This is a genomic window from Streptococcus cristatus (genome assembly GCF_003943465.1).
In the GTDB taxonomy this organism is placed as follows: domain Bacteria; phylum Bacillota; class Bacilli; order Lactobacillales; family Streptococcaceae; genus Streptococcus; species Streptococcus cristatus_C.
The window spans coordinates 115,343-230,685 of sequence record NZ_RJPR01000002.1; the positions used below are offsets into that span (position 1 = coordinate 115,343).

The window sequence follows — 115,343 nt, forward strand, 5'->3', positions numbered from 1 at the left end:
AATCACTTTTCTCATTCAAATAATCTTTATCATACTTCTCAATTAACTTAATAGCTTGGTTTCGTATGATATCCGAATCACTTTCTTCTGCTATCTTTCGAATAACTTCTATTGAATCTTCAATTACATCATCAAAATGCCTTGATACAAAATCTAGGTAGTCATCAACATCTTCAGATTGAGGATTCTCCATAAAATAGGCATTTATCATCTTCAAGTGGTCATTTTGAAAAATTGAAACAAGCTTATCTAATTCAAAATACCAATATACAATGTGTTTAAAATCATTATCTTTAAAATCATTATCTTTAAAATCATTATCTTTAAATATAAAGCTAATGAATGATTCTAATTCCTTCTTAAAATAGTTTCTTCTTTCTTCTGGTAAAGTATTCTGATCAAATAATCTAACAAAAACCGAAAGTATGGTCGAAATAAGTTCTTTTCCATCCTCTAGATTTTCTTGTAATATTAAATCACGGATTTTAAAGAAATAACTATCATTTTCGAACAATAAAGAATATTCTTCGTATTCTTTTGTTAGAAATAAATAATTATACAAAATATGTAAATATTCAAAGTTTTCAAACCAACTATATGCATGCNCATTTTCTAATAATACTTTATTTAATGTAACTAAGAGTTTTTTAGCAGTACTCTTATCAATTTCTTCAACGAACATCATACAAACATACAGAAAATCGCTTGCATATTTTAATTGTTCTTCTTCAGATAACTTTAAATATTGATTAGTAATGTTTTCAAGTTCGGATTTCAGTTTTTCTTCATTCAAGGAATCAAAATGATTCACTAATTCAGATTTATTAAATTTACCTGTAAAATAATTTAACTCTTCCATTTTATCTCCTTCTAAAATTTCAATCCATCGCCTTTATTTCCAGAATCATATCGCGAATCTGTGCCGCCAGCTCGAAGTCCAGAAGTCCGGCAGCTTCTTGCATTTGGCCTTCCAGTTTCTTGATCATGTCCTTGCGTTCTTGCTTGTTAAGGCTTTCGATTTCGACAGTTTCTTCCTTGTCTGGCAGGGCTGCCTTGGTCACACTGATCAGATCTCGGATTTCTTTCTTGATGGTCTGCGGTACAATGCCATGCTCTTCATTATATGCCATCTGGATTGCCCGACGGCGGGCAGTTTCATCAATAGCTCGCTGCATGGACTGGGTCATAGTGTCGGCATACATAATCACATGCCCCTCGCTGTTGCGGGCTGCCCGTCCGATGGTCTGGATCAGGCCACGCTCATTGCGGAGGAAGCCTTCCTTGTCTGCATCGAGAATTGCTACCAGACTAACCTCAGGAACGTCAATTCCCTCGCGTAATAGATTAATCCCAACCAAAACGTCAAAGACGCCCAAGCGCAGATCTCGGATAATCTCGGTCCGCTCCAAGGTCTTGATATCTGAGTGCATGTACTTGACCTTGACACCCATTTCCTTGAAATAGTCAGTTAAGTCTTCTGCCATTTTTTTGGTTAAAGTCGTGATAAAGGTCCGTTCATTCTTTTCAACACGAGCATTGATTTCACCCAAAAGATCATCAATCTGCCCCATAGTTGGTCGAACTTCCACCTCTGGATCCAGAAGCCCTGTCGGCCGGATAATCTGCTCAATAACAGTATCCGTCTGCTCATTTTCATAGTCACCCGGCGTAGCCGATACATAGATAATCTGGTGAACATGGCTTTCAAATTCTTCTCGGCGCAGCGGGCGGTTATCCAAGGCAGACGGCAAGCGGAAACCATAATTAACCAGCATCTCCTTGCGAGAGCGGTCACCATTGTACATACCGCGAATCTGTCCCATGGTCATATGACTCTCATCAATCATAATCAAGAAATCATCAGGGAAAAAGTCCAGAAGGGTATAAGGCGGCTCTCCTTCACTCCGACCATCCATGTGGCGGGAATAGTTCTCAACACCGTTTGTATAGCCCATTTCACGCAGCATTTCGATATCGTACTCCGTGCGCTGCTTCAAGCGCTGGGCTTCCAGAAGCTTGCCTTCCTTCTCAAAGATAGCTAGCTGCTCCTCCAGCTCAGCCTGAATCTTGGCAATGGCTACTTCCATGTGGTCTTCATTGGTGACGAAGTGAGTGGCTGGGAAGATGGCCAAATGGTCCACTTCACCCAAGACTCGACCTGTCAAGGCTTCAACCTCACGAATCCGGTCAATCTCATCTCCGAAAAACTCTACCCGAAAGGCATGCTCATCCCGAGAAGCTGGGAAAATCTCCACCACATCGCCTCGAACCCGGAATTTCCCACGCTGAAAGTCAATGTCATTGCGCTCAAACTGGATATCTACCAAGTCATTAAGCAACTTGTCACGGGAAATCTCTAATCCAGGACGCAGGCTTACCACGCTATCAGAGTATTCCTTAGGCGAACCCAAACCATAGATACAAGAGACCGAAGCCACGACAATCACATCGTTGCGCTCCAAGAGAGCTGATGTCGCTGAGTGACGGAGCTTATCAATCTCGTCATTGACCGAGCTATCCTTTTCAATATAAGTATCGCTGGAAGGCACATAGGCCTCAGGCTGGTAGTAATCATAGTAGGAAACAAAGTATTCCACCGCGTTATTGGGGAAAAATTCCTTGAACTCACCATAAAGCTGGCCAGCCAGGGTTTTATTATGGGCGATAACCAGAGTCGGCTTGTTGACCCGAGCGATAACCTGACTCATGGTATAGGTCTTACCAGTACCAGTCGCCCCCATGAGAATCTGGGCTTTCTCGCCCCCCTCGATATTGTCCACTAGCTGCTCGATAGCTTGGGGCTGGTCACCTGAAGGCTCGTACTTGGAAACCAATTCAAATTTATTATCTGTTATTCTGTTTATCATCTTTTATTCCTCAACTTGTGCTTCTATCATTTTACCATATTTGACATATTTTCTCTGGGTTTGGCTCTGGTTTAGTAGCTACATCTCTAAGAACGGCTAATCTTGCATTCTAATCATTCATTCGCATCAAAAATCGCCCAGCTGAGCTGAGCGATGTCTTTATTTCTTAAACATCAATGCCTGAGGTAGGCGATTTTCTTTTTTGAGCGACCAATAAAGATAGGCAATGCAGCAAATCAGGACGATAGTGGCAAAGATGGATCCTTCAGCACCAAAAGCTCCACCTGACAACCAGTCAATGGAAGTCTGAGAAGTGTAATTAAAGACAGAGGCATTAGCTCCTTGCCCGCTAACCTGAATGCCGTAGACATTTCCTTGGACGAAATTCCAAGCGCCATGCATCCCAGCCAAGACCCACATATTATCATACTTGATCATGAGTAGGCAGGCAAAAATCCCATTCAAAATAATCGTGACAATGGAAAGAACGGTCACACCAGGGTTAAAGAGGTGCAGTGCCCCGAATAGAGCACTAGAAATCAAGATACCAATGAAGATATTTGACTTAGCACTAACTGCTGGAAAGAGCCAACCACGCGTCACTAGCTCTTCTGTCCCACCTTGGAGAATCCAGAAAGGAATCAAGGCAAGAATAAAGAGAACTGGCTCTAAACTTAGCTCTGCTAATTCTAGGCTTCCCGTACCCGTTAGCAATAGCAAAGCGACGACGAGCGAAAATTGTGCTGCCCCAATCAGGAAGCCTCTGCCCAGTTCTTTCAGCCATCCTTTCTTAAAAAATCCCAGACTGGAGAACGGTCTCTTTTCTATAAACTTGACCCACAGAAAAACAAGTAAGGACATAAAGAAAAAACTACCCAGCTGAAAAAAGATACCATAATGTCCGAACACTTCCATAACTATTGCTTGGTCAGCTGTCGGATTTACCATAGCAAGCACAGTTCCAATGATGATCCCTGCAAAGATTTCTCCTACGTGGATAAAGACAATGGAGATAAGAATTGCTAACCAAATCGGCGGAATATAGAGCGACAGCTTCACATTATCTAACATGCGTGATTTAAACATAGAAATCTCCTTTCTTGATTTATCTATTATAGCATATTTTATCATAATAGCATAAGAGCCAATATTTGTTATCATGTCAGAAGATATAACATCGAAATAGAAAATATTTGCCTTTTCCAAATTTTTCTGATATAATCAGACAATATTCTAACAAAGGAGAGAAAATATGAAGAAAAAAATCATAGCTTTTCTGCTAGCATTGTTCCCTATCTTTGCCTTAGGAACAACTATTCATGCGGATACCATCAAAATCGTATCTGACACGGCTTATGCCCCATTTGAATTTAAAGATTCCGATCAAACCTATAAAGGGATTGATGTAGATATTATCAATAAAGTTGCTGAAATCAAAGGCTGGGCATATGAAATGTCCTTCCCTGGCTTTGACGCTGCTGTCAATGCCGTTCAAGCAGGACAGGCCGATGCCATTATGGCAGGTATGACCAAGACTGCTGAACGCGAAAAAGTCTTTACCATGTCTGATACATATTATGACACAAAAGTTGTCATCGCAACGACCAAGGCTAATACAGTAAAATCCTACGATCAGCTCAAAGGAAAGACTGTCGGAGTCAAAAACGGTACAGCTGCACAACGTTTCCTTGAAAAAATCAAGGACAAATACGGCTTTACTATCAAAACATTTGATACAGGCGACCTTATGTACAACAGCCTAACAGCCGGAGCGGTTGATGCGGCCATGGATGACCAACCCGTTATCGAGTATGCAATCAGCCAAGGACAAGATTTGAAAATCTCAATGAAGGGTGAGGCCGTTGGTAGCTTCGCATTTGGTGTCAAAAAAGGCAGCAAATACGAATATCTGGTGACGGAGTTTAACGAAGCCTTGGCTCAGATGAAAAAAGATGGCACCTTGAAGGACATCATCACCAAGTGGACTGCCGCTTCTGGCACTTCAACCAACTCAGCAGTACCAGAGACGACAACCAAGTCTGGACAAAAAGCCACTCCAGTCAAAGCTAAATATACGATTGCCAGTGACTCATCCTTTGCTCCTTTCGTTTTCCAAAATGATAGCAACCAATATACTGGTATTGATATGGACTTGATCAAAGCCATTGCCGAAGACCAAGGTTTTACACTGGAAATCTCTAACCCTGGCTTTGACGCTGCCATCAATGCTGTTCAATCTGGTCAAGCTGACGGGATGATTGCTGGGATGTCTGTGACAGAGGCCCGCAAAGAAACCTTTAATTTCTCTGAACCATACTACACTGCTAACTCTATCCTTGCGGTGACAGAATCAAGCACTATTAGCTCCTATGAAGACTTGAAAGGAAAGACCGTCGGAGTCAAGAACGGTACAGCCTCTCAAACCTTCCTCGTCGAAAATCAAAGCAAATACGGCTACAAAATCAAAACTTTTTCAGACGGTTCTTCTATGTATGATAGTCTGAATTCTGGCTCAGTCGCTGCTATTATGGATGATGAGCCCGTTGTCAAATATGCCATCAATCAAGGCAAGAAAATGAAAACGCCAATCGAAGGAACCCCTAGTGGTGAAGTTGCTTTTGCAGTAAAAGCAGGCACCAACCCTGAGCTCATCGAGATGTTCAATAATGGTTTGGCTAATCTAAAAGCGAATGGTAAATATCAAGAAATTCTTGATAAATATCTCTCAGCTGAGAAGGATAATTCCACAACCGTTGATGAAACAACTATCTGGGGACTTCTCCAAAACAACTACAAACAACTGTTGAGCGGACTTGGAATTACCATTGCTTTAGCACTGATCTCCTTTGCGATTGCCATGGTGATAGGGATTATCTTTGGGATGTTCAGCGTCAGCCCAATCAAAGCGCTTCGCATCATTTCAGAAATTTTTGTTGACGTTATTCGTGGTATTCCACTTATGATTCTGGCTGCCTTCATCTTCTGGGGAATTCCAAACCTCATTGAATCTATGACTGGTCACCAAAGTCCGATTAACGACTTTGTCGCAGGGACCATTGCCCTGTCCCTCAATGCTGGTGCATATATCGCTGAGATTGTTCGCGGAGGAATTCAAGCCGTTCCAGTCGGACAGATGGAAGCTAGCCGAAGTCTGGGTATCTCGTACGGAAAGACCATGCGCAAGATTATCCTGCCTCAAGCAACCAAGATCATGCTACCAAACTTTGTCAACCAGTTCGTCATCGCTCTCAAGGATACAACTATCGTATCAGCTATCGGACTTGTTGAACTCTTCCAAACAGGTAAAATTATCATTGCCCGTAACTATCAGAGCTTCAAGATGTATGCTATCCTAGCAGTGCTTTACTTGGTCATCATCACACTCTTAACAAGATTGGCTAAACGCTTAGAAAAGAGGATTCACTAATGGCTAAATTAAAAATTGATGTTAATGATTTACATAAATACTATGGGGAAAATGAAGTCCTAAAAGGGATTAGTGCGAAGTTTTATGAGGGAGATGTTGTTTGTATCATTGGTCCTTCTGGATCAGGTAAATCAACTTTCCTACGCAGCCTAAACCTGCTTGAAGAAGTAACCAGTGGGACCATTACTGTCAACGGTTATGATTTGACAGATAAGGCTACCAACGTGGACCATGTTCGTGAAGACATCGGAATGGTGTTCCAGCACTTCAACCTCTTCCCACACATGACTGTCCTGCAAAATATCACCTTCGCTCCTGTTGAGCACAAGCGAATGAGCCAAGCTGATGCAGACAAGCTTGGTATGGAGCTCTTGGAGAAGGTTGGGCTGGCAGACAAGGCTGATGCCAAACCAGACAGTTTGTCAGGAGGACAAAAACAGCGGGTGGCCATCGCTCGAGGATTGGCTATGAACCCGGACATTATGCTCTTTGACGAACCGACTTCTGCCCTTGACCCTGAAATGGTTGGTGACGTTCTCAACGTTATGAAGGATCTGGCTCAGCAAGGCATGACCATGCTAATCGTGACTCACGAAATGGGCTTTGCTCGTCAGGTTGCTAATCGCGTCATCTTCACTGCTGACGGTGAATTCCTAGAAGACGGCAAACCAGACCAAATCTTCGATAACCCTCAGCATCCACGTCTCAAGGATTTCTTGGACAAGGTACTCAACGTATAAATATGACGAATCCTGAAAGTAATCTTTCAGGATTTTTATTGACTTATGCTGCCCTTTTTGCTAGACTAAAGGTAGAATGATTTCGGAGGTACACGGAGACATGAAAAATTAAGTCTATTTTTTAAAGGAAACTTTATTTAGTAGATTTTGTCATGTTTCTGCATATCCGCGGGACTTTCGTTTTTTTGTGCTTTCAAACTTCTATTTGCTTATCTTTAGATCAATCCTGTCGCTCCTATGGCAGTTCCATCTGGAAGCCTACAAACGAATGACCCTATTTGGACACCCCTGTGTCTTCTTTGTGCAATCTCAACAGCTCTGCTAAATAAAGCAGGGCTGTATTTTGTTTTAAAAAATAACGGAGACATCTATGCTGCAAATAAGAAATCTAACCATCACCCACCTAAAAGACCTGAAAGAGTTAGTCAAAGATTTGTCACTGACTGTCAATCAAGGAGACAAGGTCGCTATTATCGGTGAGGAGGGCAATGGCAAGTCCACCCTGCTCAAGCTCCTGCTAGACGAGCGACTGGTCAGCCCCTATGTCAGCTACAGCGGACAGATTGATAAGTCCTATACTGCTGCTGTTTATCTGCCCCAGCAACTGCCTTCAGAGGATGCCCAACTGACGCTCAATGACTATTTCTTTGCTGATTTTGAGACAGAACTGGACTATGCCAAGCTCTACCGCTATGCTGGAGAGCTCAACTTTGACAGCCAGCGCTTTGCCAGTCAGCAGCAGCTCTCTAGCCTATCTGGAGGAGAAAAACTCAAGGTCCAGCTCATCAAGAAACTAGCCAGCGATTGGGACATGCTCTTTCTTGACGAGCCCTCTAATGACCTTGATCTAGAAACTCTGACTTGGCTGGAAAGCTTTATCAGCCACAGTCAGCAAACTGTCCTTTTCGTCTCTCACGACGAGCACTTTCTCGCTCAAACTGCGACCAAGATTGTTCATCTGGAGCGAATCAAAAAGAAACAGGAGGCCAGAACCAGCGTCAAGAGTCTGGACTATGAAAATTACCGCCATCAGCGTCAGGAGGCCTTTGAAAAACAGGGGCAACTGGCACGGAAAGAGCGAGAAGAACACGCTAAGACTATGGAAAAACACCGACAAGTTAAGCAAAATGTTGAGAATGCCTTGAGAAATACCAAAAATGATGTCCAAGGCCGACTACTAGCTAAGAAGATGAAAAACGTCCTCTCGCAGGGCAAACGATTTGAAAAGGCGGGCGCTGAAATGACCGAAATCCCAACACAGGAAGATGCCATCAGCCTTCACTTCTCAGACATAGAAGCTCTGCCATTGACCAAAAGAATCCTGAAATTAGAAGGAATGAAACTGGAAGCAGACGGACGACAGCTGGCGGAGAACCTGACTCTGGAGGTCTGCGGCCAGGAAAAAATCGGACTGATTGGTGCTAATGGTGCAGGCAAGTCTACTCTGCTTAAGGAAATATGGAAGATCCTGCGTGAGCGGACAGATATGCGAGTAGGCTACATGCCCCAACATTATGGCGACTTGCTGAATGATGAGAGCAGTCCCTTGGACTTTCTAGCTCCCTCTGGTGACAAAGCTCTAGAAGAGAAAATCCTGACGCATCTAGCCAGTCTCCAGTTCACGCGCGATGAGGCCCGCCACCCGATTGGGCAACTTTCAGGTGGTCAAAAAGCCAAGCTCCTCCTGCTCAAACTAGTCCTAGACCGTCCCAATGTCCTCCTGCTGGACGAGCCAACCCGCAACTTCTCTCCCACCTCTCAGCCTCAGGTTCGCCAGCTTTTGGCGACCTATCCTTGCGCTATTATCGCTGTCTCCCACGACCGAATCGTTCTCAAAGAAGTCTGCCAGAAGATTTATAAACTGACAGAAACAGGGTTGAAAGAAGTTAAATTATAAGCAAAAAGAGTTGGAATTTCCAACTCTTTTTGCTTTGTTTAGCATCAATCTGTGAGATTTAATAAAGCTCTCCTTCTACTCCTGAGCCGTCTGCATTTGGTAATAAACACCTCTGGCTGCCATGAGCTCTTGGTGATTACCATGTTCGACGATATCACCATCTACCATGACGAGGATGATGTCAGCATTTTGAATAGTGGACAGGCGATGGGCGATGATAAAGCTAGTCCGTCCCACCATGAGCTTGTTGAAAGCCTCCTGAATCAAGACTTCTGTCCGAGTATCGATGGAGGAAGTCGCCTCATCCAAGATTAGGATTTTAGGGACGGCTAGGAAGACGCGCGCAATGGTCAGAAGCTGCCGCTGACCTTGAGACAGGGAGTCCCCAGCATCCGCCAGATAGGTGTCATAGCCCTGAGGCAGCTGCTGGATAAAGAAATGCGCATTGGCCGCCTTGGCAGCTGCAATGACCTCTTCTCGGCTAGCATCTGGCCGACCAAAAGCTATGTTGTCATGAATGGTCGCCGTCTTAAGCCAAGTCTCCTGCAGTACCATACCAAACTGCTGACGATAAGAGGCTCTAGTGTAATGCGTGATGGGAATACCGTCTAGCGAAATAAGACCACTATCAACATTGTAAAAGCGCATGAGGAGATTGATCAGGGTTGACTTGCCAGCACCAGTTGGCCCGACAATAGCAACCTTACTAGCTGCTGGAATCCTTATATTCAAATCCTGAATCAGCTCTTTGCCGGACTCATAGCCAAAAGCCACATGCTCAAAGCTAATCTGTCCTTTGACATCTTCAGACTGGAGGATTTCCTGACCAGACTCTGCTATTTCTTCTTGGTCCAAAACGCTGTAAATCCGCTCTGCACAAGCTAAAGCGCTCTGCAATTCCGACATGACTGATGATATATCATTGAAAGGCTTGGTGTACTGGTTGACGTAGTTGAGGAAGGTCACCAGCTGCCCAACCGTAAAGCCTGTTCCCTGAATGATTCGGACAGCCCCAAAGCCTACAATCAAAGCATAAATCAGGGCATTGATAAAACGAGTCGAAGGATTGACCGTTGATGAATAGAAAATAGCCGCCTGAGAATAGTCCGCATAGGTTTGGTTGCTGCGAGTAAAAGCTGTATCAAACTGCTCCTGAGCATTAAATGCCTGGATTAGACTTTCCTGGGTCAGACTTTCCTCAATCAGCTGGGTCTGCGCTCCCCTCGCCTGCGTCTGCCGTTGGAAAAAGCTAAAACTCTTTTTGGCAATAAAGCGAGCTAAGAAGAGAGAAAGGGGCGTCAAAAGCAGAACCAAAAGCAGGAGGAAAAAGTCCAATCTGGCCATACTAATAATTGTGACTAAGATGGTTAGCAAACCCACAAAAAATTGATTGAAAACCATGAGCAGGCCATTGCTGAGCTGCTCCAAGTCCGTCGTCACCCGACTGACCAAGTCGCCAGTTCCCTGCCGATCCAGATAGGCCAATGGCAGATAGTGTACTTTCTTGATAACGCCTTGACGGAGCTGCTGACTGTAGCGATAGACCAGCTGATTATAGAGCAAGGGATTGAGCCACTGAATCAGCGTATTGGCTAAAATAACCAGCAGCATCTGGCCCAAAATCGGCATCAAATGCTGCTCCGCTTGAGGGAGAAGAACGCTATCAACCGCATTCCCGATTAAAACTGGGAGAAGAACAGTCAGAGCCACTTGAGCCACCGTTCCCAGACTAGCTAGGAGAAAGAGCCAGCGCGACTGCAGCAAATCTCGAGTCAAGCGCCTCAAGCTGCTAGATGATGTCTTATGCTTCATGCTTATCCTCCTCTCCTTGACTATGCTGTGAGTGATGGATTTCTCGGTAAATGGCAGAGCTGATTAAGAGTTCCTCATGACGACCGAGAGCCACCTGTTCTCCCTTATCTAGGACTAAAATTTGATCCGCTGAGCGCAAGCTATTGGTCCGCTGAGAGATCAAGACCAGACTGGTCTCTGTCAATTCATTCTTAATAGCCTGCAGGAGTCTGGCCTCTGTCAGATAGTCCAGAGCAGAGGTTGCATCATCTAAAACCAAGAAAGGCGCCCTCCGCAAGACAGCTCTGGCGATGGTTAAACGCTGACGCTGACCGCCAGAAAAATTCCGACCAAAGGCCTCTACAGTCGCATCCAAGCCACCTTCCTTCTTAGAGACAAAGTCCGCTGCCTGAGCAATCTCTAAAGCCTGCCACAAGTCTGCGTCTGTTGGCTTGCTTGACAATCCTAAAGTCAGATTGGAGCGAACAGTTCCTTGGAAAAGCTCCGCCTTCTGAGGCACCAGACTAATCCAAGACCGCCATTCTCTGAGATTTTTAGGACTGCGTCCTTGGGAAAAGATGGTCAACTGACCAGCAGCAACTGGATAGAGATGAGCCAGCAGCTGAACTAAGGTAGATTTACCAGAACCTGTCCCACCAATAACACCTAAAGTCTGACCTCTTTTCAAATCAAAAGTCAGACCAGTCAAAGAAGGACTAGCTGCATTTGGATAAGAAAAACTAACCTGCTGGACTTTAATGGCTTGATCTGGCAGAGCTGTTTCCTGCACTAATTCCTGCAGGACATCTTCTTCTGCTTGCTCGAAGACTTGACTGATACGACCAGCACTGATATAGCTTTGATTGAGCGAGTTGACCAGCATAGCCAGCTTGAGCAATTCCACCAAAATCTGCAATAAATAATTGACCAAGGCCACTAGCATCCCTTGGGTCAGCAACCCTTTGCCGATAAAATCATTCCCCTGCCAAATCACAGCAATCAGAGTACCATTGACTGTGAGGAAGGTCAGAGGACTAATCAGACTAGCCAGAGCTCCCGTCCTGATTTGCCAGGTTTTATAGAGTTCGTTGCGATTGCGAAAGGTTTGAACCTCACGCTGGGTCTGACCGAAAGCTCGTATAACCCGCATGCCCTGTAGCTGCTCACGAGTCAAATTGACCAGCTGATCTGTCAGCTGACGAATCTTGGCGTAGAGAGGATTCATCAGACGTGACATGAAGACGATAATAGCCGTTAAAATTGCCACCATGAGCAAGAACCACAAGGTAATGACCGGACTGATAGTAAAGGCCATGATGATGGAGCCAAAAACGATGATAGGCGCCCGCAGAAAGAGACGAAGAAATTGATTGATTCCCGTCTGAATCTGATAGGTGTCGCTCGTCAGCCGAGTCACCAAGCTAGAAGTCGTCAGCTCATCCCGACTAGCCTTGGGCAAGCGTAAAATCTTTTGATAGAGGTCACTTGTCATCTGGCGGGTAAAGCCCACTGCCGCCTTTGACGAATAATACTGGGCCACCACTGCTACCACCACGCCCAACGCAGCCAAGCCCATCAAAAGAAAAACCATCCAGTAGAGATGGGAGCTGTCCTTTCGAGGAATAGTTTCGTCCACAATCCCCGCAATCAGAATCGGAACCAAGAGTTCAAAACTAGCTTCCAAAAGCTTGAACAAGGGCCCCAACAAAGACTCCCTGATATAGCCCTTGAAATATTTCAATAAATCTTTCATACTGCCTACTTCTCCATTAAACTGTTTCTATTTTACCATAATTTTCAAAGGGTAAAAAATATTCTCCTTCTGACCAGCAGAAAGAGAACATTGATATTAGATTTCTTGTAAGTTCTGGCTTATTTTCTTTAGACCCATATGCAAAAACGGTGTCGCTGCTAATAAGAATCCGCCCAAAGTTATAAACGTCCAGTCGAAGCCAAGATTATCAATCAACCAGCCAGTCAGAGGGAAAATGACAATCATACTCAGGCTGAACATCATAGAATAGACACTAAGCATGGTCGCCCGCACTTCACTTGGCAGCTGCTTTTGCAAATCATTGTCAAAAATCGGCTGGAAAAGAGCATACAAGGCGTTGCTGATTAGATAAATCAAAATGTAGATGACTGGTGTTCCAAAATAGGACAGCAGGTAGCTTGCTCCAGTTAGAAGAACTACTGAAGGAAAGAGTTTCAAGGCTGAATACTTCTTTCCAATCATACTCGCCAGATAGACCGCAAAGATATTCAAAGCACTGCCAATCAGCATGACCGCCGAAATTTGCCAAGCTTTTAAGTCAGGCAATTGATTTTGATAGTAAAAATAAAACATACACATCAGCGTTCCGATGATTTGGGAAAGAATCATCCAGATAAAAAGGCTGGGATTTCTCTGCAACTCCTCTTTGACAGCCCAAATAATCTTTTTCATAGTCAGACGTTCTGCTTTTTCTGCTTTGACACTTGGCTCCTTCAGCATCCAAGTCAAGAAAAGAACGATGACAGAGGTGCCAATCATGATATAGTAGGTCAGATGCAGTTGTCCATGGACAAAAAATCCAGCCCAGACCGTTCCCAAAGACCGGGTCGCTTCAGCTACCCCAGACATGAAGCTGGAGATGGACAGATAACGTTCCTTGAGCCCCGCCTCTACGGACGAATCATAGACCATAGCCGCACTTGTCCCCGAATCAAAATTATAGGACCAAGCACTGATCATCATGGCCAGTGCATAGATCCAAAAGTTCCCCTGCCCGGCCAACATGAGAATGGACGACACAATCCCAGCTATTCGGCTCAGATAAAGATTGGTCTTGTAGGAAAAGCGATCCGCCAACATCCCAGACGGAATTTCACAAATAACGCTAGTCGCATGAAAAATACTTTCCAAAAGCCCAATCTGCCAAAGGGACATGCCGTTTTGAGTTAGAAATAAAATCCAAAAACTAGTAATGCCTAGAAAGGCAAAGAATTCTACTCCTGCCATCAGGCCGATATTTTTCCGATAACTTCTTTTAAACATAGTTTCTCCTTTAACAAGTGTTTTCTAATTTCTATCCTTTATCACTTGTTAATCTGTGGTTTACATGACCACCACCTCTTCTTTCTCTAAAATTCTATATTTGGATTATTTCATAGTTCATTGTTGAAAAAACGCCACAAGGGCGTTTTTATCGTTTTAAGGTTTAATACGGTGCAACATACGTGGGAATGGAATAGCTTCACGGATATGCTTGGTACCTGCTACAAAGGTTACCATACGCTCGATACCGATACCAAATCCACCGTGTGGAACAGATCCATACTTACGAAGATCTAGGTAGAATTCATATTCTGTCGTATCCATACCAAGTTCCTCCATTTTAGCGACAAGAGCATCGTAGTCTTCCTCACGCATAGAGCCACCGATGATTTCTCCGTAGCCTTCTGGAGCAAGCAAGTCTGCACAAAGGACACGGTCTGGATTTCCAGGAACTGGCTTCATGTAGAAAGCCTTGATGGCTGCTGGGTAGTTCACGACAAAGGTTGGTACACCAAAGTGGTTTGAAATCCATGTTTCATGCGGTGAACCGAAGTCATCGCCATGCTCAAGATGTTCGTAGTCTGCATCTTCATCATTTTCATGCGCTTGCAAGAGGTCAATCGCTTCATCGTAGGTAACACGCTTGAAAGGCTCAGCAATATAGCGTTTCAAAAGCTCAGTATCACGTTCCAATGTTTCCAAAGCTTGAGGAGCACGGTCGAGAACACCTTGAATCAAGGCTTTGACATAAGCTTCCTGCAAGTCGAGTGACTCATCGTGAGTAACAAAATTATACTCCGCATCCATCATCCAGAACTCTGTCAAATGACGGCGAGTTTTTGATTTTTCTGCACGGAATACTGGACCAAAGTCATAAACACGTCCCAGAGCCATAGCCCCCGCTTCGAGGTAGAGCTGACCAGATTGACTCAAGTAAGCTGGAGTTCCAAAGTAGTCTGTTTCAAAGAGCTCAGTTGAGTCCTCTGCCGCATTTCCTGACAAGATTGGGCTGTCAAACTTCATAAAGCCATTCTTGTCAAAGAATTCATAGGTAGCGTAGATAATGGCATTGCGGATTTGCATCATAGCCACTTGCTTACGAGAACGTAGCCACAAGTGACGGTTGTCCATGAGGAAGTCAGTTCCGTGTTCTTTTGGCGTGATTGGATAGTCATTTGATTCACCGATAATTTCGATATCTGTGATATCCAGCTCGTAGCCAAATTTTGAACGCTCGTCTTCTTTGACAATCCCTGTCACATAAACAGACGTTTCTTGGCTCAAGCGTTTGATAGTATCAAACTTCTCAAGTCCTACTTCTTCGCCAAATTTCTCAATAAAGTTAGGCTTGAAAGCTACACCTTGGAAAAAGGCAGAACCATCACGCAACTGCAAGAAAGCGATTTTCCCTTTTCCTGACTTGTTGGCCACCCAAGCACCAATCGTTACTTCTTCACCAACATGATTTTTTACATCAATAATTGTTACATTTTTCTTCGACACGTTTTTTCTCTTTTCTATTTTTATTCTTTGTGACAGACTACTTCGACATTATTTCCATCTGGGTCTAGGATAAAAGCTGCATAATAAGGTAGATGATCACTCCGATAATCAGGTGCACCATTATCTTTTCCACCTGCCTTCAAACCCGCCTCGTAGCAAGTTCGAACCTGCTCGTGGTTTTCTGCAAAAAAAGCAAAGTGAATAGGAGACTGCTCTCCCTTTCCTAACCAAAAATCTCCACCAGGATGAGGACTATTGGGGGCAACAAAACTGAGTAGAGAGTCAGTTCTAAAATCCAATTCGTAGCTAAGAGGAGCAAGAAAGCTTGTATAAAAGTCTTTTGAAATCTGTAAATCCTTTACTTTAATTTCAAAATGATCAATCATTCTTACTTCTCCATAAAATTCTTGAGGCGTTGAACCGCTTCTTTTAGTGTATCCATGTCAGTCGCATAGCTAAGGCGGACATTTTCTGGCGCACCAAATCCGTCTCCTGTCACCAAAGCAACTCCTACTTCTTCTAAAATCGCTGTGGTAAAAGCTGTCACATCGGTATAGCCTTTCATTTCCATCGCTTTTTTAACATTTGGGAAGAGATAGAAGGCTCCCTGAGGTTTGACGACTTCAAAGCCAGGCACTTGAGCCAGCAAAGGATAAATAGTATTTAGGCGTTCTTCAAAGGCCAATCTCATATTTTCGACCGTATCCTGACTGCCCGTCAAGGCTTCAATGGCCGCATATTGCGCCACTGCTGTTGGATTAGAAGTCGTTTGCCCTGCAACCTTGCTCATGGCTGAGATAATTTCAGGCTCACCTACTGCATAGCCAATCCGCCAGCCCGTCATAGAGTAGCTCTTGGAAACACCATTGATGACGACTGTTTGCTTGCGAATTTCCTCTGACAGACTGGAAATCGGCGTGAATTTATTGCCATTATAGACCAAGCGGCCATAAATATCGTCGGCCAAGATCAAGATATCATGCTCAACAGCCCAGTTTCCGATGGCCAGCAGTTCTTCTGCTGTATAAATCATACCAGTCGGATTGGACGGAGAGTTTAGAACTAAGACCTTGGTCTTCTTAGTACGGGCAGACTCCAACTGGGCCACCGTCACCTTAAAGTTATTTTCCTCTGTCGCTTGAGCAAAAACAGGCTTTCCTTCAGCCATCAAGATCTGATCGGCATAGCTGACCCAATAAGGCGTCGGAATAATGACTTCATCTCCTGGATCAATCACGCTCATAAAGAAGGTGTAAAGAGAGAACTTAGCACCCGTTGCCACTATCACTTGATTAGGCTGAATCTCATAGCCATAATACTTGGCAAAATAGTCGACAACCGCTGCTTTTAGCTCAGGCAGGCCACTTGTCACCGTATAAAAACTAGCTCTGCCATCTTCAATCGCTGCCATCGCTGCTTGCTGGATATTCTTAGGCGTCGGAAAATCCGGCTCTCCCAAGGTCAAAGAAAGGATATCCCTGCCTTCCGCTTTCAAAGCTTTCGCTCTGGCTGCCGCCGCCAAAGTCACACTTTCTTCCATATTTAAAACACGATTGGATAATTTCATAGCCCCTCCTTGCTGAGCAATGTCTTGCTTTCAAATCCGATATTGTAATAAGTGCTTCCAGACTTAATTTCCCAAACAGGCTGACCGTCTAAGTAACCAAAAGTGGTCTTATCAATAGAGGTCGCTCCATTTTCCTTGGCCAGCTGCTCTGCCTCTGCCTGACTCATCCCATCTTGCAAGCGATAGACATGGATCTTGTTTGAATTTTTGGAAATCAGAACAGCTTCTTCCTCTTTTTTACTAGTTTTCCCAATCAAGCTATAATAGGACTCTTTGCCATTGTAAATCGCAAAGCTCGTCAGACTTTCCAAATCTGCATATTCCTTAGCGATTTTTTGAGAACCCTCCTTGGCTGACTGCCAAGGCTCGATAGCAAGGTGCAATATCGTAAAAAATGAAAAAACAAGCGCCGTGAGGACCAGGAAAAGCCCAATGGCATAGTGCCTTATAGGAAATTTAGCCCTTTCTTTAATTTTATGTTTCACTGAATCATTATACTACAAATAGCCTGATTTTTCTAGGACTTTTATTACATTTGCATTTATTACTACTTATTGATAAAATATTGCTATGAAAATAACTGAAAACCTAGACAAGGATACTCTACTTGACCTTAAGGCAATTATCGTTCTCCATAAGGCGGAGCGCACCATTCGCAATCTCGAAGCTCAAATTTTTAAAAAGCATAATTTGACGCCTACCCAATTTTCCGTTTTGGAAACCTTATATAGTAAAGGAGAACTGCGGATTCAAGATTTAATTGACAGCATGCTGGCTACATCGGGAAATATGACGGTCGTTATCAAAAACATGGAAAGAGATGGCTGGATAAGTCGCAGCTGCGATCCCAATGACCGCCGCTCCTTTCTCATCCAACTAACCGACCAAGGCCAGAAAAAGATCGAGGCTGTCTTGCCAGAGCACATGGCCAATATCCGCCATATGACTGCATTCCTCTCCCAAAACGACAAAGAAGATTTGGTGCGGATTTTAAAAACTTTCAAAAGGCTGAGCTAAATTATTGCTAATTAGTGACAATTGTTGTAACATGGATAGTAACAAGAGGGACACCTCTTAAATAAAGATAAAATGGAGGACATATTTATGTCTAAAGTACTATTTATTGTTGGCTCACTTCGTCAAGGTTCATTCAATCATCAGTTGGCAGCTCAAGCGGAAAAAGCTCTAGCTGGTAAAGCTGAAGTTTCTTATCTGGACTACAAGGATGTACCATTCTTCAACCAAGATCTCGAAAGTCCAGCTCCAGCTGCTGTTGCCAAGGTTCGTGAAGAAATCCTTGCAGCTGATGCTATCTGGATCTTCTCACCTGTCTACAACTGGGCCATCCCAGGTGTGGTGAAAAACTTGCTTGACTGGACTTCACGCGCACTTGATTTGTCAGATCCAAGTGGCCCTTCTGCCCTCAATGCCAAAGTGGTAACTGTTTCATCTGTTGCTAACGGCACTTCACCTGATGAGGTCTTCAAGCACTACCGTAGCCTCCTTCCATTCATTCGTATGAATGTGATTGATCAATTTACTGGTGTCGGTATCAATCCAGAAGCTTGGGGAACTGGCCAATTAGTCCTTGCAGAAGACAAGCTTGCTGAGCTATCTGCCCAAGCAGATGCCCTCCTAGCAGCTATCAACTAAGATAAAATAAAAACATGAAGCAAGATTTCCGAGAAATACTGCTCCATGTTTTTTTATTTTAAGATAATGGCTGCGACGATTGGACTGACAATTACATACATGATCCCTGTCACTCCGATTGCAAGACCTGCCATGGCTCCAGCAACATGTCCATATTTGAAAGCTGTTCCTGTACCAACTGCATGTCCTGTACCACCTAAGGCCAAGCCAACTGCTACTGGATCCTTAATTTTCAGCAGTTTAAGAATAGTCGGTCCCATGACACTCGTCAAAATACCTGTCGCTACAACAACCACCAAGGTAACAGTTGTCAAGCCCTGCATTTTATCAGTAATTCCTACCGCCATCGCTGTTGTGACAGATTTTGGAAATAGGGAAATCGCTAAAAAGAAGTCCATCCCAAAGAATTTTGCAAGCAGAGCCGTGAAAGTCGTATTGACCACTACAGCCACAAAGGTTCCTAGCAGGATACTGCGAGCATGGTGTTTCATCAAGTGGAAAGTTTTATAAAGCGGAATTCCTAAAGCAACCGTAGACGGTACGATTAAATTATTCAAATAAGCACCACCGACATAGTAGTCCTTATAAGAAATTCCCGTTAATTTCAAAAAGGCAATGACCAAAATCGCTGCTAAAAGGAGAGGCGTTGTCAAAGGATGAGGAAATCTGCGGAAAATCAGCATCCCGATGAGGTAGGCAAAAATGGACAAGGCGAGGCCAAATAGCGGGTTACTCCATAGATTAGACATGATCCATCCCCCCTTCCTCATAATCGCCTTCAAAATGCTGCTTGATGAATTGTACGACAAGGGCAATGACGATCACATTTAAAACAATGGCACCAAGAATAATCAAAACAATCGGTAGCAGATATGGAGCAATCACGTGAAATTTATCCATAATACCAACCGCCGGCGGCAGAAAAAGAATGGTCATATTGGCTAACAGAAAGTTGCCGACCATACTGACGTGGCGGAGCCGCAATAACTTAAACTGCAAAGCAAGAAATAGCAAGATTAAGCCGATAATACTACCTGGAATGGGAAGATGGAAGACACTTGATATCCCTTCTCCAACGATGGAAATCGAGAAAATAATCATCAACTGGACATATAACTTCATGCAGAACCTCCGAAACTTTCTATGTACAGTTTACTCCTTTTCAGAAAAATTTCAAGGTTTTTCTCAAATAAAAAAGATGGAAACGAATCCATCTGATTGCTTGCATACTATCCTTACTTCTATATTCTGCGGGTCTAGCATTAAACAAAGTGATTATCGTTCTTCGTCCTGCTATCAAAAAAACGCCTTTAGGCGCTTCTTGAAATACAACGGAAGACATGGGATTCGAACCCACGCACGCTTTTACACGCCTACTGCGTTTCCAACACAGCCTCTTAAGCCTCTTGAGTAATCTTCCATACAAGAGAAAGACTTGCTTTCTCAAAGCTTTATCCATTATACCACATTGCAGCTCCAGCCGCTATACTTTCCGTTATATTTTTTCGAAATTTCTATTAATTCCCAAACATGTTGATTAATACAATGGAGCTCAGTAGTAGCTAATCGGGATATTTCTAGTTTGTAAGGTCGAGGATCGCCTTCTTCTTTTTTCCTAGAAGAAATATCATAATCAAGAGCAGAGGCATCCCCCATAAAGGAAACACGATCATCGTAAGTCTCAAAACTAAACTTATGAGTGATTTCCCGTAGTTGACTATGGTCATCCCCTTCTTTATCTAAGCGATACCAGATACGCTGGTTTAAGATAGATTGGTACTCATATTCATTTGGATACAAGAAGTCAAAGTATTGTTTCCATTCAGGATCCACCAGAGTAGCTGAACTATATTGATATTTCGAAAATTGCTCCATTACTTGAGCAATAATCGGCATGTGCCGCTCTCTATCTTTCAAATAGTAATAAAATTCTATATGACCATCTGTGATGACTACTCCGACATAGATAGCCGCAATACGCTTCATCGCTTCTGAAAGACGATCTTCGATGAGGTTCAAATTAGAAAATTCGTCATAATCTGGAAACCCTGTCTCTGGATCAACATTCAAAATGGCAATTCTCAAACGTAGTGCATAAGTATAGGATGGATAGGGAGCGATAGAATTCAACGCTAAATTTAGGCGGATACTAGCCATTCGGTCATCAATAAGGGTCGAAAAAGAGCCCCATTCATTTGGAAGATTCTCTAAATCAACAGAAACTTCCTCAATGGGTAGATGACTATCTTGACTCTTCCCTAAGATTTTTCCAAAAAAACTCATATCATCAAAAACCTCATTTACATATCCCTATGGAGCTTAGTGGAGAAGCCAGGAAAGCTTTAAAATCACTACACTTTTGTTTTCTAGCCCTTTTCCTAACTCTTTCTAAAAATCCAAAAAGCTCCTTTAACTTTACTAGTATATCATATTTTAGAAGATTATCAAATCGTTTAATTTTGCTAAAACAGACCTACATATCTATTGCTCTATTTTGAATAGGTTGAAGACCTTTATAAAGGACATCTGTTTCATGCGCTCTATTCGATTTTCAAAGAAGGATATGAGAGAAGGCTTTGCGAATTATATTGATTTTTAGAGAGTGGGACAGAAATCTGTAATTCGTTAGAATTCGATTTCGTCGTCCCACCTCCGCACAGTTGAGTAGGGCTGTAAAAGCTGATGAAATCAGCCTAGTAGAGTCCACTCAACCACTGCGTCTTGCTCGACAATCCAAAGAAAATTGAGAGGCTAGGACTTTTGTCCCAGACTCTTGTTGTATCCCTTTTTCGAAAAGGTTTGGGAAGGTTTGGAAAGTATAAAATAAAAAAACGCTGATAAATCAACGTTTCAGAAAGGTTTGGAGAGGTTTAGAAACCAAAAATGGAGCCGGTGGGAGTCGAACCCACGTCCAAACACCTGCTAACACATTTGTCTACGACCATAGGCCATGTCTTCATTTAACTCATCTTTGACACATGGCTCAAGCCCAAGCTAAGCGAGTCTATCAATCTCTTGTAAAATCCCTAGACTTGATTTTACCGTAGCTTGCTCATAATAAGACCGGTCATCAGACACAAGCAATCCGAATCAGGTCACGCTGGCTGTTTTTTAGGCAGCTAAAGCGTAAGAATTGTTATTTTTTGCAGTTATATTTAACTGGCGTTTTACATCCGCTAGATGAGTCGCAAAATGTGCCGCATAATGCCTGTCGAATCCGTAACGACCCCAAGACAAGTAACTATTATACCAAAATAATGTCCTAATTGCAAAAATCAAGATAAAATTACTCCTAACATGCTAAAATTCCCTTGATATAAGGCACCAAGGGAATTTGACTACATATGATCTTTCACTGCAACTGCTACCATTCTAGCCTTGGCTCTTAGCTGTCCCGCTACTGACATCTCCATCACGATAATAGCCTTCCTTGATCCCAACTCCTCAAGCCGCGAAGTAACGATGATTTCCTGGTCAATGGGCGTCGGGCTCTGGTAATCAACTTCTAAGCGGGCTGTGATAAAGCGTCCAATGACTGTATCTTGAGTCAAGCCCAAGCCTTTTTCTTGATGGGCAAACCAAGCTGCTGAAGCCGTTCCATGGCAATCAAAAATCATAGCAATCATGCCACCAAATAGATTGGCTGGTACACCACCAGTATAGTGAGATTCTGGTCGTATTCTAGTGACACATTCCTTCCCATCCAAGCTAGGATAAGTCTTTAAATGCAGGCCTAGCTCATTTTTCGGGCCACAACCCCAGCAATGTTGAAATCGGTCGCCATATGTATCTTGAATAGCAATCTTTCTTGTTTCTAAAGTCATACCAGTTCCTTTCAAAAATCAGAGTGTAAGCGTTTTTTGATTAGTATATCAGTCTTTGGGACAATAGTAAATAGAATGCAGAGTCAATATATTTTAATTGTAGCTATAATCTGATTTTATAAAAAGCACCTAAGTTTTCTACCTCTTTCTTGAATTAAAGACGCTTATTTTCAGCCTGAATAGCCTTTCTAAAGCATAGAAAAACCAAGAAGGCCCGATCTGGCTTCTTGGTTTCATAAAATCTTATAAATTTCTCTATTAGAATAGTTCCTGAATCGGTTCAAAAATAATCCGTTCAATATCAGACAAGTAGATAGAGAGCTGTTGTTGCTTGTTAAAGAAAGCTGATAATAAATCATTGCCTTGGATTTTATCTCCAAAACTCTGCATCTTTTCTTGAATATCTGGAGTCGGCATTTGACCTGTTTGAGCCAGTTGCTGCAGCTCTTTCTGGAAAGCTAGGTAGTCATCAAAAATAGCCTTGGCTTCACTATTCGCATTGATAGCCTGCTTGCTTTCTACCACAGCTTTGTACTCTGGCATTTCGCGAAGTCCTCGACTGAGTTCATTGGCTAAATCATAAATATTTGACATAGAGTTCTCCATTCTATATTAGTCTACGGACACTAGGTAATCCGTATTTTCTTTTACTATTTTAGCAGATTTTTCCAAATCTTGGCGATTTTTAAAGGTGATTTGCAGAATACCGTTGATATCTTCTCGGTTTTCCTCGTTGATTCGAATATTGACGACCGAAATTCCGCGCAGAAGCTCCAAAATACCCAAAATTGCATCTTCTTCGTCGGGAACCTCAATAAAGAGGTCATAAAAGCTATCCACACCAGCTCGCTTATGAATTTCCATCTGCTTGCGGCTTTGTCGTCCTCGGTCGAAAAATTCCCAGATAGCTGTCTCGTCCTTGGCCTCAATCGCTGCGGCAACCTTGTCTAACTGGTCTTTAAAATCTTCCAGCCGCTCCAAAATGGCTTCGGGATTTGTTAAGAGGATAGAGGTCCACATCCCTGGATCGCTCTCCGCAATCCGTGTCATATCTCGAAAACCACCGGCTGCAAAAGACTGGGTCAGCTCATGCTCCTGGCTATAAGCTGCCGCTTGCTCCATAAGGCTGGAGGCTAGGATATGCGGAAAATGACTGATTTGACTGGTCACTCGGTCGTGCTCTACAGGATCTACCTGAATAAAGCGGGCATGAAGACCACTCAGCAAATCCTCCATTGCCTCAAGAGTACCTGGCTTAGTCAGATTAGAGGGGGTGAAGATATAATAGGCATTTTCAAATAGGTTGACATGGGCTGCCTTGGCTCCGGTCTTATGACTTCCGGCCATAGGATGAGCTCCGACAAAGCGGACGGGCTTATTCTGCAGATACTTTTCTGCTGCTGCCACAATCTCAGCCTTGGTCGATCCAGCATCTGAGATGATAACATTTTCCTTCAGGTCCAGCTCCGCTAAGTCCTTTATAAATGCTATGGTTTGCTTGATAGGCACAGCCAGAATAATCACATCAGCCAATGGAGCAAAGGTGGCAAAATCAGCCGTCACTCGGTCTACCATTCCACGTTCCAAGGCGACTCTGCGCGATTCTTCACTGCGATTGTAGCCAAGAATCTCAATCTCAGGATGATCCCGCCTGATGCCCAGAGCCAAGGAAGCTCCAATCAGTCCCAGACCTGCGATATAGACTGTTTTCCTCTCCATACCCACTCCTTTCTTCTAAAAGTTCTTGACAAATTCCCGATGGCGGGCTACAGCATCCTTTAGTTCTTCCAGATTGTCCGAAGAGAATTTCTCCAAGACTTCGGTGGCTAAAACTGTCGCCNCCACGCTTTCCATGACAACACCCGCCGCTGGCAGAGCCGTAGGATCGCTCCGCTCCACTGTCGCCTTATAAGGCTCGTGGGTCTCAATATCCACACTCTTCAGTGGCTTGTAAAGGGTTGGAATGGGCTTCATAACACCTCGCACCACGATTGGCTGACCATTGGTCATACCGCCCTCAAAGCCACCTAGATTATTGGTCCTGCGAGTGAAGCCATCTTCCTCAGACCAGAGGATTTCATCCATGACTTGACTGCCCTTGAGACGGCCTGCTTCAAAGCCCACACCAAACTCAACTCCCTTGAAAGCATTGATGGACACGACTCCCTGAGCAATCTTGGCATCCAGCTTCTTGTCCCATTGGACATAGGAGCCCAGACCGACCGGTACACCGCCAACGACAGTCTCAATGACACCACCGATGGTATCCCCGTCTTTCTTAATCTGATCAATATAGGCCTTAATCTCTTCTTCGCGCTCGGGATTGACAATGGAAACCTCTGACTGGGCAGTTCTTTCCTTGATTTCTGCTACAGTTAGATTATTCGGTACATCAATATCGATACCACCAAAGGTTACGATATGGCTGGCTACCTCTACACCAATTTCTTCCAGCAAGCGCTTGGCTACTGCTCCAACTGCTACACGCATGGTCGTTTCACGGGCAGAAGAACGCTCCAGTGAATTTCGTAAATCGTCAAAGCGGTATTTCATACCACCAACCAAGTCCGCATGTCCAGGGCGTGGTTTGGTAATCTTGCGTAGCCCTTTTTTCTTTTCATCCACATCTGCCACACTCATAATCTCCAGCCACTTCTGATGATCCAGATTTGTGACATTGAGAGTAATCGGTCCGCCCATGGTCAAGCCATGACGAACCCCAGACGTAATCTCGACTTGGTCGCTTTCAATCTTCATGCGGGCACCACGACCGTACCCACCCTGACGACGCTTGAGCTCAGCATTGATATAGTCAGCGGTCAGAGGAAGACCAGCCGGCACTCCCTCAATAATAGCTGTCAGACGTGGTCCGTGGGATTCTCCTGCTGTTAAGTATCTCATACATTTTCTCCTATTTCTGGGATGGAAAAATATGGACAACCTGTCTATTTTTATCCAAACTGTCCAATCGTCTTAAACTCCATCTGGCACTTATTTCTTCAGAAATTCTTTCATCTCTTCCAGAGGAATCTGGTGAATACTAGCCGAACCCAAGTCAGGAACCAGTACTAGTTTAATAGAATTCCCTCGAGCCTTCTTATCATGGGTCAAGGCCTGATAAAGAGCATTCTCATTCCAAGGCTGGTAATCCACCGGCAAGCCAAACTTCTGACACATACGGATGATGTCTTCTGTGATTCCGGCTGGCATGAGGCCTTTCTTTTCAGCGACACGAGAAACCTGTACCATGCCAATCGCCACAGCTTCACCGTGCATGACTTTTCCATAGCCCGCTGTCGCTTCAATAGCGTGCCCAATAGTATGGCCGAAATTCAGATAGAGGCGGACGCCATTATCCAGCTCGTCCTCGACCACAATCTTACGCTTGACATCGCAGGAATGGTAGATGATGCTCTCCGCATGCTCCAAAATCGACTCTGGACTGCCATTCATTTCTGACAGCTCATCCCAGAGTTCCTTATCCTCAATCAAGCCGTACTTGACGACCTCGCCCATGCCTTCGATTAGTTCCCGCTGACCCAAAGTATGCAAGACTTCTGGGTCAATCAGAACTCCGTCAGGCTGGGTAAAAGTCCCGACCATATTCTTGGCCCAAGGCGTATTGACACCTGTCTTACCACCAATTGAGGAGTCCACTTGAGCTGTCAGACTGGTCGGAATCTGCACGAAATGAATTCCCCGCATGTAGGTCGAAGCAGCAAAACCTGCCAAATCACCAACAACGCCGCCTCCCAAGGCCACAATACCGTCACTGCGGGTCAGACCAACTTTGACCAAAAACTCATAGACTTTGTTGACCGTCTTTAAGTTCTTGCTGGCTTCGCCCTCCAAAAAGTCAAAGACAAAAGTCTCAAACCCAGCTGCTTCTAAGCTCAGCTTGACCTTTTCCGCATAGAGTCGAGCCACTCGATTATCCGTGATGATGACCACCTTCTGAGGCTGCCAAAGCTGACTCAGCCAGCTACCTGCCTGAGACAAAGCCCCCTTTTCAATTACAATGTCATAGGGATGATGGGGGAGATTTACATTCAATTTCATAAGTGCCTCCTTGTTTTTCCTGCTCCAACCATAAAGGAGCTTAGTACGAGTGACTATTTATACAGAGCTTCTAGCTGCTGCCAAATTTCCTGACAAGGCATGGGTTGTCCTGTCCAAAGCTCAAAAGCTTCTGCTGCCTGATAAAGCAACATACCCAGACCATTCACTGCCACTACCTTCTGACTTCGAGCCCACTTTAAAAAAGGTGTTTCAAAAGGTTTATAAATCACATCCGCAACTAAAATCTGGCTCGGCAGCTGAACACTTTCTGCTAATGGCAAAGTCTTGCCATCCATACCCACACTTGTTCCATTGACCAGAAGGTCTGATTGGTTAATTTTATCCTGCAAGGTAGCCAAGTCTTCTAAGTTCAACACCTGAATCCTACTCTTAGTCTGATGGCTGATAACTGCCATCTTGCTGACGGTCTTATCATAGGATGCCTGCCGAGTAAAGACAAAGATTTCTTCTGCCTGATCCAAAGCAGCTTGAGCGATAATAGCTGTCGCAGCTCCTCCAGCACCTAAAATGGTCATTTTTTTGCCCTGAATAGCAAAAGACGGCAAGCTCTTAAAAAATCCCTTGCCATCCGTATTATATCCTATCAATGTACCATTTTTATTCACCACTGTATTCACAGCCCCGATAAGACGGGCACTGGGAGCCAATTCATCAAGATATTGGATGACTTCCTGCTTGTAGGGCATTGACAAATTTATCCCAAACATATTATACCTTCGGATATTAGCAACGGTCGCTTCTAAATCCTCTGCTTCAATTTCCCAAGCAAGGTAGACACCATTGACAGCGATCTTCTCAAAGGCAGTATTATGAATAAATGGTGAAATGCTATGTTTAATCGGCTTAGCAACCACTGCCGCTAGACGAGTATGGCCATCAATTTTCATTTAAAATCTCCCGAACAACCTTCATGTTTGCGAGGGAAACCTGACCTGGTGCACTCAGCTGTTCAACACTGGCAAAAGACCAGCTCGAACCTGTCAAATCTGCAGCTAAGCGAGAAATCTTTCCGACTTTCCCCATAGAAATCGTTACATACTCTTGCTCAGGATTCAAAATCTTAAATCCACGAGTGTAGTTCATCAGATCCAAGACATCCTGCTCATTATGCGCCATAACAGAAACTTTGACCACTTTTGGTGCCAAACTTGTCAATTCTGACAAAATTTCCATCATATTTTCAGGCGTTTCCTCAAAATTATGATAGCTGAGAACTAAATTTGGAAACTCGAGCATTTCTTCAAATTTATCTTTATGCGAATAGTATTCAAAATCAACATAGTCTGGCGAATAAAAATTGGCTACTTCTTTGATAAGAGCAACATATTCATCATCTGACAGATCAATTTCGCCACCTTCTCCGCGACTTCGCAGCGTGAAGAGCAATTCACGACCAGCAAATTTCTCGAAAATAGCAGGAGCAACGTTGAGAATGCTCTCTTTCGGCAAAAAGTCCGCGCGCCATTCGATAATGTCAGCATCATCATAACGACTCACATCAATTGCTTTAGCCTCTTCTAAACTTCTGGGCATGATTGAAACGACTAATTTCATTTGTCCACCTTAATTGTAAATACCTTGAGGTAGTTACTATTCTCATCTTTCTTATTGTATACAAAGTCTGCTGGTAGACCATATTCCGCCAGATAGCGATGAGGAACTCCTGCAAATCCTTTTTCAATTTCTTTTTTAAACTTACTTCTAGAAACATTAGCTGCGTTGGTCGAAAGAATCAATATTCCATTCGGACTCAAGATTTCCAAAGCCTGAGCCACCAAACGATGATAATCTTTCGCAACAGAGAAAGTCTGTTTCTTATTGCGAGCAAAGCTCGGCGGATCTAGGACAATCACATCATACTTTAATTCATGACGCTTGGCGTATTTGAAATAATCAAAAACATCCATGACCACAAAACGATGTGGCCCTAAATCCAAGCCATTGGCTTCAAAATGCGCTTGGGAAAGCTCGCGGCTACGTTTGGCCAAATCCACCGAAGTTGTTTGACTGGCACCGCCCATGGCAGCTGCCACCGAGAAAGCCGCTGTATAAGAAAACATATTGAGCAGGCTTTTTCCGCTAGCTAAGCCGTCAACCAGACTCCCCCGTACCTCGTGCTGGTCCAGAAAAATCCCAGTCATCAGGCCATCATTCATGAAAACTTGATAGCGAACGCCATTCTCCAAAACCGTAAAATAGGCTGGCGCTTCTGCTCCGTAGAGATGGGCAGACTCATAGTCCAAGCCCTTGAAGCGAATCTTCTCGTAAGCTCCAGCGACCTCAGGAAAGACCTGCTGGAAAGCAGCCACTATCTGGTCCTTGATTGAAAAAACAAAGGAATTGTACCAAAAGAAAACGGCATATTTCTCATAGATATCAACCGTAAAACCGCCAAAACCGTCACCTTCTTGGTTAAAGAGGCGATAAGCTGTTGTATCCTCCGCATGACGGTAATAGAAACGCTTGTCTTTAGCTTTTTCAAACAAATGCTGAAAGAAAGCTGAGTTCAGCTCTACCTTAGCATAGGAAATCAGCCAGCCAAGTCCCTTATTTTGTAAGGAGAGATAAGCCGTTCCCAAGAACTTCCCCTGCTGACTATGCAATTCCACACATTGATCGGTGAATGAAAGAGTTGGAAAATCATTCTTATCTAGAACTAAAATTCCTTTTCTCAACTTTTGCTCTGTCTGTTTATTAACAGTAAGTTTCTTCATAAGCATTATTATACCAAATATTGTGAAAATTCTCAAAGCATATTTTTTATTTTCAAATAATACTTGTTTTAGTAGAAGAAATTTTCAACATTTTATATATTAAATATTTATTTTATCAGGCGGACTTTCAAGTAAGCTTCCCTATTCCCACTTTCCATCATTAATATTGAAACAAAGCCTGTTTAATTTTAGATATTTTTGCGAACAATCTTGAAGCTAGGAAATAATTGCCCTTATTAAATTACCTTACAAATAAAATAAACTAAACACTAAATCACCTCAATTTTTCCTCAACTTGAAAAATTGTGATATACTTAGAAGAAGAGAATTTTTAGGAAATAAGACAAGGAAGTATCTTTCTGTGAAAAAAATAACCAAGAATTTACTCAATTTTATGAGTACAAGGCTCGGTTTCGTCTTGAGCTTGCTCACGATTTACTGGTTAAAAACCATGTGGGCTTATACCGTTGATTTTAATTTAGATATTCAAGGAGCCTATCAAATTTTTCTGGCTCTAATTAACCCTTTCCCAATTGGACTTTTGCTGATTGGACTCGCTCTTTATATCAAGCCGACCAAGCTTTTTTATTGTGTCAGCACAGCTATCTACATCATGCTCTTTGTCTGGTTGGTCTCAAACTCCATCTACTACCGTGAGTTTACCGACTTTGTGACAGTCAATACCATGTTGGCCTCCAGTAAGGTGTCTGCAGGTCTCGGAGCCGCAGCCATGGAACTCTTCCGCCCTTGGGATGCTATCTATATCATTGATTTCCCCATTCTAGGCTGGCTTTTTTATAAAAAATATATCCGCTTGGATCATCGTAGGTTTAATTTCCGCGCCAGCTTTGCCGTGACATCCCTATCAGCGATGCTCTTTTCAGCCAATCTTTTCCTAGCAGAAATTGATCGTCCTGAGCTCCTGACACGCGGATTTTCAAATTACTATGTCGTTCGCGCCCTTGGTCTTCCCGCCTTTCTCGGCTACAGTGCCAATCAAACCTATGCTACTAATAAAGAGCGTTCCAAAGCCTCTGCCAAGGATCTAGAACCCGTTGAACAATATATCCAATCCCACTATGCTGAGCCAAACTCTGAATACTACGGCATTGCCAAAGGTCGCAATGTTATCTATGTCCATTTAGAGAGCTTCCAGCAGTTTCTGATTGATTATAAACTACAGATGGAGGGCAAGGAATATGAAGTTACGCCTTTCCTCAACTCCCTTTACCACTCCAACTCAACTTTAGCTTTTTCAAATATCTTTAATCAGGTCAAGGCTGGAAAGACTTCTGATGCTGAGACCATGATTGAAACAGGTCTCTTTGGTCTCAACCAAGGCTCCTTCATGGTAAACTACGGCGGTACCAATACCCAGCAAGCGGCGCCTTTTATTCTATCAAAAAACGGAAATTACACATCTGCTGTCTTCCACGGAAATACAGGTAGCTTCTGGAACCGCAACACGGCCTACAAGCAATGGGGGTATAATTATTTCTTCGATGCGTCTTACTTTACCAAGCAAGACGAGACCAACTCCTTCCAGTATGGCTTGAACGATAAGATTATGTTCAAAGATTCCATCAAATATCTGGAACATTTGCAGCAGCCTTTCTATGCGAAATACATCACCGTCTCTAATCACTATCCTTATACGACCAGTCTGATTGGCGATGATATTGGTTTCCCACTGGCAGATACCAAAGACGAAACCATCAATGGCTACTTTGCAACAGCAAACTACCTCGACTCAGCTGTCAAAGCCTTCTTTGACTACCTTAAAGAAGCTGGACTCTATGAAAATTCAATCATCGTCCTTTATGGTGACCACTATGGAATTTCTAATTCTCGTAATCCAGCTCTGGCACCTTTGATCAATAAAAATTCTGAGACATGGTCTAGTTACGACAACGCCATGTTGCAGAGAGTGCCATACATGGTCGTGATACCTGGAATGGAAAAGGGAAAAATCATCGATACCTTTGGCGGACAAATCGATATGCTGCCAACCTTGGAGCATTTATTGGGGATTGACTCTAAAAATTACCTTCAAGTCGGGCAAGACCTCCTCTCACCTCAGCACCAGCAAATCGTGGCCTTCCGCTCAACCAATAACTTTGTAACACCAAAATACACAAGTTATAGTGGCCGCATTTACAACACACAAACTGGTGAGGAGATCACTCTGCCAGACGAGTCAACAACGGCTGAACTAGAAGCTATCCGAACAGCCGCAAATACACAGCTGAAAATGAGCGATGCTATTCAGACAGGGGACCTATTCCGCTTTTATACGGGCAATAACCTAGGAAAAGTCAATCCTGATGATTACAACTACATCAACTCTTTGAAAGCCCTCAAGGCCATTGAGAAAGAAAAAGGTGATCAATCGACTAGCCTTTATTCCAAACGTGGCGGTGTATCTTCTGTGGATCTCTTTAATTCACCAAGTTATCGAGTACTTCACCCAGAACAATTTCACTCTAGCACTAGCAGCGAAGAGGGAACTAGCGGAGAGTCCTCCAGCTCTTCTAGCTCCTCCAGTTCAAGTGCCAGTCCCTAATCTATGAGACTACTCAACTCTTCCTAAAACATTGAAAAATGTTTTGGGGAGAGTTTTTATTTTTGAAGCACAAAAAAAGATTGAAGACTTAAGCTGCAAAGCCTGTCTTCAATCTTTTCTTATTTTTATTCATATTATGCAATCACTTCAAAAACGGAAGCGGTCAGATTCTCCACATAGAAGGGTCTCTTATGGCGGCTATTGCCGACCAATAAACGTAGATGATCCGCATTCTCCAGATAATATGGCAGTCCACTTGCATTAAAAATGATTTCATAATGTTTTTCATCTTTAATCTCAAAAATGACAATACCACTGCCGGCAAAGGCTTCTTTTACAAAGACATGTTTGTAAATCTCTTCATAGGTTTGATAAGAAAATTCCTTCTGACTTGTCTTTAAGCGAATGATTTGCTTGATATAGTCAATACTCTCCTGATGTTGGCTGATCAATTCCCAATTCACTTGGTTGATAGCATCGGGAGCATTGTAGCTATTCATTGCTCTGTCACGGTCGCTAGGAAGGACTTGGCCCTCTTCGCCTGTTCCTACTAGTTTTGTGCGGGAAAATTCTTGGCCCAATTCCATAAATGCCATCCCCTGCATAAGCAAGTTCATAGATGTTGCCAGCTCAATTCTTTTGGTCCGAATGACCTCATCATCATCTGGGTGCAAGTCAACCAGCAAGTCATGCAGGTTGAAATTATCATGCGCCTCCACATAATTAAGAACTTGGCTTGGTGTCAAATAGGAGCCTAACTCACTACTGCCCAGAATGGCTTTGGCTATGATATCTTCAGTCGCTTGTCCGCTCACATAACCTGCTTTCAGACCACCGTAGACTTCAGCACCTTTCACTGCATCACGCTCGGTGTCATTAAAGAAACCAATTCGCGGCAGTTGATAAGCATTGTCTTTCTTAGCCTTGTCCTCTGGCATCAGGCCTGTTCCCATATCCCAACCTTCACCATAAAGCAAAATCCTTGGATCAATTTTATCCATTTCTTCTCGGATGATATTCATGGTGGTGACATCATGGATTCCCATCAGATCAAAACGGAAGCCATCCACATTGAATTCTTCTACCCAATAACGAAGTGAATCAATCATGAATTTGCGGAACATTTCATGCTCACTGGCCGTCTCGCTGCCAACTCCGGTACCGTTTTGGAAAGAACCGTTGGGATTCATCCGGTAGTAATAATCGGGAACCGTTGACTGAAAGGCTGAGTCAAAGGTCGAATAAATATGATTGTAAACCACATCCAAGGTCACAGAAATCCCTGCATCGTGGTAAGCCTGAATCATGGTTTTCAAATCTCGGATGGCCTGACCCGGATCATCTGGATTAGAAGAAAAACTGGTTTCTGGTGCATTGTAGTTCTGTGGATCATAGCCCCAGTTATAAGTAACTTGGCCATTTTCGTCATAGTCCTTGTGTCGGTCAGAAACCGGCTGGAGCTGTACGACATTGATACCTAGATTGCGAATGTAATCAAAAGTAGTCTGATCTTCCTGACTATTTCTAGTGCCACGTTGACAAGCACCTAAAAAAGTCCCTCGCAAATGCTCTGCGACACCTGAACTAGGCGATTTGCTAATATCTCGGATATGCATCTCATAGATGACCGCCTGATTCGGATTATCTAAACGCCAAGTTGCCTCCTTGCCTTGACATACCTTAAAACCAGCAACAGTCTTGTCCTGTTCAGCAACAATAGCTGAGCGCTTGCCATCAGGACTGGTGGCGATTGTATAAGGATCGCGCGTCAAAAAATGCTGATTTTCAAAATGAACATGATACTGGTAGGTCTTGCCAGCTAAATCTTCTGGCACTTCCACCGACCAAACTCCGATTGTATTTTTAGCATGATCGTGCGAGTAAATCTCTCCCTTTTCCATAGGGAATTCTTTATAAACGGGTGCTTGATTATCAGAAGTTTCATAAACTACCAATTCAACCTTTTTGGCTGTCGGAGCCCAAACTCTAAACTCATTTACTTGCCCCTGCAGACGATGCCCAAGCCAACCTTGGTAACCCCAGCATTCATCAAAATAATCCGACCGCATGGCCACATCGAAATTATGGGGACGTCGCCGCGAATATTGGTGGCTCGTCGTCGCCGCTTGCAAGGAATAGTAGACCTGATGGTCGCCTTCAATCAACCAAACCTCTGTAGGCAAATGAACTGGCAATAAATCAATGTGGTAGTCGCAAGATTGGCTGGACCAGTCTGAACGCTTGACAATCACATGAGCCTGATTGAGAGGCTCCCAACTTTTAAAAGATAGTTCTCCCTGGATACCAAAATAATCTAGTTTAGAAAAAGGTGCTTCTTTTCCCCACTGATCTGTCTGCCACTGCCACAAATCATAAGAAAAGTAATCTCCCTTAGGATTGTGGTAATGGACAATGACCTTATAGTCTAGCATTTTCATTTATCTCTTCATTCTAATTTTTCTAAGGAAAGAGCGCTCTCATCGATTTCATCTATATTGGCGAAAAACTCCAGATGATTGTGCAAAACTTCCAATTCTACTGGTGTATCTCCTCCGTACTCACCGTCCAGATTCAACATAAAGGGTGCTTTTTTATCCAATACTTCTAGCTTCAATTTGCTGGTTTTCAGATATTCAACATTGGCATCCGTCACGTGTTGGCCGCCATTAATTGCCTGTATGATGAGACTAAGCATATCAAATAGCTTGGCCGTTTTTACAAGAATCAAGGTGAAATTTCCATCGTCCAGTTTGGTATCTGGCGCTAGTTTTTCAAAGCCTCCGATAGAATTAGTCAAGGCTGCAAAGACAAGCGAAATCTTGCCTTCAAAAACACCATGGTCATGCTCAATTCGTACCTTACGGGATTTGGAGCGCGGCAGCATCTTGGCTCCTTCGGCTACATAAGCCAGATAACCTAGACGGGTCTTGACTTCACTAGGGACACTGTAGGTCAGCTCAGTCAGCGTACCTGCCGCCGCAATGTTGATAAAGTATTTGCTACCATAAGCCCGACCGATATCCATCTGAATCGTCTGGTTTTTCTCGATAATCCGAGCTGCAGCCACTGGATCTCCCATCGGAATTTTCAAGGCACGCGCATAATCATTGGTCGTACCAGTTGGGATGAAAGCCAGCTTGGGGCGCACATCTAGACCCGCAACTCCATTCACTACTTCATTGATAGTCCCATCTCCACCAGCTGCTATAACTAAATCAAAACCTGCTCTTGCTGCTCTTTCAGCTTCTCGCTGAGCAGAGAAAGGCTCTGGAGTTGTCTGGTAGGCACTGGTCTCATAGCCAACATCTTCCAAGACATCCAAGACTTCGGCAATATTTTTTTTGATAATTTCCTGCCCAGAAGTTGGGTTATAAATCAATCTTGCTTTTTTTATTTTATTTTCCATACTCAGCCTCACAAGCTATCTAGCCAGTCCTCGTCTCGAATCTCGATCCCAAGTTCTTGAGCTTTGGTTAATTTGCTGCCTGCATCGCTACCTGCCACCACCAAATCTGTCTTTTTAGACACACTTCCAGCAACATTTGCGCCCAAGCTCAGCAATTTTTCTTTAGCTTGATTCCGTGTTAATTTTTGTAATTTTCCGGTCAGTACGACTGTTTTGCCAGCGAGAGCGGCATCAGCTGCCACTTTCTCCCCTAGATAGTCTAGGTTGACGCCAGCTTCTTGTAATTCTTGCAGCAGAAGCTGACTACCTTCTTGCTCAAAGTAAGAATGCAGGCTCTGAGCGATAACCGTCCCCAAGCTGTCAATAGAAGAAATTTCCTCTTGACTGGCCTGTGACAACTTGATCATATCGTGGAATTTCTCCATCAAAATCCGACTAGCCTTGCTTCCCACGTGGCGGATTCCCAGACCAAAGAGCAATTTCTCTGCTGAGTTTTCCTTGGAAGCTTGAATGGCAGTATACAATTTATTCGCTGATTTTTCCTTAAAGCCGTCCAAGGTCAGCAAATCTTCTACAGAAAGTCGGTAAATTCCAGCCACATCCTTGACCAAGGCCTTATCAAAGACCTTTTCTACCACTGCTGGACCAAGGCCCGTAATATTCATGGCATCCCGGCTGGCAAAGTGAATCAGCCCTTCCTTGATCTGGGCCGGACAAAGAGGATTGATGCAGCGCAGAGCTACTTCGTCCTCGAAATGCACCAGCTCACTCTCACAGCTTGGACAGTGACTTGGTATTTCCAAATGCTCTTCTGAAATGCGCTTGGACTCCACCACGCGCAAGACAGCAGGAATAATATCCCCCGCCTTATAGACGATAACGGTGTCTTTCTGACGAATATCCTTCTCTGCAATATAATCCACATTGTGCAAAGTCGCTCGGCTGACAGTCGTTCCCGCTAGCTGCACTGGCGTCAAATTGGCTGTCGGAGTTACAACTCCCGTCCGGCCGACTGTCCAGTCAACAGACAGAAGCTGGGCTTCTTTTTCCTCAGCTGGAAACTTATAGGCAATTGCCCACTTGGGAGCCTTGACAGTAAAACCAAGCTCCTCTTGCACCGCCAAGTCATTGACCTTGATGACAATGCCGTCAATCTCATAAGGCAGACTGTCCCGCTCCTGAGCAATCTTTTCGATAAACTCCCAAACGGCATCGATCGAATCCGCTAGAAAATGAATCGGATTAACTGAGAAGTCCAAAGAAGCTAGCTTGCTCAAAACTGCTTCTTGGCTGCTGGCCTCAGTCGGACTGGCTTCTTGGTAGAGGAAGGTTGCTAGATTACGCTTGGCCACAACCGCTGTATCCAACTGGCGCAAGGTTCCTGCTGCCGCATTGCGGGGATTGGCAAACTCAGGCTCACCATTCTCCTGCCGCAATTGATTGACCGCATCAAAGGAAGCCTTGGGCATGTAGCACTCTCCGCGAACCGTAATGTCCAGCGGCTCTTTCAAAATCAGAGGAATATCCTTGACCCTCTTGAGATTTTCAGTGATATTTTCACCAACCGAACCATCTCCCCGAGTCGCTCCTGCTACCAAGATTCCCTTTTCATAGGTCAGGGAAATAGAGAGCCCATCAATCTTGAGCTCACAAAGATAAGAGACCTGAGGAAATTCCTTGCGAATCCGCTGGTCAAAAGCCATTAATTCTTCACGTGAAAAAGCATCCTGCAAACTAAAGAGAGGATACTGGTGTGGATATTTTTCAAATCCTTCTAAAATCTTCCCACCCACCCGATGCGTTGGGCTATCAGGTAGGATATCAGTTGGGTACTTTTCTTCTAACTCCACTAATTCACGATAGAGTCTGTCATACTCGCTGTCTGATACACTTGGCCTATCTGCCGTATAATACTCATGAGCGTATCGATTGAGCAATTTGACTAATTCTGACATTCTTTCTTTCATACTTCTATTTTATCACAAATACACAAAATCTTCCTCTATTTGTTCCGAATTCTCACTAAAAAAGAGGACATAAAAAGAGCGGAAATTCCGCTCTCTGCTGTCTTATTTTGTCAAATCAATCCTTTTAGCAATCTGGTTAATAATGATAGCTCCAACAATCAAGGAAGCAAATTCTCCAATAGCCGTTGTAAACCAAGTCAGGAAGAATGGCAAGCCCTGTAAGAAATACAACTCTGCCGCAATGGTCACCATCGAAATAGAGAAGAAAATGGAAAAATAGAAATGATCCAAGCGAAGCAAATCTTTAATCAGGTATTGATCCTTATAGCGACTGAAAAGGTAGACACCTAATGATAGGAAGACTAGAGTTGACCAACCACCGACAAAGACATCAATGATTCCAAAGCTATAGAGATTGGCAATCATACAGCCAATAGTCACCCCCAGAATGTATTTACGATTGTAAAAGGCCATAAAGTTCATCATTTCAGAAATTCTGAACTGGTAAGCACCATAGCTTATAGCATTTAAAGGGGGCGTAATCGTAAGGGATACATAAATAGCAGCAACAATGGCAATCTGAACCAAATCACGGACTGATAAGTTTTCTTGTTTCATGTTTTCTCCTTTAGCGCATGAGCGCGTGTAATATGCTTGGCGAAAGAAGCTAAGCGCCAAGGGTTGCGTCAGACGGAAAAATCATCTCCCAAAAATCGACAACTTCACTAGTATAGCATAAATCCTAGAAATGTGATAGACTATGCTTATGAAAACTTTGATTAAAAAATTCTTTGACAATGAGGTTCTGTCCTATCTTTTCTTTGGTGTGGCAACCACTCTTGTCTCAGTCGTCAGCCGGATGCTCTGCTATGAACTGACAGGAAACGAACTACTAGCTACGATAACCGGTGATATTCTGGGGATTCTCTTTGCCTTTGTGACCAACGATACCATCGTTTTCAAGCAAAAAAGACAGGGCTGGCCAGTTCGATTGGTCAAATTTTTCACAGCCCGCCTGGCTACTATGGCCTTGAACTTGCTGCTAACCTTTATCTTTGTCACTAGCTTTCCGCAGATTATTGGTCAATTCGTCCACAACGATATTAAGATGGTCAACACCATTGAAACTTTGATGGCTCAAGTGCTAATTATCGTTCTCAACTACGTATTTAGCAAGATTTTTGTCTTTAAAAACAAGGCAAAATAAGATGGCTCGGCTTATTTCTCCTATAAAAACAAATCTGGACCAGATAATTCTGGTCCAATTTTATTTTATATTTCCAAACTTGGATGCTCAGCTGTCAGATGAGTAATATCACCCTTGACACCAAAATAATCCTCAATCAGAGTCTGGAGTTCAGTCATAGCTGATTTGGCACGCACCGCCTGCTCTCCATTGATGGCTTCGATAACCAAGATGGCCTCCTTGGTTTCTTCCGTCAGCATGGTCCGCTGCGCTTCTCGCCAGTTAAGACAACGGCAGACCGCTCCCTCTTCATCATAGTAGATGATTTCTTCTGCCAAAGCTGGTGCATCAGTCTCAGCTCCCAGTGGAAAGAATGCCTCACCACCCTTAGCCTTACCCAAATAAAGACCACCGACAATCTTGTCCAAATCTTCACCGCCACATGGAACAGCATAAGAGAGGGAAACACTATTATAAATATCTACCAACGGATTGATTGGATGAAATTCACGCCCCTGACTGACCCGCTTGAGCAGGGCTTCGATAGAGGAACGCGCTCCTTTTTTGGTCTTGAATTTGCTGAAAGCCTGCCGCCACTCCTGAATGACTTCATTTTGAGTGAAGTTCTCATCTAAGATAAAGTCTTCAGCTCGTTTCGCTCCCTTATCTAACAGGGATTTGAAATAAGGATCCTTACTTTCATCCACACTATTATCCAGCCCCTTGACCACTAAAACACTGATCTGAGCTTCCGGAAATACTTGCCAAAATTCATTTTCAACTGCAATTTTCATGTTCTACCTCAATAATTTCTTTTCTGACCTTTTTTGACTAGCTCCCAATCCTTGGTAATATTCTCTCGGACGCGAACAAGCAACTTTTCTAACTCTTTTCGCTCAGTTTCTGAAAATTTTTCCAACGCCACCTGCTCCGAATATTCGTTTTCCGCTATGATAAAAGGATAAAGTGTTGCCCCCTTCTCAGTGACGAACCATTCCTTGTTCTTGCGGTTATTGGCTGCTGGCCGCTGTTCCACTAAGCCTTTACTTTCTAGCTTCTTGACTGAACGAGCCACCGTAGAGCGATCTACCTTGAGCAAGTCTGACAGCTCCTCCTGAATAATCCCAGGATTCTCCGCAATCCGCACCAGATAGAGATACTGCCCCCGCGCCAAATCTATGTCACGAAACTCAATATTAGCGATTGAATCCAAAGCCCGAGCAATGATTCCAATCTCACGTAAAATTGACATACCTCCTCCTTCTGAAGATAGTATAACAAATTTTTATTGCAAATGCAATAAAAATCTTTAGAAATACTTATATTAGAAAAATTCTATATAGAACGAAACCTCCGCACAGAACTCTTCCGCCTTTCCCTTATCTAGACCATCAAAAAAGGGCTAGGAAAAACTCTTAGCCTCACCTTTTGTTAGAAATAGATACTGGGAAGGTTAGCTGATTGCTTGTTAAGCAATCTCTTGATATGTTTTGATAAAGGTCAGTACAATCACTAGCTAGATTCTCTCGAGTACAATCTTCACCTTTAAAATCCATTAGTGTAGCCTTATTACTCACATCATGTAATACTACAATATCAAATCAGCTTGAGAAGAGCATAGAAAAACCACCTGAAGTCAAACCAGGTGGAAATTTTCGGATAGATATTTATTTACTAATGCCTCGTTGCTTCTTAACATATTTCTTATACATTTTTGACTTCTTTCCATACCACTCTTCAATGGTATAGCCATATTCTTCACGGTATTTCTCTTGATTTTTATTGACTGCATTCAAGTTCTCTAGCGTTACTACATTGGATTTAAAAAATGATACCAAAAATAGTCCTAAGAAAATAGGTGAAATTGGTAACAAAGCAAGCAAGAGATACGCTAGGAAATGATTGAGTCCGTTGGTGAAGAGATTGATTCCATACATCAACAACCATAAGAATAAAATAACATTCAAAAATTTTTTAATATTTAGAGAATCAAAATAATCTTTTCTAGCGCGTTGCTTTGTGACAAGGATATAAATAAGATAAATCAGTGATAATACAAATCCAATCCAGTAGATGATACGAATTGCAACTAGGGGGATTAAATACAAGGCACCTATAAACCAACTATAATATAAAATTACGAGCAAAAATAATTGAAGAATCTGAGTCAATAAATAGGTCTTAATACGATTTCTTTTAGAGATGATATAAAAACAAATATAACAAAACCAACAAAACAAGAATAGAAAACCAAAGAAACTATCTGGGGGAATGAGCCCTTTTTCTACTGATGTCAGCTGTGTAACCATTGATGTCAATGGTATAGCTGGGTCATACCCAGCTTCACTAGCCATTCGAAATAAACTTATCGGCAAAGTTGTCGCAATCATAGTCATCAATGAAAATAAAGGTGCTACAGAAAACATCTTCAATATGTTAAAACGTCTGCCCGTCTCAAGTGCATCATTAATGTCTTTTTGTATCTTATCCATTTATTTTCTCCTATTTGTTCAGGTTACATTGTAAGAGGAGGCACCATCGCCATAAAAATCGAGTGAGTAAATCAGCATTGATTAAATTTCCTGATCCAGCGACTCTTTGTATCTTTTCGACTCTTTCCCATACCAGTCTTCTATGGAGTAGTCAGATAACTGGCGGTAATCTTCCAAATATTTTTTGAGATAGTAGCCTTGAAAATTGTTCACACTTAAAACATACAGAAAGTAAAGGAAGGGAACAAATATTATTGGATTAATGGCTACAAAAATTGAACGAAAGGTATCATTTTGCTGAATAAGATCCGAGTTTGGGAAAAAGATACGGAAAATGACTATTAGGAACAGGATAAGCCCTCCGTACCTTTTTGCAAATACAACAAAACGATCGAGAAAATCCGCTCCTCTATTTGAGTAAGTAGACTCTTGATACAAAATTTCGAGCGTATTCTTCTGAAAATTTTGAAATAGTCTAATAAAGTACAAAATAAAAGCAACCGTATATAATGCGCCAGATAAAATCATTCCTATTATCGTTCCTGCTCCAGCTATACCTATTACTAGACACTGCAAACAAAGAAGAAAAATCATAAAATTAGACCATACATTGAAGTAATAATATGATAGTATTGACTGATTTTTTATTTTGGTTAGATCAATTAAATAGCCAGCAAACCCTACAAATCCCAATCCAAATAAAGCACCATTTATGAGGCTTACTTTCATAAATAAAAACTGCAAATTTTGAGAATCAATCCAAATACTAAAAAGAAAGATTAGAAATAGGATAAATTGTATTGTAACAAATCCTAAAAGCTTTCCCTCATAACCTTTTTCATTGAAATCCTCAAATGAAGTTTTGATATACTGATCTGTCACTAAGTTCATACTTTCCTCTAACGAGGCATTAAAAATTGTTTGTTTCATATTTCACCTATTATACATCTGTATCCTTATCCGCTTTTCCTTCTTCATCAAATCTCAGAATAAGCTCACCACTACGGCTTTCAAAGTGCGATACGAAACGACTTTGGATGCTTGCATTGAGGACAGCACCGACGATTAGCACCTTGGCAATCAGGATAAACCAAAACATAATAATCACAACCACCACTGAGCCGACAAAACGCACATCTAAAAAGCGATCCAGGTAAGCTTCAATATAAACAGTAAAAAGGTTCATGAGACTATAGATGACAACGAGAACCAAGGTCGCACCTGGTAGAACATAGCGGATTTTAGGAATTTTCACATTGGGTAAAGAAAAATAAAGCAGAATCAGCGAGAGAAAGAGCATCAGATAAATCGTAGGCTCTGTCATGGTCAGCAACTGCTGGTAGAGGCCGCGGTCAAAGTGCCAGAAATCATAAAGAAAGCCAACCAGCATTCGACCGAATATGGTCAAAACGAGCGACAAGCCTAGCAAGACTTGCAAGCCTAGACTCATGATAAAAGCAAAGATCCGCTCCCAGATAAGGCCCCGCCCTTGCTTCGTACCATAGCATTTATTAAAAGCCTTTTGCAGAAAAGTCATACTCTGGGAAAAAGTCCACAGGGCAGATAAGATAGAAATACTCAGCAAACCTGTCGAAGGCTTGGTCAACACATCTCGGACAGCCTTGGCGATCGTCAGATACAATGACTCTGGCAGTATGTCTCTCAGCGCAACCAAGAGCTCATCTGGCCGAATTTGAAAATAGGGCAGAATATTTGCCGCAATCAATAACAAGGGAAAAATCGAAATCAGAAAATAATAGGCCACAGCAATACTGGTAATATCTGCCTCCGACGCCTGATAAAAATGGAAAAACGCTCTGAGAAATTCATTTTCTCTTATCTTTTTGATGAATCCTGTCACATCTCTCTCCTGTTCAAAAAGACTGGGACAAGCCCAGCCCTCTATACTTAATAAGTCCCTTCTTCGCCCTGGCTGGTTAGAATCACAGGACCGTCTTTGGTAATGACAAATTGGTGCTCATATTGGCAAGACAGACCGCCATCTAGGGTTTTATGCGCCCAACCGGTCTCAAAGTCTGTGTCAATTTCCCAAGTACCTGTATTGATCATGGGCTCGACAGTCAGAACCATTCCCTCCCGCAAACGCAGGCCACGTCCCGCACGGCCATAATGCGGCACCATTGGCTCCTCATGCATGGTTGGACCAACACCGTGACCAACCAAATCACGAACTACTCCGTATCCATGGCTTTCAGCGTATTCTTGAATGGCTGCACCAATGTCTCCGATACGATTGCCAACTTGTGCGGCTGCAATTCCTCGGTAGAGACATTCCTTAGTCACATCCATGAGCTGCTGTGCTTCTAGACTAATCTGTCCAACAGCATAAGCCCAGCAAGAGTCTGCGACACCACCGCGGAAGCTTTCTGTATATTGCTTCATCTGCTCTACGTTGTTAAAGTCCAGCTTAGATACATCCAGCTCAGCCTTGTCGACTAAGCCAACAACCATGTCCACACAGATGATATCACCTTCTACCAATTTTTGATGGCGAGGAAAGGCATGGGCTACCTCGTCATTAAGAGAACAACAAGTCGCATAAGGATAATCCATGATGCTGCCCTCTACGCCAATCTGAAGGGGCAGAGCATTGGCTTCTTTACAGCGCTTGCGGACATATTCTTCGATGTCCCACATATCGATACCTGGCTTGATCAAATCTCTCAAGCCGATATGAACAGAAGCTAGGAAATCTCCGCTCTTGTCCATTAAATCAATTTCACGTTGTGATTTTATAGTAATCATTATTAACCTCTTTACTAAGTAATTTTTACAGTAATCGTTGCTTTGGCAACGATAAGCGAATCTAAGTAGATATCATAGTCAATCACTGCTGTCCGCCGCGTCTGATGAATGATACGTGGCCGAATCTGCAGGACATCATCAATCTGAACAGCCTGAAAGAAATGAATCATCATCTGATCAACGATTAAACTCTGGCTATTCCTCGTCATCAACTGCTGCGTAATCCGAGTGATAATTTCCGTCAAGACGCCATTAGCCAAGACTCTATTTTGCTCCAGCATGAAAGGCTCGACAGTGAAAGAAAAAATATCCTCTTGGCGATGAAGCTTCTGGCCCACCTGCTCACTGAAGGTCGGTAGACTGGAAATCTGTGAGCGACTCATTTTCTCCATAATATCCCGACGAGTAATTACTCCAAGCAGAGTCTGATTGCTACGTACCACCGGAATCATTTCAAAATCCTCTGCAATCATGCGCTGACTGATATTGGCAATATTTGCCGACAATCCAGTCATGAAGATTTTTCGGGTCATAACCTTATCCAAGGTAGTCAAAGGAGACTTATCTCCCGCATCCCGCATCGTCACGACCCCAACCAGCATTTGATGCTGATTGACGACTGGAAAACGACTGGTACGGTTACGACGAACCAAATCCAGATAGTCACGAACGGTATCTGTGTCATGCAAGAAACCATATTCGTGACTAGCCCTATAAACCTGCTCTACTGTCAAAATATCTGTTTTAATCTGGATATTGGACAGGGCGCGGTTAATCATGGTCGCCACGGTATAGGTATCGTGCTTGGTTCTTAGGACGGGAATTTCAATACGATTGGCCAGTTTCAAAACCTCTGGGTCAACGTCAAATCCTCCCGTTACTAGCACGGCATTCTCATTTTCAAGCGCCAAAATCTGAATCTGCGTCCGATCCCCGACAATAAGAAGGCCGCCTTCGTTTAAGTAGCGTAGAATATTTTGCTCGGTCATGGCTCCGATGGAAAACTTGTTAAATTCTTTTTCCAGTCCTCTTTCGCCAGCAAGCACCTCTGAACCAGTAATATCCGCAATTTCCTTGTAGGTCAGGTGCTCTAAAACAACCTTTTTCGACTTCACTCGGATAGTCCCACTTCTGGGTCTGGTTTCGACAATTCCTCTATTTTCAGCTTCCTTGATCGCTCGGTAGGCAGTTCCGTCGCTGACCCCCAAGTAATTTGAAATACTCCGAACACTGACTCGCTTGCCAATTGGAAGATTTTCAAGATAAGCCAAAATTTCCTGGTGTTTACTCATTGAAATCTCCTTTTTCGTAGCGATATTCGGTGTAATCTCTCATCTTTCTCGTATAGCGGTCGCTCCCCTTAAACTGACGGAAGAGCTTAAAACCAGCTTTCAGTGCAACTTTCTGACTAGCAATATTCTCTTCATGCGTAATGATAGTCAGACGCTTAAAATCGAATTTCGTAAAGGAAAGAAAAACCAATTCACAGACAACTTCGGTCATCAAGCCCTGTCCCCAGTAGTCTTTCCTCAAAAAATATCCTAGTTCAGCTTCTTTTTTTATTTCGTCCATTTTTTCAAATTTAATGGAACCAATCATTTCATTCGTTTCCTTATCACAAATTGCCCAGATTCCCAAGGGATTTTTCATAAAATAATTGGCGATAACATATTCACTTTCTTGCAAGCTACTTTCAGTCGGAAAAATAAACTCGGTATTATCCGGACTGGAAGCAATTTTATAAAGGGATTCTGCATCTCCAAAAAGAATCGGGCGTAAAAATGAATGCTCCGTTTCAATAAAAGAAAAAGCTGCTAACTGTGTCCACAAATTCATAGGCTTCCTCTATAAAAAATAAGCGATGAACGCTTATTCTTCGATGAGCTGGATGTCCGCACCCAGACTTCTTAATTTTTCAATAATATTGGAATAACCGCGTAAAATAAATTCAATATTGGTAATCTCTGTTCGACCTTGTGCCATCAGACCAGCAATCACCAAGGCTGCACCCGCACGCAAATCCGTAGCTTTCACAGAAGCACCTTGCAGTTGATTTGGTCCTTCATAGACGATTTGATTGCTAGCGGTTGAGATTTTACCAGTCATTTTTGCCAATTCAGCGACATGGTTAACCCGTTTCTCATAGATGGTATCAACGATTTTTCCATGGCCATGAGCTGTCAGCAGAAGCGGAGTGATCGGCTGCTGCAAATCCGTAGCAAAGCCAGGATAAGGCGAAGTTTTGATGTTAATAGCTTTTAAATCCTTCTGCCCTTCTACAAAGATGCTATCCTCTGAAATGGTCATGCGCACACCCATTTCCTCTAGCTTAGCAATGAAACTTTCCAAATGTTCATAAAGGACATTATTGATCTGAACACCCTGTCCAATTGCCGCCGCCAAAGAAATATAGGTCCCAGCTTCAATCCGATCCGGAATCACCTGATGGCGCGTTCCATGAAGGCTGTCTACACCTTCAATCGTGATAATGTCAGTCCCAGCCCCACGAATATGAGCTCCCATATTATTAAGTAGCGTAGCTACATCGATGATTTCTGGCTCACGCGCCGCATTTTCAATCACCGTGCGCCCCTCAGCCTTGACTGCTGCCAACATCGTATTAATCGTAGCACCGACACTAACGGTATCCATGTAGATACTAGCTCCAGCCAAGCGCTTACCACCTGTTGACAATTTCATGTAATTGCCTTCCATGGTCATGTGAGCGCCCATCGCTTCAAAAGCCTTGAGATGGAGATCAATCGGACGAGGTCCAAGGTCACAGCCTCCAGGAAGACCAACTGTCGCTTCTCCAAAACGCCCTAGCAAACTTCCATAGAAATAGTAAGATGCTCGTAAACTATTGATTTTACCAGATGGCATCGGCATATTCTTGATGTTTCTAGGATCAACCTCCAAGCAATCGCCAGACCGCTTGACAGTCGCTCCCATGATTTCCATGATTTCGATAAGGCTATCAACATCCGAAATCGCCGGCACACCATCTAAAGTAACAACATTATCAGCTAAAATAATAGCTGGGATAAGGGCCACAACACTATTTTTGGCACCATTAATGGTCACCTCTCCTTTTAAAGGGCGACCACCATTAATTACAATTTTTTTCATGTTTTAAAATTTAGCTCTTTCACGGTATTACTCTTTATTATATCATAGTTTTATCCATTTTCCTAGACAAAAAAGCCCTCAGTTTAAACCGAGAGCTATTATTTTATTGCAAAGCTGCTTGGAGCGCAGCTACCTTGTCTGTGCGTTCCCAAGGAAGATCGATGTCTGTTCGACCCATATGACCGTAAGCAGCAGTTTGACGATAGATTGGTCGTTTCAAATCCAACATTTGGATAATACCTGCCGGACGCAAATCAAAGATTTGGCGGACAGCGTTCTGAAGTCTGCTTTCAGAAACTACTCCTGTTCCAAAAGTATCAATGCGGACTGAAACGGGCTGAGCTACGCCAATAGCATAGGCCAACTGCACTTCTACTTTCTTAGCCAAGCCAGCAGCTACGATATTTTTAGCGATATAACGCGCCGCGTAAGACGCAGAGCGATCGACCTTGGTTGCATCCTTACCAGAGAAGGCACCACCGCCGTGGCGAGAATAGCCACCATAGGTATCCACAATAATCTTACGTCCTGTCAAGCCAGAGTCCCCCTGCGGGCCACCGATAACAAAGCGACCAGTAGGATTGATAAAGACCTTGGTCTGACCATCCAAGTATTCGCTTGGAATCACCTGAGCAATCACCTTTTGGATAACATCCTGATGAATCTGTTCATTGCTGACTTCAGGATCATGCTGAGTAGAAATAACTACCGTATCTACACGAATTGGGCGATCATTTTCATCGTATTCTACCGTAACCTGAGACTTGGCATCTGGTCGCAGATAAGACAATTCGCCTGATTTGCGCAGTTCTGCCAAACGACGCACCAGTTTGTGACTGAGAGAAATAGGCAATGGCATGAGCTCTGGCGTTTCATCCACCGCAAAGCCAAACATAAGGCCTTGATCACCAGCTCCAATCAAATCCAACGGATCTTTTTGAGCATTTCCTCGAACCTCAAATGCTTCATTGACCCCTTGAGCAATATCTGGCGACTGTTCCACCAAAGATGGATGGACGCCAACTGTCTCTGCTGAAAAGCCATACTCTGTATTGGTGTAGCCAATCTCTGCGATGGTATCACGAACCACCCGATTGATATCTACATAGGCAGTAGTCGAAATTTCTCCAAAAACATGAACGGAGCCTGTATAAACAGCAGTTTCAGCTGCAACATGAGCCTCTGGATCCTGAGCTAAAATAGCATCCAAAATAGCATCGGAAATTTGGTCTGCAATCTTATCGGGATGTCCCTCCGATACAGATTCAGACGTGAAAAGTTTACGTTCTGACATAGAAATGTCCCCCCTTAAAAAATATTAAACAAGTAAACAAACTCCAAAATGATTGCAAATCATCTCGCCCACGAGTTACGAAGCGTAAGAAATAAAAACGATATTTTTTTATTCCTGTAGCTAGTAAGGCGCATAGTGTGACCGCAATATAGCGGCAACCGTTGAATGACTAGTGACTTTAGAGCCGTCATTGTTTGCGAGTTACAAAGTACTGATAGAAGTTTCCTACCATCTTATCGGGACTATATAACCTCTCCATTATATCATGATTTTCAAAATTATGCTGAATCATTTTCAAAAGAAAAGTTATAGTTCAAAACTATAACTTTATCATTTAGATTTGTTCTACTCAAGTGGATTATTAGTGCTAAATATTTCAAGCAAACTATACCAACTCCGTCTGAGCGATGGCCTTCTTGACATCATCCAGTGGCAGATGAACCAGTTCCACTTCCTTTTCCTTGTAAAGGTACTGAGCATAATCATCTATCCGATATTGATTGATGTAGACCACGCGCTTACAGCCAACCTGAAGCAGTTGCTTGGTACAGTTTAAACAGGGAAAATGAGTCACATAAGCCGTAAATCCCTTGGGAACACCCCGCTCCGCTCCCTGCAAGATTGCATTGACCTCTGCATGCAAGGTTCGCACGCAATGACCATCGATGACCAAACACTCATGATCAATACAGTGCTCTGTTCCTGAAACAGAGCCATTGTAGCCGGTCGATATGACCTTATTATCCTTGACTAAGACCGCACCGACCTTGGCGCGCTTACAGGTCGAACGATTGGCAATCAAAAGTGCCTGTGCTGCAAAGTATTCATCCCAAGCTAGCCGATTTGACATCATCATTCAGTCCTCCATCCATTCTCACTATATTATACTAAAACACTTAGCGATTGTCATCCTGAAAAGAAAAAAGTTGAAACAATGTTTCAACTCTTTGTATTCTTATTTAGCAAGTTTAGCTTTAGCTGCATCTGCAAGAGCTGTGAAAGCTGCTGCATCGTTAACAGCTAAGTCAGCAAGCATTTTACGGTTTACTTCGATCTCAGCCAATTTCAAACCATGCATCAATTGTGAGTATGAAAGTCCGTTCAAACGAGCTGCCGCATTGATACGAGTGATCCACAATTTACGGAAGTCACGTTTTTTCTGACGACGGTCACGGTATGCATAGTAGTAAGAGTTCATTACTTGCTCTTTTGCAGTACGGAACAAGATGTGTTTTGCTCCATAGTAACCTTTAGCTAATTTTAAAATACGTTTACGACGTTTGCGTGATACAACGCCACCTTTAACACGTGCCATGTTTTATTTCCTCCAATATTCCTAGATAATTATTACAAAATCTCTTATTTCAGACCTGTAAGCATTGCTTTGATACGTTTGAAATCTCCTGCATGCACCATAGATGCTTTACGAAGATGACGACGTTGTTTCTTAGTTTTTCCGTGGAAACGGTGAGAAGTGTAAGCACGGAAACGCTTCAAGCCACCAGAACNTGTACGTTTGAAACGTTTAGCTGATGCGCGGTGTGTTTTTTGTTTTGGCATGATAAAATCTCCTTTTTCTAACTTTTTGACAGTTTATTTTTTGTCACTAATCGGTGCCATTTGCATGAACATTTGACGTCCATCCATCTTAGGCTTTTGCTCAATGATTGCAACATCTTGAGTTGCTTCAGCAAAGTCTGCCAAGACCTTAGCTCCAATTTCTTTATGGGTAATCATCCGGCCTTTAAAGCGAATGGATACCTTAACTTTGTTTCCTTTTTCAAGGAACTTGCGTGCGTTACGAAGTTTTGTATCGAAGTCCCCTTTATCAATGGTAGGACTGAGACGTACTTCTTTCACAGTGACAACGCTTTGTTTTTTACGTTGTTCTTTCTGCTTTTTCTGATACTCAAACTTGAACTTGCCATAGTCCATAATTTTCGCAACAGGTGGTTTAGCTTGTGGCTGAATCAGGACTAAATCGACATTTGCTTCATCCGCAAGAGATTGGGCTTCGCTAAGCGGTTTAATACCTAATTGTTCGCCGTCAAGACCGATCAACCGAACTTCACGCACACGAATTTCATCATTGATGAATAAGTCTTGTTTTGCTATGGTTTTCACCTCTTTTTTTATTTTTAGAGAAAAACAAGTGCGGACCTGCTAACGCAAACCCGCACTACATGATAGTATTTCATCACTGAAACTGAATCCTGTAGAGCCAGACAACGTTAGTCGCAAGGCGAGAAGTTCTCACTTCTGCTTTTCTCAACTCTACTATCATACCAAATTTCTTTTTATTTGTCAATAATTTTTTTTGCTTTTTCTTCAATAAATTTGACAACTTCTGTGATTCCAACGCCTGTTGTATCAAAATGAATGGCATCATCCGCTGGTTTCAAAGGTGATACTTCGCGATGACTATCCTTGTAGTCCCGCTCCGCTATTTCTTTTTTAAGAGTTTCCAAATCAGTCGGAATCCCTTTTTCAAGATTTTCTTTGTAGCGGCGTTCTGCCCTTTCCTCAACTGAAGCAACTAGAAAAATTTTCAATTCTGCATTTGGCAAGACTACTGTCCCAATATCACGTCCATCCATGACGATACCACCTTGTGCAGCAATCAACTGCTGCAAATGAACCAATTTTTCACGCACTTCTGGTATAGCTGAGACCCACGACACATTATTGGTTACTTCATTTTCTCGAATTGGATGAGTGACATCAACATCTCCTACAAACACCAGCTGCTCACCGTTCTCCGAACGACCAAAACTAACCGAATAAGTCTCGAGCAGGGCTACAATCTTATCTGCATCATTTTCAGTCAGATGATTTCGCAGAGCCAGATAAGTGGCTGCGCGGTACATGGCACCCGTATCCAAATAGGTATAATCAAAATCTTTGGCAATAATCTTTGCAACAGTGGATTTTCCACTTGAAGCAGGTCCATCAATCGCAATCTGAATCTGTTTCATAATCCGCTCCTACTGAATCTTAACAATGTCACCTGGGTTGGCATACCAAGAACCAGTAGACATGTGCGACGGATTTAATTGCTCCAATTTTGCAATAGAGATACCTGCACGCGCTGCAATCGCAGCTTCTCCTTCACCAGGCTGAACAGTCAAGGTACCTTCTGAAGACTGAGTTGGCTTTTCTTCTGATTCACTTGGTTGCTCTGATGGAGCTGGTTGTTCCGCACTGCTACTTGAAGATGCAGCTGCATTAGAAGTACCATAAAATCCATCCATAACGGTCTTTTTATTACTTCCGCCAGTAGATAGGTAGGCGAAAAAGAGTGCCATAGCAATGACCATCACTAGAAAAATAGCCGCTAATATGGTCAGCCAGCGATCAACTCGACTCGCCTGACTTTTCTTTCTGCGATTCAATTTCTCTACTCCATTATCATATACATCTGCTTCCCATGGTTCTTTTTCCATGACTTCCTCCTTGAGTTTTTCTAAAAATCTTATTACAATATGAGTATGAAAGTTACACTCATTCCCGAACGTTGCATTGCTTGCGGACTCTGCCAGACCTACTCAGATCTCTTTGATTATCACGATAATGGCATTGTCAAATTTTATCAAGACGACCAGCTCTTAGAAAAAGAGGTTGAGAGTCAGCCTGAGATTCTCGAGGCTATTAAAAACTGTCCAACCCGAGCTTTACTAAAAGACTAATTTTTCTTAGATTGGTCACCATAGTAGACCTCAAAATAATCTAGAAGAGTCAGATTGTCTACTAATTCCACTTCGCCTTTAAAATGCTCATTTAAAGCTAGGGCGTTGACAAAATATTTTTTTGGCCATTTCCGCATGCAGAAGGTCCTGCTACGACTCTTCCCTGTAAAATGAAGGGTGATAGACGTTTTTGTTACTTCTAGCTTCTCAATCGTTGAAATATCAATCTTGATTGGCGTGAAAGGATTTGCCGTAATAATGCGCAAAATACCGTCATCATAAATCGTGAAATATCTATGCACACCGATAGCCAGTAAGACCATGAACAAAAAGAATGAAAAGAGGACAAGAGTCGGAACGCTGGAACTTTCGTACATCAAGGCCAGTCCTATAAAAATCGGAATGACTGACAAAGACCAATAAATCACCAACACCGACATTTCTGGTTGCCAATGATAGCGTACTTTCCCAAAAATCTTTATCATATCTTCACCCCCTTACTACTAGTTTAGCATAAAATAATAAAAAATAGAATTGGTAAACCTATTCTATTTTTTATTTTGCTGGTACAGCAAAGAAATCCTTCGAAAGATATCCTTTTCCACCAACCATATCATACTCGATCAATTTCAAATCATCTGCAATTTCCTGAGCTGATGAATCCAGCGCCTTCTTGTCTACACTAGCTTTATGAAGAACCTCCGTCAATAAAGCGTAGTAAGGAGATACTTTCGAATTGGTCTGCTCAAGTAGTAGGGCTGAAAAATCACTAGAATTAACCAAAGGATAGTTCAACTTAGGTGTCTCATAATTACTCCAGATAAAGTAATCGGTCAAATATTGATTTTCGGGATGATCCTTAAAAGCTGACTGAGGGTACAGACCTGGCAAGTGATCACCGTAAAAGACTACTGTTATCTTTTTATCAATTTTAGAAAGCTTATCTAGAAACTCCTTGGTCGCATTGTCTGTGTGGTAGAGCATCCTTACATAGCTGGATAAGGATTTATTTCCTGCCTCCGTGAAACCTGAGTAACTAGCAGACATGTAAATCGGATTAACTTCCGTCCAAGGCATGTGGTTTTGCATCGTCATAACTGAGAAAAATTGACTTTGGTCTGTTTTTAGACGGTCTAGAACTTGATTATAGGTCGTTTTATCACTATAGTTTCCACCAATATGATCTCCCTGTAATCCTTGAGTTCCATAATGAATAAAGGTATCATATCCCAGATCTTTGTATATGATATTTCTGGAATAATTACTTGGTGAAGCTAAATGAATCACTGTACGATTTTGAGAAGAATAGGAATCACTGATTGCCGGAAGCTTATTCATCTTCGGTACAACTTCCGTATAAATGACTGAGACAGAAGGCGATAGGTTATAAAACGGTAAACCAGTCAGCGTTTGGAACTCCATATTCGCAGTTCCACCACCATAGCCATCTGATTGCATCAACCCACTGGTAGTCTTAGACATGATTTCCTGAATATTTGGAATCGGATTCTGTGACATAGATACACCAGAAATCCGTGCTGGATCAGAAAAGCTCTCACTAAGAACATAAATGACTGTCTGTTCTTCTATTTTCTGCTTACGTTCCTGATTGATAGAATCAGCTAGTGCTCCATATTTCTTTTCTAATTCTTGAATTTTTTCTTTAGAATATCCCGCCGGCTGAATCATAGGCTTATCAGATAATTGAGTAAACCAAACAAAAGAAACCGACCGCATTTGCGAATTAACTGTATTTCCAAACCAAGTCAAATCATGATAATTATTCAAGATGGACACAACTGGAATATTGTCGGCAACTTTACCATTCTCTTTCGAAGAGAATATCTGTAAAACACCTAAGAAAAAAACAATAGGAAAAATCAGTGAAATAAGTTGAATTTTTACCATGGTGATTATTTTTCCAGGTAAAATTTTCCTACGGAAAAACCAATAGAAAAGACCAATAGCTACCACACTAGCAATCGCGTAGATTCCATAATTACCGCCAAGAAAATCAAATAAGAGCTTCGGATCTTTTAGCCAGCTGATATCACTTGGCAAAATTGGCTCTTGTCGATATTGAAATTTCAAGCTGCTGGCAATTGTTGAACTAACACCTATCGCCAATATGATAATTGTGGGTAGAAAAATTTGATTAAAAGCAAGATAGATGAAAATAAATAGTGCAAAAAAGACTGCTATCTGAAAGAGACTTGCTCCAGTAAATAAATAAAGTTCTAAAACAGAAACATCCGCTCGAATACTATTTTGGATAGTGTAGTTAAAGATAACAGAAAAAGCTGCGCTACTTAAGACTGCGACTGAAAGGCTTCCTTTATTTCTCGAAATATCTATCAAACCCTTTACCGCTAAAAAGCTAGGAATCGAAAATAAGAAAAAGAGTAAAATAATAAAACCAATTAACTTAAAAATCGAATCCTGAGAAATTTCAAAGCCGCTATCTGAAAGATAATTCATCAACAAACTCTGTTGCTGAAAAATAGCGGTCATCTTACTATCTGTTAGCGATAAGAGAAGAAAAGATTGGGACAAGAAAAGTATCTCTAGAAAACCAATATTAAATTCATCAACAGTTAGAAAGCTTTGGGAATGATATTTTTGCAGAGAAGAAAAGCGGTTTATGAGATAAGCAAATAAAAATATTAGCAACAAGTAAGGTAAACCGTTAACTTCTACAAAGTGATTACTGAAAATATTCTCTGCTTTAAAATCAAAATCATTCACATGCTGCGTCACCGTCAGCAAATAAGAAAACAGGGTGTAGATTCCATAAACGAGAAAAGACCAGACTAATAATTTTCGATTTAGCAGTTGGGCAACAATCTGACCTACACCAAATAAAACCGCTATTAAAACGAGAAAAACCAAACCGAGGCTGGCATAATTATCTAAACCCTTATTTACTTGAAATAAGAATAAAGTCGCAACAGCTATGGTATCCAAAACTAAAAAACTGATAAGCAAATAGGAAATCTGCTTATAATAATTGACTAAAAATTTCATTATTCTTTCTACAGAAACTATTATCTAACTTTTAAAAAGATTCGATAAATACCTTCTAACTTTTTTTGCTAGGCTCTTGTGAGCCAATTTTCCTTTCTGCTGGATTAATTGTTCTGCTTCTCTTTGTAAGTCTAATAGAGCAGGCAATGGGGTTCCAGACATGATTTTAAAATCATAGTCCTGTTCCCAAGCTAAATAAACTAACAAACTTTCTAAAACTTGAGGTTCAGTTTGAGCTGATAACTGGTAGTCGTTTTGAAAAAGTCTAATCAGAGCAGAAGGCTTAAACCAAAGAAAGCCGCCATACACCCTAGTAAAAACAGGATATTGTTCAAAATCAAAAGTTTTCTGGCAATGGAGCTCCTGCCAAATTGCAGCCATTTCTTTCCGATAAACTTCTTGTTCAAATAAGCCATATCTGACTAAACTTGGAAGATCTGGGATAACGAGACCAAGCTCAGCATCTTGTTCCAATGCTTTAATACTAGCATTGGCATTTTCAAACATCATCTCCATCAGTTCTCTACGCATCGCATTATCAAGCTGAGGCACTCCATCTACTAAAATTGCAGTAGAAATATGCCCAACGAAAGCAAATTGCTGCAACAACTCACTCTGTTCAAGCATCGCCTTCATAGGCCTTTCTTCTTTTCCTAAAAGAACTTGATAGCGGTCTGATATAGTTTCTAGGAGCTGAACAAAGATTTCTTCGTCAGCTGTCGTCACCACAAATTGGTATTGTAGAGGAAGGACTTCCCATTTTTCTTTAAATTGCTCGAAGACTTGAAGGTCTGTCACATGAATATGAAGCGCTACCGGCTTTTCTGGCGAGTCATTCTTATCATCTTTTGCAAGCTGCTTATCCTGCAAAAGGCAGGGGACATCTGGACCAATATATTCAAATATATGCTCAGAAATTAAAGAAACAGGATAAGAGGTTCTCTCTTTGATTTCTTCCAGCAGATACCTCGCAGAAAAAGGATTGCCACTGATAGCTTTCACTTTCAAAAAGGGAACCTTTTTCTCAAGAACAGTAAAAGGCTTATAATAAGTAAAGTCTGGATGGATTAAATCCGCTACTTCTTCTAGACGAGTATCAAATAAAGCTTGATAGGTAAAGCCTGTCCCTGTAAAATATTGGGTAAATTTCGTCTCGTAGTGGTCAATCACATCTTGAACATCAGTAAAATCTTTTACTTTTGTCCAAAATTCTTGAAAAGAAATTGCCCTCAATATCTGCTGCTTAAAGGTAACAAAATAGCTCTGCAAATGTTCTTCAAAATACTTTGTTTTTCGAAAGTTGGTCATACCCCAAAAATCAACCTGAGTATCCGCCTCAAAACGCTTATAAATAGGCTCCAAATCCCAGAGTGGACCAAAGCAAGTATCATTCATCAGAGTCAGAGAGTCGTAGTTTTTGAGCTCTTCAAAACCTACGGAGCTCATTCCATCCCGCCAAGCCGCGAAATCATAGCCTTGATTGTCCCGCTCCAGCAAATTGCTTATCCCAAATTCGTCGTGCAACTTTTTCTTAGTTGCTTCTTCGATATGACTATTTGAAATAAAAAGGATTTTGGAAAACAGGGGCTTGAGCTGTTCTAATTGGTAGAAGACATGATTACTCACGCGCTTATATTTATTAAAATGAACATAGAGTAATATTCGTTCCATGAAAACACCTTATCATTTTATTGAGAGATTTCCCAGACCCCATTACGCTGAATCAATCCCGTTGATGAGTCTTTTGCAGAGATATCGTCATCTTCAATATCCCGTCGGCTGATAATAATGACCGGAGTATTCTTAGAATCTGCAAAGGCTAAAATCTGATTCTCTTCATCACGTACAGAAACCTGCAATTTCAATTTTGCATGATTGATTTGGGAAAGATGGCATTTGTACTTAAATGTCTTCTTGCCTGTTCCTTCTGTCAAATTATCCATTGAATTATCATTATACAACCAAATTGTGCGGTCAATATCAGTCAGTGAAAAGGCTATGTAGGTTGGCATATCTTGATTGACTTGATAGCTAATCTCAAATTCAATTTCTTCAGTTGGCGCTGTCTGAGGAGAGCTTAATAGACGAACCTCTAAATCAGAAACTGCAACAGATTCCGTTTCAGCGACAAAATCTTCGTTCATGGCTTTGGTGTCACTTGCATTGTCTAAACTGTATTGGTTAGCTACATCATCTGGATTTCCGACAACTTTGACTAAACCATTTTCAATCAAAACAGCTTTATTACAATACTTTTTAACAGCATTCATGTCGTGAGTTACTAAAATAGTTGTCTTTCCCGAATGCTTCCGTTCCATGAAATAATCATTACACTTGCGCTGAAAAGCTTCATCCCCAACAGCCAGAACCTCATCCAAAATTAGAATGTCTCCCTGTGCCTTGATCGCAACTGAAAAGGCCAAGCGAACCTGCATCCCGCTAGAATAATTTTTGAGTTTTTGATTCATAAACTCACCCAGCTCAGCAAATTCAACGATATCGTCATACATGGCATCTACTTCTTCAGTTGAGAAGCCCAGCATGGCACCATTCATATAGACATTTTCGCGGCCGGTCAGCTCTGGATTAAAGCCGACACCCAGCTCGATAAAGGAAACCAACTTGCCATCAATGGTTACTGTTCCCTTTTCGGGAATATAAATCTCTGAAATAATTTTCAGAAGAGTGGACTTGCCAGAACCATTACGGCCAACAATTCCATAAAAATCTCCCTTTTCCACTTCAAAGGAAATATCCTTAAGAACGTTCTGCTCTTTGTAACCCTTGATACCTCGAAAGCGGTTAACCAGGCTTGTTCTTAAACTTTGTGTTGACTCTGTTGGCAGTTTAAAAAACTTACTGACATGGTCAACTTTTACTGCAATATTATTCGACATTATAGAATCTCCGCAAATCTCTTAGCATTTTTATTAAAGATATAATATCCAAGCCCAAATATCACTACTGGCAATAAATAAGGAATCAGAGCAATCCAGTAATGGTCCATCAAATCCCAGCCCCGAGTACTGCCTGAGAAAACGATAAAATGACGAAGATCTTGAATAATCTGAGCCATTGGATTAAGCATCATCAGTTTAGCGACCAAAACATGCCCACCCTTCAGAATAAAAGTCAGTGAATAAATAATCGGTGTCGCATACAAGCCTGCCTGCAAAACCACTTCCCAAATGGGCCCAATATCACGATATTTGACAAAAAGGGTTGCCAACATAAAGGCAAAGCCAGCCGAAATCAAAACTAATTCTAGAAAAAGCGGGATAATAACCAGCCATCCTAGGGTGATTGATACGCCATTAATCAGTGCAAAAGCAAAAACAACCAACAAATTGATCGCATAGTTAATCGCTGCACCGGTAATAGCTGAAAAAACGATAATTGATTTGGAAAAATTCAGTTTTCGTAGTAAGTCCCCTCGCGCAACAATGGACATCATGCCCATATTAGTCGCTTCTGAGAAAAAGTTCCACGTCACCATCCCTAGGAGAAGCGATACTGCATAATGAGGTGTTCCGTCATCAAAACGCAGGAAACGAACGAAAACAAGATACATAATGGTAAAAAGCATTAAGGGTTTTAAAATCGACCACAAATGCCCAATGAAACTGCCTTGATAACGCAATTTGAAATCTGTTTTAACCAGTTCCCTCAAGAGAATCCAATTTTTTTGGCTAAAATAATCTAGCATGCATATTACTCCTTATAAGCAAATTTTGTGAGAATGAGCGTCGTGAAAACCAAAGTATGAAAGGCACGATTTTTTCTGTAGCCATACTTTCGAATCCGTCGCAGTCGCTCTGCAAAAGGGGCTTCCATGATTGTCACAAAATGTTCAATAATTTCTCTATTTTCAGTTGTCAGAGGCTGGCTGAGAAGGTTGCGGGCCTGAGTCTGACTGTCTTTTATCAATTTCCAATATTTAACAAATAGACGGCTAGGATGAATCCAGTTCTTCATCCGCTTGCGTAAGGTTCGGGCTCCTAATACATTATTGGAATGTTGGCGGTAAAGTTCCCCTGGCTGATCTAGATAAACGAGTTGCCCAAAAGCCGAAGCCAACAAGCCCAGATACCAATCGTGCATAAGCAATTCATGCTCCTCCTGCCCTGTCCACAAATCAGCCAGAGCGCGGTTGATCATCGAAACGCCACCTGTCACCGTATTTTCTGTCAGTTCCTGAATCAATTCTGTATTGGCATGGTCAGACTGCGTTCGAATCATACTTTCGTGAACAACATTTAGCTCCTGATCCACCACTTTTAAATCCATATAAACCAACAAAGGTACGGAAGCATCATAGTTTTCTGCTGCCGCCAACTGAATCGCCAACTTATCCGGCAACCAGACATCATCCTGATCGCTAAAAAAGTAAACATCCGAATCCTGATACTTAAGCAAGCTATGGAAACTCTTAATGACACCCAAATTTTGAACTTCTTCCGGATTGATAAAGAAAATTCGGCTATCTTGACGGCAAAAGTCCTCAATCATCGCTCGCGTTCCATCACTAGAGCCATCATCTCGAATCAAGAGCTGCCAGTCCTTATAAGTTTGGGCTTGAATACTTTCAATCTGCTCTGCCAAAAACTGCTCACCATTATAGGTAGACAGAAGAATAGTCACTTTCATGATAAAAATAGCTCCTCGTATTCACCTACAATTTTTTCCCAGGTGTAGTTTTCTTTCATATTTTCTTTGGCCGCCTGACCTAGCTCAGAAAAGTCGCTCTGACCATCCACTCGATCAATCAGCTGAGCCAACTGTCCCTCTTCTTTTTGCCAATAAAGAGCGGCTTCTTTGGCTACTTGATGGTTGAAGTCCACGTCCAAAACCAAATTGGCATCAGTCTGAGCCAGAGCTTCCAGAAGTCCAGGATTAGTTCCACCGACTTCGTGGCCATGCAAGTAGGCAAAAGCTTGATTGCGGATGTATTTGAGCAGTTCCTGATCATAGACTGTCCCGACAAACTTAATCCGAGAGTCCTTATCAAAACCCGTTTTCTGCTTGAGTTCTTCAAAATAAGGATTTCCCTCATGATTGCATATAATCAGCAAGTCACGTTGGGTCTGGGACCTCATAAATTCTTGGATAATGGTTTCATAGTTATTTTCTGGCACAAAACGTCCAACAATCAAATAATATTCCTTTTCTCTGCTCTGCCATTTCTCAAAAAAATCACGCACGCAAGCATCCTGAGAGTCAAGAGAAGATAGGTGGAGGTCTGTCCCATAAGCAATGAAAGCCGTCTTAGACCAAGGATAGGACTGTTTTATATAACTTTCAATGCCTTGGTTGTCCGCAATGACCAGATCAGCATGCTTGGTCATAAGCTTCTCAGAATATTTAAGATAGGATTGAACTGGCTTGGGCCACTTAGCTCGCTTCCATTCCAGACCATCTGGATTAATAAAGAAAGTCCCGCCTGCTTTATGAATTTTATGTGCAAAAGGTGCCACAAAGGCTCCGATCGTATTACCCAAAATATAAAAAATTGGACGCTCAATCTGCTGCTCTTGCACTAGCTTTAAAGAATAATTGATAGCCATCATATCATAGGCGATCACCCGAGCCGGCCCTAATTTAGGAGCCTTAATGGTGAAGCAATCCACTCCCTTGTAATCAAAATGATGAAAAGCTTCATCATCCGACAAACAAGCTACATGATACTGAATTTGGGAAGAAACCTTATTTTCTACTATTTTTTCAACAAAAGTTTCAAAGCCGCCATATTTAGCAGGAAGTCCGCGACTCCCGATGATGAAGACATGTCTCATGCTTTTCCTCTATTCAAAGATTTACAATCTATTCTATTATATCATTTTCTTGGTGATTTGTGTTGCAAAGCAAGAAACAGTAAATGCTATTTCTTTTTACCATTTACTGTCTCTTAATAATATTCACTATTTTATAATTCTTCTTATAATTTTTTTAAATAGGTGGGTAATTTTTCTTTCAGATACTTTTTTGAATTCAAATAGACTATTAAAATAATACAATAATTTCTTATTTCTCACATTATCCTCTGTTATTGCACTTAACAACTCAGCATAGTTGTTTTCTATTCGATAAACGTTTTGAATCCTCTCTCTTTGTTTTACAACAAAGTCTTTTTGCTGTGAGAAGTTTTTTATAGAATCTTGCAAAATACTCGTCAACTGTTCAATATTTCCTAATTGGTAAATAGTACCGACTTCAAATAAATTGTAGGCTGTCATATATCCTTGATTATCTGATATAATCGTTGGAATCCCATTTAAAATAGCCTCTATGTATACTAAACCAAAAGTTTCAATTTTAGAAGTAAAAACACAGATATCTTCTGATGTTAACTCTTCCCAAGGATTATCTTTGTGCCCCAAAAAGAAAATATTTGTTAATCGGTTCTTTTGGATATAATCATCACATTTCTTTTTATAAGTTTCATCCCAACCACCAATAAATACAAGCTCATAATCCGAAGCATTTTCTAAATTTTGATAAGCTTGAATCAGTTCAATCTGATTTTTATTATCATTTACTCGACCAACAGAAACAAATCTTTTCTTGCTTCCTTGTTTTAGTTTTATTGATACCACTTCATTATGTGAAATAAACGATTTAATTTCACGCTGAGGCAAGAGAAAAGATAGCGATTTTTGAAGGTTTCCTGTAACAGTGAATATCTCATCTGCTAAAGAATCTATAACACCAATTTTCTCTTTATAATAACCAAATTCTCCCTCAGGAAATTCATGAATCAGCCAGAAATGCGGAATATCCTCACAAGCTGCTGCTACTGCTCCTTGAAACATATTAACTGTATTTGTAATGACCAAGTCAATATGGCTATCTACCATTAACTTTCTCAGCGCAGCAATATTTTCTTGGTAAGAATTCACCCTCTCTTCATGAGTTCCAGGAAGACCACCTGGTGCATCCTCCCACCACCATTTAACCGATGGCAGAGCAATGGTTCTAATTCCTTCTTTTGCAAGAGTAGAAATATAGTCTTGCTGGACTTGGACATGATAATCTGGTATCGCATTGATAACGTCGTAGCCATCTTGAACCAAATACTTCATCAGATGGAAAATAGAAATCTCTGCCCCATTATCCAAAGTTCCAGTCGGCGAAATGAATAAAATATTTTTCTTCATAGCTTATCCTTACCAATTCCAATAGAATGGAATCATTAAATAGATTGAAATTAAAAAGTTAGCTGACAAAGTGCCTATAAGCAAGTTTTTAACTGTCCGCTCCTGAATCTCTAGCTTGCCCATATTCGCAAGAAGGGGTAAGAAGAGAATTAGGAAAGGCGTAAAATAACGGCCCTGAGTTCCAACGGATATCTGAGCACCTTTTCCTAAAACAATCGGAGTCCACTCTAGATACATGATGGTGACAACAGCAATGACCTGCAAAAGGAAAAGATAAGCGGAGACAGTTGCATAGGACTTCGTCATAAAATCTTTCTTGGACTGCAAGAAAATGATAGTCAGTACCGCTACATCAAGAAAGATTAGCCACAGGGGCAACTGAAGGGTGAAATTACCCAAAAATCCAAAGAGACCAATGGTCAATATGGTATTGAGGTCACCGTTCATGCGCTGTTTAAACAAAGTGTTGAGCAGAACCCTACTGTAGTGGAAAATCCCTCCTTGATGACGAAAAAGCAAATGCAAGGCTAAGAAAACAGCAACAAAAGCCAAACTGTAAAAAACATAGCGATGACGACCGATAAATGCCTTGATCGCCAGAAAAGGCTTGTTCAAAACAGCTAAGAATCCTTCAATTTCAAAATCAATGAAAGGCAACAAGCCTAGCAATAAGACATTGTTCAGTTTGGTTGCAAAGAGTCCAACGGATATGACCAAAAGCTGGATAAAATTCTTATTGGTAAATTTCTTGCTGGAAGCAATATTAGTGAAAAAACCAATGACTAGCATAAGCTCCAAGTAGTTCATTACATCGTAGGAGAGAGAAGCTGCCTGCTGAACCATAATCGGCAGAAGTGAAATGAAAAAGAGAGCCTTCTTGCCATACTTAAAATACTTAATCAGAAAGTAAACACCCAAAATATAGGCTAGGCCGTTAAAAAATCTCCCCATCATGATAATAACTCCCACCGATGGGTAGATAAACGATCCCAAGGTCATGCCAATTAGCTGCGGTAAAAAGGAAAGAGTCTTGAGATTAATCCCCAAAGTAGACTCTTCCTGAGATAAATCCAATTTTTCCGTAAAAAGCTTCTTGTACTCTTTGGGAGAAACATGCGGTTCCGAAGAGATATTTTCCATCCACTTGTAGGTTTTCTCTGTCGGTTTATGGAAAATCTCCCAAGTCATGCGGGCGTGATTCGTTTCATCCGGAACACGGTTGATCGGTTGAACCACCATAAATGCCATGACAAAGACCGTCGCCAAGACCAAAAAGATATTTTCTATTTTCATCGTCTTACTTCTTTTCAAAATCATTCACCATTTCATCTTTACTATCTAAACTGCAGTTTTCAAGAACAAAATCATAGGCATTTTCTGCTAATTCCTGACGTAGGTCAGACGAAAGAATCAAACTCTCTAACTTTTCTTTCCACTCCCCGTCTTTAGCCAAAAGTCCAGTCTCTCCATCTTTTACCATATCAGAGAAGGCTCCAATGTGACTAGCAACTGTAGGAACTTTTACTAAGGCAGCCTCCATCCATTTGATTTCAGACTTGGCCCGATTAAAGACCGAATCAACCAGCGGCGCTAAATTGATATCTACCCTACTAATCAGCTGAGGTAAATCCTTCCAGTCAACATAGTCATGTACAACGATCTGCTGTTGATACGGCTTCATATCCTCTGGAATATCCAGATGTCCGACGATATGAAGCTCCACATTCTTGTAGACTTCAAGCAAGGATTGGATGGCTGGTTTTATCAATTCAAAATTTTCATTGTGGCTGATTGAACCTGAAAAATAGCCAATCTTAACTTTTGAATCCTGCTGACTATAATCTTTGATAAAGTGAGAACTGATTTCAATCAAGTCACTGGAAGCTCGATTTCTGTTCAGCAACACCTTATCTTTATATTTGAGCAGCTCTTCTTTCAGTTGGACAGTCGAAGTAATCGCTCCATCACAGGCAGCTAGCATCTTGCCATAATTTTTGACACCAGCATCATAGTTGCCCTTGTCCTTTTCTGACAAGCCTTGAGTATAACTCAGCTGATCCGTATAAAGGGTATCAAAGACCAAATCATCAATATCAAAATAAACTGGTTTTTTATCTCTTTTAGCTGTATCGCACAAGAATTGGAGTTGATAAGACCATGGAGCACGATAGATGATAATATGACTTGCATATCGAGCCTGAGAAATCTCAAATTCTGATACATTTACCACTTTGACCATGAAGCCGTTTTTTCGCAACTGTTCTGCTTTGTTCAGCACTCGGTAACGTGTACATTGCGGAATGATGTTTTCAACCCCATCTATAATCAAGATATACTGTTCTCTGGAGACTGATTTGAATTTTTGTACAATGTTTTCCAATATTTCAACTGGATAATCTGTTTCCATTTGTACATAATTGAGCAAATCAGGTATTTCTGTTCGTCTTTCCAGTCCCTGCCAACGAAATTGTTGCGCATTATAATTTTGTAATGAGGTGTATTTAACCAAAGGACTACCAGCCCTAAGCATTCTCAAAGGATGAATATACATAGCACTGTCTTTGTTTTCAGACACCAAAGCATCATATCGATAACCTAAATCTGCAAAATACTTAGTAAAAGTTGTTTCGTGTTTCCCAATAGCCTTATCGCGTGAATCCGTATCGGTTAGGTTATTCCAATAGTCGAAAAACTCCTCTGATCGAAGCAATAAAGGCTCAATGACAAGAAAATAGGATTGCAGATGTTCTGGAATATAGCCATATTGATTGAAATTCGTGGCATCTTCTTGTACTTCACCAAAGGAAATTCCCCAGAAATCAAGATTTCTATCCGCCATTGTTTGGAAGACCTCATTCAAATCTCTCATTGGACCAATATTCGTATCATTGACTAACAGAAGCTGAGAAGACGTTTGCAACTTTTCCTTACCAATAGTTAAAATACCTTCCCTAAAAGCCGCAGCATCGTAACCTGTATTATCCCTTACCAAAACTTGGCCATATTGTTCCAAAGTAGATAAATCTTCTGATTTCAATCCTCCATTTACCACAATCAACGTTTCATCTACCAAAGCAGCTAATTTCTCTAAAAATAGAACCTTGTAGCGCTGAAGATTCTCTTCTGCCTCAAAAATGACATAGATTAGGCACTTTTTGCCGCTCACATGTTGAAGCTGCTTTCGCTGAGAATTCCGTAAAACTCGATAATAATAGTTTTTGGGCGATTTGATATTTCTTTTTATGGTAATGCACTGACGCTTCATTTGAGATAGGACAGTTCGGATATTCCGCGGATTTTTGACAATCTGCCCTACTTGCTTAATTGGAGTGACGATAGCATTCCCAACACGATAAGAGAGTGAGTTACGTAATTCATCAATGTCATCCTGATATTGATAAATTAATTCACTATCACGTTCCCAGCCTTTCTTTAGCTCATGGATATAATCGGATACCTGATTCATATGCTGAATTAAATCATTCAGTCTGCCATCTAAAGTATAAATATTTGTAGACAAAGCTTGATAAATCTCATCTGGCAACTGTTTCACATACTTACGCAGGATTTTTAGATAGATTTCGTAATGATATCGAGTAGAATCACGTTTAGAGATTGACTCTTTGTCAAAGACCCGGTAATTCAGCTTCGTTTTTGTATCATAAACAGGTTTCGCACCTTGATTAATAATTAAGCTTAAAAGAAAATCATAGTCTTCCAATTTTTCACGATTCAGCGCTTCATCATAATAAATACCATCAGCAATTGAGCGACGAATGAGGGAACAGTTGGAAATAAAATTCTCCGTTAAGAAAGCTACCTTGTCAAAGGGCCGCGATTTAAGGTAAATTTCTTTTTTATCGGGATCATACAGATCCCCATAGACAATATCTGCCTCCTCTTGCAGCATGGTTGTATAGAAGCTCTCAATATAGTCCAAATCCAGAAAATCGTCACTATCCACAAAAATAAAATAAGTGCCTTGAATTTGCCGCAAAGCCTTGTTTCTTGTCTTGACGACCCCCATATTCCCATGGCTTTCAAACCGCGTCGGAAAAGGGGAATCTACCAAAGTTTCTTGGATAATCTGGGCGGACTTGTCTGTGGACCCATCATCCAATACCAACAACTCAATATTTTTATATGTTTGTTCAAAAATACTGCGCAAACACTGTTCAATGTAGTCTTGATGGTTGTAACAAGTTACAACAACAGATATTAAATCTTTCATATAACTTCCTTGTAAATAACTATATTAATTTGAGTTGGCATCTTGACTCTTCATATATGCTTTATTTATCAGATTAGCCACCCACTTAGGCCAGAAAAGCTGATACATGAACAAGTCCTCTTTGGTTCGAGTATTATCTGAAATGGTCTTGGTTGTTTCAGACTCTCCATGAATCCGGTGGCACATGAGTTTCTCAGAAATATAAGCAAAGCGACCCTTATAAGCGCTAATCTTGTACCAAGCGTACCAATCCAGACTCACGCGCATTTCCTCATCAAATCGAAAATCCCTTAATGCCTCTAAATTGTATGTCACCGCTGGACAGGAAATGGGATTGCCAAAAGCTAGAACCCGATTTCTCCAAAAACGACTGGCCGGCATCAGATTCAAGGTTTTAAGCATGAGAGTCTTGATTTTCAGATTAGTATTAGCTGGAATCTTGACTCCATTTTTCTCTTCAAAATAGTCTGTATAGGCAATGAGAATGTCTTTAGACTGCTCTATTTTTTGCATCACTGCTTCTAGATAAGTTGGCTCATAGTAGTCATCCTGATGAGCAATGGTAGCATAGGAAGTCTCAACAAAGGAAAGGGCATTGTTCCAGTCCTTGCCGATACCTCCTCCTTCTTTCGTATAAAAAGGAATTTCATACTTCTGGCACAGCTGCTTTATTGAATCCAGCGGTGTTGAACTATAGCAAATAATCTTCGATGGCAAGATTTGATCTTGCAGAGACAGGATGCAAGCTTCTAAGAATTCACTTTCGCCATAGGCACAAATCACCCAGGTATGGTTATTTTTCATCTTTTTCACTCTCTAACTTAGACATTTTTTGCTTCATAATGGACAGTTCTTGCACCAACTGCTTGATTTGCTCCTTTTGCTTGGAAATGGAAATAGTGTGTAAAAAAACAATAACCAGCAGGAAAAAGATAGCCAAAGACATCACAAAGTTTGATGTCAGCTCAAAGCCCAACAATTTGGCAATCGAAACTGGAATCCAATCAAATACAGAAATAACAATCAGCACGAAGCCAATAATAATCCACATAAAGGCTTGCTCAAACAAAATATTGTTTTGATTGATATTCCGAAAGACAAAATACAGAAATAAAACTGAAGCCACTAGCATAACAATAGACAAAATGGACATTATTCACTCTCTTTCATAAAAGCAGCAATCAAGATCGAAGAGCAAACTTCAATCATATAACGAATGGACTTAATCGGAGTAATCGAAGAGACTCCTCCTGCACGTTCAAACATATTGGCAGGTGCTTCTACCACTTTAAATTTCCGCTTCAAGATATGGACGATTGATTCTGGCTCAGGATATTTTATAGGATAACGCGCAGCGAATTGTCGAATGATGTCTCGATTGGCCAAACGATAGCCTGACGTGGTATCCAGAATCCTTTTGCCTGTTGTTAATTTAATAAAAGCTGAAATAATGGTAATGCCAAATCGCCGCATAAAAGTCGTCTGAAATTCTGAAGCCTTGTCACCGATAAAACGAGAACCAACAACCAAATCCGCCTGCTGACGACGAATAGGATCCAGCAAAGCATCCAGTGACTCAATATCATGCTGACCATCTCCATCAAACTGTACGGCCACATCATAATTCTTCTCAAGAGCATACTTATAGCCCGTCTGAACAGCTCCGCCAATCCCTAAATTCATAACCAAATGAATAGCATTCAGATCATGGCTGTCCAAAATCTCCTTGGTTCTATCAACTGACCCATCATTGATAACTACGTAGTCTAAGTCAAAATCAACTTTCTTCCGATATTCTACAATGCTCATAACCGTATTTAAAATACTTTCTTCCTCATTATAAGCAGGAATTATCATTAAAACTTTCAATTATCATTCTTCCCTTTACAATAAATTTTAGCAAATAATGGAACTAACCTTAACTTTTCCAAACTCAAAAAAACGATTAGAGAAATTTTAGTCTGAAATCTTTCGCCCTGAACCTTCTTAGACAAGGGAGAGATCGTACTGATGAGTTTATTCTCTTTTAACCATTCCTTAATCCTAATATACTGATGAATAAACTCCTGATTTGATGAGGATCTCCCAGAAAAAAGCAAATACCAAACATAATATCTTTTCAAGTAATATACTTCTAGCTCAGATGGCTTACCCAGCTCAAATATTTTTGAAAAAAGAACTAAAATATCAATTTTAGGAGAGAAACCTCTCTGAGAAGTATTAGAAATACTCTGACTATTGTAATACCAATTATATCCTTTATAATCTAACAAACCTATTTTGTCTGTTGCCTTATAGGCAGCTAGGTTAAAAATGATATCTTCTCCTATACCATAGTCAAAAAATTCTAGATTGTTCGTTTTCAAGAACTCCGTGCGGTAAACTTTGGCCCAAGGAGCCATTATAATATACTTGGACCACTCTGACTGCTGTATATCTTGGCTAAATATAATCTGGTTATCCTGATTGACACGTTTGTACCCACCAATAACCAGGTCTAGATTTTTCTCATGGATAGCCTGATAAAAAGTTTCAATGTAATCACTATCAACAAAATCATCATTATCCATGAACATAATATATTCTCCCTCAGCTAGAAGAATCCCCTTATTTCTAGTTACCGCAACTCCTTCATTTTGCTTGTCAATTACTCTTACAAAACTATATTTCAATTCATATTCTTTTAAAATATTTAAAGAATTATCTTTTGAACCATCGTTCAGAAGAATGATTTCAAAATTCTTAAATGATTGATTCAAAAGAGAATCTAAACAGCGTTTAATCCCGTCTTGTGCATTATAAACTGGAATAATAACTGAAATAGCTGGTTTAGACATATTTTTCCTTTCATAACTAATCCACTCTATTTATAAAACTTCAATAAAACAGGAAATAGTTTTATTGAAAATTTTATCCCCAATAAATTGGCTAATAGACCTGTTAATTTAAATGCTCGGTTCTCTATATATTTTGCATACTGTAGCAAATACTTATACTGATAAAGCAACTCTTTAATTTTAAAATTATCAATGTATTGATTTACATAAGGTAATATTGAAATATATGAGATTGCAAAATAGATATTTAAAGCTTGGCGTAGATTGTTATTATATTGAGTATTATCATCCATTCCTTTTTTAATGCTTTCCAAAATATCTATTACATTTTTCTCTTTTACAATATTTGTTATACTTCCATCTCTATTTTGTCTATACATGTAACACTGTATATTTAGAATAGAGTAAGAATTCATTTGTTTTAATAAATCCGCACAATACAAACAATCTTCAGATAATAAGCCAACAGGAAAACTCAAGCCCCTATTAAACAGCTCTTTTTTTACACACTTATTCCAAGCTGGTGCTATCATCACCTCATTAGAAACCAATTTAATAACATTTTCATAATAGCTATTATAATCAAAATTAGTTTTTAAAGTAGTCGTTTTATAGTTATCTATACCATAATATTTGGAATACGGGAAAATAATGACATCACTTTTATTTTTTTTCAACTGAACTGATAAATTTGATAAAAAATCCTTATTACTCCAAAAATCATCCCCATCTACAAAAAGAATATATTCTCCTTGACTATTTTTAATTCCAGTATTCCTTGCAGAAGAAAGACCTTGATTCTCTTGATGTATAACCTTCACAACACTATATTTATTAGACAAATCATCACAAATTTTACTAGTCTTTTGATCAGTAGATCCGTCATCAATTAATATAACTTCAAAATTCGAAGCATCAAAATCTTGATTTGCAATACTATCAACACACTCATTCAGATATTCTGCAACATTATACGCAGCAACTACAATAGAAAATTTCATACTTCTCTATCTTCTCCTTCTCAAAAAAGTATATGGATTCGTCATAAAATAAATAATTAGCGAGACACTCAACCAAGCAATCATAGAGATAAGGAAAGACAAAGAGGCTCCAAAAATTCCGTATTGGGATACCAGTGGCTCAGCTGTAAGAATGGATACAAGATATCCCGCTAAGAATGAAATGACTAAATAATGATGTTTTCTAAAAACAGTTAAAATATTATCACATACTGTAGAAAACGTACTAGCAATGCCACCCAACAACAGTATAAAGAAACTCATTTGATATTGATTCAGCTTGGTTCCATAAACAATATTTAAAACAGGTATGGCAGCAAGAGCTCCAACAATAGAAATTAATATACTTGTTCCCCATAAAATCTTAAATAGATTATTTTTATACGTAATAAAATGAGAAATTTTATTCTCTTCCTTGAAAATTGCTAGTTGTGTAATCATTGGACGTAAAAAAACAATCATTAGATTCATTGCAAAAATTGGAGTGAATAAAATACTAAAGTCTCTCTGTACTCCCGCTTCAATCAATCCCCTATTAAAAATATCGTTTAATGCATACTTAGGTTGGTTATAGATCGAAACTAATAGAAAAGCATTTATAAATAAAGGTAAGCAGTCCTTTAAAATACTATAAATATCTTTGAATCTTACTGTAGAGATATTAATACGATGAAACAACTTAGATTTTGGAAAATCAAAAAAAAGAACTACAATGAAAGAGGTGAGTGTTTGAAAAACAATAGATAAAAGAAGATTTTTAGAAAATAATAACAGAACAGCAAATGTTATTGTTGAAATTATATTTCTAAAAAATAATGATTGTCCAGCTATATCTAATCGTTCTTTCTGTTGGAATAATCCTTGAAATACATCCGAAAGCGCCTCACTAACTCTAAAAAAGGAGACCCAAAATATAATCCAAAAATTTTCATAAGTCGAAGGATTTAAAATTAAATAGCCTAACAAAATTAGTATCATTAAAATATTAGTTAGAAATCTAGTAGTCAAATATGCATCAAAAGAATATTTTTCTTTAATATCCGTTGCTTGAAAATCTCGGACTTGAAACCCTGCAACAATAACTAGCAAATTTGCAATTGCGTAAGCAAAGCTATAAAGATCAGCTGATTCACTAGATAAGGTGCGAGTAACTATAAATAATAAAATAACAGATACAGCTGCTGAAGATAAACTCCCGAGCATATTCCAAAAGAAAATTTTTGGCAATGATCGTACTTTCAATTTGATAGAACTCTCTTTCAATGTAAATAAAACTATACCCAATTATACCATAAATTCCCCTTAAAAAAAGCAACCGCAAGGTTGCTCAATGTTTAATTTCTCACTTCCTGCTTGTAAAACTCTTTCAAAGCATCCTGCCAAGTTGGAATGACAAAGCCTGTAGCCTTGGCCTTGGCCAGACTCATAGTTGAGTTGAAAGGTCGCTTAGCCTTAGCTGGGAACTTGCTAGAATCCACCGGCTGGACTTCCACATCCGTATCTTTGAGAATTTCCACTGCAAAGTCATACCAAGTTGTATCCTCTGTCGCGTCATTAGACAGATGGTAATAACCAAATTCCTTTTGGTTTTCAGCCAGATGAGTCATAAATTCAGCCAGAGTACGAGTCCATGTCGGACGGCCATGCTGGTCATTGACTACAGTCAGAGTTTTGTGCGTCTTAGCAAGATTTTGCATGGTAAAGACAAAGTTTTTACCGTAGTTACCAAAGACCCAAGCAGTACGGATAATATAGAAACGGCTGGAATATTTCTCAACTAGCTCCTCGCCCATGCGCTTGGTACGGCCATACTCAGTCTGTGGATCCGGCCGATCATCTACTTCCCACTCCTCACCGACAGGCTTTTGTCCATCAAAGACATAGTCTGTCGAGATGTAGACCAAGGTTGCTCCGTGAGCTTCTGTAGCTTTTGCAACATTTTCGGTCCCGGTCACATTGATGGCATAGTCCAGCTCTTTTCCTTCGTCCTCAGCCGCATCAACTGCGGTATAGGCTGCGCAGTGATAAACCAAGCTTGGCTTGACTTCCGCAAAGACCTTGTCCACCATTTGGGCATTGGTAATATCCATTTCTGCCACATCAACAGCCACATACTCCTCATTGCGCTCATCCAAAAGATAGCGAAGCTCTGTACCTAGCTGTCCATTCGCACCTGTAATTAAAATCATATGTTTGTCCTTTCAGATCATAAAAATTCGATGAATTTATTATACCAAAAAAAGCAGAAAAAATCTGCTCGATCGAATCATTATCGGAAAATCTCTTCAGTTGGAACACTAAAGAATAGTTTCTTATTCCCTTTGATACTCCGTATATAAGTTATACAACAATCTGCAAGTAATAATTAATACACTTATCATCAGAGGCAAAAAGGTTCGAGTGCTTGAAGCATAGAGAGTTGGAGATAATGAAATGACCATGCGTCCAATGAGGCCAATTACAAATAAATAGGTCAGCCATAGTTTTTCTCTAAAATCTGAAACTACAAGCCATAAAGCGTAAAGAATCATTAATAGCAGCAAGCCATAAAAAGCGACCGCGCTCAGATGAGTGATATTAAAAGAAAATGTCCCTGATTCTCTGGCTGATTTACTGATACCTGTTAAGGTACCCAAAATAGTATTCCAGCCCATTTTTTGCGAAAAAATATTGAACATGACAAAACCGCTCAGTGCTACGGCCGCTATATTTTTCTTGTGAAGAGCATAAACAAAGAGCACAAGCAAGAAGACCATCACAAAGGCAAAGGACGTGGAAAACAGATTATCCCCTGTCTCCAGAAAGCCCAGCCCAAGCTTTTGGAAGATATTCAAGTTCGGAAAGTTGGGGAACCAACTGACAATGTTCTTTTCCAAACGCAGAGCATTCCCCGGAGACAGCTTAGCTGATGTGATTCCTAAAGCGCTCAGGGCCAAATAGCATAGATTAACCAGTAAAGTTTTTTTATCTTTCTTCGCAAGGACAGTTTCAAACAGAAGCCACAAAAAAGCATAGACTGCTAATTGTTCTTGCATGATAGCAACTAAAAAGCACAAAAGGCTAGCTATATTAATCCAAATATTTTTAGATTCTCTGAAAAAAAGTGCAAAAAGCAACAAGGAAGCCGGGAAAATGTAATTGACATAGGTCGGAATAGAGCCCGCGCTTAAAAATTCCGTAGCTGGAAGGAATATAAAAATAAGTAAAGCTGGCAGCCAAGGCAAGGAAGGAGTCAGCTTCCTTAAAGCATAAATCAAAAGCAACGTTGCCAGAAAGGCTGCTGCTATAAACAGCTTTTCGTGAACGGAAAATAATAAGGTGGCTGACTCAATGAGCAGCCTACTGCTCCAAGTAAAATAACGATCAATCCCAAAGAATAAATAATTGTAATGAAATTCCTTAGCATATTCTAAAAATGCTGTTTGGTCTCCTACTGGGGTGATTTTATTATTGATATAAAACTGTATCGCATAAATAAACGAAGACAAGCATAAGACAATATTAATTTTTTTATTTTTCACAATCTCTCCTCAGCTAAATAAGAGTCATTTAAGCCCTAAAAACTCTCTCAAAGACTCACTTACTCTTCTCCTTAATCACATAAACAGGGCGTTTCTTTGTTTCCATGAAGATTTTGCCGATGTACTTGCCCAATATACCGATGGTCAACAGCTGGAAGCCTCCGATAAGGAGAATGACAGTCATAAGGGACGGCCAACCCGATGTCGGATCACCAAAAACCAAGGTGCGGATAATAATTACTGCCATCAGGATAAAGGCTAAAATCCAGGACAGGATGCCCCCTAAAAAGGCGATGTTGAGAGGCGCATCAGAGAAATTGACAATACCTTCCAAGGAATAGTTGAAAAGAGACCAGAAATTCCAAGAGGTCTTGCCAGCCACTCGTTCGACATTTTTGTATTCCAAGTACTCGGTATTGAAGCCAACCCAGGCAAAAATTCCCTTGGAGAAGCGATTGTACTCTGAAACCTCCAGAATAGCATCTACCATCGGGCGGCGCATCAGTCGGAAGTCACGCGCACCATCTACCATCTCTACCTGACTAATCTTGTTAATCAGCTTATAGAACAAATTGGCAAAAAAACTTCGGATAGGTGGCTCTCCCTCACGAGTAGTGCGACGAGTCCCCACACAGTCCAGCTCAAGATTCGAGTCCAGCATGGCCTTCATCTCAATCAGGAGCTTGGGCGGATCCTGCAAATCCACATCCATAACCGTCACAAAATTCCCGCTCGCCTCTTGCAAACCAGCATAGAGGGCAGCTTCTTTTCCGAAATTACGAGAAAAGGACAGATAGTGCACGTCAGGACAGCGGCTACTGAGCTCACGTAGAACAGCCAAAGTCCGATCCGTCGATCCGTCATTAACAAAAATATATTCAAACTGGTCACGGACTTGATATTTCACCGCTTCCATAGCTTCATGAAACAAAGGAATAGTTTCTTCTTCATTGAAGCACGGAACAATAACTGAAATTGTCACTTTGATTACCTGCTATTTTTTAATATCTCTCATTATAACAAAAAACTAGGCGAAAACCTAGTTTTATTCTTATTTGCTCTACCTATAGACCTCGAAAATTAAATAGTTTCCAAAGCTATTCTCAAATCCTCTATCAAGTCATCCACATTTTCCAAGCCGATAGAGAGTCGGATTTGATTTGGTGTAATGCCTGCTGCTAGCTGAGCCTCTGGCGACATCTGTCCGTGAGTCGTCGTAGCTGGATGGACGACCAGGGATTTAGCATCTGCTACATTTGCCAAGTCAGAGAAAATCTCCAAGCTGTCAATAACCTTACGAGCTTCTTTCTCCCCACCTTTGACATTAAAGGTGAAGATAGAGCCTACGCCTTTAGGGAAATATTTTTCTGCCAAAGCATGATAAGGACTGTCAGCAAGCTTTGGATAATTGACCTGCTCAACCTTAGGATGCCCTGCTAAGAATTCCACAATCTTCTCAGCATTGGACACATGGCGCTCTACACGCAAAGAGAGAGTTTCCAATCCTTGCAGGAAGAGAAAGGCATTAAAGGGAGACATAGCTGCGCCCGTATCGCGCAAGAGCTGGGTACGCACAGCAGTAACAAAAGCCGCTGCTCCGACATCGCGCGTATAACTGATATCATGATAGCTCGGGTCTGGATCAACAAACTGCGGAAACTTGCCAGAAGCTTCCCAGTCGAAACGACCGCTGTCCACAATCACACCGCCAATGCTGGTTCCGTGACCGCCGATAAACTTAGTCGCAGAATGTACTGCGATGTCCACTCCATGAGAAAAGACATTGATCAGATATGGTGTAGCAAAGGTATTGTCGGAAATCAGCGGAATTTTATGAGCATGAACTAGCTCTGCCAAAGCATCAAAGTCAGGGATATTAATCAGCGGATTGCCCAAGCTTTCAATCAAAACCAACTTTGTATTGTCCTGAATGGCTGCTTCTACTTCAGCCAGATTTTCAATATCCACAAAAGTCGTGGTAATGCCATAGCGAGGCAGGGTTTCCTTGAGCAGATTAAAGGTACCACCGTAGATGGTAGAGGCTGCTACTACGTGGTCGCCAGCATGGGCCAAAGCTAGAATGGTGTAGGTAACAGCTGCCATACCAGAAGCTGTTGCTAGAGATCCAACCCCACCCTCCAAAGCTGCAATCCGCTCCTCAAAAGCAGACAGAGTCGGATTGGTAATCCGAGTGTAGATATTGCCCGGCTTGCGTAGGGCAAAAAGATCTTCTCCCTCCTGAGTATCGTCAAACACATAGGAAGTTGTCTGGTAAATAGGCAGAGCCCGCGACTTGGTTGTCGGGTCAACTGTCTGTCCGGCATGAAGCTGCAGAGTTTCAAATTTAAATTCACGTGTCATAAGGTCACCTCACTATAGTTATGTGATAAGTCTACCACTAAACGCCCCGCTTGACTAATAGAATTTCCTTATCAAAAGAAATAAAGAGAAGCTATATCTTATAGCTTCTCAGATATCATCTCAAAAGTCGCTTGATTGCTAGGCCAGTACAGCTGTGACGAAACCTTGTCTAAAGCTACCCACTGAGCTCCCACATGCTCATCAGAAATCTGGATTTCCTTCTGCTCAATCAGAACTAGAAAGAGATTTTTGTGAATGGTCAGATTTTCATCAATCTTTACCATAAAATCTCCAAGACTCGTCAGGTTTGAACGATGTAAGAGCAAGCCAGTCTCTTCTTTTATTTCACGAAGGCAGGCCTCTTCTGGACTCTCACCGCTCTCAATCCCACCAGTAATGGGCTTCCAAAAGGAAAACTTTTCATCCTCAACTTTCAAGAGCAGGATTTCTCGCTCCTCTGGATGATAGATCCAGGATTCAATCAACTGCCTCATCATGATTTTTTCTCAATCGGTGCTATGCTGGCCAGCACTTTCTTCAGACCGACTTCTGGGAAATTGATCTTAAGTTCTTGACTATTTCCGCTGCCAGAGACTGCCAGCACTGTCCCATCGCCCCATTTCTTATGGTGGGCAATATCCCCGATAGCCCAAGCAACTTCCGGCTTAGATGGCTGGTTCTGACCGCTCTTTCCAAAAGGCAGACTGCCTGTAGAAATCGAATGAGGTGCCGACTGGCGCTTCCGCTCCTGCAGGGCTTGAGCCAGACTCATACCCTGACCGAATTTGTTAGTATCGCTATTGGTATAACTGACCTTAAAGGAGCTGTTTGCCGGTCGAGCCAGTCCCTGATAGTTTAGCAAATCTGAACTGATTTCTCTCAAGAAACGGGTCGGCTGGTTGTAGTTGGTACGACCATATAGCAGACGAGAATTAGCATTGGTTAGATAGAGAATCCTCTCAGCCCGGGTGATACCGACATAGGCCAGACGCCGCTCCTCTTCCAGCTCATCCTCATCTTCAGAAGCCCGACTTAGAGGGAAGACATTTTCCTCCATTCCAACCAGAAAGACGACTGGAAATTCCAATCCCTTGGCTGCGTGGAGGGTCATCAGAGTCACTTCGGAACTCTCCGGATCCCCGTCATCTGTGTCTGCAATCAAGGCCAAGTCATTGAGAAAACGGCTGAGCTTATCCAGCCCCGTCTCATCAGCAGGATTGTCTGGATTTTCGTCAAAGTTCTTGGTTACAGACAGGAATTCTTCGATATTTTCAATCCGTGCTTGGCTTTCCAAGGTTGCCTGAGCTGCCAAGGCGGCTGAGTAACCTGTTTTTTTCAGAACAAGCTCGACTAGTTCAGTCACGCTATAGTCATCCAAACGATCCCGCAAGTCGAGTATCAGATTGGCAAACTCATAAACTGCCTGAGCCGCCTTGCCCTTTACTGGTGACAGCATGATATTAGCTGACGCCTCCAGCAAAGAGATTTCCTGACTGGCCGCAAAATTTCGAATCTTATCAACAGTACCAGGTCCAACACCCCGCTTGGGCTCATTAACCACGCGCTCATAGCTGATATTGTCGCTAGGATTGGCGATGAGATTAAGGTAAGAAATAACATCGCGGATTTCTTTACGACTATAGAACTTGGTGCCCCCAACCATGGTATAGGGGATATTAGCCTTAAGCAGGGCCTCTTCCACCGTCCGTGATTGGGCATTGGTCCGGTAAAGGACCGCAAAATCCTTATGACTGTAGCCTTCTCGGCTCAGCCGATCAATAGTTCGGGCGACAAAGAGAGCCTCGTCCTGCTCGTCATTAGCCCGATAGTAGACAATTTCCTCACCGTCTTCGTTTTGAGTCCAGAGATTTTTAGGACGGCGGTTGCGGTTGTTTCGGATAACTTCATTAGCCGCCTGAAGAATGGTCTTAGTCGAGCGATAATTTTCCTCAAGCAGGACTACCTTGGCTTCTGGATAATCCTTTTCAAAGTCTAGGATATTCTGCATATCGGCTCCCCGCCAGCCGTAGATAGACTGGTCAGCATCCCCGACTACACAGATATTCTTAAAGCGAGAAGCCAAGAGTTTGACCAGCTGGTACTGGGCATGGTTGGTATCCTGATACTCGTCCACATGGATATACTGGTAACGTTGCTGGTAGTAGGTCAGGACATCAGGATTTTGGTCAAAAAGGCGCAAAGTCAACATAATCAAATCGTCAAAGTCCATGGCCTCAGACTGGCGCAGTTCCTTTTGATAGGCCGTGTAGCACTTGGCTACAATCTCTGTGTACATATCACCAGCCATATTTGCATAGGCCACCTCATCAATCAGGTCATTCTTTGCATTGGAAATGGTCCCTAGAATGGCGCGCTCATTCCACTTTTTAGGATCCAGATTGAGATTTTTGAGAATCCGTTTCATCAAAGTTCGCTGCTCACCCGGATCAACGATCGTAAAGTTGCGGTTGTAGCCAATATGGTCTGCTTCTCGTCGCAAAATGCGCACACACATGGAGTGGAAGGTGGCGATTAAGCAATCTTGAGTAGCTGGATTGAGTGTAGCTGCCCGTTCCTTCATCTCCCGCGCCGCCTTATTGGTAAAGGTAATGGCTAGGATATTCCAAGGATTGACCATCTTCTCATCAATCAAATAGGCAATGCGGTGGGTCAGGACTCGAGTCTTTCCTGAACCAGCCCCCGCCATAATCAACAAGGGGCCTTCTGTCGTCTGGACCGCTTCGGCCTGACGGTCATTCATACCGTTTAATAAGGGATTCATCTTCTATCCTTTCAATATAACATCAAACTGAAAATCAATGCTTCCATTATATCAAAATTCGAGCGAATTTGTTATCGAAAAGGCAACTAGCTCATTTGAAATCCAAGTGTGAAAAAGTTATAATAATAGTTTAGAAAGGGGCAACCATGAACAATCATCCAAGCGACAATCTCAAACTTGCCGAACGAGGCGCCCTCCTAGCAATTGCCACCTACATTGGCCTATCCGTTACAAAAATCATTGCAGGTGCAGCACTGACATCCTCCAGTTTGACGGCGGATGGTTTCAACAACGTCTCCGATATCGTTGCCAATCTAGCGGTCCTAATCGGCCTACGTATGGCCCGAAAACCAGCGGATAAGGACCACCGCTTCGGCCATTGGAAGATCGAAGATCTGGCCAGCCTGATTACCTCTTTCATCATGTTTTTTGTCGGCTTCAATGTCCTCATTGATACAGCTCAAAAAATCATTAACAAGGAAGAAACCTTGATTGATCCTGTGGGGGCTGTTGTCGGAATTGTATCGGCCATCATCATGTTTGGTGTCTATCTTTACAATAAAAATCTAGCCAAAAGAGTGAAATCCAAAGCTCTGGATGCGGCCGCCAAGGACAATCTCTCGGATGCTATCACTTCTCTAGGCACATCTGTTGCCATTATTGCCAGCTCCCTGAAGTTCCCTATCGTTGATAAGCTAGCAGCCATCGTTATTACGTTTTTCATTCTAAAAACAGCCTATGATATCTTTATAGAGTCCTCTTTCAGCCTGTCAGATGGCTTTGATCAGGACCTTTTAGACGATTACAAGCGTGCTATTCTGGAAATCCCTAAAATCACACGTGTCAAGTCCCAGCGTGGTCGGACCTATGGTAGCAATATCTATCTGGATATTATACTGGAAATGAATCCTGACCTCTCCGTCTTTGAAAGTCACGAAATCGCTGATCAGGTGGAGGATATGCTCAAGGAGAACTTTGGCGTCTTTGACATTGATATTCATATTGAGCCAGCTCCGATTCCTGAAGATGAGATTCTGGACAATGTTTATCAAAAGCTCCTGATGCGTGAGCAATTAGTCGACCAAGGCAGTCAATTGGAGGCGCTTCTTTCCTCTGATTTTGTCTACATTTCCCAAGATGGTCGCAAGCTAAATAAAGAGGAATTTCAACTAGAGAGAGCCCAAACTTCTCCTATCAAAAATTTAGAAATTACATCTGTCAGCCAAAAGACCAAGCTGATTCGCTATCAAATCGGGGATGTCATCCATACCAGCCTCTGGCGCCGCCACGAAGTCTGGCAAAATATCTTTCACCAAGAAACACGAAAAAACAACTAGCTTTCTGCTAGTTGTTTTTATATGCTTTCACTTGGTCTGTCGCAATATCCTCTCCAAACCACTTCTCAGCGATTTTCTGGAATTTTCCCTCCTGGTATAATTTTCCAAAAGCAGTATTTACTTTTTCAACTAAAGTACGGTCCGCCTTTCTAGCCCCGACCGCAAAGTCCTCGCTCTCAAATCCAACGGAAAAGACTGAATACTGATCTAAAATTCCTTCTTCTGTCAGATAATAATTGGCATAAACACGGTCAATCAAGAGACCATCAATCCGGTCGTTTTGCAAGTCAATCAACGCCTCGTTAAAGCTCTGGTACTGAGTCGCTGTATGATTTTTGACAATGGTTTTCAAAATTTCAGGATTGCTTTCAAACGCTACGTAGCCAGAAGATCCTGCTTGTGCACCCAATACTTTTCCTGCCATATCACTGGCCTGTGAGATATGAGAGGACTTTTTGCTGACCAAAACCTGTTCATTTTTCATATAAGGATTGGTAAATTCTACCTTTTCCCTTCTCTCATCCGTCGCGGAATAGCCATTCCAGATGAGGTCAATCGTACCGTTGGTCAACTCTGTTTCCTTCATATCCCAATCAATCGGCTGCCATTTCACCTTAATTCCATATTCCTCAAAAACAGCGTTGGCCAAATCAATGTCAAATCCTGCATAAGTGCCATCTTTTTGCTCAAATCCCATGGGGACAAAGGTATTATCAAAGCCGATTGTAATCTGTTTTTTCTCCCCATACTTGCTCCAGTTGTCTAGGCTGGGGTCACTGACATTGGAACTACAACCACCGAGCAGAAAAGTTAGGAGCAAGGTCAAACAGGCCAAAAGAATATTCTTTAGTTTCATCTGGGCCTCCCTTATTTTGGTGTGACTTTGAGAATAGAATCCGCAATGTTTTCCGCAAACTGTAAATCATGTGTGACCACAATCTGTGTCATCCCCATTTCTCGATTTTGGAGGATGAGTTTTTCTACTTCCAAGCGTAAGGCAGGATCCAAAGCAGAAGTCGGCTCATCGTATCCGATAATCTCTGGGTTGATCATCATAGCACGAGCCAAAGCGACCCGCTGTTTTTGCCCGCCTGACAGCGAATAAGGATAGGCCTTGGCATGCTCGGACAAGCCTAAGCGGGCCAATAAGGCCTGCGCCTTCTCTTCAGCTTCTTCTTTGGAAATGTTTATTGTATATATTGGTGATAAAGTCAAATTTTCCAAGACAGATAAATGAGGAAAGAGCTGAAAATCTTGAAAAACAAAGCCTAGAAGATTGCGCTTTTCAAGCTCTGCGACATCCAAAATCTCTCCATTATAAATCACTTGTCCCGAATCAATTGTCTCCAAGCCTGCCAGCATACGTAGAAGAGTCGTCTTCCCTCCACCCGAAGGTCCAACAATGGCCAATACTTGCTTTTCAGACACAATCAAATTAAAATCCTTTAGAATCTGCTTATCACCAAATTTTTTACTAATATTTCGTAATTCTAACATAATAGCACCTACTTATAATAACTAAATTTCTTTTCGACCTGCTTGGCAATCAAGGTAGCCAGACCGATTAAGAGTAAATAAATCAAGCCTGCAACAAACATCGGTGCCAGACTTGCATCTCGATTGGCCGCCGTACGACTAGCCAAAATCAAATCTGAAATTCCTAAAGCATAAACCAAAGAGGTATCTTTCACCAAAGTCATAACTTCGTTAAAGACACTAGGTAGCACAATTTTTACGACCTGCGGCAAAATAATCAGGCGAATCGTCTGAACAGGAGTAAATTTCAAAACCTTCGCAGCCTCATACTGTCCAGTCGGAATGGAAGAAATACCTCCGCGGAAAATCTCCGCAAAATAAGCGGCGTAGTTTAGTGTAAAGGCAATAATCGCTGCAGGAATCCGATCCAGCCGAACCCCTATACTTGGCAACACATAGTAAATAAAGATTAACTGTAGCAAAAGCGGTGTCCCGCGCATAATCCAAATGTAAATATGAAGCAACCATTGCAGGGGCTTCAAGCGAATTTGCATCGAAAAAGCCAGCATAATTCCCAAAGGAATCGAAAAAACCAAGACCAAAGCAAACACCTGCAAGGTAGTTGCTGCTCCACTTAGAAGACTAGGTAAAATTTCCAAAATATAGCTCATTCTCTTCCTCCTAAATAAATATTTTACCATTATAGCAGAATCTCAGGAAAATACAAGCAGATATTGCAAAAAATTTATAGCACAAAAATCGAAATCAAACAAAACTAAAATCCGACTCTCCTTTCAAGAATCGGATTTATTTGACTATGGGGAGCTTCGTGTCGTTTTGGAACCATTCGAAACAACACAGCTCTAAAACAGATAATCTGGATATAGTTCGTGTTCATAAATTTTGGAACCATTCGAAACAGCACAGCTCTAAAACTGACAAATAACCTTCCAACCAAAAGTAGAAGTTAGATCTTTGTTAACTACAATGGCTTCATGAAAAAACACATTCTGGGAGGGAGCGACAGACAACAAGTCTGTCAGCCAATGCTTAATCCACGCCTCCGTGAAGAGAGCGACTTAAAAAATCAAATAAACTTTATCAGTTTATCCATTTCAATCCACGCTCCTGTGAAGAGAGCGATCTTCAGGGTCCAGAGACGTATCTGCATCCTAATTTTTATTTCAATCCACGCCCCCGTGAAGGGAGCGACCGGGTACATCGTATTTACTTTTCAATCACTCATTATTTCAATCCACGCCCCCGTGAAGGGAGCGACTCGCTGGCGGTGACACACACACAATTATTTATCTATTTCAATCCACGCCCCCGTGAAGGGAGCGACGATTTACCAGAATCTATTCAAAATGCGATTGATATTTCAATCCACGCCCCCGTGAAGGGAGCGACGACACCTCTATTTTAGAAGTTCCAAACGCTGTATATTTCAATCCACGCCCCCGTGAAGGGAGCGACGACAACACACGGTACAGTATCTGCTGGTGCTGGTATTTCAATCCACGCCCCCGTGAAGGGAGCGACGATAGCCAGCGAGCCCTAGGCTATGATGAACCTAAATTTCAATCCACGCCCCCGTGAAGGGAGCGACGAAAGGCGCAGACGGCGACACCGAGAGCAACTGAATTTCAATCCACGCCCCCGTGAAGGGAGCGACGTCTTATTCCCCCAAACATAGCGGACAGTATGCTTATTTCAATCCACGCCCCCGTGAAGGGAGCGACTTTGCTGCAGGCTATTTTTGGCTGGCAGCTTTTATTTCAATCCACGCCCCCGTGAAGGGAGCGACAAGATGAATGCTTTAGTTTTTCATAATGAAGATTGTATTTCAATCCACGCCCCCGTGAAGGGAGCGACTTGCTGCATCATTCAAGACAATCGCTGATAACGCATTTCAATCCACGCCCCCGTGAAGGGAGCGACCCATGCAAATCTACACCCATGTCACAAAAAGTATATTTCAATCCACGCCCCCGTGAAGGGAGCGACGACAGGGGTTTCTACTGTGGGGTGGAGCGATGGCATATTTCAATCCACGCCCCCGTGAAGGGAGCGACGAGCTAGCTTCTTCATGCCGTCCCACAGTTTACTATTTCAATCCACGCCCCCGTGAAGGGAGCGACAAAGCGCTCATTGTTGATACTTTGGGTGATATCGATTTCAATCCACGCCCCCGTGAAGGGAGCGACTGTTTTTGAGATTTCTGATATTGTTTCTCATTTTATTTCAATCCACGCCCCCGTGAAGGGAGCGACAGTAAAGGCTGATTTAATGCCGTCCCATAAATTAATTTCAATCCACGCCCCCGTGAAGGGAGCGACCGTCACGGTACTTCCGTTATTCGCAATGATGATTATTTCAATCCACGCCCCCGTGAAGGGAGCGACAGGAATGTCCAGAGACAAGGAAAAGCGCTTGGCAAAATTTCAATCCACGCCCCCGTGAAGGGAGCGACCTTCTGGATTTTCAATAAACCTAGTCTCTCCCATATTTCAATCCACGCCCCCGTGAAGGGAGCGACAGCGCGTAGTTGCACTGTTTTAGGCAAAAATTATCTTTCGAGGAAAGTAAACTCTTCTAGAATTTCGAATTTTTGCCTTATTTTTGTTTATTTTTTGCGCGAAAGTCCTGCTTTTTTCTGAGTAACATCCATTCGCACTAGACTATTTAAAGGAGTAATACCCCTATATCAGGATCATAACTTGTATCACGTCCAATCGTTTCTAGACGATTTTGCCAGTTTTTTCCTAGCAAATAAAAACGAATACTGTCGGACTCAGTGTCAATTATACTCAAAAGCTTAGCTTTTATTTCTACAAATTCTGCAGGAGTTACTGAGCATTCAAAAACTGAATTCTGAACGCGTTGCCCATAATCAACGCATAATTTTGCCACATGACGTAACCTTTTCCTGCCTTGCGCAGTTTCAGTATTCACATCATATGTTACTAATACCATCATAAACCGGCTCCTATATTAAAAACGGTGGATAGGATTCCAATTCTCCACGAATTGTCTTGGCCAATAACTGTGCTTGGATATAGGGCAGTAACATCAATTTCACTTTTTCTTTAGTGAAAGGATGTTCTACTTCCTGATGTTTCCGCTTTTGCCAGGCTTCAATAAAAATTGCACGCCCTTTTTCAGTTAATATGACACTTCCATTTTCCTTAAAGTCAAAATGTTTTTTGCTTAACTGAGCTTTATTTATCAAAGAAAACACAAATCTGTCAACTATATAAGCACGAAATTCTTCGACTAAATCCAATGCCAAGCTAGCACGACCTGGCCTATCCGTATGAAAGAAGCCAACATAACTATCCAGCCCTACTGCTTCCAAAGCAGATTGGCATTCATATGTTAATAAACTATAGCCAAATGATAACAAAGCATTGACACAATCTAATGGAGGGCGTCTAGTTCGCCCATTAAACTGAAAAGTCTCCTTATCAGTTAATACTAAGTCATTAAAAATACGAAAATATTGGTTTGCTGCCTGACCCTCTATTCCTAAAAGAGAATCCTTGTTTTCAGTTGCTTGAACCTGTTCCAAGGCCCAAGTCAATTCCGTATTCACTTCTTCAAATAGTTGGGGATCAATCCGATCGCGATGATCACGCTTAAAACGTAGTAAATATTTTCTAGAATTTGAAATTTTAGCAAGAATAAAATGTTTTGCATATTCTAGAGATTGTTCTTCATCAGCCAAACGATAATGCTGCCTTCTTAGCAAAACATTCCCATTTGTTTGCCCAACAAATCGACCACAAAAGCGTCCTTGCGGTGTATGGAAGGACAAATTTATCTGATTTTCAGCACATAGTTCAATCAGAGAAGGAGACGCTCCTAAATAAGAAAAACAAACAATGCCATCAATAATTCGATATGGGAAACGACTGATAACTTTACCTTCTTGCTTGATAACGATATTATCTCTTTCACGCGTTAAATAAAAATTATCTTGAGTCAAATATAGAGTATTAAGTAGCTTTTTCATAAGCTATCCTCACTTTTTAATGCTTGGAAAATGTAATTGTCAATATTGCGCGCCTTTTTACTCAAACGCGGCATGCAAATATCAACTAAGGAGCATAACTGACAGTTTTTAAAATATTCAGCTTTTGGAATAAGCTTTTTGTCATAATATTCATGCATTTGGCAAGCTAACTCGGCTACTTCTTTTCGTAAATCAGAGGTGATTTCTATTTGCCTCTTTTGATTCACACTATGGTAATAAAGATAACCATACTCGATTGCGCACCCAAGAGTTTCTTCAAGACAAATCGTTTGAGCAACCAGCTGAACAATATCCCGAGTATCTCTTTTTGGTTTTCCACGCTTATATTCAATAATGACAGGAAGCCATTTGCCACGTTTTCCTTTTAGCGGAACTCCTTTTTCATCCTTATGGAATTCAACCACATCCAATATCCCATAGAGACCAAGCTCTTTTGATGAGACATGCATAGCTCGTGAGGTTATGACATCCTTTCGCTTTTCTTTAATATAAGGATTATCCGCCTTTTGATGCAAAATCTGCCCATGAGCTGTCGCTTCGTTTTCAGCCCACTGCTGCTCAATATGAATCAAACTCCATTGGCGCTTGCAGAATTGGAAATGCTGAATACCAGATAACATCAAATAGTCACTTTCAGCATAAACCATTTTACAGTCCTTCTAAGATATCAACTTTCAATCCTTTAGCTTCATATTCTGCTAATTTTTCTTGATTCAGATGAATGCGGTAGTCATCGTAACTATCTTTATCCTGTTTTTCTTTGTCAAATTCAATCAAATCAAAAACACGCGCACTGGAAACATTTCCTAACTTATTAGAATGAGTAAACCAGAAGACTTCCCTCACGCGCATAGAACCTTCTGGACGAGCAGAAGAAGCATCGTTTTCAAAAAGACTAACGAGCACTTCCTTAATAACTTCAGCATCTTCGTTAGAGAATCCTGTTTTTTCAGCAAAATTTGGATTAATCGAACCATTGATGACATAGACACCATAGTCCACAAAATGCTTAGTCCCCATCGTATCAGATGAACGTCCACCTGCTTTTTTAGGTTCGACACCGTTTGTGCTTCGAGTAATCTGTAAACTAGAGATGATGATTGGATCCAAAGATTTAGCCATGCTGACAGAAACCGGTCCACGAATAGCAAAAGAACGATCTTTTAGATAAGTGAACACTTGACCAAACGAACGGACATCCATCCATAATTGATTGGCTTTTTCATTAATTTCTTCATCTGATTCTTTTCCTGTAAATTGAGTCTTAAACCGTTTCTCAAGTGAATTAAGCCCATCCTCAATGCGATCATTTGCTTGTACAAAGATGGTGTGGCCAAAATCCTGCATCCGATTGCGGATTTTGCGCTTGATGGCTACATCGCTGATTAAGCCTTGATTGGCTGCATTTGTTCTTGGCATATTTCCTGACAAGGGATCTCCATTTGCATTAGCTTCCCTCACTTCAACCGTTACCATAAAATCAATCTTGTGTTCCAACATCTACTATTCCTCACTTTCATTTTTTTCTTGTTTTGTATAAAAGAACTGCTTTTCAGCATAGTAACCAAAAATAAATTGATAATCCAAGGGATCATTGATATCCTTCTTTGCCATTAGGGGGCTGAGTAATTGGACAATTTCTGCTCGCTCTTTGTCTAATTTATGAAAGATTCCATGAGCGTTTAATTTCACAGCCTCTTCATAAGGCTTGATTTTATTTACTAAATTCATCATTAATTTAGCTGGCTGGCTGGTATAGGCATTCCAGTACCTCTCGGCATTTGTTATCCTATTAGATTCTTTCTTGTCCTTATTTGGATTCTCAATTTCATATTTTTTCAATTCCATCAATTCAAAAATAGCTAATAATCTTCCGAAGAGATAGGAACGATTAGTATTTTCGTGATCTAACATTGGTTTAAACTCCCTTCCATATTGTTTGTGTAAAATCGCTAAACTTATTTGCTGCACCTGAGACCAGTGATTAGGGTACTTTTGTCGCTGTTTAATATTCGTTTCTAACTTCTTAACGATAGTACTAGGCACTGGATTCCCATCAATCAAAGCTGTTACTAATTGCTGATATTGATCGCTCTTAAAACTGTCATTGTCCAATTCTAAATATTGTTCTCTATCAACACCGTAAGCAGCATTAATAATCTCACTAAAAGTAGGCGTTCTAAATTTATAATTTTCTACTTTAGTTTTTGGTTCCCAAGAGTAATTTTCCTGCCATGATTCCAGATTTTTCAATAATTGTGAGACCTGGAGCTGACGGAAATATTTTAAAGCAATACGACCATTGCTTGTTTTATTTAGTATTGCAACGTAGTAGGTTGCATCATTGCCAAATAATTTTCTTCCTTTGATAAACGAAGACCCTATTTTTTTATTTACTTGGTTCGGTTTGAGGAAAACCGAACTGTCTTTTTGGTCTTTATCATCTTCAAATAATTCATTAAAAACCGGCTTAACAATATCCAATTGACTCTCATTCGCTAAATCATCACTAAACCAATTGATGAGATATTGTGACGATCCTAGCCAAGTACTACTGTTTTTATTTTCTAGCAGATACTTAATCATTAAATGAATTTTTTCTGAAGTTTCATAGCCAACACTAAAAACATCTTCTCGCTCCTTAAAGCGCCCTTTATAGGCCTCTCCTTTATTACTAACCGAAATAATTTTAGCATTCCCCATCAGTCCTCGATGCTTATTGGTAATTTGCTCCGTTCGTCCGCTAATATTACATATTCCCAAATTATCCTGATTAGCTCTTACAAATGAAATATAAGATTGATGTAATTCCTTGTAGCTGGTCACTGATTCATCTTTAAAGCCATGAAATTGTACAATTGAAAATTCTAAGAAATAAGCGGATAAATCAACAGTCTTGTTTTTTCCATCAGAGTCAGAATAGGTGATTTTCAATCCCTCTCTTTGGTAATGCTCACCATATAAAGACTGAAGAATGCTACTTAGAAAATCTGTTTGGAGAATAAAATGCTGAATTTTTATCAAAAATTCCTTGACTCTACCTTCCTCACAGTAAGCAATCCAACTAGCTAATTGTTTATGAAAATCATCATATTGCGATTGACTCACTTCTGGTATATAATAAGAAAACTTGTCTACAAGAGGATGTGGAGCAGGATTGCTACCAGATCTTGCTACAGAATTTGCAGTCACAGGAAATATAATCGTTTGATTATCATACATGAATTCTGCCTTATAGAAACTGCCATCCTGATCCAACTTAACTGCAATAATATTTTTACCATTTGACTTCAAACTAGTATGATAAATCGGAAGCAAAACAGGATTGTCCCCACTTTGTTGGTCAACTAAGCCAATTTCTTCTGCTTTTTCATAAGCTTTTAAGAGAGAAGTAAAAAAATCCATTATTCTTCTCCTTTCTCCATAGCATCGTATTCCTTAAGTTCATCATCAACGGACTTAATCTGGCCAGGTGTCTTAAAGGTATAACTAGATAAAGTATTTACAATTTCACACTCAGACTGAGGCTTAAACTTAATCAACCCATTCTCCATCACTGTTTTTGTAAAATAAGATTTTAATGGTGTCGTTTCGTCTTTTGGATAAGCAAAAGAATGGAACATAATACCCAAATCAATAGTAACGCCATCATAATAAGAAGGGGTGTTCTCATACTCTTCCTGACTAATTTCATCGACTAAGCCAAAGCACTCACTGGTTCCCAAAAAGATATTGCGTCGCCCACCTTTTCGAATAGAACGTTCCATAATGGCTTCATGCTTTTTAGGTAGCCGATCTTGCATCAAATCTTCACGATTCTCATTCCAAATGAAATGGAATTTCACTAGATATTCCACATCACTCAAGTATGAAACATAACTCAAATCCGCACTGTAATCATGTAACAAAGCACGAACACCATGTAGCTCTGTCTGAATTTGATTCATGACCTTAACTTCAGTCACAACATTTGTGAAAGTCGGCTTGTAGTACACAGCATCAATTATGCCTTGGAGAGCTTGCCGAGTAGGGGTACTGTATGAGCTCCTTTCGCCTCCGCCTTTAGTTGCAGGGTTTGTAAAGAGAGCCATCTGTCCACGCACCCTTGCATAAAAATTTCTTGATCTGTACAAGGTTAAAACCTCCTTCTGTGATTCTATAAACCTATCTTAGCACTTGAAACTTCAAAAGTCAATTATTTTCTTTCTATATTTAGTGATTATAAGATAGCTGTTGATTATATGAATCAATTTTGATATAATCTATCCATCATAGTGCTATCTATGTGGATTGAAATTATATTTAGTGCTTATTTATACTGAATTACAGGTCAACGAAGTCCTCTACTGACTCTCGTCGACCTGTTTTCTTTTAATTTTTACATCAGGAAACTTCCTGACTCTAGGGTGATCCCCTTTTTCTCATCATAATAACCATCTGACAATATCTGAATTTGCCCATTCAAATATGATTTTGTCGCTTCAAGTAACAAATCGCGTTCACGAACATTTACAGTATAGGGCTGCAATTCCTTTAAAAGTGCTTTTATTGTTTGATAGTCTTCAACAGATGGGTAATCATATTCACACAATTCTTCTAAAACCAACAACTTTTCAATAGCTTCTCCATACGGAACCAACACCCCTATTGTGTCATTGTTTATTAAATTCATTTTCAATCCAGCAGTTTTAAAGGCTTGTTTTAACTTTCCTTTAAAATCATTACTGTCTTGATATGAATTTATGCTTAAATAATCATAAACTGATTCACCATGCGATAAAGGATAATCCATTGAACCTTGATTATTAGCATAATAATATTCAAAAAAATCCCGATTTAAAAGTGACATTTCAATAGGCGATGAGATTTTATGGATAATATGCTCTGTGGCGTCTTTCTTAGATTTTATTTCTTTCAAGCGTGATAGATTTTCCTCTTCAGCGGTAAGATTGACTAAGATAACTTGACCTTTATCACGTTTACCTTCACGATTGCATCGTCCACTAGCTTGCACAATTGAATCAACTCCCGCATAAGATCGGATGACGCGATTAAAATCAATATCAACTCCAGCTTCAATTAGTTGCGTACTAATACAGATAATAGGTATTCCTTTTTTTATATGCTGTTTTATTTCCGATATAATGTCTAATCTGTGCTGAGCACACATATTAGTCGAAAGTTGATAAATAGGTCTATCAGTCAATCCTTCAAGCATCATATAAAATTTATCAACTGTCTTCTTGGTGTTAAAAATCGCAAGAATAGACTCGTCATTTTCCAGTACAAAATCTACTAAATCTGACAGGTTCGAATGTTGATTATTTTCATCAAATTTTCTAAGTTCTGTTCTTGAAAAGACTGCTTTTTCTTCATGAGTTAACTCAACAATATCAGCAGCTTCACTATATTTCCCACCATAAGAAAGTTTATGTTTGATAGCAGCAGAATCATAAGTAGGCTGTGTAGCCGTACATAAGATAATAGTCGTGTTCATAACTTTATTTAAGAAATTCATGGTTAAATTAAATAAAGTTGTCACCTCAATAGGCAATGATTGCACTTCATCTAAAATCAAAACACTATTCGCTAAACTAGAAAAACGGCGAATACTTGCTGATTTAGTTTTAAATAAAGTTTGAAAAAATTGAACCATTGATGTCAAAACGACTGGACTATCCCAACTTTCTATCAGGTACTCTGGTAATAAGCTCTCTTTTTCGTCTCCCTTATCCTCGTTCTCTTGTTTGTTCTGTACAACATTTGAATGATGCTCTAGTACCCCATCTTCTCCAATAACTTTTTTAATAGCTGCTGCATTTTGTTCTAAAACAGATAAAAAAGGCGTAATATAGAAAAATCTTGATTTATTTTGGTCAGCTAATTGATGAAAGGCGTATCTCATACTAAGATTCGTTTTCCCAGCGCCAGTAGGAAGATCTAAGCGATAGATTCCCGTTGAATCTTTTTCTCCTCTACTCTTAACTCGTTCACCAATTTGTGAACGAATCTCATTAAGTCTTGTAGTTGGATGACCAAAGCTACGATATTTTCGCTCAATAGCTTCAAGATAAGAAGCATTTAGCTTTTGTTTTTCTTCATCTTTTAAAGGTTCAATGAGCAGACCATAAGCATTGACAGTATCTAGTATATCTGCATTCTTCAAAAAAGATAAGTACATGCGAATAAAACAACCACTATAATATTCTTTCTCACTTTCATCAGACCAACTAAGTTTAGACCAGGCTTGCTGGTAATTTGTAAATGCTTTTTCGATTAAATCGTTTAAATCACTGTAACCATGAGGATTTAATTCAGCTTCTAATTCTTGAGCAAAAGGTAGAATATCTTCTTGGTAAGCAAGATTATTCATACATTTTGTCATTCTATGCCTTAATTTATTGAATGCAAATTGTTCTGCTTGAACACCTTCATCTTCCAGAAAAATATTATACATACCGTGGTGAGCTGAAATAACATAAGCACTGATCTCCTGAAAAAGTATCCTATCTTCCATTGGAATACTTGATTTTTTTAAACATGCTTGTATACTTTGAAAGAGATAGATAGCTCCAGCAGATGAATGATCAACATGCTTGTTAGGTTGCATTTCCAATTTATCTTGAAAAGCTTTATTTGCCTTACCTAAATCATGATACAAGCCTAGCAAAAAAAGCATATCCCCTTGTCCTAAAGACTCTGCTTGTTTTCTTCCACTTTCAGCAACATTTGTTAAATGTATTTTTAACGATTGCATTTCGTTCGTATCACGATTATAATGAGCTTTTATCATTTTTACCCTCATTTCATTTAGTGTTAATGTTGGAAAAATATTCCAATCTTAAATCTCTAATTTAATAAAACTTCCAAATTTTAAAGCGCTTTCATTTTTGGAGAAAATAGTTTCTGAAGTATTATAGACAGATTACAGAATACTTAAAAGAATAATGTCTTAGTCCTAGAAAATGAATCCTTTATCAATGCGACCATATAGATTAAAACATTACTAATGACCTATACTATAATTATTTAACTTTAATAAAAATCACTGATAATCTTCATAGGAATATATTCAAAACACTATATTAATATCATTGTAAACTTAAAAACTAAAAATTTCAATAGATTATGAGTATTTTTGTTACTTTCTATTAAAAAACGCTACAACATTTGCTGTAGCACTCATTTTTCATTCTTCTATATCTCCATATCTACAGTTATAAAGACTGATATTACTCTCGTTACTCGGTAATGACAGCAAGCCATCTGACTCCTTTAGGCTGAGGATTTCAACTAATCTTAGAAGAGAATAGTTTTGTTGTAATTATTTTAGAACGATTTTATGAACAATCTTTTGTCCACACTCCTCTTTAATTTTTGTAAAAAGTGACCGCTAATGCTTGTGTGCTCCACTGCAAAAAACTTACTTTCATCATCTAGCTTCCGATAGACCAATCTCTTTTGAGCATGTATAAGTCTATACCCATCGTTTAGAGCAATAAGAAGAAAAAAATCATAATCGAATAAGAAATATTTTCGAAACTTTTGGGGCAGATTTGGGTCAAATATAACAAAAACCCTTGTTAATCAAGGGTTTTAAGTGTTGTTTAATGTCCCCTGCCGGAATCGAACCAGCAACTACTCCTTAGGAGGGAGTTGTTATATCCATTGAACTAAGGGGACTAGAGAAAAACTCTGCCAAGTGACAGAGTCATTTCTGATATTAACGACGGATTTCTTTGATACGCGCTGCCTTACCTTGCAATGCACGAAGGTAGTACAATTTAGCACGACGAACTTTACCGTAACGAACGACTTCAATCTTGTCAACACGTGGAGTGTGGATTGGGAAAGTACGTTCAACACCTACACCGTTAGAGATCTTACGAACTGTGTAGTTTTCTGAGATACCAGCACCTTTACGAGCGATAACGACACCTTCAAAGATCTGGATACGTTCGCGAGTTCCTTCGACAACTTTCGCGTGAACGCGGACAGTGTCACCAGGACGGAATGCAGGGATATCTGAGCGAAGTTGACCTTCAGTCAAGCTTTGAATTAATGGATTCATTTTTTCTCCTATCTTACTAATCTTGTAGTTCTAGACAACAGCGGATTAGCCGTTTTTTTAGTGCATCCATTTATGCACAAAGTATATTATATCAAAATTCTAGTAAAAGTAAAGATTTTTAGATAAAAATTCCTAAAAGAATCGCTAAAAAACCTAAAAAATAGGTCAGCATCAAATAGAGGCTAAACTTCTTCTTATCTGAGAACAGCTCTGCTAATTCCGCATTAAACGTGGAAAGAGTTGTTAAACCGCCACAGAAGCCTGTTGCCAGAATGCTATACAGCTGTTTATCTTGGATATGATTATAAAAATATCCAATCAAAAAGGCTCCCAGTACATTAGCCATCAAGGTGCCTATTGGCAAAGCAGCTCTGCTATTAACCTTAGAAAAAAAGTAACGGACAAGAGCTCCTAGACCGCAAGCAATGAGCAAAAACCAAATCATGCGGTCACCTTCCTTCCAGCCCATAAAGCAATGCAAAGGCTGCCGCCGATACTCAAAGCAAGATATAGGAGCAATTCTGGATAACGGCCTAAATCCAACAATTTGAGCGAATCTAACAGAAGACCTGAAAAAGTTGTCAAGCCGCCACAAAAACCTGTAGATAAAGCCAGTAGAAAACGCTTGGAAACTTGCTTACGACTGAGATAGCCTCTAACCAAATAGACTAAGAAGAAAGTTCCCAAATAGTTGACCAAAAGTGTCGCTAGAGGAAAATGTCCCGTGAATGTGAAAAAGGAAGAGCATTGATAACGGAGTAAACCGCCTAGCATCGCTGCTAGGAAGATTGCTAAAGAATTTTTTACTTCACTCATCTTATTTGCTTCTTCTGAAAAGCACGTGAATGCTTTAAGATATCCGCAAAGGTCGCAAGAATTGGCTCTTGATAATCCTTATTTTCAATCTTGCTCGCAACTCTAGCAAAGATCCTTTCTTCTCGCTTAGGATCTGCGACAGCCTTCCCAGTCGATTTTTTAAAAGCCACAACTTGGCCGACCAAATTCATACGCTGCTCTAGTAAGGCAACGAGTGCGTCATCTACTTGGTCAATTTCCCGTCTGATTTCTTCTAACATCATCTCATTCCTCCTCGTATTCTATCTATCATATCAAAAAATAGTAAAATCTTCTAGTTTTATCCTAAATAGAAAAGGGCCACTGGACCTTAAATTAAAAGAAAACTCGCAAAAGCGAGTTTTTATCCGCAACCTAAAACAGTCCTCAGGACCTTTGGATTAAGGAGAACTCGCAAAAGCGAGTTTTTTATCCGCAGATTAAAAAGGTCCGCTGGACCTTTTTAACCAACTGAGCCTTCCATGCTCATGTTGATGAGTTGGTTGAGTTCGACGGCGTATTCCATTGGTAGTTCTTTGGTAATAGGTTCCATAAATCCGTTGATAATCATTGCTGTTGCTTCTTCTTCGCTAATGCCACGGCTCATCAGGTAGTAGAGCTGATCCTCAGACACTTTGGAAACCTTGGCTTCATGCTCTAGCGCGACATTGGAATTATGGATTTCATTAAAAGGAATGGTGTCAGAACTGGACTCGCCATCCATCAGAATGGTATCGCACTCGATATGAGATTTGGATCCTGCACTATTCTTGCCAAAGCGAACCTGACCACGATAGTCTGTCTTGCCGCCATCCTTAGCCACTGATTTAGAAATTAAGGTACTGGAAGTCTTGGGCGCATTATGAAAAACCTTGCAGCCAGCATCCAAGTGCTGGCCATAGTTGGCAAAGGACATGGATAGGACAGAAGTTCTTGCGTTGCGGCCATTAAGAATGCTACAAGGATATTTCATATTGACCTTACTGCCTAAGTTCCCATCAATCCACTCTAAAGTGCCACCCTCCTCAACAATCCCCCGCTCCGTTACAAGGTTATAGACATTGTCCGACCAATTTTGAATGGTTGTGTAACGGAAAAAGGCATCCTTTTTGACAATGATTTCGACATTTGCCGCATGAAGACTATTGCTTGTGTAAGTCGGTGCTGTACAGCCCTCGATATACTGGATAGAAGCGCCCTCCTCGATAATCATCAAGGAGCGCTCAAACTGGCCGGCATTTTCTCCGTTGATACGGAAATAGGTCTGAACAGGAACTTGGCACTGGACGTTCTTGGGCACATAGATAAAGGTGCCGCCGGACCAAACTGCACTATTAAGCGCAGAAAATTTATGCTCAGCATTTGAAATCACCGTACCAAAATACTGCTTAACCAAGTCTGGATATTCCTGAACAGCCGTATCCGTATCAGTAAAGATAATCCCCAGCTTGGCAAACTCTTCCTTCATATTATGATAAACCACTTCAGATTCGTACTGTGCCACAGCTCCAGACAGAAACTGCTTCTCCGCTTCTGGAATTCCCAAGCGATCAAAGGTTTTCTTAATCTCCTCTGGGACTTCATCCCAACTGCGAGCCCGATCTCCGCTTAGTTTCTGGTAGTAGATAATATCATCAAAGCGAATACCTGATAAATCTGGTCCAAAGTCAGGCATGGGCAGCTTATGAAAAAGTTCCAGAGAGCGGAGGCGATAATCCAACATCCACTGGGGCTCATTCTTGATTTCTGAGATTTCTCGAACAACTTCTTCTGTCAGGCCCTTACCAGTTGAAAAGAGCGGCTTGACATCATCATGAAAGCCAAAAGCATAGTCGCGTTCTTTCATAGAAATTCCTCCTTTATCTAAGGGATAACGCTTACCTATATTATACTCCTAATCATGAGAATTGTCAGAAAATAATACTTTAACAAAAGAAAAACGGCCACAGCCGCTTCCTATATTGTCATTTTAAACTTTACTTACTAACTCTTCCGCAAATGCTTCCAAGCGCTCAATATCATCTTCTTCTGCAGAAAGATCTACTTTGACACATTCTGAACCTTTCACTGCTCCTGTAGCCGCAAAAACAGCATCAAAGTCATCAACAGCCTTGCAGAATTCATCATAAAAAGTATCGCCTGAACCGACCACTCCGTAGACCTTGCCAGACAAATCCAAACCAGATAAGTCTTCGTAAAAGTCCATCATTTCATCCGGCAGCTCACCGTCACCGTAGGTATAGGTCGCTACAATCGTAATATCCGCTTCCAAGAAATCTTCTGCATCGACAGTGGTACACTCGTCAACTTCAACTTCTACATCTAGTTCTCTTAGCTTATCCGCCACAATATCGGCAATTTCCTCGGTGTTTCCAGTCATGCTGGCAAATACAATTTTCGCTAAGGTCATAGTTCCCTCCAAATTATAATCTTCATTCATTATAACACATCTTTTTTATTTTAAAAATAAAAATTCTTATGCTACAATAACTAGAGAAAGTTTAAGAGGTTTACAATGAGTATCTATAGTAAAATTCTGAAAAAAATTAAGGAATACGATAAAATTATCATCCACCGCCACATGCGCCCCGACCCAGATGCAATTGGCAGTCAAGTCGGCTTACAAAAACTTCTCCAGCTCAACTTTCCTGAAAAATCTATCAAAGTAACAGGTTACGACGAGCCTAGTCTTACTTGGCTAGCAAAGATGGATGAGGTCACAGATGCGGACTATGAGCAGGCCTTAGTAATCGTATGCGATACAGCCAACACTCCCCGCATTGATGATCAGCGCTACAGCATGGGCGACTTTTTGATTAAAATCGACCATCATCCCAACGATGATGCCTACGGAGATTTGCTGCTGGTTGATACTGATGCTAGTAGCACAAGCGAAATTATCGCTCTTTTTGCTTTCGAGAATCACTTAGAAGTAAATGACTATATCGCTAAACTTCTCTATGCTGGCATTGTTGGGGATACAGGGCGCTTCCTCTATCCAGCGACTACTGCACGCACATTTGAGGTAGCTGGAAAACTCCGCCAATACGCTTTTAATTTTTCAGAGCTTTCTCGAAAAATGGACTCCATCACGCATCAAGTTGCCAAACTCCAGGGCTATGTCTACGATAATCTAGAAATTGATGAGAATGGTGCTGCACGCGTTATCCTATCTCAGCAATTATTGAAAGAAAATCAGCTGACAGATGCTGATACTTCAGCCATTGTAGCTGCACCCGGACGAATCGAAGATGTCCAAATGTGGGCCATCTTTGTCGAACAGCCTGACGGCCATTATCGTGTGCGGATGCGCAGTAAATTTACTCCAATCAATGAAATTGCCAAGCAACATGATGGAGGTGGCCACCCACTTGCCAGCGGTGCCAATGCTTATTCCAAAGATGAAGTGGACTTAATTTATCAAAAATTAAAAGAAAGAGCAAAAAAGTAAGAAAATCATCCAAAAGACTTGTCAAATCATTTATAATTTGATAAACTATCAAAGTAACTAATCTATGGCTCGCAAAGAGTCCATGGCAGAAAGGATTTTTTTAAAATGAGAAAAGACATTCACCCAGAATACCGTCAAGTTGTATTTATGGACACTACTACTGGCTACAAGTTCCTTAGCGGTTCAACTAAACGTTCAAACGAAACTGTTGAATTCGAAGGTGAAACTTACCCATTGATCCGTGTCGAAATTTCATCAGACTCACATCCATTCTACACTGGACGTCAAAAGTTCACTCAAGCAGATGGACGTGTGGATCGTTTCAACAAAAAATACGGTCTCAAATAAGAACTGTATTGACATTAAAAAGAATGTTGATACAAAGCCAAATCCGAGAAATCGGATTTGGCTTTTTTTATTTTTCAAATAGAAAATCCTTTGAAATCTGGAATGAGGCAGCATGACTACTGTCACTCATTCCTTCATCTCAAAGGATTGGTTTCAATTATTGATTTTCTTTCAATTTTTCTCGCTCAAGACGAAGTTTGCGATTTGGATTCAGCCGATTAAAGAGTTCTTCCAGCTTTTTTGCATTCCAAACATCTGCTGCTGAGACAAAGTTGCCATTTTCGTCTCGAAAAGATATTGGTTTATCACCCATTACATATCTCCTTAGTCAACAAATTCAAACTCAAACTTACCGATGCGCACCAAATCTCCGTCCTTGGCACCACGCGCACGAAGCGCCTCGTCAACGCCCATACCACGCAACTGACGGGAGAATTTCATGATGGACTCATCACGGTCAAAGTTAGTCATTGTAAAGAGTTTTTCTAGTTTATCACCTGAAAGTACCCATGTAGCATCATCATCACGGGAGATTTCGAAGGCTGGTGCTTCTTCATCAAAGCCATAATAAGCCTCGTCTTCCATATCGGATTCTTCATAAAGTAGAAACTCAGGTGTCTTATCCAGCAACTCAGCCGTCGCATCCAAGAGCGTGGCAAGCCCCTGCTTGGTCAGACTAGAAATAGGGAAAATCTGCGGCAACTCTTCAAATTCGTCATAATTGGCAGCCAGTTTTTTCTTGAATTCTTCCAAGTTTTCTGCGCTATCAGGCATATCCATCTTGTTGGCTACAATGACCTGCGGCCGTTCCATCAAGCGCAAATTATAGGATTCTAGCTCTTTATTGATCGCAAGGTAATCTTCATAAGGATCGCGACCCTCACTGGCAGACATATCAATAACGTGCAAAATGACCCGTGTCCGCTCAATATGTCGAAGAAACTGGGTACCTAGACCTACTCCCTGACTGGCTCCTTCGATCAACCCTGGCAGATCGGCTACGGCAAAAGATTCCCCAGACTGAGTCCGAACCATGCCCAGATTAGGAACAATCGTGGTAAAGTGATAGGCTCCGATTTTCGGCTTAGCTGATGTAATCACACTCAGAAGTGTTGACTTACCAACCGAAGGAAAACCAACCAAACCAACATCGGCCAGCACTTTTAGCTCCAGCAGTAATTCTCTTTCCTGACCGGGTTCCCCATTTTCAGAAATTTCCGGAGCAGGATTTTTAGGTGTGGCAAAGCGAATATTGCCACGACCACCACGACCGCCATGCGCTACGACGAAACGTTGACCGTGCTCAATCAAATCCGTCATGACCTTGCCAGTTTCAGCATCACGAACGGTCGTCCCCTGCGGTACACGGACAATCAAATCCTCCGCTCCTCGACCATGCATTCCCTTAGTCATTCCTTTTTCGCCTGATTGAGCCTTGAAATGACGGTTGTAACGGAAGTCCATCAAGGTACGCAGTCCTTCATCCACGACAAAAATCACATCGCCGCCACGACCGCCATCGCCGCCCCAAGGTCCACCATTGGGTACATATTTTTCTCGGCGAAAGGCTACCATGCCATCGCCGCCCTTGCCAGCCTTGACCTGAATCTTGGCTGTATCTAAAAACATACTCATATAAATTCTCGCTTCTTTTTTACTCTAAAAAAACGCCTTGCAGCGTTTAGGATTAGAAGATTACGCCGATAGCTTGTGCAAAAATTGCACCAATCGTTACAAGTAACATGATTACCACGACCAGCATTGTCAATTTTTCAAATCCAGTTTTTTTACGTTGTCCGTTATCTCCAAAAGCCACTTTATTACCTCAATTCCTAGATTACTCCCTATATTTTAACACGATTAGCATACTTTTTCAAATATTTACGAGATGAAAAAGAAAAAGAGAGGTTTTACTCCATTATCCAAAAAATCCTAAAAGATATTTATGAGAATAATTTAAAAAGATTGAAGAACTCACTCCAAATAGGAGGCTTCTCCAATCTTTTGACTTTTATTCGATACCAATTTCAGCACGGACAACATCCGCAATCGTGTCCACATAATAGTCCACTTCTTCGTGAGTTGGCGCTTCAGCCATGACACGCAGAAGCGGTTCTGTCCCACTTGGGCGGACAAGGATACGGCCGTTTCCTGCCATTTCAGTTTCCATTTTTTCAATAATGGCTCTGATGGCCGGAACTTCCATTGACTTATCCTTCATAGCATTTTCGACACGGATATTGACCAATTTTTGTGGGTAAATGGTCACTTCTGCCGCAAGTTCAGACAAGCTCTTGCCAGTTTCTTTCATCACTTTGGTTAATTGCACTGCTGACAATTGACCATCACCAGTAGTATTATAATCCATGATAATGACATGTCCAGATTGCTCACCACCTAGATTATAACCTTTCTTGCGCATTTCTTCTACCACATAGCGGTCACCAACGGCAGTCACTATTTTATTGATGCCTTCGCGCTCCAAGGCTTTGTGGAAACCAAGGTTGGACATAACGGTAGTCACAATTGTATTTTGGGCCAATTGGCCTTTTTCAGACAGATACTTGCCGATGATGTACATAATCTTATCACCATCTACAATATCGCCATTTTCATCAACAGCAATCAAACGGTCGCTATCGCCATCAAAAGCGAGACCAATTGCCGCACCTGACTCACGGACTGTTTCTTGTAAGCCTTCTGGATGAGTAGAGCCTACATTTAAGTTAATGTTGAGACCATCTGGATTTTCTCCGATAACAGTCAGCTGGGCACCCAAATCAGCAAAAATTTGACGGGCGCTAGTTGAAGCAGCGCCATTTGCCGTATCGAGGGCAACGTGCATTCCTTCAAGATCTAAACCTGTTGAAACAAGATATTGTTGGTACTTACGCAGGCCTTCAGGATAGTCCACGACTTTCCCTAAGCCCTCAGCACTTGGACGTGGAAGGGTATCTTCTGCTGCGTCCAGCAAAGCTTCGATTTCAAGTTCGCGTTCATCATCCAGTTTATAACCATCGCCACCAAAGAATTTGATGCCGTTATCAAGAGCAGGATTGTGGCTAGCCGAAATCATGACACCCGCGCTAGCTTTTTCGGATTTAACCAAGTAAGCAACACCTGGAGTAGCAATCACACCAAGTTTGTAGACGTGAATCCCCACAGAAAGCAGACCTGCAATCAAGGCACTCTCCAGCATTTCTCCCGAAATACGTGTATCACGGCCAACAAATACCCGAGGAACTTCACTTTCGTGTTGGCTCAGAACATATCCACCAAAACGGCCCAGTTTAAAGGCCAATTCCGGCGTTAATTCCACATTAGCTTCTCCACGAACACCATCGGTTCCAAAATATTTACCCATTTTTAAAATTTTCCTTTCAAATCTTGCATTTATTTACTAGATGAATTCGAACTTGAGCTCGATTTTGAGCTTGACGAATTCGAATGTGTGGTTTTGGTCGTAACTTTCATCGTTGTTTCAAACGGTGTCACAACACTTGGCAAAACATTCCCATTGGCATCCATAGCCTGCAAGGAAGCTGCCCCACTATAATTTCCTGAAATAGTGACATTGCTTGGTAAAACTGCTGCGACATGATTAACTTTTTCCAAAGTTTCTTCATCGCTTGTCACTGTCACTTCTTCNTGCTCCAAGCTCACATTTGTGATAAAGATATCTTCTGCAACCTGACTGCCTGTGATGAGATACTTCACTGGCACTTTCTTGCTTGCTTTCTTACCTATCTTGACTGAAATTTTTTGCGGATTGACCGTAGCAGACAGGCCGCTAGGTAGATTTTCGACTTTCAGCTGCACTTCGACTGTTCCTTCTGATGCATTGGATAAATCCGCTACCACATGGAACTTCCGTGTACTTTCCTGCATTTCGCTACTTAAAGCCACTCTATTAGAACCCGTCAAAACAACGCTAGCTTCGGAAGTGAAGCCGCTAATGAAGTACCGTTCACTATCATACTTGATATCAATCGGGACATTAGAAATCGTATTGCTGTAAGTTTCCGAGGTCACTTGGCGAATGCTGATACTATTTTGAAAACTACTAGACGTCGCATAAATAAACAAAACCAAAGCAAAAAATAAGGAGGAGATAATATAGAGAATTTTTTTACTTTGTTTCATTCTTCCATCCTCCTAGGATACGATTCTTTAGGCTCATTTTCTCATGCTTGTCTGATAAGAGAACTTCCCGCAGCTGTGATTCGAACTCGCTCAAACTCAAGTCATGCTTGAAGACTCCATTATGTGTCGTAGAAATACCGCCTGTCTCCTCAGACACGACAAAAGTAAAGGCATCTGAAACTTCTGAAAGGCCAATCGCAGCCCGGTGCCGAGTCCCAAATTCCTTGGAAATACCTGTGCTTTCTGTAAGCGGCAAATAGGCACAAGAGGCAGCGATCTTATTATCTTTGATAATAACTGCCCCATCATGCAGAGGCGTATTAGGAATGAAAATATTGATCAACAGTTCCCCAGATATATCCGCATCCAGAGGGATTCCCGTTGCAATGTATTCCTGCAACGTTCGAGCGCCCTGAATAGCCACCAAGGCACCGATCTTACGCGGACTCATGTAAGCCACTGCCTTAACAAAGGCTTGAATCAATTTCTCCTCGCTGCTGACTGGCGTGGCTGAAAAAATCTCGGTCGCTCTACCTAGCTTTTCAAGACCAGTCCGAATCTCAGGCGAGAAAATCACCACCGCCGCAATGACCCCGTAAGTAATAACCTGATTGATCAACCATGAAATAGTCGTCAAACCAATGATATTCGCTAAAAACTGTGCCAAGATAAAGAAGAGCACTCCCCGAACCAGAATCATAATTTTGGTTCCGGCAATTGCTTTGGTAAAATGATATAAAATCCATGTAACTAAAGCAATATCAATAATGTTGATTAAAATATTCCAAGGATTACTGAATACATTAGCCCAGTATTGGAGATTGGTTAATTGTTGAAAGTTCATTGCATAGTGGCCCTCCCAGTCAAAAACAAACAGTTCTCAACCATTATATCACTTTTAAGAATATTTTTCTGTAACCTTCTTTACTTTTTTATGATAAAATATTTCTTATGAAGATAAATACAGCATTGGGCCTCCTAGCAGGCAAGTCCTCCCACTTTGTTCTCAGCAAAATGGGACGCGGCTCGACTCTGCCAGGGAAAGTTGCCCTCACATTTGACAAAAACATTCTGCAAAACTTGGCCAAGAACTACGAAGTTGTGGTTATTACTGGAACCAACGGAAAAACTCTGACTACAGCTTTGACAGTGGGCATTCTCAAGGAAGCTTTCGGAGAAGTGGTGACCAATCCTAGCGGTGCCAATATGATTACGGGAATTACCACGACCTTCCTAACAGCTAAAAAAGGGAAATCTGGCAAACATATCGCAGTGCTGGAAATCGATGAAGCCAGCCTGTCTCGGATTTGTGATTATATCAAGCCTAGCCTCTTCGTCTTTACCAATATTTTCCGTGACCAGATGGACCGCTATGGTGAGATCTACACAACTTACCAGATGATTCTGGATGCTGCAGCTAAAGTACCTGAAGCAACTGTGCTGATGAATGGTGACAGCCCCCTCTTTAACTCGGTCAGCCTGAAAAATCCTGTCCGCTACTATGGATTTGACACGGAGAAAAGCCAACCTAAGCTAGCACACTACAATACCGAGGGTATCCTCTGTCCTAAGTGCGAGCATATCCTCAAGTACGAGCTCAATACTTATGCCAATCTCGGAGCTTACATCTGTGAGGACTGTGGCTTCAAGCGCCCTAAGCTAGACTACAGCCTGACCGCTCTCAAAGCACTTGAGCATAATCGCTCTGCCTTTACCATTGATGGACAAGACTATCAGATCAATATCGGTGGTCTCTACAATATCTACAATGCCTTGGCCGCTGTGTCAGTTGCTCAGTTCTTCGGAGTTGAGCCGGCTACCATCAAGGCTGGCTTTGACAAGAGCCGGGCTGTCTTTGGCCGTCAGGAAACTTTCAAAATCGGCAATAAGGAATGTACCTTGGTCTTGATCAAAAATCCGGTCGGAGCCACCCAAGCCTTGGAGATGATTGAGCTGGCACCTTTTGACTTTAGCCTATCTGTCCTGCTCAATGCCAACTATGCAGACGGTATTGATACCAGCTGGATCTGGGATGCTGATTTTGAGAAAATTCTAGAAATGAATATTCCTCAGGTCATTGCAGGTGGTGTGCGCCACTCAGAGATTGCTCGTCGACTGCGCGTGACGGGCTATCCAGCAGATCAGATTACCGAAGTCAAAGATTTGGAAGCCGTCTTTAAGTTGATTGAAGAGCAAGAAACCAAACACGCCTATATCCTAGCTACTTATACCGCCATGCTGGAATTTCGTGAATTGCTGGCAGAGCGACAAGTAATCAGAAAGGAGATGAACTAATGGTTTATAGATCCCTCGTTTCTCCTGAAAACCAGGATTATCACTATGACTTAAAAATCGCTCATCTCTACGGCGACCTTATGAACACCTATGGCGACAATGGCAATGTCCTCATGCTCAAGTATGTAGCTGAAAAGCTAGGCGCTAGGGTTGAGGTTGATATCGTCTCCCTAGAGGATGACTTTGATAAGGATAGCTATGACATCGTCTTCTTTGGCGGAGGTCAAGACTATGAGCAAACGATCGTGGCTCGTGACCTGCCAGCTAAAAAGGAAGCTTTGGAAAATTTCATCAATGACAACGGCGTTGTGCTCGCTATCTGCGGCGGTTTCCAACTTCTAGGCCAATACTATATCGAAGCGTCTGGCCGTCGAATCGAAGGACTGGGCATCATGGGACACTACACTCTCAACCAAGTCAAGAATCGCTATATTGGTGACATCAAGATTCATAACGAAGAATTTAACGAAACCTACTACGGCTTTGAAAATCACCAAGGACGGACTTTCCTCTCTGACGACGAAAAACCTCTGGGCAAGGTCGTCTATGGAAATGGCAACAACCTAGAGGATGGTTGCGAAGGCGTTCATTATAAAAATGTCTTTGGCTCCTACTTCCATGGCCCTATCTTGTCCCGCAACGCAAACTTAGCTTATCGTCTCGTGACCACTGCTCTGAAAAACAAGTATGGCTCTGCCATTGAACTTGCAGCCTATGAGGATATCCTAGCCCAAGAAACTCAAGAAGAATATGGAGATATCAAGAGCAAGGCTGAATTTGAATAATTAGGAGAATCATTATGAAAGAAAAATTACACTATATCCTGCTATTGATTACCATCCTATTGGTTGCTAGCATTTCTTTAGCAAATATGCAGAGCGTCAATGTTAGCTTTATCCTTTTCAGCTTTAAACTTCCCTTAATCATTTTGATTTTGGTCTCTGTCCTCCTAGGCTCTATTACAACCTTTCTCATCAGCATGTCTAAAAACTTCTCGCTGAAAAAAGAGCTTAAGAAAACCAAAGAAAGTCTTAAAACGTCTCAAAAAGAAAACTAGGTTGGAATTTCCAGCCTAGTTTTTTGCTACTTCGTTTCAATAAAACCAAATTTGTTTAAGGGAGACACGCGAAATTCTACACTTCCCTTAATCTGCTCTTTTTTGATCAGACCAAACTCACGGCTATCTTTCGTATTTTCTCGCCGATCATTTAAGATTAAATAAGAATTTTTAGGGATGGTATCAGAAGTCGCTCCTTTTAAGTCAACAACAGAAAAATCGTGGGTATAATAGCCCGTGCTGGCAGCCGAAGCCAGATATTTCTCTCGCATCTTTTCGATATATTGCTCTGATTGCACCTGATCGTTCAGATACAGCAAGTTATCCATATAGGTCACCTTGTCATTTTCCATAGCAATGACACGGCCGACATATTCTTTTCCATCGACCTCATAGAGAGCAAATTCCCCACGAGCAAGCTTGGCTGTCTTATCCGCCAAAACCAAATCATTTTCCGCTAAGAAAGAATTGGCATCTTGCTTGGTGATACGATAAGGTGTATAGACAAATAAGCGTAGCCCCATCAGAATGGCAATAAATACCGTCACAATGATAATATTTCTCAGTAAATCTCTCTTTAACATCTCTCTCCCCTGTCCTTTTATTCTATTATATCATTTTTCATGGGATTAGACAAAACACAGGGATGAGAGAGGATTACGTTTAACAAAATTGTAAAAAATGAAAAGGCAAAGCCTATTGAGGAGCTCCCTCAATCGAATTTGCCTTTTTATTTTAATCTTCTTTAGCCACGCGTGATTTGTTGGCGATATCAGCCAGGATAGATTCAACAAAGTCATCAACTGAGACAGTGTGTGTTTCTTTTTGGCCGTAGCGGCGAACGTTGACTGTTCCGTCTTCCATTTCCTTATCTCCAACGATCAATTGGTAAGGAATCTTGCTGGTTTGAGAAGCACGGATCTTGAACTGCATTTTTTCATTGCGCTCATCCACATCGACACGGACACCACGGTCACGGAGTTTCTTAGCCACTTCCCATGCATAGTCCACGTGTTTTTCGTTAGATACTGGGATGAGGGTCACTTGATGTGGTGCAAGCCATGTTGGGAAGGCACCCTTGTAGTTCTCAATCAAGATAGCTGTGAAGCGCTCCATGGTTGAAATAACCCCACGGTGGATCATGACTGGACGGTGTTCTTCCCCGTCAGCCCCAATGTATTTAAGGTCGAAGCGTTCTGGAAGCAAGAAGTCAAGCTGGATAGTAGAAAGGGTTTCTTCTTTTCCAAGGGCTGTCTTAACCTGGATATCCAATTTTGGTCCGTAGAAGGCTGCTTCACCTTCAGCTTCAAAATAGTCAACGCCCATTTCATCAAGTGCTGCACGAAGCATAGTTTGGGCGTTTTCCCACATCTCATCGTTGTCAAAGTACTTGTGAGTATCTTGAGGGTCACGAAGAGAGAGACGGAAGCGGTATTCAGTCAAGTTGAAGTCTTCATAAACATCGATAATCAACTGAAGGGCACGTTGGAATTCTTCTTGGATTTGTTCTGGAGTAACAAAGAGGTGACCGTCGTTGAGTGACATTTCACGCACACGTTGAAGGCCAGTGAGGGCACCAGATTTTTCGTAACGGTGCATCATCCCAATTTCAGCGATACGGATTGGTAATTCACGATATGAGTGAACATGGTGTTTGTAGACTTGGATGTGGTGTGGGCAGTTCATTGGACGAAGGACAAATTCCTCCCCGTCACCCATGTCCATGGTTGGGAACATGTCTTCTTGGTAATGATCCCAGTGACCAGAAGTCTTGTAAAGCTCCACAGAAGCAAGTGGTGGAGTGTAAACGTGTTGGTAGCCAGAAGCCAATTCCTTGTCGACAATGTAGCGCTCCAATTCACGACGGATAGTCGCACCATTTGGCAACCAGAATGGAAGTCCTTGACCAACCTCTTGTGAAATCATGAAGAGATCCAGTTCTTTACCAAGTTTACGGTGGTCACGTTCTTTAGCTTCTTCTCGCATTTGAAGGTAGTTCTTCAAGTCTTTCTTGTCAAACCAAGCTGTACCGTAGATACGTTGCATCATAGCATTGTCGCTATTTCCACGCCAGTAAGCACCAGCTACATGGAGAAGGTGGAAGATTTGGATGCGACCAGTTGACGGAACGTGTGGTCCACGGCAAAGGTCCACGTATTCACCCTGACGGTAGATAGTCAAACCACCTTCGTCTTCTGAGTGTTCTTCAATTAATTCCAACTTGTAAGGGTCGTTCTTGAAGATTTCACGTGCTTCGTCTTTGGTTACTTCCTCACGAATAGATGGGAAGTTTTCTTTGACGATCTTCTTCATTTCTTCTTCGATACGAGGAAGGTCTTCGTTAGAGATTTGACCAGCTGTGTTGTCCGTATCGTAGTAGAAACCATCTTCGATAGCTGGACCAACCCCCAAGTGAATATCTGGGAAAAGGCGACGGGCTGCTTGAGCGAACAAGTGGGCAGCTGAGTGACGCAAGATTGGAAGAGCATCTTCGTGATCAGGTGTCACGATTTCGATGGAACCATCTTCGGTGATAGCACNAGTCGTGTCGATGAGTTTGCCGTTGAATTTACCAGCCAAGGCTTTTTTAGCGAGGGAATTGCTGATGCTTTGCGCAATTTCAAAAGTTGTAACGCCAGATTCGAATTCACGAACAGCGCCATCTGGGAAAGTAATCTTAATCATGGTTTTCTCCTTTAAAAAATTATCGTATTTTTATAACTGAGGTTTGAAGAACTGGGAAACTAGCTATCAACAAAGAATGATAACAATCAATTTCATTTTAGCTTTTTCATTCTAAAAATAAAGAAAAGCGTAGAAATAAATAGATAGCCTACCAAAGAAAGAATAAGAGACAGATATTCCTCCTGAGTCATCTCACCTCTCATGTATATTCTTATCGGATAACTTTTGATCGCATTGACCAAATAGATACCAGCTGTCAAACTTAAAAGATATCCTGTTATAATGAGTTTCTTGTTGTTGAAAAACATTAAGATACCAAGAAAGGGGGCAAGAAATGGCAAGAGAGGAATGAGTAGAAAAAATGAAAAGACGACAATATTTTCCGTTCCCCATAGACTGAGCGTATTCATTAGCCAGACATAGACTAATAGGAAGGTACAAGCCATCATCCAAGATAAATATTTCTTCAAATCTATCACCTCATTCAGCTCTTGGCTAAATTCATTTTAACTTTGTCGTAACTATTCTCCATACAAAAAACGACATCCTCGAAAGGACGTCGCAACGTGGTTCCACCTTCATTTATGCAAGTCAAAAAGACCTACACCTCTGATTGGCTCTAACGTAGCCACCGTTTTATGTTTGCATAAAAGCTGATAGAGTAGTCCCAACTGCATCCTCTACGCGATTTCCAGCTCCACGCGCTCTCTAAAAGATTTCCTGCAGGTGATATGTCTCTAAGAATTATTATAGCACGATTGAAAAAATTTGCAAGAACTTTTATTGGTTTTCAGCTCTGCTATTTTTCCTAGTAAATCTATAAATCACATGCCCCAAGCCATTTCCAGCTAGTGAGAAAAGGAAATAGGCGGCATGATAAAGAGGAATCCACTCCCCAAAGGTGAAAATAGTCAAGAAAAATAAGAGGGCAACCAAGAAAGAAAAGCGCAAAGAAAATCCATATAAAGCTGCATAGAGCAGGGATACCAACAAGGTTGCCAGAGGAGAGTAGATGAGAACATTTCCAACTACTAGCCCCTTACTTAAGATGGAATCCATTGGCCCATACCGTAACAGTATATAAAAGACAAAATAGAAAAAGAAAAGGGGGAGCAAAAAGAATATTTCTTTTTTATGGACTTTCATAAGAGCACCTCCGTTCATTAGGCCTTATGAGAAAGTTTATTCCCAATATTTCCGAATATTCTTTATCTGCTTCTTAGAGGCTTTTATCATCCTAGTTGAGCTGTTTACCGGCAGTGACATGATTTTTCCTGGCAAATAGACAATGGTCTTGGCTAAGCGTTTGGCCATCGTTTCTTCAGGATTGAGATCGTTATGAAAATCCTTGCTAATGGTCAAATCCAAATAGAATTCATAGATTCGACGACCAAAATTCTCGGCGGAAATCTCGTATAATTTATCGGCTAGCTTTTTCTCGTCCATGTCTGGCGTTGCCAAAATGGCCTCCAAAATAGCCCCTGCTAAATCTCGACTTTCATAATAAAGCGTACCAAAGGCTTTATCGCTGATTACATTGTCCAGATAAGGATTGCCATGGGCGATGATGGGCGTACCGCTGGCTAGACTTTCCAGATAAGTCAGCCCCTGCGTCTCACTGGTTGAGGCTGAGATAAAGAAATCTGCCGCCTTATAGTAGAGGGCCGTATCGCTCGGTGCAATCATCCCTGTAAAAATGACTGAATCCTTAATATGAAGCTGGGTTACCAAGGCTTTTAAGTCCTCAGCATAAGGTCCATCTCCGACAATGACCAACTTCACCTTGGCATTTTCTTCCAAAACCATTGGCAGTGCTTCAACAATCGCCTGGATATTTTTCTCGTAGGATATTCTGGATAGACTGAGCAGCATGACTTCATCTTCCGCTATGCCCAGCTTAAAGCGCAGTTTCTTGATGTCTTCCCGTGAGAGTTCTGGGCGGTCAAATTTGGCCAAGTCGATTCCTGTCGGAATAACCCGTTTTTCTGCCTTGATTTTGTAACCGACCAAAAGATCGTAAACAATCTCAGATGGACAAATGACACCATCCAAATCGCTCATAAAACCACGCACGATGTACTTGACCATACTTGGACGAATGACCATGCCCTTGGCAAGATAGTGCACATAGTCCTCATATTGGGTATGGTAGGTGTGAACCACTGGAATCCGCAGTTCCTTGGCAATCCAGATGCCCAAGAGACCCAGCGAAAACTCTGTCTGGGTATGGATAATGTCCAGCTGATACTGGCGAGCAATTTCTAAGGCATTGGAAAAACCACGATAAGCCACGCGCCGATCCTTAAAAGCGAAGAAAGGCACGCTGGGAATACGGATAATCTGCCAATCTTCATAACGATTGACATCCTTGTCCGTCGTAGTAAAAATAAAGACTTTGTGACCTAGTTTCTCTAGCTCAGTCTTGAGGGTGCGAATGCTCGTCGCCACCCCGGAAACCTGAGGAAAATAGGTATCTGTAAAAAGACCAATCCGCATATCACATCTCCAAAACTGTTTGGTAAGCCTTGACCAACTTAAGCGCGACGTCATCGATAGAGCGACTCTCCGCAACACGATAGCCTGCTTCACGTTTATCTACTTTTCCGTCGAGAACCTTACGAAGCGATTCGACAAACTCATCTACATTATGACAAAGCTCCGCCGAATCTTCATCAATCCATCCATTATAAACAGGAATATCACGCAGGACCACGTGTTGGCCGCTGGCCAGCGCTTCTAGGACCACAATCCCTTCAGTCTCTTCATAAGACGGGAAAAAGAAGGCATCGCTGCCTGACATGGCTCCTTGAAAAACTGCGCCTTTGAAATAACCTGGAAATTCCACATTTTCTGGATGATTATAGAGGACAAGATCTCGAATTTTGCGCGGAATAAGCCAGAGATTGATAGAGCCCAGCCAGATAAAGCGGACATCTGGCATTCTGCGAGCTACTTCGACAAAGTCTTCGATTCCTTTTCGTCTGAAATAAAGGCCGGCACAAATTACGACTTTCTGCCCCTCTGCAATCTGAAAATGTTTTTTAAAGACCTCTTCCTTGCGTTCATCTTTCTTGTATTTCGACAGGTCAATGCCGTTTGAGACAGCCATAATGGGCGTCGTCACACCGTAGGATTCAATCAATTTTTTTGAATACTCAGACGGAGTAATGATGAAGTCCGCCATTTTATACATGTGCGCTAGATATTTGCCAAACAAAGGTGCAAAAAGATTGGATCCAATAAAAGAATTTTCAAAGTCTTCTTTGGTCGAATGTCCGTGCATGATCACTTTTTTGCCTCTCCGCTTAGCTGCATGGAGAAGAAGCAAGCTACGAGGTCCGTAAGTATTGATGTGCACGACATCATAATCTCCTAAAACATCTGTGGTATAAGGAATTCCTGCCAGATCCAGTGCATGCATTTGATGCTGCAAGGCGCGGCCGATGCCTGATTTTTCTAAAACAGACTTTCCTTCTAGATATAGTAATACTTTCATATCTTCTATTATACCCAAAAGAAGCAAAAAAAGGAAACGTCAAGGGAAGATTAGTACTTAATTCATGTACCTAGTCTTCCGCCAAGCATTTCCCTTAGTAATATCCTTTCTTGCTAGAACTTTAATTATTCCCCAAGCAGACTAGTCCACCTTGACCACCTGTAATTCAGTCCCTCCTAGTAGAATCAAATACTTGTCTACTTGGCTAAGACCATAGGAACGGCTGAGTGCTTCAGCATAGAGATCCAGCTGAGCTCGGTAGCGCTCCACCAACCCTGTCGGCTCATGATAGCGATCAGTCTTATAGTCAAAGAGGACAATGCGATCATCAAAGAGCAGGTAGCCGTCTAAGATTCCCCGAACAACAAAGTCTTGACCACTGGCTGGATCCTGCTTGAGCATGGCAAAAGGTGCTTCCCGATGGAGATGATCGGCCTCCTGCTGGATTAGCTGACCTAGTTCTGTAGCGAAAAAGGCTTCAATCTTAGCCAAGTCAATCTCTTTCTTAACTACCGCATCTGCCTGAACCTGAGTCAAGGCTTGGCGAATGCTAGTCTTTGTAATAGGACGATCCAGCGGAATCCTTTGCATGAGCTCATGGACAGCAGAACCGATTTGAGCTCCCGTGACTTGCTTCTTCTTGCCAAAATCAGGCAGTTCAAAAGACAGCTGAGTCTGATAACTTCGAGGCGCATCCATAATGTCCAGCCCTTCTGAGTCCATAACTGGCTCATAGAACTTCATGATTTGACTGGGCGTGCGAACACTAGGCAATTCAATAGCTGCTTGATAGAGGCTGTTGAGCCGATCTACATTCTCCAAGATATCCAGAGCTCGGCGGATATCTTCTGACTGACGGTTGCCCGTCAAATCATCTACTGGAATAGGATCAGCCTGCTCCACTACTCCAATCTGCTCGTCTGTCAGCTCCTGATCAGTTACAAAGCGGGTTTGATAAGCTAGATTTTCCTTTTCAAACACTGACTGAATAGCATAGAGCCAATCCTGAAAATTGGTCAGCTGGCTTCGAAGACTGCTAGATAAGCGACCATTTTGGCTAGTCCCCCACTTGCGCTCTTGGAGCTTAGCTTGCTTGCCCTTGCCGACCAGATAGAGCTTGGTTTCAGCCCGCGTCATGGCCACATAGAGCAGACGCATCTGCTCAGACAGGCTCGCCAGCTTGAGTTCTTCGGCATTCTGCTGATAGGGTAGGGTCTCCATGGAAATACGGATCTGCTTTGGCGCATGAGGATCCTGAGCCACAACGGGCACATCGGCCACATATTTGATTCCAATACCTTTTTGTCGGCTGAGGATAATAGCAGAGCTGCTATCCTGACGATTGAAGGCCTTGTCCATATTGAGCAGGAAGACATATTTAAACTCCAGCCCCTTACTCTTATGGATAGTCATTAACTGGACCGCATTTTTCGGAGCAGCCAGAGGGACACTGGCCAAATCGTGCTCATTTTTCAAAATTCGGTCAATCATGCTGATAAAGCGGGACAAGCCTTTGAAACTCGACTTTTCATAGTCGTTGGCCCTCAAGGACAGGGCATAGAGATTGGCCTGACGCTGCTCACCGTTGGGCAGAGCGCCTACCATATCGTAGTAAAAACGATCCTGATAAATCTTCCAGATTAAATCATAGAGAGAATGGGTCTTGGAATAGTTGCGCCAGTCATTCAGCGTTTCCTGGAAGTGCTGCAGTTTCTTGCGCAATTCACCATGGATGAGCTGAGGTTCCAGACCTTGATCGGTCAGAGCATTCCTCAACTTTTCGTAGAGATTTTCCATAGACTTAGAACTGGAGGCTTGCAAGGCTAGCCGAGTCAATTCATCCTCATCAAAGTCAAACATCGGCGACTTTAGGAGAGCGGTCAGGGCATAGTCATTGAGAGGATTGTTAATGGTTCGCAAGGTATCCAGCATCACCATAACCTCTACCGACTGGAGGTAATTGGTCTCCCCATCATCAGGCACAATCGGGATATGATGCCGGTCAAACTCTGCCAATATCAGATCATTGCGGGTCCGCGAAGCTGTCAGCAAGGTCATGTCCTTGAAATCCACCCCTTCTTCATTATGAAGGCGGATGATTTCCTTGATTACCAAGGCTACCTCACCCGCTGAAATGCTGGGCAGACCTTGGTCAGAATCCTCTTCTTCGCTATCAGCGCTACCGTCATAAAGCAGAAATTCCGCCTGATTGGCTGGGTTAGGATCCCGTTTGGCTGGATTTCCCGCCACCAAATAGTGGGTCTCATTGTAGTCGATCTCGCCGACTTCCTCGTCCATGAGTCGTTTAAAGACATCATTGGTCGCTTCCAGTACCTCAATGTGACTGCGGAAATTTTCCTTGAGAATAATCAGCTTGCCCTGACTAGGATCGGCCTGATAGAGTTTAAATTTATCATTAAAAATCTGCGGATCGGCCTGACGGAATCGATAGATGGATTGCTTAATATCGCCAACCATAAAGCGATTATTTCCTCGAGCCAGCAATTCCAGCATTCGCTCCTGAGTATGGTTGGTGTCTTGATACTCATCGACCATGACCTCATGGTACTTATCCTGATAAAAACGCCGCACCTCTGGATAATTTTCTAAAATCTCAATTGCAAAATGGCTGATGTCGCCAAATTCAAAGGCATTTTCTGCTACTTTGCGTTGCAAATAAGCCTGTGAGAAATCTCGGACAAAATCTCGCAACAAATCCAGTTGAGGAAGAGCTTCAGATTGATGCTGCTCCATAAAATTCAGATGGTAAAGGCGGACATCCAGCTCTTTAATTCGCTCTATCAAGGGCTTGCGGGCCTCATTATAGATCTGAGCCAGCTCTTTTTTAAGCTCGTCCGCATTCTTACCAACTCGGGCAGTAAAAGCCTGATGGTTAGAGGTCTTGGCCAATTCTAAAAAGCGCTGAATTAGGTCTAGCAACTGCTCAGATCCGGTCTGCTCTGTCAGCTCAGCCAAGATATCTAAGGCTGCCTGAACATTTTCCTGATATTTAGCTCCAGCAAAGGCTTGACCTTCATGGGCTAGATGGCTCTGGAAAAAATCTTCCAAATCCAGCAAAGACTGCCTAGATCCAGATAGTATTCGCTCCCGCTCTGCTTCAAAATCACTGGTTTCATAGCCTAGAAGAAAGGTCTCTTCCAACCATTTTCGCGGATTGCTGGTAGACTGGAGAAAACTATAAATACTATAAATCTGCTGGCGGAAACCAGAAATGTCCTTGCGCTTACCAGTGAAATTTTTGACCAAGCGACTAAATAATTCCTGCTGATCACTCTCATAATAGGTATCGAAAAGCTGGTCAAAGACTTCATTTTGTAGAATGAGCTGCTCACTGGCCGACTGTAAAATCCGAAAATGCGGTGCCAGCCCCAGCAAGTAGCCGTACTTATTGACTACTTTCTGGGTAAAAGCGTCCATAGTACCAATATCCGCATTGGCAATTTCAGCCAACTGCTGAGCCAGATGCTGGCGGAGTTCCTGATCGGAAGTCTCCTTGAGTACCAGACTCAGCTCCTTCTCCAGCCGTTCCTTGAGCTCACCTGCCGCCTTGACAGTAAAGGTGGAGATGAAGAGTT

The 115,343-nt window shown here is 41.5% G+C and carries 106 protein-coding genes, 2 tRNA genes, 1 other RNA gene, 1 pseudogene, 1 CRISPR repeat array, 1 riboswitch and 1 other annotated feature (2 of these 113 running past the window's edge); of the genes and pseudogenes, 14 read left to right on the forward strand and 96 right to left on the reverse strand.

Going from position 1 to position 115,343, the window contains the following annotated elements; genetic code table 11:
- The 3 genes from D8793_RS03100 to D8793_RS03110 all read right to left on the reverse strand — a co-directional run.
- Positions 1 to 859, reverse strand: the 5' end (the start) of a protein-coding gene (locus tag D8793_RS03100) for a DUF2971 domain-containing protein (RefSeq protein WP_125386861.1). 992 nt of this gene lie to the left of the window's left edge; the window shows 859 of its 1,851 coding nt (coding positions 1-859); it begins with the start codon at positions 857 to 859; its stop codon lies beyond the left edge, outside the window.
- A 19-nt stretch (positions 860 to 878) separates the two neighbouring features.
- Positions 879 to 2,867 (reverse strand): excinuclease ABC subunit UvrB, encoded by a 1,989-nt coding sequence (gene uvrB, locus D8793_RS03105; RefSeq protein WP_125370542.1) that lies wholly within the window; start codon positions 2,865 to 2,867, stop codon positions 879 to 881.
- 159 nt (positions 2,868 to 3,026) lie between these two features.
- Positions 3,027 to 3,953 carry a CPBP family intramembrane glutamic endopeptidase gene (locus D8793_RS03110; protein ID WP_125370543.1) on the reverse strand — a complete coding sequence of 309 codons (927 nt, stop codon included), beginning with the start codon at positions 3,951 to 3,953 and terminating at the stop codon, positions 3,027 to 3,029.
- A gap of 166 nt (positions 3,954 to 4,119) precedes the next feature.
- Between D8793_RS03110 and D8793_RS03115 the strand changes: the two genes are divergently transcribed.
- The 3 genes from D8793_RS03115 to D8793_RS03125 all read left to right on the forward strand — a co-directional run bounded on the left by D8793_RS03115 (position 4,120) and on the right by D8793_RS03125 (position 8,931).
- Positions 4,120 to 6,294: an ABC transporter substrate-binding protein/permease gene (locus D8793_RS03115; RefSeq protein WP_125370544.1), complete on the forward strand. Its 2,175-nt coding sequence runs from the start codon at positions 4,120 to 4,122 to the stop codon at positions 6,292 to 6,294.
- Positions 6,294 to 7,034, forward strand: a complete 741-nt coding sequence (locus D8793_RS03120) for an amino acid ABC transporter ATP-binding protein (protein ID WP_005590533.1) — start codon at positions 6,294 to 6,296, stop codon at positions 7,032 to 7,034. Before D8793_RS03115 ends, D8793_RS03120 begins: the two co-directional genes overlap by 1 nt.
- Before the next feature lie 370 nt (positions 7,035 to 7,404).
- Positions 7,405 to 8,931 carry an ATP-binding cassette domain-containing protein gene (locus tag D8793_RS03125; RefSeq protein ID WP_125370545.1) on the forward strand — a complete coding sequence of 509 codons (1,527 nt, stop codon included), beginning with the start codon at positions 7,405 to 7,407 and terminating at the stop codon, positions 8,929 to 8,931.
- Between the two features lie 75 nt (positions 8,932 to 9,006).
- Here D8793_RS03125 and D8793_RS03130 read toward each other — a convergent pair whose 3' ends face one another.
- From D8793_RS03130 to D8793_RS03160, 7 genes are all read right to left on the reverse strand, one after another.
- Positions 9,007 to 10,743 carry an ABC transporter ATP-binding protein gene (locus D8793_RS03130; protein WP_125370546.1) on the reverse strand — a complete coding sequence of 579 codons (1,737 nt, stop codon included), beginning with the start codon at positions 10,741 to 10,743 and terminating at the stop codon, positions 9,007 to 9,009.
- Positions 10,733 to 12,475, reverse strand: a complete 1,743-nt coding sequence (locus D8793_RS03135; protein ID WP_125370547.1) for an ABC transporter ATP-binding protein — start codon at positions 12,473 to 12,475, stop codon at positions 10,733 to 10,735. The genes D8793_RS03130 and D8793_RS03135 overlap by 11 nt, the downstream gene beginning before the upstream one ends.
- A gap of 96 nt (positions 12,476 to 12,571) precedes the next feature.
- Positions 12,572 to 13,759 (reverse strand): MFS transporter, encoded by a 1,188-nt coding sequence (locus D8793_RS03140; RefSeq protein WP_125370548.1) that lies wholly within the window; start codon positions 13,757 to 13,759, stop codon positions 12,572 to 12,574.
- 156 nt (positions 13,760 to 13,915) lie between these two features.
- The gene (gene asnS, locus D8793_RS03145) at positions 13,916 to 15,262 is read right to left on the reverse strand and encodes an asparagine--tRNA ligase (protein ID WP_125370549.1); all 1,347 of its coding nucleotides are present in this window, start codon (positions 15,260 to 15,262) and stop codon (positions 13,916 to 13,918) included.
- A 20-nt stretch (positions 15,263 to 15,282) separates the two neighbouring features.
- A complete protein-coding gene (locus tag D8793_RS03150) occupies positions 15,283 to 15,648 on the reverse strand; it encodes a VOC family protein (protein WP_125370550.1) in 366 nt (121 codons plus the stop codon).
- 2 nt (positions 15,649 to 15,650) lie between these two features.
- A complete protein-coding gene (locus tag D8793_RS03155) occupies positions 15,651 to 16,829 on the reverse strand; it encodes a pyridoxal phosphate-dependent aminotransferase (protein WP_125370551.1) in 1,179 nt (392 codons plus the stop codon).
- Positions 16,826 to 17,314, reverse strand: a complete 489-nt coding sequence (locus D8793_RS03160; protein ID WP_125370552.1) for a cell wall elongation regulator TseB-like domain-containing protein — start codon at positions 17,312 to 17,314, stop codon at positions 16,826 to 16,828. The genes D8793_RS03155 and D8793_RS03160 overlap by 4 nt, the downstream gene beginning before the upstream one ends.
- A gap of 85 nt (positions 17,315 to 17,399) precedes the next feature.
- Between D8793_RS03160 and D8793_RS03165 the strand changes: the two genes are divergently transcribed.
- On the forward strand, positions 17,400 to 17,846 hold the full coding sequence (locus D8793_RS03165; protein WP_125370553.1) for a MarR family winged helix-turn-helix transcriptional regulator: 447 nt from the start codon (positions 17,400 to 17,402) through the stop codon (positions 17,844 to 17,846).
- A gap of 87 nt (positions 17,847 to 17,933) precedes the next feature.
- Positions 17,934 to 18,482 (forward strand): NADPH-dependent FMN reductase, encoded by a 549-nt coding sequence (locus D8793_RS03170; RefSeq protein ID WP_125370554.1) that lies wholly within the window; start codon positions 17,934 to 17,936, stop codon positions 18,480 to 18,482.
- Between the two features lie 53 nt (positions 18,483 to 18,535).
- On the opposite strand, the gene D8793_RS03175 is transcribed toward D8793_RS03170, so the two are convergent.
- The 13 genes from D8793_RS03175 to D8793_RS03240 form a co-directional block, all read right to left on the reverse strand.
- Entirely contained in the window at positions 18,536 to 19,231 is a 696-nt protein-coding gene (locus D8793_RS03175; RefSeq protein ID WP_015604519.1) for an LrgB family protein, read from the reverse strand.
- Complete coding sequence (locus tag D8793_RS03180; protein ID WP_125370555.1) at positions 19,224 to 19,604, reverse strand: CidA/LrgA family protein; 381 nt, start codon at positions 19,602 to 19,604, stop codon at positions 19,224 to 19,226. The genes D8793_RS03175 and D8793_RS03180 overlap by 8 nt, the downstream gene beginning before the upstream one ends.
- A gap of 210 nt (positions 19,605 to 19,814) precedes the next feature.
- Positions 19,815 to 19,902, reverse strand: a tRNA-Ser gene (locus D8793_RS03185).
- A gap of 38 nt (positions 19,903 to 19,940) precedes the next feature.
- Positions 19,941 to 20,765 (reverse strand): DUF695 domain-containing protein, encoded by an 825-nt coding sequence (locus D8793_RS03190; RefSeq protein WP_125370556.1) that lies wholly within the window; start codon positions 20,763 to 20,765, stop codon positions 19,941 to 19,943.
- A gap of 598 nt (positions 20,766 to 21,363) precedes the next feature.
- Positions 21,364 to 21,712, reverse strand: a transfer-messenger RNA (tmRNA) gene (gene ssrA / locus D8793_RS03200).
- 108 nt (positions 21,713 to 21,820) lie between these two features.
- Entirely contained in the window at positions 21,821 to 22,306 is a 486-nt protein-coding gene (locus tag D8793_RS03205) for an acyl-CoA thioesterase (RefSeq protein WP_125370557.1), read from the reverse strand.
- 258 nt (positions 22,307 to 22,564) lie between these two features.
- On the reverse strand, positions 22,565 to 22,900 hold the full coding sequence (locus tag D8793_RS03210; protein ID WP_005592507.1) for a YlbF/YmcA family competence regulator: 336 nt from the start codon (positions 22,898 to 22,900) through the stop codon (positions 22,565 to 22,567).
- Positions 22,901 to 22,918: 18 nt separating this feature from the next.
- Positions 22,919 to 24,025, reverse strand: a complete 1,107-nt coding sequence (locus tag D8793_RS03215) for a prephenate dehydrogenase (RefSeq protein WP_125370558.1) — start codon at positions 24,023 to 24,025, stop codon at positions 22,919 to 22,921.
- 15 nt (positions 24,026 to 24,040) lie between these two features.
- Complete coding sequence (aroC, locus tag D8793_RS03220; protein WP_125386863.1) at positions 24,041 to 25,207, reverse strand: chorismate synthase; 1,167 nt, start codon at positions 25,205 to 25,207, stop codon at positions 24,041 to 24,043.
- A 90-nt stretch (positions 25,208 to 25,297) separates the two neighbouring features.
- Positions 25,298 to 26,365 (reverse strand): 3-dehydroquinate synthase, encoded by a 1,068-nt coding sequence (gene aroB, locus D8793_RS03225; protein WP_125370560.1) that lies wholly within the window; start codon positions 26,363 to 26,365, stop codon positions 25,298 to 25,300.
- Between the two features lie 53 nt (positions 26,366 to 26,418).
- A complete protein-coding gene (locus D8793_RS03230) occupies positions 26,419 to 27,273 on the reverse strand; it encodes a shikimate dehydrogenase (protein WP_125370561.1) in 855 nt (284 codons plus the stop codon).
- On the reverse strand, positions 27,263 to 27,940 hold the full coding sequence (gene aroD, locus D8793_RS03235; RefSeq protein WP_125370562.1) for a type I 3-dehydroquinate dehydratase: 678 nt from the start codon (positions 27,938 to 27,940) through the stop codon (positions 27,263 to 27,265). Before aroD ends, D8793_RS03230 begins: the two co-directional genes overlap by 11 nt.
- Positions 27,937 to 29,100, reverse strand: coding sequence for a class I SAM-dependent rRNA methyltransferase (locus D8793_RS03240; protein ID WP_125370563.1), 1,164 nt, complete (start codon positions 29,098 to 29,100; stop codon positions 27,937 to 27,939). Before D8793_RS03240 ends, aroD begins: the two co-directional genes overlap by 4 nt.
- 361 nt (positions 29,101 to 29,461) lie before the next feature.
- Between D8793_RS03240 and D8793_RS03245 the strand changes: the two genes are divergently transcribed.
- Positions 29,462 to 31,663: an LTA synthase family protein gene (locus D8793_RS03245; RefSeq protein ID WP_125370564.1), complete on the forward strand. Its 2,202-nt coding sequence runs from the start codon at positions 29,462 to 29,464 to the stop codon at positions 31,661 to 31,663.
- A 134-nt stretch (positions 31,664 to 31,797) separates the two neighbouring features.
- Here the strand turns inward: D8793_RS03245 and pulA are convergent, their stop codons facing one another.
- From pulA to D8793_RS03265, 4 genes are all read right to left on the reverse strand, one after another.
- Complete coding sequence (gene pulA, locus D8793_RS03250) at positions 31,798 to 34,095, reverse strand: type I pullulanase (RefSeq protein WP_125370706.1); 2,298 nt, start codon at positions 34,093 to 34,095, stop codon at positions 31,798 to 31,800.
- Positions 34,096 to 34,109: 14 nt separating this feature from the next.
- Positions 34,110 to 35,069, reverse strand: a complete 960-nt coding sequence (locus tag D8793_RS03255) for a diacylglycerol kinase family lipid kinase (RefSeq protein ID WP_045499540.1) — start codon at positions 35,067 to 35,069, stop codon at positions 34,110 to 34,112.
- An 8-nt stretch (positions 35,070 to 35,077) separates the two neighbouring features.
- Positions 35,078 to 37,036 carry an NAD-dependent DNA ligase LigA gene (ligA, locus tag D8793_RS03260; RefSeq protein ID WP_125370565.1) on the reverse strand — a complete coding sequence of 653 codons (1,959 nt, stop codon included), beginning with the start codon at positions 37,034 to 37,036 and terminating at the stop codon, positions 35,078 to 35,080.
- Between the two features lie 102 nt (positions 37,037 to 37,138).
- The gene (locus D8793_RS03265) at positions 37,139 to 37,654 is read right to left on the reverse strand and encodes a QueT transporter family protein (protein ID WP_125370566.1); all 516 of its coding nucleotides are present in this window, start codon (positions 37,652 to 37,654) and stop codon (positions 37,139 to 37,141) included.
- Positions 37,652 to 37,774, reverse strand: a riboswitch (PreQ1 riboswitch). (Overlaps the previous gene by 3 nt.)
- A gap of 28 nt (positions 37,775 to 37,802) precedes the next feature.
- On the opposite strand from D8793_RS03265, the gene D8793_RS03270 reads away from it, so the two are divergent.
- Positions 37,803 to 38,243, forward strand: a complete 441-nt coding sequence (locus D8793_RS03270) for a GtrA family protein (RefSeq protein ID WP_125370567.1) — start codon at positions 37,803 to 37,805, stop codon at positions 38,241 to 38,243.
- A 65-nt stretch (positions 38,244 to 38,308) separates the two neighbouring features.
- Here the strand turns inward: D8793_RS03270 and D8793_RS03275 are convergent, their stop codons facing one another.
- From D8793_RS03275 to D8793_RS03355, 16 genes are all read right to left on the reverse strand, one after another.
- Entirely contained in the window at positions 38,309 to 39,016 is a 708-nt protein-coding gene (locus tag D8793_RS03275; protein ID WP_125370568.1) for a B3/B4 domain-containing protein, read from the reverse strand.
- Between the two features lie 8 nt (positions 39,017 to 39,024).
- Positions 39,025 to 39,474: a MarR family winged helix-turn-helix transcriptional regulator gene (locus D8793_RS03280; RefSeq protein ID WP_125370569.1), complete on the reverse strand. Its 450-nt coding sequence runs from the start codon at positions 39,472 to 39,474 to the stop codon at positions 39,025 to 39,027.
- Positions 39,475 to 39,889: 415 nt separating this feature from the next.
- Positions 39,890 to 40,714, reverse strand: coding sequence for a hypothetical protein (locus D8793_RS03285; RefSeq protein ID WP_125370570.1), 825 nt, complete (start codon positions 40,712 to 40,714; stop codon positions 39,890 to 39,892).
- A gap of 81 nt (positions 40,715 to 40,795) precedes the next feature.
- Complete coding sequence (locus D8793_RS03290; RefSeq protein WP_125370571.1) at positions 40,796 to 41,644, reverse strand: hypothetical protein; 849 nt, start codon at positions 41,642 to 41,644, stop codon at positions 40,796 to 40,798.
- Between the two features lie 10 nt (positions 41,645 to 41,654).
- A complete protein-coding gene (locus tag D8793_RS03295; protein ID WP_125370572.1) occupies positions 41,655 to 42,575 on the reverse strand; it encodes a YihY/virulence factor BrkB family protein in 921 nt (306 codons plus the stop codon).
- Positions 42,576 to 42,622: 47 nt separating this feature from the next.
- A complete protein-coding gene (locus D8793_RS03300; RefSeq protein WP_125370573.1) occupies positions 42,623 to 43,480 on the reverse strand; it encodes a methionyl aminopeptidase in 858 nt (285 codons plus the stop codon).
- Positions 43,481 to 43,494: 14 nt separating this feature from the next.
- Positions 43,495 to 44,772, reverse strand: a complete 1,278-nt coding sequence (gene spxR, locus D8793_RS03305) for a CBS-HotDog domain-containing transcription factor SpxR (RefSeq protein ID WP_125370574.1) — start codon at positions 44,770 to 44,772, stop codon at positions 43,495 to 43,497.
- Positions 44,765 to 45,316 carry a GNAT family N-acetyltransferase gene (locus D8793_RS03310; RefSeq protein WP_125370575.1) on the reverse strand — a complete coding sequence of 184 codons (552 nt, stop codon included), beginning with the start codon at positions 45,314 to 45,316 and terminating at the stop codon, positions 44,765 to 44,767. Before D8793_RS03310 ends, spxR begins: the two co-directional genes overlap by 8 nt.
- A 33-nt stretch (positions 45,317 to 45,349) precedes the next feature.
- Entirely contained in the window at positions 45,350 to 46,609 is a 1,260-nt protein-coding gene (gene murA / locus D8793_RS03315; protein ID WP_125370576.1) for a UDP-N-acetylglucosamine 1-carboxyvinyltransferase, read from the reverse strand.
- 103 nt (positions 46,610 to 46,712) lie between these two features.
- Positions 46,713 to 47,903, reverse strand: a complete 1,191-nt coding sequence (metK, locus tag D8793_RS03320; RefSeq protein ID WP_062005864.1) for a methionine adenosyltransferase — start codon at positions 47,901 to 47,903, stop codon at positions 46,713 to 46,715.
- 385 nt (positions 47,904 to 48,288) lie between these two features.
- Positions 48,289 to 48,756: a deoxycytidylate deaminase gene (locus D8793_RS03330; protein ID WP_125370707.1), complete on the reverse strand. Its 468-nt coding sequence runs from the start codon at positions 48,754 to 48,756 to the stop codon at positions 48,289 to 48,291.
- 102 nt (positions 48,757 to 48,858) lie between these two features.
- Positions 48,859 to 49,218, reverse strand: coding sequence for a 50S ribosomal protein L20 (rplT, locus tag D8793_RS03335; protein WP_005590588.1), 360 nt, complete (start codon positions 49,216 to 49,218; stop codon positions 48,859 to 48,861).
- A 44-nt stretch (positions 49,219 to 49,262) separates the two neighbouring features.
- The gene (gene rpmI / locus D8793_RS03340; protein WP_125386865.1) at positions 49,263 to 49,463 is read right to left on the reverse strand and encodes a 50S ribosomal protein L35; all 201 of its coding nucleotides are present in this window, start codon (positions 49,461 to 49,463) and stop codon (positions 49,263 to 49,265) included.
- Between the two features lie 33 nt (positions 49,464 to 49,496).
- Positions 49,497 to 50,027, reverse strand: a complete 531-nt coding sequence (gene infC, locus D8793_RS03345; protein WP_015604487.1) for a translation initiation factor IF-3 — start codon at positions 50,025 to 50,027, stop codon at positions 49,497 to 49,499.
- 16 nt (positions 50,028 to 50,043) lie between these two features.
- Positions 50,044 to 50,174 (reverse strand) — a sequence feature (ribosomal protein L20 leader region).
- 26 nt (positions 50,175 to 50,200) lie between these two features.
- Entirely contained in the window at positions 50,201 to 50,878 is a 678-nt protein-coding gene (cmk, locus tag D8793_RS03350; RefSeq protein ID WP_125370577.1) for a (d)CMP kinase, read from the reverse strand.
- Positions 50,879 to 50,887: 9 nt separating this feature from the next.
- Positions 50,888 to 51,346, reverse strand: coding sequence for an SAG1386/EF1546 family surface-associated protein (locus tag D8793_RS03355; RefSeq protein ID WP_125370578.1), 459 nt, complete (start codon positions 51,344 to 51,346; stop codon positions 50,888 to 50,890).
- Between the two features lie 45 nt (positions 51,347 to 51,391).
- Between D8793_RS03355 and D8793_RS03360 the strand changes: the two genes are divergently transcribed.
- Positions 51,392 to 51,589, forward strand: coding sequence for a ferredoxin (locus D8793_RS03360; RefSeq protein WP_306452468.1), 198 nt, complete (start codon positions 51,392 to 51,394; stop codon positions 51,587 to 51,589).
- On the opposite strand, the gene D8793_RS03365 is transcribed toward D8793_RS03360, so the two are convergent.
- From D8793_RS03365 to pcrA, 22 genes are all read right to left on the reverse strand, one after another.
- Positions 51,586 to 52,074 (reverse strand): EbsA family protein, encoded by a 489-nt coding sequence (locus D8793_RS03365; RefSeq protein WP_045499491.1) that lies wholly within the window; start codon positions 52,072 to 52,074, stop codon positions 51,586 to 51,588. The two genes, D8793_RS03360 and D8793_RS03365, sit on opposite strands and share 4 nt — an antisense overlap.
- Before the next feature lie 70 nt (positions 52,075 to 52,144).
- A complete protein-coding gene (locus tag D8793_RS03370; protein WP_125386866.1) occupies positions 52,145 to 54,613 on the reverse strand; it encodes an LTA synthase family protein in 2,469 nt (822 codons plus the stop codon).
- A gap of 24 nt (positions 54,614 to 54,637) precedes the next feature.
- Positions 54,638 to 56,284 carry a rhamnan synthesis F family protein gene (locus D8793_RS03375; RefSeq protein ID WP_125370580.1) on the reverse strand — a complete coding sequence of 549 codons (1,647 nt, stop codon included), beginning with the start codon at positions 56,282 to 56,284 and terminating at the stop codon, positions 54,638 to 54,640.
- Between the two features lie 17 nt (positions 56,285 to 56,301).
- A complete protein-coding gene (locus tag D8793_RS03380; protein WP_125370581.1) occupies positions 56,302 to 57,510 on the reverse strand; it encodes an ABC transporter ATP-binding protein in 1,209 nt (402 codons plus the stop codon).
- On the reverse strand, positions 57,510 to 58,319 hold the full coding sequence (locus tag D8793_RS03385; protein WP_125370582.1) for an ABC transporter permease: 810 nt from the start codon (positions 58,317 to 58,319) through the stop codon (positions 57,510 to 57,512). The genes D8793_RS03380 and D8793_RS03385 overlap by 1 nt, the downstream gene beginning before the upstream one ends.
- Positions 58,320 to 58,324: 5 nt before the next feature.
- A complete protein-coding gene (locus tag D8793_RS03390) occupies positions 58,325 to 59,260 on the reverse strand; it encodes a glycosyltransferase family 2 protein (RefSeq protein ID WP_125370583.1) in 936 nt (311 codons plus the stop codon).
- A complete protein-coding gene (cps2T, locus tag D8793_RS03395; RefSeq protein WP_125370584.1) occupies positions 59,257 to 60,405 on the reverse strand; it encodes a beta 1-4 rhamnosyltransferase Cps2T in 1,149 nt (382 codons plus the stop codon). Before cps2T ends, D8793_RS03390 begins: the two co-directional genes overlap by 4 nt.
- 126 nt (positions 60,406 to 60,531) lie before the next feature.
- Positions 60,532 to 61,767, reverse strand: a complete 1,236-nt coding sequence (locus tag D8793_RS03400; RefSeq protein WP_125370585.1) for a glycosyltransferase family 4 protein — start codon at positions 61,765 to 61,767, stop codon at positions 60,532 to 60,534.
- 9 nt (positions 61,768 to 61,776) lie between these two features.
- A complete protein-coding gene (locus D8793_RS03405) occupies positions 61,777 to 63,078 on the reverse strand; it encodes a DUF2142 domain-containing protein (protein ID WP_185760998.1) in 1,302 nt (433 codons plus the stop codon).
- The gene (locus D8793_RS03410; RefSeq protein ID WP_125370587.1) at positions 63,065 to 65,998 is read right to left on the reverse strand and encodes a rhamnan synthesis F family protein; all 2,934 of its coding nucleotides are present in this window, start codon (positions 65,996 to 65,998) and stop codon (positions 63,065 to 63,067) included. The genes D8793_RS03405 and D8793_RS03410 overlap by 14 nt, the downstream gene beginning before the upstream one ends.
- A gap of 24 nt (positions 65,999 to 66,022) precedes the next feature.
- Positions 66,023 to 66,802, reverse strand: coding sequence for a glycosyltransferase family 2 protein (locus tag D8793_RS03415; RefSeq protein WP_125370588.1), 780 nt, complete (start codon positions 66,800 to 66,802; stop codon positions 66,023 to 66,025).
- Positions 66,792 to 67,151 carry a DUF2304 domain-containing protein gene (locus D8793_RS03420; protein ID WP_061909435.1) on the reverse strand — a complete coding sequence of 120 codons (360 nt, stop codon included), beginning with the start codon at positions 67,149 to 67,151 and terminating at the stop codon, positions 66,792 to 66,794. Before D8793_RS03420 ends, D8793_RS03415 begins: the two co-directional genes overlap by 11 nt.
- Positions 67,151 to 67,867, reverse strand: coding sequence for a glycosyltransferase family 2 protein (locus D8793_RS03425; protein ID WP_061909436.1), 717 nt, complete (start codon positions 67,865 to 67,867; stop codon positions 67,151 to 67,153). Before D8793_RS03425 ends, D8793_RS03420 begins: the two co-directional genes overlap by 1 nt.
- Complete coding sequence (locus D8793_RS03430; RefSeq protein WP_061909438.1) at positions 67,864 to 68,835, reverse strand: glycosyltransferase family 2 protein; 972 nt, start codon at positions 68,833 to 68,835, stop codon at positions 67,864 to 67,866. Before D8793_RS03430 ends, D8793_RS03425 begins: the two co-directional genes overlap by 4 nt.
- 26 nt (positions 68,836 to 68,861) lie before the next feature.
- Positions 68,862 to 69,836, reverse strand: coding sequence for a glycosyltransferase family 2 protein (locus tag D8793_RS03435; protein WP_061909440.1), 975 nt, complete (start codon positions 69,834 to 69,836; stop codon positions 68,862 to 68,864).
- A gap of 6 nt (positions 69,837 to 69,842) precedes the next feature.
- Complete coding sequence (locus D8793_RS03440) at positions 69,843 to 71,117, reverse strand: lipopolysaccharide biosynthesis protein (protein WP_081106534.1); 1,275 nt, start codon at positions 71,115 to 71,117, stop codon at positions 69,843 to 69,845.
- 71 nt (positions 71,118 to 71,188) lie between these two features.
- Positions 71,189 to 72,043 (reverse strand): dTDP-4-dehydrorhamnose reductase, encoded by an 855-nt coding sequence (gene rfbD / locus D8793_RS03445; protein WP_061909443.1) that lies wholly within the window; start codon positions 72,041 to 72,043, stop codon positions 71,189 to 71,191.
- A gap of 123 nt (positions 72,044 to 72,166) precedes the next feature.
- Positions 72,167 to 73,375 (reverse strand): hypothetical protein, encoded by a 1,209-nt coding sequence (locus D8793_RS03450; protein WP_061909445.1) that lies wholly within the window; start codon positions 73,373 to 73,375, stop codon positions 72,167 to 72,169.
- Positions 73,376 to 73,430: 55 nt separating this feature from the next.
- The gene (locus D8793_RS03455; RefSeq protein ID WP_061909447.1) at positions 73,431 to 74,357 is read right to left on the reverse strand and encodes a glycosyltransferase family 2 protein; all 927 of its coding nucleotides are present in this window, start codon (positions 74,355 to 74,357) and stop codon (positions 73,431 to 73,433) included.
- Positions 74,358 to 74,455: 98 nt separating this feature from the next.
- Positions 74,456 to 75,736 carry an O-acetylhomoserine aminocarboxypropyltransferase/cysteine synthase family protein gene (locus D8793_RS03460; RefSeq protein WP_125370589.1) on the reverse strand — a complete coding sequence of 427 codons (1,281 nt, stop codon included), beginning with the start codon at positions 75,734 to 75,736 and terminating at the stop codon, positions 74,456 to 74,458.
- A gap of 98 nt (positions 75,737 to 75,834) precedes the next feature.
- Positions 75,835 to 76,233 (reverse strand): NUDIX domain-containing protein, encoded by a 399-nt coding sequence (locus D8793_RS03465; RefSeq protein ID WP_125370590.1) that lies wholly within the window; start codon positions 76,231 to 76,233, stop codon positions 75,835 to 75,837.
- The gene (pcrA, locus tag D8793_RS03470) at positions 76,230 to 78,518 is read right to left on the reverse strand and encodes a DNA helicase PcrA (RefSeq protein WP_125370591.1); all 2,289 of its coding nucleotides are present in this window, start codon (positions 78,516 to 78,518) and stop codon (positions 76,230 to 76,232) included. Before pcrA ends, D8793_RS03465 begins: the two co-directional genes overlap by 4 nt.
- Positions 78,519 to 78,664: 146 nt before the next feature.
- Here pcrA and D8793_RS03475 point away from each other — a divergent pair, with 146 nt between their 5' ends.
- The gene (locus tag D8793_RS03475) at positions 78,665 to 79,855 is read left to right on the forward strand and encodes a cation diffusion facilitator family transporter (protein ID WP_125370592.1); all 1,191 of its coding nucleotides are present in this window, start codon (positions 78,665 to 78,667) and stop codon (positions 79,853 to 79,855) included.
- 7 nt (positions 79,856 to 79,862) lie between these two features.
- Here the strand turns inward: D8793_RS03475 and D8793_RS03480 are convergent, their stop codons facing one another.
- The 17 genes from D8793_RS03480 to D8793_RS03560 all read right to left on the reverse strand — a co-directional run bounded on the left by D8793_RS03480 (position 79,863) and on the right by D8793_RS03560 (position 96,682).
- Positions 79,863 to 80,711, reverse strand: coding sequence for an amino acid ABC transporter substrate-binding protein (locus tag D8793_RS03480; protein ID WP_125370593.1), 849 nt, complete (start codon positions 80,709 to 80,711; stop codon positions 79,863 to 79,865).
- 11 nt (positions 80,712 to 80,722) lie between these two features.
- Positions 80,723 to 81,352, reverse strand: coding sequence for an amino acid ABC transporter ATP-binding protein (locus D8793_RS03485; protein ID WP_125370594.1), 630 nt, complete (start codon positions 81,350 to 81,352; stop codon positions 80,723 to 80,725).
- An 8-nt stretch (positions 81,353 to 81,360) separates the two neighbouring features.
- Positions 81,361 to 82,002, reverse strand: coding sequence for an amino acid ABC transporter permease (locus D8793_RS03490; protein ID WP_125370595.1), 642 nt, complete (start codon positions 82,000 to 82,002; stop codon positions 81,361 to 81,363).
- Between the two features lie 376 nt (positions 82,003 to 82,378).
- Positions 82,379 to 83,870: direct repeats of the CRISPR family, unit length 32 nt; unit sequence ATTTCAATCCACGCCCCCGTGAAGGGAGCGAC.
- Positions 83,871 to 84,016: 146 nt separating this feature from the next.
- Positions 84,017 to 84,310 carry a CRISPR-associated endonuclease Cas2 gene (gene cas2, locus D8793_RS03495; protein WP_002930608.1) on the reverse strand — a complete coding sequence of 98 codons (294 nt, stop codon included), beginning with the start codon at positions 84,308 to 84,310 and terminating at the stop codon, positions 84,017 to 84,019.
- A gap of 10 nt (positions 84,311 to 84,320) precedes the next feature.
- Positions 84,321 to 85,346 carry a type I-C CRISPR-associated endonuclease Cas1c gene (cas1c, locus tag D8793_RS03500; protein ID WP_125370596.1) on the reverse strand — a complete coding sequence of 342 codons (1,026 nt, stop codon included), beginning with the start codon at positions 85,344 to 85,346 and terminating at the stop codon, positions 84,321 to 84,323.
- On the reverse strand, positions 85,343 to 86,014 hold the full coding sequence (cas4, locus tag D8793_RS03505) for a CRISPR-associated protein Cas4 (protein ID WP_185760991.1): 672 nt from the start codon (positions 86,012 to 86,014) through the stop codon (positions 85,343 to 85,345). Before cas4 ends, cas1c begins: the two co-directional genes overlap by 4 nt.
- Position 86,015: 1 nt before the next feature.
- A complete protein-coding gene (gene cas7c / locus D8793_RS03510) occupies positions 86,016 to 86,867 on the reverse strand; it encodes a type I-C CRISPR-associated protein Cas7/Csd2 (protein WP_125370597.1) in 852 nt (283 codons plus the stop codon).
- Between the two features lie 3 nt (positions 86,868 to 86,870).
- On the reverse strand, positions 86,871 to 88,772 hold the full coding sequence (gene cas8c, locus D8793_RS03515) for a type I-C CRISPR-associated protein Cas8c/Csd1 (RefSeq protein WP_125370598.1): 1,902 nt from the start codon (positions 88,770 to 88,772) through the stop codon (positions 86,871 to 86,873).
- The gene (cas5c, locus tag D8793_RS03520; protein WP_125370599.1) at positions 88,772 to 89,500 is read right to left on the reverse strand and encodes a type I-C CRISPR-associated protein Cas5c; all 729 of its coding nucleotides are present in this window, start codon (positions 89,498 to 89,500) and stop codon (positions 88,772 to 88,774) included. Before cas5c ends, cas8c begins: the two co-directional genes overlap by 1 nt.
- A 245-nt stretch (positions 89,501 to 89,745) precedes the next feature.
- On the reverse strand, positions 89,746 to 92,160 hold the full coding sequence (cas3, locus tag D8793_RS03525; RefSeq protein WP_185760992.1) for a CRISPR-associated helicase Cas3': 2,415 nt from the start codon (positions 92,158 to 92,160) through the stop codon (positions 89,746 to 89,748).
- Between the two features lie 818 nt (positions 92,161 to 92,978).
- A tRNA-Arg gene (locus D8793_RS03530) sits at positions 92,979 to 93,050 on the reverse strand.
- Positions 93,051 to 93,090: 40 nt separating this feature from the next.
- On the reverse strand, positions 93,091 to 93,438 hold the full coding sequence (gene rplS, locus D8793_RS03535) for a 50S ribosomal protein L19 (RefSeq protein WP_005590628.1): 348 nt from the start codon (positions 93,436 to 93,438) through the stop codon (positions 93,091 to 93,093).
- A 118-nt stretch (positions 93,439 to 93,556) separates the two neighbouring features.
- Positions 93,557 to 93,883: a fluoride efflux transporter CrcB gene (gene crcB, locus D8793_RS03540; RefSeq protein ID WP_185760993.1), complete on the reverse strand. Its 327-nt coding sequence runs from the start codon at positions 93,881 to 93,883 to the stop codon at positions 93,557 to 93,559.
- Complete coding sequence (gene crcB / locus D8793_RS03545; RefSeq protein WP_125370602.1) at positions 93,880 to 94,254, reverse strand: fluoride efflux transporter CrcB; 375 nt, start codon at positions 94,252 to 94,254, stop codon at positions 93,880 to 93,882. The genes crcB (D8793_RS03540) and crcB (D8793_RS03545) overlap by 4 nt, the downstream gene beginning before the upstream one ends.
- The gene (locus D8793_RS03550; RefSeq protein WP_125370603.1) at positions 94,251 to 94,517 is read right to left on the reverse strand and encodes a chorismate mutase; all 267 of its coding nucleotides are present in this window, start codon (positions 94,515 to 94,517) and stop codon (positions 94,251 to 94,253) included. The genes crcB (D8793_RS03545) and D8793_RS03550 overlap by 4 nt, the downstream gene beginning before the upstream one ends.
- A 218-nt stretch (positions 94,518 to 94,735) precedes the next feature.
- Positions 94,736 to 96,118: a Fe-S cluster assembly protein SufB gene (gene sufB, locus D8793_RS03555; RefSeq protein WP_125370604.1), complete on the reverse strand. Its 1,383-nt coding sequence runs from the start codon at positions 96,116 to 96,118 to the stop codon at positions 94,736 to 94,738.
- A gap of 123 nt (positions 96,119 to 96,241) precedes the next feature.
- Positions 96,242 to 96,682 (reverse strand): flavodoxin, encoded by a 441-nt coding sequence (locus tag D8793_RS03560; protein ID WP_037586414.1) that lies wholly within the window; start codon positions 96,680 to 96,682, stop codon positions 96,242 to 96,244.
- A gap of 105 nt (positions 96,683 to 96,787) precedes the next feature.
- On the opposite strand from D8793_RS03560, the gene D8793_RS03565 reads away from it, so the two are divergent.
- Positions 96,788 to 97,723 carry a DHH family phosphoesterase gene (locus tag D8793_RS03565; protein ID WP_125370605.1) on the forward strand — a complete coding sequence of 312 codons (936 nt, stop codon included), beginning with the start codon at positions 96,788 to 96,790 and terminating at the stop codon, positions 97,721 to 97,723.
- A gap of 105 nt (positions 97,724 to 97,828) precedes the next feature.
- Positions 97,829 to 98,071 carry a type B 50S ribosomal protein L31 gene (locus D8793_RS03570; RefSeq protein ID WP_048763695.1) on the forward strand — a complete coding sequence of 81 codons (243 nt, stop codon included), beginning with the start codon at positions 97,829 to 97,831 and terminating at the stop codon, positions 98,069 to 98,071.
- Between the two features lie 157 nt (positions 98,072 to 98,228).
- Here the strand turns inward: D8793_RS03570 and D8793_RS03575 are convergent, their stop codons facing one another.
- The 6 genes from D8793_RS03575 to cdaA all read right to left on the reverse strand — a co-directional run bounded on the left by D8793_RS03575 (position 98,229) and on the right by cdaA (position 103,058).
- Positions 98,229 to 98,384, reverse strand: a complete 156-nt coding sequence (locus D8793_RS03575; protein WP_045499399.1) for a hypothetical protein — start codon at positions 98,382 to 98,384, stop codon at positions 98,229 to 98,231.
- Positions 98,385 to 98,395: 11 nt separating this feature from the next.
- Complete coding sequence (gene obgE, locus D8793_RS03580) at positions 98,396 to 99,706, reverse strand: GTPase ObgE (RefSeq protein WP_125370606.1); 1,311 nt, start codon at positions 99,704 to 99,706, stop codon at positions 98,396 to 98,398.
- Positions 99,707 to 99,758: 52 nt separating this feature from the next.
- A complete protein-coding gene (locus tag D8793_RS03585; protein ID WP_065426516.1) occupies positions 99,759 to 99,887 on the reverse strand; it encodes a DUF4044 domain-containing protein in 129 nt (42 codons plus the stop codon).
- A 195-nt stretch (positions 99,888 to 100,082) separates the two neighbouring features.
- On the reverse strand, positions 100,083 to 101,435 hold the full coding sequence (gene glmM / locus D8793_RS03590; RefSeq protein ID WP_125370607.1) for a phosphoglucosamine mutase: 1,353 nt from the start codon (positions 101,433 to 101,435) through the stop codon (positions 100,083 to 100,085).
- Between the two features lie 29 nt (positions 101,436 to 101,464).
- Positions 101,465 to 102,214, reverse strand: a complete 750-nt coding sequence (locus tag D8793_RS03595; RefSeq protein ID WP_125386867.1) for a CdaR family protein — start codon at positions 102,212 to 102,214, stop codon at positions 101,465 to 101,467.
- Positions 102,201 to 103,058: a diadenylate cyclase CdaA gene (gene cdaA, locus D8793_RS03600; RefSeq protein WP_125370609.1), complete on the reverse strand. Its 858-nt coding sequence runs from the start codon at positions 103,056 to 103,058 to the stop codon at positions 102,201 to 102,203. The genes D8793_RS03595 and cdaA overlap by 14 nt, the downstream gene beginning before the upstream one ends.
- A gap of 107 nt (positions 103,059 to 103,165) precedes the next feature.
- Here cdaA and murT point away from each other — a divergent pair, with 107 nt between their 5' ends.
- From murT to D8793_RS03615, 3 genes are read left to right on the forward strand one after another with little or no spacing between them, the layout of a single operon-like run.
- On the forward strand, positions 103,166 to 104,509 hold the full coding sequence (gene murT, locus D8793_RS03605) for a lipid II isoglutaminyl synthase subunit MurT (RefSeq protein ID WP_125370610.1): 1,344 nt from the start codon (positions 103,166 to 103,168) through the stop codon (positions 104,507 to 104,509).
- Positions 104,509 to 105,294, forward strand: coding sequence for a lipid II isoglutaminyl synthase subunit GatD (gene gatD / locus D8793_RS03610; protein ID WP_125370611.1), 786 nt, complete (start codon positions 104,509 to 104,511; stop codon positions 105,292 to 105,294). Before murT ends, gatD begins: the two co-directional genes overlap by 1 nt.
- A 14-nt stretch (positions 105,295 to 105,308) precedes the next feature.
- Positions 105,309 to 105,566 (forward strand): LapA family protein, encoded by a 258-nt coding sequence (locus tag D8793_RS03615; protein ID WP_045499381.1) that lies wholly within the window; start codon positions 105,309 to 105,311, stop codon positions 105,564 to 105,566.
- Between the two features lie 26 nt (positions 105,567 to 105,592).
- Here D8793_RS03615 and lepB read toward each other — a convergent pair whose 3' ends face one another.
- From lepB to addA, 8 genes and pseudogenes are all read right to left on the reverse strand, one after another.
- Entirely contained in the window at positions 105,593 to 106,150 is a 558-nt protein-coding gene (lepB, locus tag D8793_RS03620) for a signal peptidase I (RefSeq protein ID WP_125370612.1), read from the reverse strand.
- A gap of 151 nt (positions 106,151 to 106,301) precedes the next feature.
- Entirely contained in the window at positions 106,302 to 108,251 is a 1,950-nt protein-coding gene (gene thrS, locus D8793_RS03625) for a threonine--tRNA ligase (RefSeq protein ID WP_125386868.1), read from the reverse strand.
- Between the two features lie 92 nt (positions 108,252 to 108,343).
- A complete protein-coding gene (locus D8793_RS03630; RefSeq protein ID WP_125370710.1) occupies positions 108,344 to 108,700 on the reverse strand; it encodes a hypothetical protein in 357 nt (118 codons plus the stop codon).
- Between the two features lie 35 nt (positions 108,701 to 108,735).
- A pseudogene (locus tag D8793_RS12385) lies at positions 108,736 to 108,928 on the reverse strand (hypothetical protein).
- A gap of 103 nt (positions 108,929 to 109,031) precedes the next feature.
- Positions 109,032 to 109,397: a hypothetical protein gene (locus tag D8793_RS03640; protein ID WP_125370614.1), complete on the reverse strand. Its 366-nt coding sequence runs from the start codon at positions 109,395 to 109,397 to the stop codon at positions 109,032 to 109,034.
- 36 nt (positions 109,398 to 109,433) lie between these two features.
- Positions 109,434 to 110,747 (reverse strand): glycosyltransferase family 4 protein, encoded by a 1,314-nt coding sequence (locus D8793_RS03645; protein ID WP_125370615.1) that lies wholly within the window; start codon positions 110,745 to 110,747, stop codon positions 109,434 to 109,436.
- A gap of 1 nt (position 110,748) precedes the next feature.
- The gene (locus D8793_RS03650; protein ID WP_125370616.1) at positions 110,749 to 111,747 is read right to left on the reverse strand and encodes an LTA glycolipid anchor biosynthesis glycosyltransferase, IagA/BgsA family; all 999 of its coding nucleotides are present in this window, start codon (positions 111,745 to 111,747) and stop codon (positions 110,749 to 110,751) included.
- A 141-nt stretch (positions 111,748 to 111,888) separates the two neighbouring features.
- Positions 111,889 to 115,343, reverse strand: partial view of a helicase-exonuclease AddAB subunit AddA gene (gene addA / locus D8793_RS03655; RefSeq protein WP_125370617.1) — the 3' portion only. The gene runs 217 nt beyond the window's last position; only the last 3,455 of its 3,672 coding nucleotides appear in the window; its start codon lies beyond the right edge, outside the window; the stop codon is at positions 111,889 to 111,891.

Bases quoted from the DNA above. Each gene is read 5' to 3' on its own strand.
- uvrB (WP_125370542.1), bottom strand. From the start codon at position 2,867: ATGATAAACAGAATAACAGATAATAAATTTGAATTGGTTTCCAAGTAC.
- D8793_RS03110 (WP_125370543.1), bottom strand. From the start codon at position 3,953: ATGTTTAAATCACGCATGTTAGATAATGTGAAGCTGTCGCTCTATATT.
- D8793_RS03115 (WP_125370544.1), top strand. From the start codon at position 4,120: ATGAAGAAAAAAATCATAGCTTTTCTGCTAGCATTGTTCCCTATCTTT.
- D8793_RS03120 (WP_005590533.1), top strand. From the start codon at position 6,294: ATGGCTAAATTAAAAATTGATGTTAATGATTTACATAAATACTATGGG.
- D8793_RS03125 (WP_125370545.1), top strand. From the start codon at position 7,405: ATGCTGCAAATAAGAAATCTAACCATCACCCACCTAAAAGACCTGAAA.
- D8793_RS03130 (WP_125370546.1), bottom strand. From the start codon at position 10,743: ATGAAGCATAAGACATCATCTAGCAGCTTGAGGCGCTTGACTCGAGAT.
- D8793_RS03135 (WP_125370547.1), bottom strand. From the start codon at position 12,475: ATGAAAGATTTATTGAAATATTTCAAGGGCTATATCAGGGAGTCTTTG.
- D8793_RS03140 (WP_125370548.1), bottom strand. From the start codon at position 13,759: ATGTTTAAAAGAAGTTATCGGAAAAATATCGGCCTGATGGCAGGAGTA.
- D8793_RS03150 (WP_125370550.1), bottom strand. From the start codon at position 15,648: ATGATTGATCATTTTGAAATTAAAGTAAAGGATTTACAGATTTCAAAA.
- D8793_RS03155 (WP_125370551.1), bottom strand. From the start codon at position 16,829: ATGAAATTATCCAATCGTGTTTTAAATATGGAAGAAAGTGTGACTTTG.
- D8793_RS03165 (WP_125370553.1), top strand. From the start codon at position 17,400: ATGAAAATAACTGAAAACCTAGACAAGGATACTCTACTTGACCTTAAG.
- D8793_RS03170 (WP_125370554.1), top strand. From the start codon at position 17,934: ATGTCTAAAGTACTATTTATTGTTGGCTCACTTCGTCAAGGTTCATTC.
- D8793_RS03175 (WP_015604519.1), bottom strand. From the start codon at position 19,231: ATGTCTAATCTATGGAGTAACCCGCTATTTGGCCTCGCCTTGTCCATT.
- D8793_RS03180 (WP_125370555.1), bottom strand. From the start codon at position 19,604: ATGAAGTTATATGTCCAGTTGATGATTATTTTCTCGATTTCCATCGTT.
- D8793_RS03190 (WP_125370556.1), bottom strand. From the start codon at position 20,765: ATGAGTTTTTTTGGAAAAATCTTAGGGAAGAGTCAAGATAGTCATCTA.
- D8793_RS03205 (WP_125370557.1), bottom strand. From the start codon at position 22,306: ATGACTTTAGAAACAAGAAAGATTGCTATTCAAGATACATATGGCGAC.
- D8793_RS03210 (WP_005592507.1), bottom strand. From the start codon at position 22,900: ATGTCAAATATTTATGATTTAGCCAATGAACTCAGTCGAGGACTTCGC.
- D8793_RS03215 (WP_125370558.1), bottom strand. From the start codon at position 24,025: ATGGAGAGGAAAACAGTCTATATCGCAGGTCTGGGACTGATTGGAGCT.
- aroB (WP_125370560.1), bottom strand. From the start codon at position 26,365: ATGAAATTGAATGTAAATCTCCCCCATCATCCCTATGACATTGTAATT.
- D8793_RS03230 (WP_125370561.1), bottom strand. From the start codon at position 27,273: ATGAAAATTGATGGCCATACTCGTCTAGCGGCAGTGGTTGCTAAGCCG.
- aroD (WP_125370562.1), bottom strand. From the start codon at position 27,940: ATGAAATTAGTCGTTTCAATCATGCCCAGAAGTTTAGAAGAGGCTAAA.
- D8793_RS03240 (WP_125370563.1), bottom strand. From the start codon at position 29,100: ATGAAGAAACTTACTGTTAATAAACAGACAGAGCAAAAGTTGAGAAAA.
- pulA (WP_125370706.1), bottom strand. From the start codon at position 34,095: ATGCTAGACTATAAGGTCATTGTCCATTACCACAATCCTAAGGGAGAT.
- D8793_RS03255 (WP_045499540.1), bottom strand. From the start codon at position 35,069: ATGGAAAATAAAATAAAAAAAGCAAGATTGATTTATAACCCAACTTCT.
- ligA (WP_125370565.1), bottom strand. From the start codon at position 37,036: ATGAAAGAAAGAATGTCAGAATTAGTCAAATTGCTCAATCGATACGCT.
- D8793_RS03265 (WP_125370566.1), bottom strand. From the start codon at position 37,654: ATGAAACAAGAAAACTTATCAGTCCGTGATTTGGTTCAGATTGCCATT.
- D8793_RS03270 (WP_125370567.1), top strand. From the start codon at position 37,803: ATGAAAACTTTGATTAAAAAATTCTTTGACAATGAGGTTCTGTCCTAT.
- D8793_RS03275 (WP_125370568.1), bottom strand. From the start codon at position 39,016: ATGAAAATTGCAGTTGAAAATGAATTTTGGCAAGTATTTCCGGAAGCT.
- D8793_RS03280 (WP_125370569.1), bottom strand. From the start codon at position 39,474: ATGTCAATTTTACGTGAGATTGGAATCATTGCTCGGGCTTTGGATTCA.
- D8793_RS03285 (WP_125370570.1), bottom strand. From the start codon at position 40,714: ATGGATAAGATACAAAAAGACATTAATGATGCACTTGAGACGGGCAGA.
- D8793_RS03290 (WP_125370571.1), bottom strand. From the start codon at position 41,644: ATGAAACAAACAATTTTTAATGCCTCGTTAGAGGAAAGTATGAACTTA.
- D8793_RS03300 (WP_125370573.1), bottom strand. From the start codon at position 43,480: ATGATTACTATAAAATCACAACGTGAAATTGATTTAATGGACAAGAGC.
- spxR (WP_125370574.1), bottom strand. From the start codon at position 44,772: ATGAGTAAACACCAGGAAATTTTGGCTTATCTTGAAAATCTTCCAATT.
- D8793_RS03310 (WP_125370575.1), bottom strand. From the start codon at position 45,316: ATGAATTTGTGGACACAGTTAGCAGCTTTTTCTTTTATTGAAACGGAG.
- murA (WP_125370576.1), bottom strand. From the start codon at position 46,609: ATGAAAAAAATTGTAATTAATGGTGGTCGCCCTTTAAAAGGAGAGGTG.
- metK (WP_062005864.1), bottom strand. From the start codon at position 47,903: ATGTCAGAACGTAAACTTTTCACGTCTGAATCTGTATCGGAGGGACAT.
- D8793_RS03330 (WP_125370707.1), bottom strand. From the start codon at position 48,756: ATGATGTCAAATCGGCTAGCTTGGGATGAATACTTTGCAGCACAGGCA.
- rplT (WP_005590588.1), bottom strand. From the start codon at position 49,218: ATGGCACGTGTTAAAGGTGGCGTTGTATCACGCAAACGTCGTAAACGT.
- cmk (WP_125370577.1), bottom strand. From the start codon at position 50,878: ATGAAACAGATTCAGATTGCGATTGATGGACCTGCTTCAAGTGGAAAA.
- D8793_RS03355 (WP_125370578.1), bottom strand. From the start codon at position 51,346: ATGGAAAAAGAACCATGGGAAGCAGATGTATATGATAATGGAGTAGAG.
- D8793_RS03360 (WP_306452468.1), top strand. From the start codon at position 51,392: ATGAAAGTTACACTCATTCCCGAACGTTGCATTGCTTGCGGACTCTGC.
- D8793_RS03365 (WP_045499491.1), bottom strand. From the start codon at position 52,074: ATGATAAAGATTTTTGGGAAAGTACGCTATCATTGGCAACCAGAAATG.
- D8793_RS03370 (WP_125386866.1), bottom strand. From the start codon at position 54,613: ATGAAATTTTTAGTCAATTATTATAAGCAGATTTCCTATTTGCTTATC.
- D8793_RS03375 (WP_125370580.1), bottom strand. From the start codon at position 56,284: ATGGAACGAATATTACTCTATGTTCATTTTAATAAATATAAGCGCGTG.
- D8793_RS03380 (WP_125370581.1), bottom strand. From the start codon at position 57,510: ATGTCGAATAATATTGCAGTAAAAGTTGACCATGTCAGTAAGTTTTTT.
- D8793_RS03385 (WP_125370582.1), bottom strand. From the start codon at position 58,319: ATGCTAGATTATTTTAGCCAAAAAAATTGGATTCTCTTGAGGGAACTG.
- D8793_RS03390 (WP_125370583.1), bottom strand. From the start codon at position 59,260: ATGAAAGTGACTATTCTTCTGTCTACCTATAATGGTGAGCAGTTTTTG.
- cps2T (WP_125370584.1), bottom strand. From the start codon at position 60,405: ATGAGACATGTCTTCATCATCGGGAGTCGCGGACTTCCTGCTAAATAT.
- D8793_RS03400 (WP_125370585.1), bottom strand. From the start codon at position 61,767: ATGAAGAAAAATATTTTATTCATTTCGCCGACTGGAACTTTGGATAAT.
- D8793_RS03410 (WP_125370587.1), bottom strand. From the start codon at position 65,998: ATGAAAGATTTAATATCTGTTGTTGTAACTTGTTACAACCATCAAGAC.
- D8793_RS03415 (WP_125370588.1), bottom strand. From the start codon at position 66,802: ATGAAAAATAACCATACCTGGGTGATTTGTGCCTATGGCGAAAGTGAA.
- D8793_RS03420 (WP_061909435.1), bottom strand. From the start codon at position 67,151: ATGTCCATTTTGTCTATTGTTATGCTAGTGGCTTCAGTTTTATTTCTG.
- D8793_RS03430 (WP_061909438.1), bottom strand. From the start codon at position 68,835: ATGTCTAAACCAGCTATTTCAGTTATTATTCCAGTTTATAATGCACAA.
- D8793_RS03435 (WP_061909440.1), bottom strand. From the start codon at position 69,836: ATGAAATTTTCTATTGTAGTTGCTGCGTATAATGTTGCAGAATATCTG.
- rfbD (WP_061909443.1), bottom strand. From the start codon at position 72,043: ATGATTTTAATTACAGGTGCGAATGGACAGCTAGGTACAGAGCTTCGC.
- D8793_RS03460 (WP_125370589.1), bottom strand. From the start codon at position 75,736: ATGACACGTGAATTTAAATTTGAAACTCTGCAGCTTCATGCCGGACAG.
- D8793_RS03465 (WP_125370590.1), bottom strand. From the start codon at position 76,233: ATGATGAGGCAGTTGATTGAATCCTGGATCTATCATCCAGAGGAGCGA.
- pcrA (WP_125370591.1), bottom strand. From the start codon at position 78,518: ATGAATCCCTTATTAAACGGTATGAATGACCGTCAGGCCGAAGCGGTC.
- D8793_RS03475 (WP_125370592.1), top strand. From the start codon at position 78,665: ATGAACAATCATCCAAGCGACAATCTCAAACTTGCCGAACGAGGCGCC.
- D8793_RS03480 (WP_125370593.1), bottom strand. From the start codon at position 80,711: ATGAAACTAAAGAATATTCTTTTGGCCTGTTTGACCTTGCTCCTAACT.
- D8793_RS03485 (WP_125370594.1), bottom strand. From the start codon at position 81,352: ATGTTAGAATTACGAAATATTAGTAAAAAATTTGGTGATAAGCAGATT.
- D8793_RS03490 (WP_125370595.1), bottom strand. From the start codon at position 82,002: ATGAGCTATATTTTGGAAATTTTACCTAGTCTTCTAAGTGGAGCAGCA.
- cas2 (WP_002930608.1), bottom strand. From the start codon at position 84,310: ATGATGGTATTAGTAACATATGATGTGAATACTGAAACTGCGCAAGGC.
- cas1c (WP_125370596.1), bottom strand. From the start codon at position 85,346: ATGAAAAAGCTACTTAATACTCTATATTTGACTCAAGATAATTTTTAT.
- cas4 (WP_185760991.1), bottom strand. From the start codon at position 86,014: ATGGTTTATGCTGAAAGTGACTATTTGATGTTATCTGGTATTCAGCAT.
- cas7c (WP_125370597.1), bottom strand. From the start codon at position 86,867: ATGTTGGAACACAAGATTGATTTTATGGTAACGGTTGAAGTGAGGGAA.
- cas8c (WP_125370598.1), bottom strand. From the start codon at position 88,772: ATGGATTTTTTTACTTCTCTCTTAAAAGCTTATGAAAAAGCAGAAGAA.
- cas3 (WP_185760992.1), bottom strand. From the start codon at position 92,160: ATGATAAAAGCTCATTATAATCGTGATACGAACGAAATGCAATCGTTA.
- rplS (WP_005590628.1), bottom strand. From the start codon at position 93,438: ATGAATCCATTAATTCAAAGCTTGACTGAAGGTCAACTTCGCTCAGAT.
- crcB (WP_185760993.1), bottom strand. From the start codon at position 93,883: ATGATTTGGTTTTTGCTCATTGCTTGCGGTCTAGGAGCTCTTGTCCGT.
- crcB (WP_125370602.1), bottom strand. From the start codon at position 94,254: ATGAGTGAAGTAAAAAATTCTTTAGCAATCTTCCTAGCAGCGATGCTA.
- D8793_RS03550 (WP_125370603.1), bottom strand. From the start codon at position 94,517: ATGATGTTAGAAGAAATCAGACGGGAAATTGACCAAGTAGATGACGCA.
- sufB (WP_125370604.1), bottom strand. From the start codon at position 96,118: ATGAAAGAACGCGACTATGCTTTTGGCTTTCATGATGATGTCAAGCCG.
- D8793_RS03560 (WP_037586414.1), bottom strand. From the start codon at position 96,682: ATGACCTTAGCGAAAATTGTATTTGCCAGCATGACTGGAAACACCGAG.
- D8793_RS03565 (WP_125370605.1), top strand. From the start codon at position 96,788: ATGAGTATCTATAGTAAAATTCTGAAAAAAATTAAGGAATACGATAAA.
- D8793_RS03570 (WP_048763695.1), top strand. From the start codon at position 97,829: ATGAGAAAAGACATTCACCCAGAATACCGTCAAGTTGTATTTATGGAC.
- D8793_RS03575 (WP_045499399.1), bottom strand. From the start codon at position 98,384: ATGGGTGATAAACCAATATCTTTTCGAGACGAAAATGGCAACTTTGTC.
- obgE (WP_125370606.1), bottom strand. From the start codon at position 99,706: ATGAGTATGTTTTTAGATACAGCCAAGATTCAGGTCAAGGCTGGCAAG.
- glmM (WP_125370607.1), bottom strand. From the start codon at position 101,435: ATGGGTAAATATTTTGGAACCGATGGTGTTCGTGGAGAAGCTAATGTG.
- cdaA (WP_125370609.1), bottom strand. From the start codon at position 103,058: ATGAACTTTCAACAATTAACCAATCTCCAATACTGGGCTAATGTATTC.
- murT (WP_125370610.1), top strand. From the start codon at position 103,166: ATGAAGATAAATACAGCATTGGGCCTCCTAGCAGGCAAGTCCTCCCAC.
- gatD (WP_125370611.1), top strand. From the start codon at position 104,509: ATGGTTTATAGATCCCTCGTTTCTCCTGAAAACCAGGATTATCACTAT.
- D8793_RS03615 (WP_045499381.1), top strand. From the start codon at position 105,309: ATGAAAGAAAAATTACACTATATCCTGCTATTGATTACCATCCTATTG.
- lepB (WP_125370612.1), bottom strand. From the start codon at position 106,150: ATGTTAAAGAGAGATTTACTGAGAAATATTATCATTGTGACGGTATTT.
- D8793_RS03630 (WP_125370710.1), bottom strand. From the start codon at position 108,700: ATGATGGCTTGTACCTTCCTATTAGTCTATGTCTGGCTAATGAATACG.
- D8793_RS03640 (WP_125370614.1), bottom strand. From the start codon at position 109,397: ATGAAAGTCCATAAAAAAGAAATATTCTTTTTGCTCCCCCTTTTCTTT.
- D8793_RS03645 (WP_125370615.1), bottom strand. From the start codon at position 110,747: ATGCGGATTGGTCTTTTTACAGATACCTATTTTCCTCAGGTTTCCGGG.
- D8793_RS03650 (WP_125370616.1), bottom strand. From the start codon at position 111,747: ATGAAAGTATTACTATATCTAGAAGGAAAGTCTGTTTTAGAAAAATCA.